Source organism: Glutamicibacter sp. V16R2B1 (assembly GCF_005774635.1).
Classification (GTDB): domain Bacteria; phylum Actinomycetota; class Actinomycetes; order Actinomycetales; family Micrococcaceae; genus Glutamicibacter; species Glutamicibacter creatinolyticus.
Map to the genome: position 1 here is coordinate 1 of NZ_VATX01000013.1, position 115343 is coordinate 115343.

The 115343-nt window shown below is 65.3% G+C and carries 96 protein-coding genes, 3 pseudogenes and 1 riboswitch (1 of these 100 running past the window's edge); of the genes and pseudogenes, 55 read left to right on the plus strand and 44 right to left on the minus strand.

The window, feature by feature from the left end; translation table 11 throughout:
* Nucleotides 1–1155, plus strand: a pseudogene (locus FDN03_RS09070) (pyruvate dehydrogenase (acetyl-transferring), homodimeric type); the annotation flags it as partial.
* A 167-nt stretch (nucleotides 1156–1322) separates the two neighbouring features.
* Nucleotides 1323–2321, plus strand: coding sequence for an AEC family transporter (locus tag FDN03_RS09075; protein ID WP_138176190.1), 999 nt, complete (start codon nucleotides 1323–1325; stop codon nucleotides 2319–2321).
* A gap of 196 nt (nucleotides 2322–2517) precedes the next feature.
* Here FDN03_RS09075 and FDN03_RS09080 read toward each other — a convergent pair whose 3' ends face one another.
* On the minus strand, nucleotides 2518–2700 hold the full coding sequence (locus FDN03_RS09080; RefSeq protein ID WP_138176192.1) for a hypothetical protein: 183 nt from the start codon (nucleotides 2698–2700) through the stop codon (nucleotides 2518–2520).
* Between the two features lie 326 nt (nucleotides 2701–3026).
* Between FDN03_RS09080 and uraD the strand changes: the two genes are divergently transcribed.
* From uraD to FDN03_RS09110, 6 genes are all read left to right on the plus strand, one after another.
* Nucleotides 3027–3521 carry a 2-oxo-4-hydroxy-4-carboxy-5-ureidoimidazoline decarboxylase gene (gene uraD, locus FDN03_RS09085; RefSeq protein ID WP_138176194.1) on the plus strand — a complete coding sequence of 165 codons (495 nt, stop codon included), beginning with the start codon at nucleotides 3027–3029 and terminating at the stop codon, nucleotides 3519–3521.
* 50 nt (nucleotides 3522–3571) lie between these two features.
* On the plus strand, nucleotides 3572–3928 hold the full coding sequence (gene uraH / locus FDN03_RS09090) for a hydroxyisourate hydrolase (RefSeq protein ID WP_054820935.1): 357 nt from the start codon (nucleotides 3572–3574) through the stop codon (nucleotides 3926–3928).
* A 4-nt stretch (nucleotides 3929–3932) separates the two neighbouring features.
* A complete protein-coding gene (gene pucL / locus FDN03_RS09095) occupies nucleotides 3933–4862 on the plus strand; it encodes a factor-independent urate hydroxylase (protein ID WP_054820934.1) in 930 nt (309 codons plus the stop codon).
* Between the two features lie 78 nt (nucleotides 4863–4940).
* On the plus strand, nucleotides 4941–6479 hold the full coding sequence (locus FDN03_RS09100; RefSeq protein ID WP_138176196.1) for a nucleobase:cation symporter-2 family protein: 1539 nt from the start codon (nucleotides 4941–4943) through the stop codon (nucleotides 6477–6479).
* Nucleotides 6480–6794: 315 nt separating this feature from the next.
* On the plus strand, nucleotides 6795–8720 hold the full coding sequence (locus tag FDN03_RS09105) for an ABC transporter ATP-binding protein (RefSeq protein WP_138176198.1): 1926 nt from the start codon (nucleotides 6795–6797) through the stop codon (nucleotides 8718–8720).
* An 83-nt stretch (nucleotides 8721–8803) separates the two neighbouring features.
* A complete protein-coding gene (locus FDN03_RS09110) occupies nucleotides 8804–9715 on the plus strand; it encodes an alpha/beta fold hydrolase (protein ID WP_138176200.1) in 912 nt (303 codons plus the stop codon).
* Here the strand turns inward: FDN03_RS09110 and FDN03_RS09115 are convergent.
* From FDN03_RS09115 to FDN03_RS09130, 4 genes are all read right to left on the minus strand, one after another.
* Complete coding sequence (locus FDN03_RS09115; RefSeq protein ID WP_138176202.1) at nucleotides 9712–10518, minus strand: M56 family metallopeptidase; 807 nt, start codon at nucleotides 10516–10518, stop codon at nucleotides 9712–9714. The genes FDN03_RS09110 and FDN03_RS09115 overlap by 4 nt on opposite strands.
* Before the next feature lie 5 nt (nucleotides 10519–10523).
* Nucleotides 10524–10910, minus strand: a complete 387-nt coding sequence (locus FDN03_RS09120) for a BlaI/MecI/CopY family transcriptional regulator (RefSeq protein WP_054820938.1) — start codon at nucleotides 10908–10910, stop codon at nucleotides 10524–10526.
* Nucleotides 10911–11019: 109 nt separating this feature from the next.
* Complete coding sequence (locus tag FDN03_RS09125; protein WP_138176204.1) at nucleotides 11020–11814, minus strand: carbon-nitrogen hydrolase family protein; 795 nt, start codon at nucleotides 11812–11814, stop codon at nucleotides 11020–11022.
* Nucleotides 11815–12034: 220 nt separating this feature from the next.
* Entirely contained in the window at nucleotides 12035–12805 is a 771-nt protein-coding gene (locus FDN03_RS09130) for an IclR family transcriptional regulator (protein ID WP_054821505.1), read from the minus strand.
* Nucleotides 12806–13051: 246 nt separating this feature from the next.
* On the opposite strand from FDN03_RS09130, the gene FDN03_RS09135 reads away from it, so the two are divergent.
* From FDN03_RS09135 to FDN03_RS09150, 4 genes are read left to right on the plus strand one after another with little or no spacing between them, the layout of a single operon-like run.
* A complete protein-coding gene (locus tag FDN03_RS09135) occupies nucleotides 13052–14431 on the plus strand; it encodes an NAD-dependent malic enzyme (protein WP_138176206.1) in 1380 nt (459 codons plus the stop codon).
* Between the two features lie 43 nt (nucleotides 14432–14474).
* A complete protein-coding gene (gene aceB, locus FDN03_RS09140) occupies nucleotides 14475–16100 on the plus strand; it encodes a malate synthase A (protein WP_138176208.1) in 1626 nt (541 codons plus the stop codon).
* The gene (locus FDN03_RS09145; RefSeq protein ID WP_138176210.1) at nucleotides 16100–17353 is read left to right on the plus strand and encodes an aldolase/citrate lyase family protein; all 1254 of its coding nucleotides are present in this window, start codon (nucleotides 16100–16102) and stop codon (nucleotides 17351–17353) included. Before aceB ends, FDN03_RS09145 begins: the two co-directional genes overlap by 1 nt.
* Before the next feature lie 10 nt (nucleotides 17354–17363).
* Nucleotides 17364–18197, plus strand: coding sequence for a bifunctional allantoicase/(S)-ureidoglycine aminohydrolase (locus FDN03_RS09150; RefSeq protein ID WP_138176212.1), 834 nt, complete (start codon nucleotides 17364–17366; stop codon nucleotides 18195–18197).
* Between the two features lie 641 nt (nucleotides 18198–18838).
* Here FDN03_RS09150 and FDN03_RS09155 read toward each other — a convergent pair.
* Nucleotides 18839–19246 carry a hypothetical protein gene (locus FDN03_RS09155; RefSeq protein WP_212743892.1) on the minus strand — a complete coding sequence of 136 codons (408 nt, stop codon included), beginning with the start codon at nucleotides 19244–19246 and terminating at the stop codon, nucleotides 18839–18841.
* A 376-nt stretch (nucleotides 19247–19622) separates the two neighbouring features.
* Between FDN03_RS09155 and FDN03_RS09160 the strand changes: the two genes are divergently transcribed.
* On the plus strand, nucleotides 19623–21506 hold the full coding sequence (locus FDN03_RS09160) for a plasmid pRiA4b ORF-3 family protein (protein ID WP_138176214.1): 1884 nt from the start codon (nucleotides 19623–19625) through the stop codon (nucleotides 21504–21506).
* Nucleotides 21507–21547: 41 nt separating this feature from the next.
* Here FDN03_RS09160 and FDN03_RS09165 read toward each other — a convergent pair whose 3' ends face one another.
* The 3 genes from FDN03_RS09165 to FDN03_RS09175 all read right to left on the minus strand — a co-directional run bounded on the left by FDN03_RS09165 (nucleotide 21548) and on the right by FDN03_RS09175 (nucleotide 24877).
* Nucleotides 21548–22204, minus strand: a complete 657-nt coding sequence (locus FDN03_RS09165) for a class I SAM-dependent methyltransferase (protein ID WP_138176216.1) — start codon at nucleotides 22202–22204, stop codon at nucleotides 21548–21550.
* A gap of 152 nt (nucleotides 22205–22356) precedes the next feature.
* Nucleotides 22357–23688, minus strand: coding sequence for an MFS transporter (locus FDN03_RS09170; protein ID WP_138176389.1), 1332 nt, complete (start codon nucleotides 23686–23688; stop codon nucleotides 22357–22359).
* Nucleotides 23689–24127: 439 nt separating this feature from the next.
* A complete protein-coding gene (locus FDN03_RS09175) occupies nucleotides 24128–24877 on the minus strand; it encodes an EAL domain-containing protein (RefSeq protein ID WP_171021191.1) in 750 nt (249 codons plus the stop codon).
* Nucleotides 24878–25128: 251 nt separating this feature from the next.
* On the opposite strand from FDN03_RS09175, the gene FDN03_RS09180 reads away from it, so the two are divergent.
* From FDN03_RS09180 to FDN03_RS09190, 3 genes are all read left to right on the plus strand, one after another.
* Nucleotides 25129–25551: a hypothetical protein gene (locus FDN03_RS09180; protein WP_138176220.1), complete on the plus strand. Its 423-nt coding sequence runs from the start codon at nucleotides 25129–25131 to the stop codon at nucleotides 25549–25551.
* Nucleotides 25548–26057 carry a GGDEF domain-containing protein gene (locus FDN03_RS09185; RefSeq protein ID WP_138176222.1) on the plus strand — a complete coding sequence of 170 codons (510 nt, stop codon included), beginning with the start codon at nucleotides 25548–25550 and terminating at the stop codon, nucleotides 26055–26057. The genes FDN03_RS09180 and FDN03_RS09185 overlap by 4 nt, the downstream gene beginning before the upstream one ends.
* Before the next feature lie 241 nt (nucleotides 26058–26298).
* Nucleotides 26299–27912: an AMP-binding protein gene (locus FDN03_RS09190; RefSeq protein ID WP_138176224.1), complete on the plus strand. Its 1614-nt coding sequence runs from the start codon at nucleotides 26299–26301 to the stop codon at nucleotides 27910–27912.
* Nucleotides 27913–27942: 30 nt separating this feature from the next.
* Here FDN03_RS09190 and FDN03_RS09195 read toward each other — a convergent pair whose 3' ends face one another.
* From FDN03_RS09195 to FDN03_RS09210, 4 genes are all read right to left on the minus strand, one after another.
* Nucleotides 27943–29445: a SulP family inorganic anion transporter gene (locus FDN03_RS09195; RefSeq protein ID WP_138176226.1), complete on the minus strand. Its 1503-nt coding sequence runs from the start codon at nucleotides 29443–29445 to the stop codon at nucleotides 27943–27945.
* Between the two features lie 339 nt (nucleotides 29446–29784).
* Nucleotides 29785–32082 carry a LuxR C-terminal-related transcriptional regulator gene (locus FDN03_RS16935; protein ID WP_171021192.1) on the minus strand — a complete coding sequence of 766 codons (2298 nt, stop codon included), beginning with the start codon at nucleotides 32080–32082 and terminating at the stop codon, nucleotides 29785–29787.
* 277 nt (nucleotides 32083–32359) lie between these two features.
* Nucleotides 32360–33868, minus strand: a complete 1509-nt coding sequence (locus FDN03_RS09205) for an NAD-dependent succinate-semialdehyde dehydrogenase (protein WP_138176230.1) — start codon at nucleotides 33866–33868, stop codon at nucleotides 32360–32362.
* Nucleotides 33865–35166, minus strand: a complete 1302-nt coding sequence (locus FDN03_RS09210) for an aminotransferase class III-fold pyridoxal phosphate-dependent enzyme (RefSeq protein WP_138176232.1) — start codon at nucleotides 35164–35166, stop codon at nucleotides 33865–33867. Before FDN03_RS09210 ends, FDN03_RS09205 begins: the two co-directional genes overlap by 4 nt.
* A 325-nt stretch (nucleotides 35167–35491) precedes the next feature.
* Here FDN03_RS09210 and FDN03_RS09215 point away from each other — a divergent pair, with 325 nt between their 5' ends.
* On the plus strand, nucleotides 35492–36064 hold the full coding sequence (locus tag FDN03_RS09215; RefSeq protein ID WP_138176234.1) for a TMEM175 family protein: 573 nt from the start codon (nucleotides 35492–35494) through the stop codon (nucleotides 36062–36064).
* A gap of 765 nt (nucleotides 36065–36829) precedes the next feature.
* A complete protein-coding gene (locus tag FDN03_RS09220) occupies nucleotides 36830–37078 on the plus strand; it encodes a hypothetical protein (protein ID WP_138176236.1) in 249 nt (82 codons plus the stop codon).
* A gap of 42 nt (nucleotides 37079–37120) precedes the next feature.
* Here FDN03_RS09220 and FDN03_RS09225 read toward each other — a convergent pair whose 3' ends face one another.
* Both FDN03_RS09225 and FDN03_RS09230 read right to left on the minus strand, forming a co-directional pair.
* Nucleotides 37121–38041, minus strand: coding sequence for a LysR substrate-binding domain-containing protein (locus FDN03_RS09225; protein ID WP_138176238.1), 921 nt, complete (start codon nucleotides 38039–38041; stop codon nucleotides 37121–37123).
* Between the two features lie 10 nt (nucleotides 38042–38051).
* Entirely contained in the window at nucleotides 38052–38948 is an 897-nt protein-coding gene (locus tag FDN03_RS09230) for a LysR family transcriptional regulator (RefSeq protein ID WP_138176240.1), read from the minus strand.
* 161 nt (nucleotides 38949–39109) lie between these two features.
* On the opposite strand from FDN03_RS09230, the gene FDN03_RS09235 reads away from it, so the two are divergent.
* The 8 genes and pseudogenes from FDN03_RS09235 to FDN03_RS09270 form a co-directional block, all read left to right on the plus strand.
* The gene (locus FDN03_RS09235) at nucleotides 39110–40399 is read left to right on the plus strand and encodes a M24 family metallopeptidase (protein ID WP_138176242.1); all 1290 of its coding nucleotides are present in this window, start codon (nucleotides 39110–39112) and stop codon (nucleotides 40397–40399) included.
* Nucleotides 40320–41552 (plus strand): PLP-dependent aminotransferase family protein, encoded by a 1233-nt coding sequence (locus tag FDN03_RS09240; protein ID WP_138176244.1) that lies wholly within the window; start codon nucleotides 40320–40322, stop codon nucleotides 41550–41552. The genes FDN03_RS09235 and FDN03_RS09240 overlap by 80 nt, the downstream gene beginning before the upstream one ends.
* A complete protein-coding gene (locus tag FDN03_RS09245; protein ID WP_212743893.1) occupies nucleotides 41549–42772 on the plus strand; it encodes a M20/M25/M40 family metallo-hydrolase in 1224 nt (407 codons plus the stop codon). The genes FDN03_RS09240 and FDN03_RS09245 overlap by 4 nt, the downstream gene beginning before the upstream one ends.
* A 10-nt stretch (nucleotides 42773–42782) precedes the next feature.
* Entirely contained in the window at nucleotides 42783–44195 is a 1413-nt protein-coding gene (locus FDN03_RS09250) for an MFS transporter (protein ID WP_138176246.1), read from the plus strand.
* Nucleotides 44196–44264: 69 nt separating this feature from the next.
* On the plus strand, nucleotides 44265–45017 hold the full coding sequence (locus tag FDN03_RS09255; protein ID WP_138176248.1) for an SDR family oxidoreductase: 753 nt from the start codon (nucleotides 44265–44267) through the stop codon (nucleotides 45015–45017).
* Nucleotides 45018–45111: 94 nt separating this feature from the next.
* On the plus strand, nucleotides 45112–45777 hold the full coding sequence (locus FDN03_RS09260; protein WP_171021193.1) for a pentapeptide repeat-containing protein: 666 nt from the start codon (nucleotides 45112–45114) through the stop codon (nucleotides 45775–45777).
* A 653-nt stretch (nucleotides 45778–46430) separates the two neighbouring features.
* Nucleotides 46431–47873 (plus strand): hypothetical protein, encoded by a 1443-nt coding sequence (locus FDN03_RS09265; RefSeq protein WP_138176252.1) that lies wholly within the window; start codon nucleotides 46431–46433, stop codon nucleotides 47871–47873.
* A gap of 611 nt (nucleotides 47874–48484) precedes the next feature.
* Nucleotides 48485–48791, plus strand: a pseudogene (locus FDN03_RS09270) (transposase); the annotation flags it as partial.
* 31 nt (nucleotides 48792–48822) lie between these two features.
* On the opposite strand, the pseudogene FDN03_RS09275 reads toward FDN03_RS09270, so the two are convergent.
* Nucleotides 48823–50100, minus strand: a pseudogene (locus FDN03_RS09275) (ISL3 family transposase).
* Between the two features lie 116 nt (nucleotides 50101–50216).
* Between FDN03_RS09275 and FDN03_RS16420 the strand changes: the two are divergent.
* Nucleotides 50217–50360: a hypothetical protein gene (locus FDN03_RS16420; RefSeq protein ID WP_171021194.1), complete on the plus strand. Its 144-nt coding sequence runs from the start codon at nucleotides 50217–50219 to the stop codon at nucleotides 50358–50360.
* A gap of 42 nt (nucleotides 50361–50402) precedes the next feature.
* Here the strand turns inward: FDN03_RS16420 and FDN03_RS09280 are convergent, their stop codons facing one another.
* The 9 genes from FDN03_RS09280 to FDN03_RS09320 all read right to left on the minus strand — a co-directional run bounded on the left by FDN03_RS09280 (nucleotide 50403) and on the right by FDN03_RS09320 (nucleotide 60004).
* Nucleotides 50403–51122: an NPCBM/NEW2 domain-containing protein gene (locus tag FDN03_RS09280; protein WP_138176254.1), complete on the minus strand. Its 720-nt coding sequence runs from the start codon at nucleotides 51120–51122 to the stop codon at nucleotides 50403–50405.
* 102 nt (nucleotides 51123–51224) lie between these two features.
* On the minus strand, nucleotides 51225–51419 hold the full coding sequence (locus FDN03_RS09285; RefSeq protein ID WP_212743894.1) for a hypothetical protein: 195 nt from the start codon (nucleotides 51417–51419) through the stop codon (nucleotides 51225–51227).
* A gap of 64 nt (nucleotides 51420–51483) precedes the next feature.
* On the minus strand, nucleotides 51484–51687 hold the full coding sequence (locus tag FDN03_RS09290; protein WP_138176256.1) for a hypothetical protein: 204 nt from the start codon (nucleotides 51685–51687) through the stop codon (nucleotides 51484–51486).
* Between the two features lie 52 nt (nucleotides 51688–51739).
* Nucleotides 51740–53038, minus strand: a complete 1299-nt coding sequence (locus FDN03_RS09295; RefSeq protein WP_138176258.1) for an SIR2 family protein — start codon at nucleotides 53036–53038, stop codon at nucleotides 51740–51742.
* A gap of 600 nt (nucleotides 53039–53638) precedes the next feature.
* Entirely contained in the window at nucleotides 53639–55234 is a 1596-nt protein-coding gene (locus tag FDN03_RS09300) for an ABC transporter substrate-binding protein (RefSeq protein WP_138176260.1), read from the minus strand.
* Between the two features lie 54 nt (nucleotides 55235–55288).
* Complete coding sequence (locus FDN03_RS09305) at nucleotides 55289–56464, minus strand: serine hydrolase (protein WP_138176262.1); 1176 nt, start codon at nucleotides 56462–56464, stop codon at nucleotides 55289–55291.
* A gap of 20 nt (nucleotides 56465–56484) precedes the next feature.
* Nucleotides 56485–57273: an ABC transporter ATP-binding protein gene (locus FDN03_RS09310; RefSeq protein WP_138176264.1), complete on the minus strand. Its 789-nt coding sequence runs from the start codon at nucleotides 57271–57273 to the stop codon at nucleotides 56485–56487.
* Entirely contained in the window at nucleotides 57270–58982 is a 1713-nt protein-coding gene (locus tag FDN03_RS09315; protein WP_249354467.1) for a dipeptide/oligopeptide/nickel ABC transporter permease/ATP-binding protein, read from the minus strand. The genes FDN03_RS09310 and FDN03_RS09315 overlap by 4 nt, the downstream gene beginning before the upstream one ends.
* Nucleotides 58982–60004 carry an ABC transporter permease gene (locus tag FDN03_RS09320; RefSeq protein ID WP_138176266.1) on the minus strand — a complete coding sequence of 341 codons (1023 nt, stop codon included), beginning with the start codon at nucleotides 60002–60004 and terminating at the stop codon, nucleotides 58982–58984. Before FDN03_RS09320 ends, FDN03_RS09315 begins: the two co-directional genes overlap by 1 nt.
* Nucleotides 60005–61084: 1080 nt before the next feature.
* Here FDN03_RS09320 and FDN03_RS09325 point away from each other — a divergent pair.
* The 3 genes from FDN03_RS09325 (at nucleotide 61085) to FDN03_RS09335 (ending at nucleotide 63414) form a co-directional block, all read left to right on the plus strand.
* On the plus strand, nucleotides 61085–61582 hold the full coding sequence (locus FDN03_RS09325; RefSeq protein ID WP_138176268.1) for a transporter substrate-binding domain-containing protein: 498 nt from the start codon (nucleotides 61085–61087) through the stop codon (nucleotides 61580–61582).
* Nucleotides 61579–62550, plus strand: a complete 972-nt coding sequence (locus FDN03_RS09330; RefSeq protein ID WP_138176270.1) for a cation diffusion facilitator family transporter — start codon at nucleotides 61579–61581, stop codon at nucleotides 62548–62550. The genes FDN03_RS09325 and FDN03_RS09330 overlap by 4 nt, the downstream gene beginning before the upstream one ends.
* Nucleotides 62551–62865: 315 nt before the next feature.
* On the plus strand, nucleotides 62866–63414 hold the full coding sequence (locus FDN03_RS09335; protein ID WP_138176272.1) for a hypothetical protein: 549 nt from the start codon (nucleotides 62866–62868) through the stop codon (nucleotides 63412–63414).
* A 43-nt stretch (nucleotides 63415–63457) separates the two neighbouring features.
* Here FDN03_RS09335 and FDN03_RS09340 read toward each other — a convergent pair whose 3' ends face one another.
* Entirely contained in the window at nucleotides 63458–64135 is a 678-nt protein-coding gene (locus tag FDN03_RS09340; protein ID WP_138176274.1) for a GntR family transcriptional regulator, read from the minus strand.
* A 121-nt stretch (nucleotides 64136–64256) separates the two neighbouring features.
* Between FDN03_RS09340 and purU the strand changes: the two genes are divergently transcribed.
* A complete protein-coding gene (purU, locus tag FDN03_RS09345) occupies nucleotides 64257–65165 on the plus strand; it encodes a formyltetrahydrofolate deformylase (RefSeq protein ID WP_138176276.1) in 909 nt (302 codons plus the stop codon).
* A gap of 52 nt (nucleotides 65166–65217) precedes the next feature.
* A complete protein-coding gene (locus tag FDN03_RS09350) occupies nucleotides 65218–67743 on the plus strand; it encodes an FAD-dependent oxidoreductase (RefSeq protein ID WP_138176278.1) in 2526 nt (841 codons plus the stop codon).
* 20 nt (nucleotides 67744–67763) lie between these two features.
* On the opposite strand, the gene FDN03_RS09355 is transcribed toward FDN03_RS09350, so the two are convergent.
* The gene (locus FDN03_RS09355) at nucleotides 67764–69248 is read right to left on the minus strand and encodes an FAD-dependent oxidoreductase (protein WP_138176280.1); all 1485 of its coding nucleotides are present in this window, start codon (nucleotides 69246–69248) and stop codon (nucleotides 67764–67766) included.
* Nucleotides 69249–69586: 338 nt separating this feature from the next.
* Nucleotides 69587–69677: riboswitch (SAM riboswitch) on the plus strand.
* 74 nt (nucleotides 69678–69751) lie between these two features.
* Between FDN03_RS09355 and FDN03_RS09360 the strand changes: the two genes are divergently transcribed.
* From FDN03_RS09360 to FDN03_RS09395, 8 genes are all read left to right on the plus strand, one after another.
* Complete coding sequence (locus tag FDN03_RS09360; protein WP_138176282.1) at nucleotides 69752–70798, plus strand: substrate-binding domain-containing protein; 1047 nt, start codon at nucleotides 69752–69754, stop codon at nucleotides 70796–70798.
* The gene (locus FDN03_RS09365) at nucleotides 70782–72320 is read left to right on the plus strand and encodes a sugar ABC transporter ATP-binding protein (RefSeq protein ID WP_171021195.1); all 1539 of its coding nucleotides are present in this window, start codon (nucleotides 70782–70784) and stop codon (nucleotides 72318–72320) included. Before FDN03_RS09360 ends, FDN03_RS09365 begins: the two co-directional genes overlap by 17 nt.
* Nucleotides 72317–73321: an ABC transporter permease gene (locus tag FDN03_RS09370; protein WP_138176286.1), complete on the plus strand. Its 1005-nt coding sequence runs from the start codon at nucleotides 72317–72319 to the stop codon at nucleotides 73319–73321. Before FDN03_RS09365 ends, FDN03_RS09370 begins: the two co-directional genes overlap by 4 nt.
* A complete protein-coding gene (locus tag FDN03_RS09375) occupies nucleotides 73318–74388 on the plus strand; it encodes an ABC transporter permease (protein ID WP_138176288.1) in 1071 nt (356 codons plus the stop codon). The genes FDN03_RS09370 and FDN03_RS09375 overlap by 4 nt, the downstream gene beginning before the upstream one ends.
* A gap of 12 nt (nucleotides 74389–74400) precedes the next feature.
* Nucleotides 74401–75840, plus strand: coding sequence for an LLM class flavin-dependent oxidoreductase (locus FDN03_RS09380; protein WP_138176290.1), 1440 nt, complete (start codon nucleotides 74401–74403; stop codon nucleotides 75838–75840).
* A gap of 17 nt (nucleotides 75841–75857) precedes the next feature.
* On the plus strand, nucleotides 75858–77093 hold the full coding sequence (locus tag FDN03_RS09385; protein WP_171021196.1) for an acyl-CoA dehydrogenase family protein: 1236 nt from the start codon (nucleotides 75858–75860) through the stop codon (nucleotides 77091–77093).
* 111 nt (nucleotides 77094–77204) lie between these two features.
* Nucleotides 77205–78437 (plus strand): acyl-CoA dehydrogenase family protein, encoded by a 1233-nt coding sequence (locus tag FDN03_RS09390; protein WP_138176292.1) that lies wholly within the window; start codon nucleotides 77205–77207, stop codon nucleotides 78435–78437.
* 126 nt (nucleotides 78438–78563) lie between these two features.
* Complete coding sequence (locus FDN03_RS09395; RefSeq protein ID WP_212743895.1) at nucleotides 78564–79046, plus strand: DUF6069 family protein; 483 nt, start codon at nucleotides 78564–78566, stop codon at nucleotides 79044–79046.
* A gap of 86 nt (nucleotides 79047–79132) precedes the next feature.
* Here the strand turns inward: FDN03_RS09395 and FDN03_RS09400 are convergent, their stop codons facing one another.
* From FDN03_RS09400 to FDN03_RS09420, 5 genes are all read right to left on the minus strand, one after another.
* Complete coding sequence (locus tag FDN03_RS09400; protein WP_138176294.1) at nucleotides 79133–80416, minus strand: dicarboxylate/amino acid:cation symporter; 1284 nt, start codon at nucleotides 80414–80416, stop codon at nucleotides 79133–79135.
* A gap of 196 nt (nucleotides 80417–80612) precedes the next feature.
* Nucleotides 80613–81488 (minus strand): phosphonate ABC transporter, permease protein PhnE, encoded by an 876-nt coding sequence (gene phnE / locus FDN03_RS09405; RefSeq protein ID WP_249354469.1) that lies wholly within the window; start codon nucleotides 81486–81488, stop codon nucleotides 80613–80615.
* Nucleotides 81485–82288 (minus strand): phosphonate ABC transporter ATP-binding protein, encoded by an 804-nt coding sequence (locus FDN03_RS09410; RefSeq protein WP_138176296.1) that lies wholly within the window; start codon nucleotides 82286–82288, stop codon nucleotides 81485–81487. Before FDN03_RS09410 ends, phnE begins: the two co-directional genes overlap by 4 nt.
* On the minus strand, nucleotides 82288–83208 hold the full coding sequence (locus FDN03_RS09415) for a phosphate/phosphite/phosphonate ABC transporter substrate-binding protein (protein ID WP_138176298.1): 921 nt from the start codon (nucleotides 83206–83208) through the stop codon (nucleotides 82288–82290). The genes FDN03_RS09410 and FDN03_RS09415 overlap by 1 nt, the downstream gene beginning before the upstream one ends.
* Before the next feature lie 92 nt (nucleotides 83209–83300).
* Nucleotides 83301–84485, minus strand: coding sequence for a TIGR03364 family FAD-dependent oxidoreductase (locus FDN03_RS09420; protein ID WP_249354471.1), 1185 nt, complete (start codon nucleotides 84483–84485; stop codon nucleotides 83301–83303).
* A gap of 165 nt (nucleotides 84486–84650) precedes the next feature.
* Between FDN03_RS09420 and FDN03_RS09425 the strand changes: the two genes are divergently transcribed.
* The 5 genes from FDN03_RS09425 to FDN03_RS09445 all read left to right on the plus strand — a co-directional run bounded on the left by FDN03_RS09425 (nucleotide 84651) and on the right by FDN03_RS09445 (nucleotide 88720).
* Nucleotides 84651–85484 carry a GntR family transcriptional regulator gene (locus FDN03_RS09425; protein ID WP_138176302.1) on the plus strand — a complete coding sequence of 278 codons (834 nt, stop codon included), beginning with the start codon at nucleotides 84651–84653 and terminating at the stop codon, nucleotides 85482–85484.
* Nucleotides 85477–86169 carry a phosphonatase-like hydrolase gene (locus FDN03_RS09430; protein ID WP_138176304.1) on the plus strand — a complete coding sequence of 231 codons (693 nt, stop codon included), beginning with the start codon at nucleotides 85477–85479 and terminating at the stop codon, nucleotides 86167–86169. The genes FDN03_RS09425 and FDN03_RS09430 overlap by 8 nt, the downstream gene beginning before the upstream one ends.
* Nucleotides 86170–86453: 284 nt before the next feature.
* Nucleotides 86454–86885, plus strand: coding sequence for a DUF6069 family protein (locus tag FDN03_RS09435; protein WP_138176306.1), 432 nt, complete (start codon nucleotides 86454–86456; stop codon nucleotides 86883–86885).
* Between the two features lie 79 nt (nucleotides 86886–86964).
* Nucleotides 86965–87861 carry a dihydrodipicolinate synthase family protein gene (locus tag FDN03_RS09440; protein ID WP_138176308.1) on the plus strand — a complete coding sequence of 299 codons (897 nt, stop codon included), beginning with the start codon at nucleotides 86965–86967 and terminating at the stop codon, nucleotides 87859–87861.
* A 283-nt stretch (nucleotides 87862–88144) separates the two neighbouring features.
* Nucleotides 88145–88720, plus strand: coding sequence for a CDP-alcohol phosphatidyltransferase family protein (locus FDN03_RS09445; protein ID WP_138176310.1), 576 nt, complete (start codon nucleotides 88145–88147; stop codon nucleotides 88718–88720).
* Here the strand turns inward: FDN03_RS09445 and FDN03_RS09450 are convergent.
* From FDN03_RS09450 to FDN03_RS09470, 5 genes are all read right to left on the minus strand, one after another.
* On the minus strand, nucleotides 88678–89529 hold the full coding sequence (locus FDN03_RS09450; protein WP_138176312.1) for an ABC transporter permease: 852 nt from the start codon (nucleotides 89527–89529) through the stop codon (nucleotides 88678–88680). The two genes, FDN03_RS09445 and FDN03_RS09450, sit on opposite strands and share 43 nt — an antisense overlap.
* A 50-nt stretch (nucleotides 89530–89579) precedes the next feature.
* Complete coding sequence (locus FDN03_RS09455) at nucleotides 89580–90335, minus strand: ABC transporter ATP-binding protein (protein ID WP_054821034.1); 756 nt, start codon at nucleotides 90333–90335, stop codon at nucleotides 89580–89582.
* Nucleotides 90332–91384: an iron chelate uptake ABC transporter family permease subunit gene (locus tag FDN03_RS09460; RefSeq protein ID WP_138176314.1), complete on the minus strand. Its 1053-nt coding sequence runs from the start codon at nucleotides 91382–91384 to the stop codon at nucleotides 90332–90334. The genes FDN03_RS09455 and FDN03_RS09460 overlap by 4 nt, the downstream gene beginning before the upstream one ends.
* A gap of 4 nt (nucleotides 91385–91388) precedes the next feature.
* Nucleotides 91389–92369, minus strand: a complete 981-nt coding sequence (locus tag FDN03_RS09465) for an iron chelate uptake ABC transporter family permease subunit (RefSeq protein WP_138176316.1) — start codon at nucleotides 92367–92369, stop codon at nucleotides 91389–91391.
* 93 nt (nucleotides 92370–92462) lie between these two features.
* Nucleotides 92463–93452, minus strand: coding sequence for an ABC transporter substrate-binding protein (locus FDN03_RS09470; RefSeq protein ID WP_138176318.1), 990 nt, complete (start codon nucleotides 93450–93452; stop codon nucleotides 92463–92465).
* Between the two features lie 932 nt (nucleotides 93453–94384).
* Between FDN03_RS09470 and FDN03_RS09475 the strand changes: the two genes are divergently transcribed.
* Entirely contained in the window at nucleotides 94385–94597 is a 213-nt protein-coding gene (locus FDN03_RS09475) for a hypothetical protein (RefSeq protein ID WP_138176320.1), read from the plus strand.
* A gap of 55 nt (nucleotides 94598–94652) precedes the next feature.
* Here FDN03_RS09475 and FDN03_RS09480 read toward each other — a convergent pair whose 3' ends face one another.
* The 4 genes from FDN03_RS09480 to FDN03_RS09490 form a co-directional block, all read right to left on the minus strand.
* Nucleotides 94653–95399, minus strand: a complete 747-nt coding sequence (locus tag FDN03_RS09480; RefSeq protein ID WP_138176322.1) for an aspartate/glutamate racemase family protein — start codon at nucleotides 95397–95399, stop codon at nucleotides 94653–94655.
* A 17-nt stretch (nucleotides 95400–95416) separates the two neighbouring features.
* Nucleotides 95417–96943 carry an NCS1 family nucleobase:cation symporter-1 gene (locus FDN03_RS09485; RefSeq protein ID WP_138176324.1) on the minus strand — a complete coding sequence of 509 codons (1527 nt, stop codon included), beginning with the start codon at nucleotides 96941–96943 and terminating at the stop codon, nucleotides 95417–95419.
* Nucleotides 96944–97163: 220 nt separating this feature from the next.
* Nucleotides 97164–97301, minus strand: coding sequence for a hypothetical protein (locus FDN03_RS16425; RefSeq protein WP_171021197.1), 138 nt, complete (start codon nucleotides 97299–97301; stop codon nucleotides 97164–97166).
* A gap of 297 nt (nucleotides 97302–97598) precedes the next feature.
* A complete protein-coding gene (locus FDN03_RS09490) occupies nucleotides 97599–99287 on the minus strand; it encodes an HNH endonuclease signature motif containing protein (protein WP_138176326.1) in 1689 nt (562 codons plus the stop codon).
* A 362-nt stretch (nucleotides 99288–99649) separates the two neighbouring features.
* On the opposite strand from FDN03_RS09490, the gene FDN03_RS09495 reads away from it, so the two are divergent.
* The 6 genes from FDN03_RS09495 to allB all read left to right on the plus strand — a co-directional run bounded on the left by FDN03_RS09495 (nucleotide 99650) and on the right by allB (nucleotide 108086).
* The gene (locus FDN03_RS09495; RefSeq protein WP_138176328.1) at nucleotides 99650–100822 is read left to right on the plus strand and encodes a glutamate--cysteine ligase; all 1173 of its coding nucleotides are present in this window, start codon (nucleotides 99650–99652) and stop codon (nucleotides 100820–100822) included.
* Nucleotides 100823–101367: 545 nt separating this feature from the next.
* Nucleotides 101368–102165 carry a TIM barrel protein gene (locus FDN03_RS09500; RefSeq protein ID WP_138176330.1) on the plus strand — a complete coding sequence of 266 codons (798 nt, stop codon included), beginning with the start codon at nucleotides 101368–101370 and terminating at the stop codon, nucleotides 102163–102165.
* A 65-nt stretch (nucleotides 102166–102230) separates the two neighbouring features.
* Nucleotides 102231–103115 carry a 2-hydroxy-3-oxopropionate reductase gene (locus tag FDN03_RS09505; protein ID WP_138176332.1) on the plus strand — a complete coding sequence of 295 codons (885 nt, stop codon included), beginning with the start codon at nucleotides 102231–102233 and terminating at the stop codon, nucleotides 103113–103115.
* Nucleotides 103116–103492: 377 nt separating this feature from the next.
* Nucleotides 103493–105286: a glyoxylate carboligase gene (gene gcl / locus FDN03_RS09510; protein WP_138176334.1), complete on the plus strand. Its 1794-nt coding sequence runs from the start codon at nucleotides 103493–103495 to the stop codon at nucleotides 105284–105286.
* Between the two features lie 214 nt (nucleotides 105287–105500).
* Nucleotides 105501–106652: a glycerate kinase gene (locus tag FDN03_RS09515; RefSeq protein ID WP_138176336.1), complete on the plus strand. Its 1152-nt coding sequence runs from the start codon at nucleotides 105501–105503 to the stop codon at nucleotides 106650–106652.
* A gap of 54 nt (nucleotides 106653–106706) precedes the next feature.
* On the plus strand, nucleotides 106707–108086 hold the full coding sequence (gene allB, locus FDN03_RS09520) for an allantoinase AllB (RefSeq protein ID WP_138176338.1): 1380 nt from the start codon (nucleotides 106707–106709) through the stop codon (nucleotides 108084–108086).
* 446 nt (nucleotides 108087–108532) lie between these two features.
* On the opposite strand, the gene FDN03_RS09525 is transcribed toward allB, so the two are convergent.
* Both FDN03_RS09525 and FDN03_RS09530 read right to left on the minus strand, forming a co-directional pair.
* On the minus strand, nucleotides 108533–108928 hold the full coding sequence (locus FDN03_RS09525; RefSeq protein ID WP_138176340.1) for a hypothetical protein: 396 nt from the start codon (nucleotides 108926–108928) through the stop codon (nucleotides 108533–108535).
* Nucleotides 108929–109007: 79 nt separating this feature from the next.
* Nucleotides 109008–110729, minus strand: a complete 1722-nt coding sequence (locus FDN03_RS09530) for a thiamine pyrophosphate-dependent enzyme (RefSeq protein ID WP_138176342.1) — start codon at nucleotides 110727–110729, stop codon at nucleotides 109008–109010.
* 218 nt (nucleotides 110730–110947) lie between these two features.
* Between FDN03_RS09530 and FDN03_RS09535 the strand changes: the two genes are divergently transcribed.
* The 3 genes from FDN03_RS09535 (at nucleotide 110948) to FDN03_RS09545 (ending at nucleotide 115304) form a co-directional block, all read left to right on the plus strand.
* Entirely contained in the window at nucleotides 110948–111607 is a 660-nt protein-coding gene (locus tag FDN03_RS09535) for a hypothetical protein (RefSeq protein ID WP_138176344.1), read from the plus strand.
* On the plus strand, nucleotides 111594–112322 hold the full coding sequence (locus FDN03_RS09540; RefSeq protein ID WP_138176346.1) for a glycosyltransferase family A protein: 729 nt from the start codon (nucleotides 111594–111596) through the stop codon (nucleotides 112320–112322). Before FDN03_RS09535 ends, FDN03_RS09540 begins: the two co-directional genes overlap by 14 nt.
* Before the next feature lie 543 nt (nucleotides 112323–112865).
* Complete coding sequence (locus tag FDN03_RS09545; protein WP_138176348.1) at nucleotides 112866–115304, plus strand: sigma-70 family RNA polymerase sigma factor; 2439 nt, start codon at nucleotides 112866–112868, stop codon at nucleotides 115302–115304.
* 36 nt (nucleotides 115305–115340) lie between these two features.
* Here FDN03_RS09545 and FDN03_RS09550 read toward each other — a convergent pair whose 3' ends face one another.
* A protein-coding gene (locus FDN03_RS09550) for a cytochrome P450 (RefSeq protein WP_171021198.1) crosses the window boundary here: on the minus strand, nucleotides 115341–115343 show its 3' portion. The gene runs 1365 nt beyond the window's last position; the window shows 3 of its 1368 coding nt (coding positions 1366–1368); its start codon lies off the right edge, out of view — the gene reads right to left on this strand; the stop codon is at nucleotides 115341–115343.

Sequence of the window (115343 nt, forward strand, 5' to 3'; positions counted from 1 at the left end):
GGGCACCGGATCGTGCCGATCGTGCCCGATGAGTCGCGCACGTTCGGGATGGACTCGTTCTTCCCTACGAAGAAGATCTATAACCCGGCCGGGCAGAACTACCTGTCGGTGGACCGTGACCTGGTGCTGGCGTACAAGGAATCGGCCTCGGGGCAGTTGATCCATCCCGGGATCAACGAGGCCGGGGCGGTGGCCTCGTTCACCGCGGCAGGGACCTCGTATGCCACCCACGGGGAAGCGTTGATCCCGATCTACGTGTTCTACTCGATGTTCGGGTTCCAGCGCACCGGGGACGCGTTCTGGGCGGCAGCGGATCAGATGACCCGCGGGTTCGTGATCGGCGCGACCGCTGGACGCACCACCCTGACCGGTGAGGGGCTGCAGCACGCTGATGGGCATTCCCCGCTGCTGGCGTTGACCAACCCGGCGGTGGTGGCCTACGACCCGGCCTACGGGTACGAGATCGGGCACATCATGCGTTCAGGCCTGGAGCGCATGTATGGCGGGGAACACCCGGATCCGAACGTGATGTACTACCTGACGGTGTACAACGAGCCGATCATCCAGCCGGCCGAGCCGGAAAACGTGGATGTTGAGGGGATCATCAAGGGCATTTACCTGCTCAAGGAAGCCTCGATTGACGGGCCGCGCGCCCAGCTGCTGGCCTCGGGGGTCGCGGTGCCGTGGGCGTTGGAAGCCCAGGACATCCTGGCCACCGAATGGGGAGTGTCTGCCGATGTGTGGTCGGTGACCTCGTGGAACGAGTTGGCCCGGGAAGGTCAGCGCTGCGACCAGGTCATCATGGACGACCCGGGTGCTACGCGTCCGACCCCGTACCTGACCGGTCAGCTGGAATCGGCGACCGGCCCGGTGATCGCGACCAGTGATTACCAGCGGGCGGTGCTTGAACAGGTGCGCCCCTACGTGCCCGGTGAGTACCACACCCTGGGAGCGGACGGGTTTGGGTTTAGTGATACCCGGGCCGCGGCGCGCCGGTTCTTCAAGATCGACGCGCATTCCCTGGTCGTCAAGACCCTGCAGGCGTTGGCGGAGCGGGGCGAGATCCCGGCTGATACCCCGATCAAGGCGCATCAGAAGTATGACCTGAACAACCCCAACGCGGGACGTTCGGGCAACGCTGGCGGCGACGCCTAACCACCCACCCACCGGTTCACGGCCCCACCCGGGGCCGTGAACCGTTGGGATTCATAAACGGTGGCCACACCCCTTCCCCGTGAAGGAGCGTGTGGCCACCGTTTCCCATTCCCCGGCCATGGACTACTACCCTTGAAGAGCCCACAGAAGGAAAAATAAGGAGAGGCGTGTTCCTCGACGTACTCTATGGCGTATTGCCGCTGTTCTTCGTGATGCTCGTCGGTTATGGCGCGAGCTACTCACCGAAGTTTCCCGCCAGCGTCGAGCCAGCCCTGAACGTCTTTGTCTTCTACGTTGCCTTGCCCGCGCTGCTCTATCGTGTGGTGGCCCACGCGAATGTCAGCGAGGGCGTTCCGGGAGCCTTTTTGGGCATCAGTGCCGGCGCTGCCCTGGGATTCGCGCTCCTGTGTTGGGTGACCTACCGATACCTCGTGCGTTGTTCAGCGCCCCGCGCCATGGCCGGGATGCTGACCACCAGCTTCGGTAACGTCTCCTACCTGGGGATACCGGTGATCCTTGGGGTGCTTGGCCCGTCGGCGGGATTTGCCGCCGGAATGGGCCAGCTGGTGCACAACGTCATCTTCATGGTGGGGTTCCCCGTGCTCGCGCAGCTCATGCTGCCAGCTGGTACGGCCCACCCGCACAAGCCCAGCGGCGGGCGGATCCTGCGCACCATCCGCCAGGCGCTGGTTTACAACCCGGTGACGTGGGCCATGTTGCTTGGCGGTGCCGTTGCCATCTGGCAGTTGCCCGTTCCGGGGCCATTGGATGAGACCGTCGACCTGCTGGCCGCCGCGGCCGCTCCCGGCGCATTGTTCACCATTGGGTTGTCGCTGCGTCGCACCGTGCAGCGGTTGCGGCAACGCGGGGTACCGACCGGCGCCGGCGAACCAGGATCACGGGCGATGATGCCCTTGATGGTTTTGGGCAAGCTGGTGGCGCTTCCACTGCTGACGGTCGCACTGCTCCTGCTGCTGGCCCCGGAGCTGGATCCCTTGTGGTTCAATACCGCCATCTTAATGGCGGCGATGCCGACCTCGGCCACCGCGTACATCATGGCCCAAGCCGATACCGGGGACGGGGAACCCACGGCCCTGGCCATTGTGATTACGTGCGTGCTCTCCGTCGTTGTTCTACCCGTGCTCTCGCAGCTCTTCCTGAAATAGGTCGATACCATTCAACGGCAGCCATGAAGAAAACTGGGATCCGGTACCGCCGATTTGTAGTATCGAGCTGGATTTAGCTTCGGTCCGTGGCAGGTCGGCGGAATGTGCGCAATGACCCGTTAAAGACGTAAAGACCATGCCCGACGCCTCAGGGACATGATCTCTACGTGGTCTTGATGCCTCGCGGCCCGCACTCCTACCGGCGCAACAGCCGATCCCAGAATCCGGGGGTCACCTCGGTGATCTTCAGCCGAGGGGAGAGGTCCGGGTCCACGCACGGAACAGGCTGGAACAAGCCGGTGCGCAGTGCCTCGGTGGCCGCGAGGACCATTGGCTCTTCCTTGGAACAATTCGTATTTGCCGATGAAATAGCGGTCATGCGACCCTCCTTGGGGTGTTCGTAAATTCCAAGATGTGGAACTTAAGTTTTATTGTGTGAAAACAGTATGCCGGGCTTCCGAGGGCATTACAAGGGGTAAACCCAAAATTGTTAGTTAACGCGGGCAGAAACCCGATTAAGTCATACTTGTTAAACTTCGTGACCTGAACCACTTGACGGAACACCTGTGAGGTGGCTTACAGTAGTGGAACAAAGATTCCACGATCCAGAAACATCGAGTCGAAGCCGGCACTGCCAGCCGGTGGTAAGGGTGTCAGCGACCGGAACGTGGAGGTTCGACTTTTTCTGAAAGTAGCTGATCACCCATGGAACTTGCAGTGTTCAATTCGCTGGATAACTCTGAGGCCGCCGACGTCCTGCGCCCCTGCATTGACATCGACCGCTGGGTTAACGAGCTGATTGCTGCACGTCCCTTCACTGACGTCAGCGACCTCACGCAGGCCGCAGAACGCAGTGCCAATCCCTTTACCGCCCAGGAGATCGAAGCAGCCCTGGCCCACCACCCCCGTATCGGGGAGCGTGCGGCCGGCGAAAGCGCAGAAGCCAAGCTCTCGCGCAACGAACAGGCCGCCCTGAACCTGGACGAAGACGTCAACGCCCGCCTCATCGAGGCGAACCGGGCCTACGAGGAACGCTTTTCCCGCGTTTTCCTGATCCGCGCCGCCGGACGCACCACCGAGGAGATCCTCGCGGAGTGCCAACGCCGCCTGGGTAACGATGACGACACCGAACTTCGGGAAGTCGCCGAGCAGCTGCGGGCCATCGCAGTGCTGCGTCTTTCCAACGCGGTCCAGAACTAGACCGCCACCGACCTCACCAGAAGACGCCTTAACCAAGGAGTTAGTTATCAATGGCAGATGTTTCGACTGAACGCAGTCACATCACCACCCATGTACTCGACACCGGGACCGGGAGGCCTGCCTCCGGTGTCAAGGCCACGCTGGAAGCCAAGACGGCATCCGGCTGGCAAGAAATCGGATCCGGTTCAACCGATGCGGATGGCCGCATCAAGAACCTGGGACCGATACAGGTTGAAGCCGGGCACTACCGGGTCTCCTTCGAGACCGGCGCCTACTTCGGGAAGCAGGGAACGGAAAGCTTCTTCCCCGCGGTAAGCATCGACTTCTACGTAAACAACGTCGATGAGCATTACCACGTACCTCTTCTTATCAGCCCGTTTGCATATTCCACGTACCGAGGGAGTTAGAACAATGACTACCGAAGCAACCGCACCGGCAGCCACCGACACCAAGATTGTCCTGGGCCAGAACCAGTACGGCAAGGCCGAAGTCCGTTTGGTGAAGATCACCCGCGACACCGACCGTCACCAGATCCAGGATCTGAACGTCACCAGCCAGCTGCACGGCGATTTCACCGCCGCGCACATCGATGGCGACAACGGCCGCGTTGTCCCCACCGACACCCAGAAGAACACCGTTTACGGCCTGGCGCGCAATGGCGTGCGCTCCGTAGAGGAATTCCTGATCAACCTCGGTGAGCACTTCACCGGTGAGTTCGAGTGGATCACCGGCGGCCGCTGGGCAGCTGAAGAGTACTTCTGGGATCGCATCAACGATCACGACCACGCCTTCTCGCGCAACAAGTCCGAGTTCCGCACCGCCGTGCTGGAAATCAGCGAAAACGGTGAGAAGAACATCGTCGCCGGCATCGAGGACCTGACCGTCCTGAAGTCGACCGGCAGCGAGTTCCACGGCTTCCCGGTGGACAAGTACACCACCTTGAAGGAAACCAGCGATCGCATCCTGGCCACCGACGTCAGCGCCCGCTGGCGCTACGATGCCGAGGCCATCAAGGCCGGCATCGACTACGACGCGGTGTACAACTCGGTCCGCAAGCTTCTGCTGACCGCGTTCGCCGACACCCACTCCTACGCACTGCAGCAGACCATGTTCGAAATGGGCAAGGCCGTGCTGGAAGCGCACCCGGAGATCGCAGAGGTCAAGATGTCCCTGCCGAACAAGCACCACTTCCTGGTTGACCTGGAGCCGTTTGGCCAGGACAACCCGAACGAAGTGTTCTTCGCCGCTGACCGCCCGTACGGTCTGATCGAAGCTACCGTCACCCGTGAAGGTGTGCCGGCCAACCACGCCATCTGGGCCAACGTCCCGGCGTTTATCTAACCCAACTCCGTGCTTGGGATGTGCCCGTGGTGCAACACGGGCACATCCCGGCAGCGACTGACTACAAGGAGGTCAGCCATGAGCGCTGCGCACTCAGAATCTATCAAAAGGCAGCGTCCCGAGGACGAGAAATTACCTCTGGGCAAGACTTTTGCCTACGGTCTGCAGCATGTGCTGACCATGTACGGCGGCATCATCGCCCCACCCTTGATCATCGGCGGCGCCGCTGGCCTGAGCAGCACCGAAATCGGTGTGCTGGTTGCCAGCTGTCTGTTCGTTGGCGGCCTGGCCACCATCCTGCAGACCGTGGGCATCCCGTTCTTCGGGGCCCAGTTGCCGCTGGTGCAGGGCACCTCCTTCGCCTCGGTGGCCACCATGGTCGCCATCGTCAATGGTGGTGGTGGTATCCAGGCCGTGTTTGGCGCAGTGCTGGTCGCATCGCTCATCGGCTTCCTAATCGCCCCATTCTTTGCCCGCATCATCAGGTTCTTCCCTCCAGTGGTCACCGGCGTGGTGATCACGATGATCGGTGTCTCACTGACCCCGGTCGCCGCGAACTGGGCCATGGGCGGAGATGCCAAGTCTGAGGACTACGGCTCCCTGGCCAACATTGGCCTGGCCGCCGGCACCCTGCTGATCGTGCTGCTGCTTTCCAAGGTTGGCAGCGCGGCACTGTCCCGCCTCTCGATCCTGCTGGCCATCGTCATCGGCACCGTTGCCGCGGCGATGCTGGGCATGGCTGACTTCTCCAATGTCGGCGAGGGCGCATTCTTCGCCTTCCCGCAGCCGCTGGCCTTCGGCTGGCCGGTCTTTGAAATCGGCGGCATCATCTCCATGACCATCGTGGTCCTGGTGATCCTGACCGAAACCACCGCCGACATCCTGGCCGTGGGCGAGATCGCCAAGACCAAGGTCGACTCCAAGCGCATCGCCGACGGCCTGCGCGCCGACATGGCCTCCTCCGTGGTGGCCCCGATCTTCAACACGTTCACCCAGTCCGCCTTCGCCCAGAACGTCGGCCTGGTGGCCATCACCGGCATCACCAGCCGCTTCGTGGTGGCCGCCGGCGGCGGCATCCTGGTGGTCCTTGGCCTGCTGCCCATCCTGGGCCGCGTGGTCGCCGCCATTCCGATGCCGGTCCTGGGTGGCGCAGGCATCGTCCTGTTCGGCACCGTGGCCGCCTCGGGCATCCGCACCCTGTCGAAGGTCAAGTACGACAGCGCGAACCTGGTCATCGTGGCCGCCTCGATCGCCTTCGGCTGCCTGCCGATCGTGAAGGGCGACTTCTACGAGAACTTCCCGACCTGGTTCGAAACCATCTTCCACTCGGGCATCTCCTCGGCCGCCATCATGGCCGTCCTGCTGAACCTGCTGTTCAACGAGTTCAAGCGCGGCTCGATGGGCAAGGACGGCTCGGTCTTTGCCGCCGCTCCGCCCCGCATGGTCAAGCAGGAGGAAATCTGCGGACTGCTGGAAGGCGACAGCTTCGAGGACGGCAAGCTGATCGACAAGGACGGGCAGGAGATCCCGGTCGTCACCAGCGAAGAGTTCGAGCAAGTGATGACGGGACAGATTGAGCTGCAACAGCTAAGCCAATCCAAAAGTTCAGGCCACTGACGCGACGGACGCTGAAACACCGGTCGAGGAGGACTCATCCTCCGAAGCCGGTGACGCGGACAGTGGCCCCCATCCAAGGCACTAGCCCGATACCCGGGCCTTGACCGAAGCCCCGACCACAGCAATGTGGCCGGGGCTTCGGTCCGTTAACGAGTATGCTCGAAGCCGATTGTGGGGCGTTCGGGAAGTGTTCGGCCCGCAAAGGCGTTATGCCATCGACAGGCCCGCGTCGGCGGGCCAAGAATTTCCTGGGGACATCCCGCCATGAGCAGACGGAGAGTCCCGGCAAGACCCTGAGCTGGAGCGCAACAGATAATGAGCATGGAAAACGCTGCCTGGCATTCGCTGTGGCGAATGTCAGGGGACAAGGGCAAGGCCTACGCGCCCACCACCCCACGGCGGGTCCTGGCCTTCGCGGCCCGCTACAAGAGCCGGCTGCTGGTATTCGTGCTCTTCTCGGTGCTCTCGGCGGTGCTGGCGGTCATTACCCCTGTCCTGGCCGGACGCATTGTCGATGAGATCGTCGCCCAGAGCAGCATCAGGACAATTCTGACCATTGCCCTGATCATCGCGGTGGTGGCGGTCCTCGACGCCGTGGTCTCCGTGGTGGTGCGCTGGTTCTCCTCCCGGCTGGGTGAGGGAATCATTTATGACCTGCGCACCGCGGTCTTCGACCACGTGCAAAAGATGCCGGTCGCGTTCTTCGCCCGGACCCGAACCGGCGCGCTGGTCAGCCGCCTGAACAATGACGTCATCGGCGCGCAGGCTGCCTTCGCCGGGACCTTGTCCGGTCTGGTGTCCAATAGCGTGGCGCTGGTGCTCACCGCCGGCGTGATGCTCTCCACCTCCTGGCAGGTCACCCTGGTGGCCCTGGTGCTGCTGCCGGTCTTCCTGCTGCCGGCCCGCCGCTATGGAAAATCCGTGGCCGTGTTGCGCAAGGAATCCGCCGAACTGAACGCCGCCATGGGCAACCAGATGACCGAACGCTTCTCTGCGCCGGGTGCCACGCTGATCAAGCTGTTCGGTCGCCCGGCCGATGAATCAGCACACTTTGCCCTGCGCGCCGGCCGGGTGCGGGACATCGGGGTGAAGACCGCGATGCGACAGTTCTTCTTCGTTGCGATGCTGACCCTGGTGGCTGCGCTCGCGCTGGCCCTGGTATATGGCTTGGGGGGCATGTACGCGGTGCGTGGGGCGTTGGCCCCTGGTGACGTGGTGGTTTTGGGAATGTTGCTGACCCGCCTCTACACTCCCCTCACCGCCCTGGCCAACGCGCGGGTGGAAATCACCAGTGCCCTGGTCAGCTTCGACAGAGTCTTTGAGGTGCTGGACCTCAAGCCGCTGATCACCGACGCCCCCGACGCGCGGGTCCTGGACCCCGGTCCGGTTCCGGTGAAGTTCTCCCACGTCTCCTTCGCCTACCCCAGCGCCGAGAAGGTCTCATTGGCGTCACTGGAGGACGTCGCGGTGCTGGATACGCGCGGTGGGCAGACGGTGCTGCATGACATCGACTTTGAAATTCCTGCCGGTTCCACGGTGGCGCTGGTTGGCTCCTCCGGCGCCGGGAAATCCACCATCGCCTCCCTGCTGGCGAGGCTCTACGACGTGGATAGCGGCAGTGTCGAACTTGCCGGAGTGGACGTGCGGAAGGTGACGCTTGAATCGCTGCGTGCGACTGTGTCGATGGTGACCCAGGATGGACACCTGTTCCACGAGACCATCGGCGCCAACCTGCGTTTGGCCAAGCCCGACGCCACGGAGGAGGAGATCTGGGAGGCGCTGGAGCGGGCCCGCCTGAAGCCCACGATCCAGGCATTGCCGGATGGGCTGGAAACCGTGGTCGGCGAACGCGGCTACCGGCTTTCGGGAGGGGAGCGCCAGCGGATGACCATTGCGCGCCTGCTGTTGGCGGCGCCGCAGGTGGTCATTCTCGACGAGGCGACCGCCGCACTGGACTCCGCTAACGAGGCCGCCGTGCAGGCGGCGCTCGGTGAGGCGCTGGAGAGCCGCACCGCCCTGGTCATTGCCCACCGGCTCTCCACCATCCGCTCCGCCGATCAGATCCTGGTCGTGGAAGGTGGCCGCATCGTTGAGCGCGGAACGCATGGCGAGCTCCTGCGGCGCGCCGGCCGCTATGCCGAGCTGTACCGGACCCAGTTCTCCCAGGAGGACCCGATCCCTGGCGAGGGTGGGGAAGCGTCCGGTGTGCCAAGTCCTTCGCCGGTCTCCCGCGAGGGGTAGAACCGCTGTGGCGGGCAGCCGGCGTCCGGGGCGTCTGGGGCAACTTGTTTACTAGCTAGTAACTTATGGCTACCATGGTGATCATGGACACACAAGCAGTCATTCGTGAGCATGTGCGGATACCCGTAACCGTTCGTGACGGGGTGGCCGCGACCATTTACAAGCCCAGCCAGCAACCCGTGGGCGTGATGCTCGTTCACTCGGCGACCGCGACGCCGCAGGGCTTCTACCGGGCCTTCGCCGAATATGCGGCCGCAGCGGGCCTGCTGACCATCACCTATGACTTCCGCGGGACCGGGTTATCGGGTGAGGCCAAGGCCCACCCGCAAATCCGCATGCGGGATTGGATCCAGCAGGACGTGGCGGCCGTCGCGGACTGGGCGGCCGGCCGCTATCCCAACCTGCCGCACTACGCCATCGGGCACAGCGTGGGGGGACACGCGCTGGTGCTGGACTACGGCACCGAGAAACTCAGCGCAGCGGTCGTGGTCTCCAGCCATATTGCCGCCATACGCACCATCAGCCCATGGCAGGAGCGTTTGCGGGTGCGCCTGGTCCTGACCGTCTTTGGGCCGCTGCTGACCAGGCTGCTGGGATACATGCCGGGCAAGAAACTGACGCTGGGTGAGGATATTCCGGCCGCCGCGCTGTTTGAGTGGTCCAGGTGGACGCAGAAGCGCGAATACTTCTTTGACGACCCGAGCATGGAAGCCGAAGCCCGCTCCGATCGGGTCAGGATTCCGGTGCTGGCGGTGGGGGCCAGCGATGATTTGTGGGCCTCGCCCAAACAGATGGACCGGCTCACTGCTCACCTGGGCAATGCGCAGGTTGAGCGCCGCACGGTAAAGCCCAGCGAGCTGGGGCTAAAGAAGATTGGCCACCACGGGCTGATGCGCCGCGGAGTGGGGGAGCAGGTGTGGGCCCAGGTTCTCAACTGGTTGCAGGAGCAAGAGCGCGCCACCGAGCTGGAGTCCCCGGCGGCCGCCTCGGCCTAAATCCGGATCGCGTCGGGCACCTGGCAGCGTGCTGCCAGGGGCCAGCGCCGCAGTGTCAGCCGTTGAGCCCGCAAGAGCATCCCCGCATCCCCGGTCTCCTGGGACATGTGCCAGAGGGCGTTGGCCAGATTGACGGCCCCGGCCTGCTTGGCCGCGGTGTCGTCGGCGGCCAATTCCACCAGCAACAAGGTCGCCTGCTTGAGACGGTGTCCGGCGGAGAAGAAGCGCGGCAGGCACAGGGCGTTCAGCTCGGCGATGCGCACCACCCAACCGTGGCGGTGACGCAGGTGGGCGTATTCATGGGCCAGCACCGCCTGCAGCTGCGGGGCGCTGAGCAGGTCCTCAAGCCCGGTGGACACCAGGATCTGGGGCAGCCGTCCGGGCACGGCGCACGCGACCGGTTCGGCGACCTCGAAGCGCACGAAGGTGAACTCATTCCGCTTCTCGCGGGACACCGCAGTGGGCGCCATCTTTCGCAGGGTGGCACGCTGGGAGGCGTTCAACGGTTCGGTGAACGCGAAGACCAGGGCAATGATCGCACCGGCTACGGCCAAGGCGAGCCAGGAGAATACCGCGGTCGCCACGGCCTTGGTCAGGCTGGTCGAGGCGGTTGTGGTGACGGCGGCGACCACGAGGCTGACCACCATGGCGCCGGCGCACAGCGCGCCGATGAAGAATGAGCCGAACCAGCCGGCCAACGCCAATTTGGGCCGGCGTACCTGCCATTGGCCGGTGGTCAGGGCGACCGGGGCCAACAGCAGCAGGGCGATGGCCGTGACGCCGAAGCAGAGTGCAACCAACATGGTGGTTACCGGGTTTTCTGCTTCGCGCTCTTGGGGCCGATGGCCTGGCGCAGCAGGTCAAGGTGCTCATCGGAAAGGTTGCCGGCGAAGCGCAGCAGGGCCGCCTCACTGTCCGACGAGGCATTGAGTGCGGCGGTCATGGCCAGGCTGGTGTGCTCCCCGCCGGAATGGGTGGGCCGGAAGCGGATCTTGCGCGGGCCTTCCTCGATGCGGATGACCTGGCCCTTCTTTTCCAGCCGGTCCAGGGAAGTCATCAACGTGGTGTAGGCCGGGATATGCCCGGTGAAGACATCCTGAATTTCGCGGATCCCCAACGGTTCAGTGCTGTCCCACAGGATCTGCATCAGTTCGCGCTCGAGTTCGCCGCGCACGCGAGTAGGTCGACGAGTCATGAACACCTCCAGCCTTAATTCTACTAGGGCTGTCCAGTCCGCCCACTGTGGAGTTCGCCCGCCAACGGGCCCTCCCCACCGGCAACCGCCGCGCGCTGGGGGTGGAAGGCTAGATCTGCCGCGCGTTCTCCAGCACCGGCAACGCCGTCCGGGCCTGGTCGATGAGCGCCGGGTCCACCTCCACCAGGAGCAGTTCGATGGCCTCTGCGGCCTCGGCCAGCACCCGGCCCAGGGGGTCAACGGCCACCGAGCGTCCCACCCCGCGCGGCGCGGCGCCGCTGACCGCGATTCCGGCGCTCTGCGGATCCGCCTGGTCCACGGCGAGGATGAAGGTCGTGGTGTCCAGGGCGCGGGCGCGGGCCAGCGTGGACCATTGTTCGGCCTTCCCCGGTCCTGCACCCCAGGACGCCGAGACCAGGGTGGCCACGGCTCCCTGCTGGGCGTGGTGGGTGAACAGCCGGGGGAAACGCAGGTCATAGCAGGTGGCGACGCCGAAGGTCAGGCCGTCCAGCTCGAACTGCACTGGCTGCTCCCCGGGGGTCACCGAATCCGACTCCAGGAAGCCGAACGCGTCAAAGAGGTGCAGCTTGTCGTAGGCGGTGTCGACCCCCGCACCGGTGATCAGCAACGTGTTGCGCACCCGGTTCCCGACGCCCGGGGTGAACATGCCCGCCAGAATGAGCACCCCCAGCTCCTCGGCGATCTGCCGCACACCGTTGGCCCAGGGGCCATCCAGCGGTTCGGCCGCTTCGAGCAGGTCATTGCCCATGGCGATGTGCATGGCCTCGGGGAACACCACGATGCGCGCCCCTTCCTGGGCGGCGCGGGAAGCGGTCTCCCGGATGATCTGCAGGTTCTGCTGTGGGTTGGCGGTGCTTAGCACCTGCGCCATGGCGATCTTCATGCGTAGGCCCTCCTGGGTGCGGTGTTGGCGGCTGTGCGCCCCTTGCTTTGACTCTACGCCAGTGGCCCCGGGGAAATCCCCTCCCCGGCAGGCGACGCCGGGATGCCCCGCGGTCTGTCCTTCGGCCGCGGGGCTGGCGGGCCCGGGCATGGCAGAGGCGTGGGAGGGACCGGTATCGGTTCCCTCCCACGCCTGGAGCCCGCCTGCGAGAACCGCGCGGCTATTCGGTGACGGCCACCAGCTGGCGCCCGAGTTCGGCCGCTGCGGCCTGCAGCTCCGGGACCGCCTTTTTGGCGAAGTCCGCGTCCACCCGGGAGACCGGCCCGGAGACGGAGATCGCCATCGGGGTCGGGGCCCCGGGGACCGGCACCGCAAAACAGCGCACGCCCAATTCCTGCTCTTCCTCGTCCACCGCGTAGCCGCGTTCGCGCACGGCCTCGATTTCGGTGAACAGCTTGCCCAGGGTGGTGATGGTCTTCGGCGTCTTGGCCGGCATGCCGGCCTGGGCTACCAGTCGCTGGATGCGTTCATCATCCAGCACCGAGAGGATCGCCTTGCCCACCCCCGAGTGGTGCAGCATCGCGCGGCGGCCCACTTCGGTGATCATGCGCATCGAGTGCGTGGACTGCACCTGGGCGATGTAGGTGACCATGTCACCGTCGAGCACCGCGATGTTCGCGCTCTCACCCAGGTGATCGACCAGTTCCTTCAGCCGCGGGGTGGCCAGGGCGCCGAGCTGGCGGTTGGCGACCTCGCCCAGTCGGATCAACCGTGGGCCCAGGGAGTATCGGCGGTTGGGCAGCTGGCGGACGTAGCCCACGCCGACCAGGGTGCGCAGCAGTCGGTGGATGGTGGGCAGCGGCAACGGGGTATCGGCGGCCAGTTCGCTCAGCGCTGCCTCCCCGCCTGCCCGGGCGATGACTTCCAGCAGCTCAAAGGCACGCTCGACCGATTGCACTCCGCCGGTGGCCCGGGCCTTGACCTCGGTCATAATTCGCTCCTTGCCTGACTGCTCTACGCAGTCTCGCCACAGCGTCCAAAGGGTGAGGACTCCCTGGGGAGGCTGTTTTTCATGGGTTGTTAACTAAGAGAATACCGGACATTGGGCCGAAAATTCCACGATCCGAAAAGTCATCTGCTTGAAACTTGTGTCGCAGTCCACAAAAATGGGTTGTGTTTTCATTTTACAGATACTAATATCCACTATACGGAAACTTTTTCATCACGAGGAGTGATCATGGCAGCACCAAGCCCGGGGTATTCCCTCACCCTGCGGGTCCAGACCCCCGCATCAATCACCGCCACCAGCGAACTGGCTGCGGCGGTAGGACGGGCTGGCGGAGACATCACAGCGTTGGACGTCACCGAATCGCATCACGCGTACATGGTGGTGGACGTCAGCTGCAACACCGCCGACGTCGAACACGGCCAGCGCGTGCGTGACGCCCTGGACGAACTGGACGGGGTCAACGTCCGCAACGTCTCGGACCGCACCTTCCTGATGCACCTGGGCGGCAAGCTCGAAGTGGTGCCGAAGGTGGCCCTGCGCAACCGCGATGACCTCTCCCGTGCCTACACCCCGGGGGTGGCCCGCGTCTGCAAGGCCATCGCCGAAAATCCGGCCGACGCCCGCAACCTGACGGTCAAGCGCAACACCATCGCCGTGGTCACCGATGGTTCGGCCGTCCTGGGCCTGGGCAACATCGGCCCGGCCGCCGCGCTGCCGGTCATGGAGGGCAAGGCCGCCCTGTTCAAACAGTTCGCCGACGTGGACGCCTGGCCGGTCTGCCTGGATACGCAGGACAGCGACGAGATCGTCAAGATCGTCAAGGCCCTGGCCCCGGTCTACGGAGGTGTGAACCTGGAGGACATCGCCGCGCCGCGCTGCTTCGAGATCGAGGCGCGCCTGCGCGAGGAGCTGGACATCCCGGTGTTCCATGACGACCAGCACGGCACCGCCATCGTGACCCTCGCGGCCCTGCAAAATGCCCTGCTGGTGGTCGGCAAGTCCCTCTCCGAGGTGCGCATCGTGGTCTCCGGGGTGGGGGCCGCGGGCAACGCGATCATCCAGCTGCTGGCCGCGCGCGGCGCCACCAACATCATCGCCTGCGGGCGCAACGGTGCGATCAGCCGCAACGAGGACTACACGGACGAGCACCGCAGCTGGTTGGCGGCGAACACCAACCCAGAGAATTTCACCGGCTCCCTGAAGGAAGCCGTCGCCGGATCCGATGTGTTCATCGGCGTCTCGGCCCCGAACGTCCTGGACGAGGACGACATTGCGGCCATGAACAAGGACGCAATCGTCTTCGCCATGGCAAACCCGGATCCCGAGGTGGATCCGCTGGTTGCCGGGAAGCATGCCGCCGTGGTTGCCACCGGTCGCAGCGACTTCCCCAACCAGATCAACAACGTCTTGGCCTTCCCGGGCTTCTTCCGCGGGCTGCTGGACGCAGGCGTCTCGGACATCACCGACGCCATGCTGCTGGCCGCCGCAGACGCGATTGCGGCACGGGTGGGCGAAGCGGAACTCAATCCGGGGTTCATCATCCCGTCGGTGTTCGACCCGCAGGTGGCCTCCGAGGTGGCCGCCGCCGTGGCTCGGGCAGCGAACTGACATTGAGAGCAATCACAAAGAACACAGAGGTATGAGGAGCACCATGACCATCTCCATTTCACGCATCCCGAACGTGCCCGCGGCCCAGGACATCCTGTCCGATGAGGCGCTGGCCTTCATCGAGAAGCTGCACGAGCGTTTCGCCGGCACCCGCGACGAGCTGGTCGCCGCCCGTGACGAGCGCCGCGCCGAGTACTCGGCCGCCAAGCGCATCGACTTCGACCCAGAAACCGAGCACGTGCGCAACGGCGACTGGAAGGTCGCCGAGGCCCCCGAGGCGCTGCGCGACCGCCGCGTGGAAATCACCGGCCCGGCCTCTCCGGCGAAGATGGCCATCAACGCGCTGAACTCCGGCGCCAAGGTGTGGCTGGCCGACCTGGAGGACGCCTCCACCCCCAGCTGGGACAATGTCATCGACGCGATCGCGAACCTGAGCGCCGCCGCCCGCGGTGAGCTCAGCTTCTCCCAGCCGGACGGCAAGACCTACTCGCTGCGCACCGACGCGCCGCTGGCCGTCGTGGTGGTCCGCCCCCGCGGCTGGCACCTGAATGAGAACAACGTGCAGGTCAACGGCAAGCCGGCCGTGGGCGCGCTGGTCGACTTCGGGCTGCACTTCTTCCACAACGCCCAGGTGCTGGCCGAATCCGGGCAGGGTCCGTTCTACTACCTGCCGAAGATGGAGCACTACCTGGAGGTGCGCCTGTGGAATGAGATCTTCACCTTCGCGCAGCAGGAGCTGGGCATCGAGCACGGCACCGTGCGCGCGACCATGCTGATCGAGACCATCCCGGCCGCCTTCCAGATGGACGAGTTCCTCTATGAGCTGCGCGACCATGTCTCGGGCCTGAACGCCGGACGCTGGGACTACCTGTTCTCCATCATCAAGACCTTCCGCGAGGCCGGCGCCGACTTCATCATGCCCGACCGCGCGGACGTGGCGATGACCGCCCCGATGATGCGCGCCTACACCGAGCTGCTGGTCAAGACCTGCCACAAGCGCGGGGCCTTCGCCATGGGCGGCATGGCCGCCTTCATCCCGAACCGCCGCGAACCGGAGGTCACCGAGGCCGCCTTCGCCAAGGTGCGCGACGACAAGACCCGTGAGGCCACCGACGGCTTCGACGGCTCCTGGGTGGCCCACCCGGACCTGGTGCCGATCTGCCGCGAGGTGTTCGACTCGGTGCTGGGCGAGAAGCCGAACCAGATCGACAAACAGCGTCCGGAGGTGGAAGTCACCGCCGAGCAGCTGCTGGACGTGGCCAGCGCCCCGGGCAAGGTCACCGAGGCGGGCGTGCGCGCCAACCTGTACGTGGCCGTGGCCTACACCGCCGTGTGGCTCTCGGGCAACGGCGCGGTGGCGATCCACAACCTGATGGAGGACGCGGCCACCGCGGAGATCTCCCGTTCGCAGATCTGGCAGCAGATCCGCAACGAGGTGGTCGCCGAGGACACCGGCAACACCATTACCGCCGAAATGGTCTCCACCCTGCTGGCCGAGGAAGTTGAGCGGCTGCGTGGTGAAGTGAACGACGAAGAGCGTTTCGCCGCCTACTACCAGCCGGCAGCGGAGCTGATCGGCAAGCTGGTCAGCGGCCGGGACGAGGACTTCGTTGACTTCCTGACCCTGCCGGCCTACGAACTACTGGAAAAGGAATACGTGAGCAAGTAATGAACACAGTCTTCGATCAGGCGACCCTCGCCGCCGTGGAGGGCCAGCTGGCCGCCACCGACCAGCTGCTGGCCACCAGCTATGCCGGGGACACCGGCGCCCGCCAGCCGGTGCACACCGTGTACGTCCCGGCCGACCGCTACACCGCCGAACTGCCGGCCCGCTGGGGCGCGAACGCCCTGGCCGCCGTCGGCGGTGCCGAGGGCCTGGCCGAGCTGGCCGGGAACCTGGGGCTGCGCGAAGGGCAGAAGCTCGGTGCCCTGGTGGCCGCGAAGCTGCGCGGGGAGCCGATCGAAGACCTGCGTCTGGATTTTGAGGACGGCTTCGGCCATCGCACCGACGCCGAGGAGGACGCGGCCGCAGCGGCCGCCGCCGACGCGGTCGCCGGTGCGGTGGCCGCCGGCACCGCACCGGCGTTCATCGGGATCCGCTTCAAGTGCTTTGAGGCCGAGACCCGGGCCCGGGCGGTGCGCACCCTGGATGTGTTCATCTCCCAGCTGGCCAGCCACGGCCCGCTGCCGCAGGGGCTGCGCCTGACCCTGCCGAAGGTCACCACCGTGGCCCAGGTCGAGGCCATGGTGTTCCTGGCCGAGAAGCTGGAGGCCGCCCACCGCCTGGAGGCCGGTTCGCTGCGCTTCGAGGTGCAGGTGGAGACCCCGCAGGTGATCATCGCCGCGGACGGCACCCACCCGGTGGCCCAGCTGATCCACGCCGGCAAGGGGCGGGTCTGCTCGCTGCACTACGGCACCTACGACTACTCGGCCTCGCTCGGGGTGGCCGCCGCCTACCAGTCCATGGAGCACCCGGTGGCGGACTTCGCCAAGGACGTGCTGCAGGTTGTGGTGGCCGGCACCGGGGTGGAGCTCTCCGACGGCTCGACCAACATCCTGCCCGCCGGGGACCCGGAAAACGTGGCCGCCGCCTGGGCGCTGCACGCCCGCCTGGTGCGCCGCCACCTGGAACGAGGCATCTACCAGGGCTGGGACCTGCACGAGAACCAGCTGGTCACCCGCTACCTGGCAACCTTCTCCTTCTTCCGGGAGAACCTTGAAGCGGCAGCCACCCGGCTGCGCAACTACGTCCACAAGATCGAATCGGCGATCATGGATGAGCCGGCGACCGCCCGTGCGCTGGCCCGCTACATCCACCGCGGCCTGGCCTGCGGTGCGGTGGAGGAAGAGGAAGTGGCCGCACTGGCCCAGATTTCCGTTGCCGAACTTGAAGCCCTAGCCCTGAACCGTTCCCATGCCTGAGGAGAAGACCATGACAGCCCAAGCCGGCGCGAAGACCCCCTACTACACGACCTACGGCGGCCACCCGCCGCAGACCGATCTGCTCACTGACCGTGCCGTGGTCACCGAGGCGTACACCGTGATCCCGCGCGGGGTGCTGCGCGACATCGTCACCAGCGTCTTCCCCGAGTGGACCAACACCCGCGCCTGGGTGCTGAACCGTCCGGTGGCCGGTGGGCCGACCACCTTCGCCCAGTCGATCGTTGAGGTCGGTCCGGGCGGCGGCGCCGAGAAGCCCGAGCCGCAGGCCGAGGTTTCCGGGTTTGTGTTCGTGGTGGCCGGGGAACTGAGCCTGAGCATCGAGGGCGAGAACCACGTGCTGGCCGAGGGCGGCTTCGCCTACCTGCCGGCCGGTGCTCAGTGGTCGGCGAAGAACAACGCCGCCGAGGTCGCCACCTTCCACTGGATCCGCAAGCGCTACGAGCCGCTGGCCGGGGTGGCCGCCCCGGGCCCGGTGGTCGGCAACGAGCAGGACATCGAGGCCGGCGCCATGCCCGACACCGACGGCAAGTGGCGCACCACCCGGATGCTGGACCCGAACGACGTGGCCTTCGACTTCGGGGTGAACATCGTGACCTTCGAACCGGGCGCCTCGATCCCGTTCGCCGAAACCCACGTGATGGAGCACGGCCTGTACGTCCTGGAGGGCAAGGCCGTCTACCGCCTGAACGACGACTGGGTGGAGGTCGAGGCCGGGGACTACATGGCACTGCGCGCCTTCTGCCCGCAGGCCTGCTACGCCGGCGGACCGTCGAACTTCCGCTACCTGCTCTACAAGGACCAGAACCGCCAGATCATGCTGTAGGCGCTGCCTGCAGTACTCCTAGACCGGGCCGGAGCCGCGCCCTGGTTCACGTCGTACCTCCCAGCTTGTCCAACCTCTTTGTTCCAGTGATGTTTCGCAGGGACAGGCCGGGCGGGAACATCGTGACCGGGTGTGGTTCCGGTTCTCCTTTTAACGCGACGCGTGTTTGACCTGCTGCGAGGTTCAACACTTGCAGGCGGTTCGCTGGCGCGGCTGAAAAATGGACAGGAAAAAGCCGCTGAGTCAAGGTGTGAAAGGTCATGCGCCCTCGTGCGGCGCAACGCCGTCTGGGTGGTCCGCCGGGTGCTACAGTCATAATGTCTGGTCGTCCAAGGCGACCGGATAAGGGTCTCGTGCATTCACCCCCCGGTAGGTGTGCGGTGATCCGGTGGAGTGGTAACACCGTCCAGATGGATCTGGGGTTATCATTCCCACTAAGTTCCTTCCTACCGGGAAACCCTGCACTTCTGACCGCGGAGCCGTATGATCGCCCCGCGGTTTTTTGCTGTCGTTCTTCAATTTTCTCGGCTGGCCCGGCCGGCAGCGTACCGTTCAACTTCTCACCGCTGCCGCGGCAGACCCGCTTTGTGTGGTCCGCCGCGGCAGCGTTCCCCGTCGTGCTGGGGACGGCGCACAATGCGTCAGGGCTTGAGTGAGCTTTCCCCCTCGCTGGCGGGGATGGCCCCTGCTGCGGCGGCATCAAAGACCGGAACCAGGTGCGCCACCGCGCTGTGCGGGGTGTAGCGGCTGCGAAAGGTGATGCTTTCGCTTTTGGCCGCGGCCTCGAAGAGCTTGCAGACATCGGTTTCCGGGCGGCACGGCGGCACGTCCTTCAACGCGGCTGAAGGTGTTGAGACGTAGAGGAAGCGAAGCTCCTCGGTGCTGGGATCCACGGTGGCAATCAGTGCAGGGCCCTGCTGGATGGCAACCAGACCCATCACGTCGTCCAGCGGCTCATGCGGCTTGGCCATGATGATGGGCATGCCGTGGACCCAGCCGTGGGACTCCAGGTATGCGCGGGTTTCGCGCGCTCCGATAAATTCAGCCACGCGTTCTGCAATGTGCGATTTCACGAATCGCTCCGCCATGCTTCAACCTCCAAAAGGGCACGACAAATACCGGTATTGATTTCCCCGGTAGTCGCGCTGCGGTTGGCCCTGTCTGGTTGGGCGGACCTAGATGCGAGTGATGCGACGCAAATCAGGAAAGCCCAGCGGCAACAGCAATGCTTGCATCGGACTCTAGCTTTCACACGCATGCAAACGCGAGGACTCTCAGGTAATTCCCAGTAAAGAGTAGGGCGGGGCACGAGCCCTCAATCGCAGCAGGGGCAGGCAATAGTGGCACAGCCTTCCGGGTCCGAAGGTGGGTAGGAAGTAGCCTGAATACAAGACAATTTCGAAGCGGAAGCAGGGGAAGCGCGCGGTGGGACAGAAAAAGAAGAAGAAAGTCCGCAAGCAGGGCCACCCGGCGCGTCAGGAACACCGGGGCAAGCCGGCGAATAGCGCCATTATGGAGCGTCAGGTTGATAGCCTCGCCGCCGATTACGTCGCCTGGTTTGAAAGCGCCTACGACGATCCGGAGATGGGTGAACTGGCGTTGCCCAGCTTCGAACTCGTCAGATACTCCCTGGGCGTCTACGCCGAGACGACCGGGGCACTGTCGGCCACTGAGCTGCGGGTTGAGCAGCTGATCGAGGTGCTGGCGGCGATCGTCGCCTTCGCCGAGGACCAAGCCCAGGACGATCTTTCGATGCAGCAGGGGCAGATGCTGTTGCGTTCCTGGCAGGACTACGCGCTCTTCCTGGACGAGACCGGGCGCTGGGCCGGTACCGAGCAGCAGCTGCAGCGGCTGCTCGAGTTCGCTGAAGGCGAGGACGATTCACGCTTCGCGGACATGGAGGACGAGGGCCTGTTCGAGCACATGCGCTCGGTCATCACCGGCGAATTGCGTCAGGCGCCCCTGCTGGCCATTGGCCGTCGCCTCTCCAGCTGGCTGGGGACTGGTCGGCCGGTTCAGGAGAACGGGGAGCTGACCCCCGAGGCGTTCGCGGAGGCGCAGCGGCAGATGGCGGACCTGATGCCCGATTCCCGGACTTTTGACGTCCCGGCCCAGCTTCTGCGGATCTACCGCTCACTGCTGGTTTCGGGCGTGTGCGACCTGCGCCGGCATGATGTGCTTGCCGGGGAAGCCGCCGAGGATTTCGCGCAGGAGATTGACTCGGAAGCTGGCTTCGCCGCGGTGTTCAACTTTGTCCAGGCCTACGTGGAAGATCTGCTGGAACTGGCACCCGCGGCGAATTCGGAGATGACCGGCGCGTGGGAACTGTGCACGGGGTGGATCTTTGAGGGACTGGACGGTGCAGCACTGCCGGTTGGGCAAGACACCGACCCGACGGTCCGCCAGGAGCAACGGGACCTGGCCGTGGGGATGCTGGAGGAACTGGCATGGCTGGGTCTGATCGCCAAGGACGAGGGCTACCACAGCACGGTGAGCCTGTCGCTGATGGTTGAAAGCTTCATTGACTCCAGCGTCGAGGAGGATCCCTTTGACGACTCGCCCGAGACCAGCCCGGTGCCCGCAGGCCGACAGGACGGTCGAGAGCAGGAGAACGTCACCGAACTGGAGGCCATACCGGGCACGGGCGCGGAAACGGCCGGGAAAGAGACACCCGGCACCGAGCTGGCCGAGGTCTTAGCCCTGCCCGGGGCCCGCAAGCCTGACACGGATCAGCCGCAGCAGCCTGCCGACGGCACCGTGCTACAGCTGAAGGTCACCCTGCGTTCGGCCAAGCCGCCGATCTGGCGCCGTGTTCTGGTGCGGCCCGAAACCCGGTTGGACGAGCTGCATGCGATCATCCAGCGCAGTTTCGCATGGGATGACAGCCACCTGCACAGTTTCTCCCACGGGGGCCGCAATGGTGCGTCCTATGCGCCCAAACCCGGGGGCATGGACGAGGACATCGACGAGACCACGGTGACGGTCGGCGAACTGCTGAGCGAGCCGAAGGACAAGCTGGACTACATCTACGATTTCGGGGACAACTGGGAACACGTCATCGAACTGGAAAAGGTTCTGGATGATGACGGCGGCACCGTGCCGCGCTGCACCGGTGGGCGGCGGATGGCCCCGGCCGAGGACTCCGGCGGGGTATGGGGCTGGGAGAACATCCAGGCGGCCGTCGAGGACCGGAAGCATCCGGAGCATGACGAGTACCGCCAGTGGCTGGGCCTGGGCGAGGGCGAGGCGCTGGATGTCGCGCACTTCGACAAGGACGAGGTCAACCAGCGCCTCTCCCGGCTGCGTTAGGCACCAGCCGGTTCCCTAGGCCGGCAAGGAGGGCATGGCGGCTAGCTCCGGCGGGCCACCACCAGCACGTCATCAATGGTGGCGTGCTGCCCTTCGGGTCCCGTGACCTCGCGCTGCACCAGCTCCGCGCGCAGCACCTCCCAGCCAGCGGTTGGCATGCCCAGCGCGCGCAGCTCGTCATCGACCGTGGGCATGGTCGGATGGTGGGCATGCCCCTGGCCCTTGGCCCCAGGTCCGGCCCAGGAGGGGTGGCTGCCGTGGGAGAGCACCACGATGCGTCCGCCAACGGCGACGCGTTCGGTGGCCCTGCGCTGGATTTCAGCGCGCTGGAAGTCAAAGGGTGCCTGGAAGAAACTGAAGGTTACCAGGTCAAACTCCCGGTGATCATCCCATTCGGCCAGATCCACGGCGATGAATTCGGTGGATTCGGACATCCCGTGTTCCGCGGCTGCCTCACGCGCGCGGGCGACGGCGGTTTCGGAGATATCAACTCCGGTGACCTGCCAGCCCCGCGCCGCCAGCCAGAGCGCGTCCCCGCCCTCACCGCAGCCCAGGTCCAACGCGCTGCCCGGTGCCAGGTCCTTCAGCGCGGCGGCCAAGGTGGAGTTCACGTTGCCGGACCAGATCCGCTCGGATCGTCCATAGTGGCTTTCCCAAAAGTCCTTGCCAACGAGTTCTTCCCCGGAATGCTGCGTCATCTTGTCCTCCACTGAACCTGCTTGCCAGAGCCGGGCTGTTGCCCGGTTGCCCCTCAACATTAGGCAATTCTGCTGCCGACCGTGACCGGTTTTGCGGCAGCGGCAAAAAGCGCGCCTGCAGCTACCACTCAGCGTGGCAACAGCCCGGGACACTAGTCGGCCACCGCTTGGTTGGTCTCCGGCTCATTCTGCTTCTGGGCGGCAAAGATCTTGGACAGCTTCCGGTACTGGCCGCTGCCCAGAGCCAGCAAGGCGACGAGCACCATCACCAACCCGGCCACCAGGAACACCAGGGCGATGCCGCGGGCCTGCCCGGCTCCCAGCAGCCAGCCCAGGGCCGCTTCACCCTGCTCCGATTTCATGAACGGGATGATCAGATATTCGGCCAGCGGGGCAATCAGGAAAGCCGTGATGGGGGCCGCTGCCGCCTCGAGCATCTGGGCGAAGCCGAACACCCGGCCCTGCCGGCGGAATGGGACCACTTTCTGGATTACCGTTTGCTCGGAGGCTTCCGCTGCCGGGATCAGCATCATGTACAGCCAGATGCCCAGCACGTAGAGCCAGGTCCATTCCCGGATCGTGAACACGGCACCCAGCAGCCCCATCATTGCCACGGCCAGCAGCAGCGTGCGAATGGGGTTTCGGCCCAGCCCGAACTTCGCCACCAACAACCCGCCAACGATGAAGCCGGTGGAGGCCAGCCCGAACACGATGCCCCACATTTCAACGGACATGATGGTCAGCCCGTAGGGGTCCATCAACGCCATGTAGACCCCGCCAACGAAGTTGTTGAACATCGAGAAGATGATCAGCGACAACAGTCCGGGGATCGCCAGCACGGTGGTGAACCCCATCTTCAGGTCAATCGCCCGGTTCCGTCCCGGCTCCCGCTCGGGGGCCCGTTCCGGGATGGGGATCAGCACCAGGTGCAACATGCTCACCGCCACCAGCGCAATCGACAGCGAGAGTGTCCAGCCCATCCCCAGCAGCCCGATGGACAGCCCGGAAAAGACGCTGGTGATGATGAAGGCGATGCCCTGCACGGTACCGACCAGACCGTTGGCGTTCGCGTGGCGTTCGACCGGGACCAGCAGCGTAACCGTGGTGGACAATGCGATGGAGCGCATCTGCTCGACAATGGAACCGAGCAGGATCACTCCGCAAAAGAGCCAGAACTCCCATCCGCCGATGTACAGGATCCGCTCGGTGGGAAGCCACAGGTAGAGCAGGCCGGCCAGGCAGAACGCCACCGCCGTGAAGACGGCGGAGAAGACGAACACCGTCTTCTTGCGGTGGTTGTCAACGATCGTGCCAAAGACCATGGAGAACACGGCAATCAGCAGCATGAATGCGCCGCCAATGAACCCGGTGGCCATGACGTTGCGGGTTTCCAGGTAGACCCAGAACACCAGCGCAAACCACAGGTAGCTGGTCGTCAGGTTCGCCACCGCCGTGTTCACCAGGATGTGCCCAAAGGAACGCATCGCGAGTTCCGGTTCCCGGAGCACCTGGGGATCCGGTGGTGGGGTACTGGTGGGTGGGGATGGCTCGGACATTTCCGACCTTCGGCTACTGGGGCGGCGCGAAAAAGCGTACTGAAAACAATACGGACTCAACCCCCGGTTGTCACCGTTTTCGGCGGTGGGGATTTGCCAAATTTTTCCTCTGGCCGCACTACCGATGATCCGTTTGCTGGCTCCCAGGTGTCGTGCTGGCGGATTGGGCCTCCCAGAAGAACGTGGCCACCGGCAAGCACGTGGAGCGCCGGCCGGGCAGTAATGGGAATGCAGTACTATTGCCGCGCTCGCCGTCCCCGGGACGCGGGGACTGTTGCTGCCCGAAAGCACCTTGCATTCGCGCTGGCGTTCGGTGCCGGCCGCGTTTGTTGGCAGCCTCGCGGCGAGCTACCCGGTGCTGGGACTGCTAAGGATACTGTCGGTGATCCGGTTCTCGCGCTCCAAGAGTGCGAACGCCGGTCAGGGGTGCCGGAATACCAATCCCGAGGCGCCGGTCCAGATCCTGCAGCATCACCCCGATCTCCTCGCCCGGCCGCCCGGGGCTGAAGTGGAACCCCTGGGCATAGTCGAACCCCAGTCGCTCCACCAGCTGCAGCTGCCCGATGGTTTCCACGCCCTCGGCCAGCGTCTTGGCCCCGATCGAATTGGCAGCCTGCAACAGCGAATCAACCAGCGTTCGGATCCGCAGGTCCTGCTCATAGCCGGTGATCATGGTGCGGTCCAGCTTCACGATGTCCGGGTGCAGCTGCACAATCCGCTCCCGGGTGGCGTGGGCGACTCCAGCGTCATCAATGAGCAGCAGGCAGCCCATGGCGTCGGCTAGCTGCCGGGCCCGGGCGCATACTGCCGGGTCGCTTTGCTCATTAAGTTCCAGACCCCACACCAGCCGGGGGTCGAGCCGTAGACTGGAGCCGGCGAAGGATTCGATCGTCGACCCCGAGGCGTTCAGGGTCACCAGCACGCCGGTGGGCAGCAGGGCGCTGGCCTCCAGGATGCCCTGGATGGCGCGCAGCTCCAACTCGACCAGCCGACCCTCATCCCGGGCGGCCTGGAAGTGCTGTGCGGGGCCAAGCCCGTCGGCGAAGCGGGTCAGGGCTTCGAAACCCAGCAGGGAAGAGGAGCCTACGTCGATGAGCGGTTGGAAAACGAATTTCAAGGGATACCTTTGAGCGCGGAATGACGATAGGCGAAGGGTTGGTCGGCGGGAAGTGATGACGGTGTCTGCAGGGCGCGGGGCCGGGGCCCGAAGCAGATTTTACAGTGCCCCAGAAAGCGAAACCACGACGTGGGTCGCTCTGCGGCGTTTTCCCAGTTTCTGCCCCCGGGGCGGGGCGCATGCCGGCTGACCGGCGGGAGCACGCTCCCATTGCGTGGTGGCAGAACGTTGTGCCCGCGCCGTTTCGCACCTTGACCCAGATGCACGTCATGGTCACCGCGCTGGTGGCCCTGTTCATGCTGGTCTTTTATCTCATTGCGCTTTTTCTTCCGGTGCACAGCCCGGTGCTGCAGGGTTTCAACATCCTGTATTGCCTGGGCTGCGCCGCCATCCTGGGCGCGATCTACCGCGCCGGGGACAAGCTGGCGTCCTGGATCATGTACGTGGGTGCGCTGGCCGAGGTCGCCGCGTTCATCTACTTTGTGGCGTTCACCCGACACCACGAACAGGTGGTCTTCCGCCTGCAGCAGTTCCCGCTGCTGGTGCTCTACCTTTCGTTGATTTTCCCGCCCTGGCTGGCGCGGTGCACGATCTACCCGGCGCTGCTATTCACCATTCCCACGGTGTGCTCACCGGCCCGGCTGCTGGCACCGAACACAGCCAGGGGATCTTGAACATCGCTGCCCTGATGTTCTTCACCGTTCTGGGCACCGGCGTGGGCTCGTTTGTGCGGGACCGGTTCCGCGAGCAGACCGAGGTTGATGAGCTCACCGGGGCACTGAATCGGCGGGCACTGACCGTTTACGGGGAGCAGGCGATGCTGCGTTCGCGCAAGCGCGGAGAGCCCTTGAGCGTGGCGGTGGTCGACCTGGATGGATTCAAGACCATCGATGACACCCAGGGCCACGGGGCGGGGGACAGGATCCTGCAGGAGCTGGTCCGGCACTGGCAGGATGCGGCGCGCAGAACGGATCTGATCTTCCGGCTTGGCGGCGATGAATTCGTGCTGCTCTTCCCGGACACCACCGCACCACAGGCGCAGGGGCTGATGCGTCGGATGCAGGAGACCTCCCGGGCGGCATGGTCCTTCGGGGTGGCGCAGGCCGGGCCGGAGGACAACCTGGGAACCCTCGTGCTGTGGGCGGACCGGTCCATGTACGAGGCCAAGCGTCCCGGCTGATGCCCGACCCGGCGGGGAATCTCGGTTAGTTGGCTTGAACCGGGTGTGCGGCTATTGTAAGGATTGTGACCCGCGACACGTCAGGGATAATCCGAACCCCGGTGCTCTCGGCGCGGAACCCAGTCATCACGCCACCTGAGAAGCATGGAGAAAACATGAACCAGCAGGCACGGGCGCGCACGCCGCAAACAGCGAATTCCGCCGCCATGGTGCAGGAGCTTCGAGTCGGGGGAGTCGGGGCATGAAATCCTATGCGAAGGGTGAGACAGAGCCAGCGCTGCTGCAGGACACCATCGGCGGATCACTGCAGGACACGGTGGCCCGCTACTCCCAGCGCGAGGCGCTGGTGGAGGTGGCTTCGGGCCGGCGCTGGACCTGGTCGGAACTGGACCGGGATGTAAACCTGCTGGCCCGCGGACTGCTGGCCGCCGGCATCAACAAGGGGGACCGCCTGGGCATCTGGGCGCCGAATTGCGCCGAATGGACACTGGTGCAGTACGCCACCGCCAAGCTCGGGGTCATCCTGGTCAACGTGAATCCCGCTTACCGCACCCACGAGTACGCCTACGCGGTGAACCACAGCGGGATGCGCATGCTCGTGGCGGTCTCCGAGTTCAAGAGCAGCAACTACCGGGAGATGATCGAGCGATCCATGGTGGACACGTCCGACCTGGAGCGGGTGATCTACCTGGATACCGATGACTGGGCGCAACTGCTGGAGGCGGGCGGACAGATCCCGCAGGCCGAGGTGGACCGCCATCTGGCCGGCACCACCCCGGAGGAGCCGATCAACATCCAGTACACCTCGGGCACCACCGGCTACCCCAAGGGCGCGACCCTCAGCCACCGCAACATCCTGAACAACGGGTACTTCGTCACCGAGATGATCCGCCTCGGCCCCGAGGACCGGCTATGCATCCCGGTTCCCTTCTACCACTGCTTCGGAATGGTGATGGGCAACCTGGGGTGCACCACGCATGGCACCACCATGGTCATCCCCGCCCCCAGCTTCGAACCCGAAGCCACCCTGCGCGCCATCGCGCAGGAGCGGTGCACCGGAGTCTACGGGGTGCCCACCATGTTCATCGCCATGCAGAACCACCCCAGCTTTGGCGACTACGACCTGGGCACCCTGCGCACCGGGATCATGGCCGGTTCGGTCTGCCCGGTGGAGGTCATGCGCCGCAGCATCCAGGACATGCACATGGAGGGGATCTCCATCGCCTATGGGATGACCGAAACCAGCCCGGTCTCCTGCCAAACGCGCGACGATGACGATGTGGAGCGGCGCACCGCCACCATCGGCCGCGTGCACCCGCACCTGGAAATCAAGATCATCGACCCGGCCACCGGGCAGACCGTGCAGCGCGGTGAGCCCGGGGAGTACTGCACCCGCGGCTACTCGGTCATGCTCGGGTACTGGAACGATGAGGAAAAGACCCGCGAGGCCATCGACGAGGACGGCTGGATGCACACCGGGGACCTGGCGGTGATGCGCGAGGACGGCTACTGCACCATCGTTGGGCGTATCAAGGACATGATCATTCGCGGCGGGGAGAACATCTACCCCCGGGAAATCGAGGACTTCTACTTCCGCCACCCGGACATCGAGGACGTCTCGGTGATTGGGGTGCCCGATGAAAAATACGGGGAGGTGGTGTGCGCCTGCGTGCGGATGAAGGCCGGCCGCGCCCCGCTGGACCTGGGTGCCGTACGCGAGTTCGCCCGCGGCAGGCTCGCCCACTACAAGGTGCCCGAGCACCTGATGGTGCTGGAGGAGTTCCCCACCACCGTTACCGGCAAGATCCGCAAGAACCAGCTGCGCCAGGACGCGGCCGACACCTTGGACCTGTAGGCTCGCCGTGCGCGGCTGCGGGCCGAGGTCCTAGTCCCGCAGCTTGCCGCGCAGCCGCTCGCGCATGGCCCGGCTGGCCTCGTTGAGGCCGTGCACCTGAACCTGCTTTCCGTAGCTTTCATACTTGTCCGTCACCGAGTCCAGGGCCGCGATGGTCGAGGCGTCCCACAGGTGGGATCCTGACATGTCGATGATGATGCGTCCGGGATCCTGGGCGTAGTTGAACTGGGTGTACAGGTCATTGGAGGAGGCGAAGAACAGCTCGCCGTCCACCGTGTAGATCGCCACCTGTCCCTCGGTGTCCCCGGTGACGCTGCGCTTGACGGTGACGAAGTGGGCGACCCGGTTGGCGAAAAGCACCATCGCGGTGAGCACTCCCAGCCCCACGCCAATGGCCAGGTTGTTGGTCGCCACCGTGAACGCCACGGTCACCAGCATCACCGCGGTCTCGCTCTTGGGCATCGCCTTGAGCGTGGCCGGACGGATGCTGTGCCAGTTGAACGTGGTCAGGGACACGAAGATCATCACCGCCACCAGTGCCGCCATCGGGATCTGGGCCACCACGTCCCCGAACAGGACGGTGAGCAGCAGCATGAACACCCCGGCGAACATGGTCGAGATCCGGGTACGGCCCCCGGAGGCCTTCACCCCGATCATGGTCTGCCCGATCATCGCGCAGCCGCAGATCCCGCCGAAGAACCCTGTCACGATGTTCGCGGTGCCCTGTCCCCAGGATTCGCGGGTCTTGTTCGAGGGGGTGTCGGTGATGTCATCCACCAGCTTTGCGGTCAGCAGGGATTCAAGCAGCCCCACAAACGCCACCGCCAGGGCGTAGGGGAAGATGATCTTGAGCGTCTGCAGGTTCAGCGGCACGTCGGGGATGAGGAAGAACGGCAGCGACTCGGGCAGCTCGCCCTTGTCGCCCACCGTGGGCACGGTGATCCTGGCGAGGACGGTGATCGCGGTCAGCAGCACGATTGCCACCAGCGGGGCCGGGATGGCGGAGGTGAGCTTGGGGAAGAAGTAGACCACCGCCAGTCCCAACGCCACCAGCGGGTAGACGGCCCACGGCACGGCCTGCAGTTCCGGCATCTGGGAGAGGAAGATCAGGATGGCCAGCGCGTTGACGAAGCCGACCATCACCTGACGGGGAATGAAGCGCATCAGTTTCGCCACCCCTGCCACGGCCAACAGCACCTGGATCACCCCGGCCAGGATCACCGTGGCAAACAGGTACTCCACCCCATGGCTGCGCACCAGCGGTGCGACCACCAGGGCGACGGCTCCGGCGGCCGCCGAAATCATGGCCGGGCGTCCACCGGTGAACGCAATGACCACGGACATGGTGAAGGAGGCAAAGATGCCGATGCGCGGATCCACCCCGGCAATGATCGAGAAGGCGATTACCTCCGGAATCAGCGCCAGGGAGACCACCAGCCCGGCCAGCAGCTCGGTCTTCAGCAGGCGTGGGGAGCGCAGGGTTCGCCACACCGATTGGCGTTGCAGCGGGGTGAGCTCGGCCAGCGTTGACATGGGGTCTCCGATCGGGTCCGAAGGCGGGAAAGGCGTGGCGACGCCAAGGGAATCCTAGCGGCAGACGGTCCGCCCTGTGAAAAACATGTCATTATCCACAGCTCCTGTGGAAAATGGGTATAACTCTGTGCACAACACCGGGAGGAGATGTGCAGAACTTTGGTGCGCTTGGCGCAAAAGCGCGAGATCCCGCGGAAATCAGCGAAGCAGACGGGTCCGGGAAGACCGGGATTACGGGCATCAATCGCCGTGGGTTTAACAACGCCCGGAGTCAAAAAGGCCCACATTGTCCACAGTTCTGTGGATAACTTGTCGGCGAGGGACGCCCCGTGATCCCGGCTACAGCCCGGCCTTGCGCGCCCGGTCCAAGGCTGCGGCGGCATCGGTGGCCCCCAGCTTTTTGTACAGGCCGCGCAACTGGGTCTTGATGGTGTTGGGGGAACGGAACGTCACCTCGGCCATCTGCCGCCGGGACAACCCCGTGCGCAGCAGCTGCAGCAGCTCCAGTTCGCGTTCGGTCAGCACCGGGCGGGGCTGGAGCGCGGGCAGGGTGCGGCCAATGAGCTCCAGCCGGCGTGCTTGGGCCTCGTCCAGGGACAACAGCCGGGGGATTGCGCCCCACCCCGGGGCGGTGGCCAGCAGCGCCAACGGCAGCAGCGCAGCACCCTCGGCGCTCAGCTGCCTGACCCGTTCCAGGTCCTCGGCACCCGGTTCTTCCGGGTTGCGGGCCGCCAGTTCCAGCAGGCCGGCCAGCTGAGGCCACTGCTGGGACGGGGGCTTGTCCGCCGCCAGCTCCAAAAGTGCCAGCGCCTCATCGGGCCGGTTGGCACGCAGGCAGCCCAGCGCCCGGAATTCGGCGGCCGCCTTCGCACGGGGCGAACCGGCGCCGCAGCCGGAGGAGCGGGCCAGGGCAACCAGCTGGGACGCCACCGCCAACAGTTCCCGGCTCAGCAGGGCGCGGGCGTGGACCCGTTCGGCGTTCAACCGCTCCAGCAGGCTTGCTGCGCCGCCAGTTTGCTGGGTGAACACCAGGTGGAAACTTAGCAGCAGCGCGTGCACCGCCCAAAACTCGTCGCTGTCCGGCTCATCGGGCAGCTGGCGCAACTGGGACCGAAGCTCCGGAAGATCCACTTCCAGCATGGCCTGCCAGGCCCGAGCCAGGATGACACCGCGGGCCACCATCGGTTTGCCCCAACCCACCTGCTGCAGCTGCTCCGCGTGCAAGGACGCCCAGTGCCCGGCGGCCGCGAAATCGCCCTGCATCGCACACAGCAGGGCCAGCCGTCCGCTGGCGTCACAGATGTGGAAGGCCTTGCCGGATTCCAGGCCAGCGTTCAACGCGGCCTGGTAGGCCCACTTGGCCTCCACGTCCAGGCCCTGGAGCTGCAGGGAAATGCCGGCATGCAGTTCGCTGATGGAAATGAGTTTGCGGCTGGTGCGCCGGGCGTTGAAGGCGGCCCGGATCGCGCTGCGCAGCCGCAGTGCCGCCTCGGCCGAATGCTGGTACATGCCGGTCAGACGCAGGTAGGTGATCTGCAGGGTGCCAACGGACAACGCCCTGGCGGTGGGCCGCTGGTAGAGTCGGGCGGTTTGCATCTGCAGGCGCTGGGCGCTCTGGTCGCGTTCGGGGTCCGGAGCCACGGTGGGGAAGGGCAGCACCATCCGATCGGTGCCCACCGCCGCTACGATCCGCGCCCCCACCCACAGGTAGTGGGCCTGGTCGGTGAGCACCCCGGGCATCTTGGACAGCATGGAGCGCAGCGCTGCGGGGTTGCTGACGAACAAATCCACCCAGCGGTCCATCAACAGGGCGGACAGGGCGCCCCAGCGCCGGTTGCGCAGGGCGGTTTCGGCGGCCTTCTGCACGGACTGGGCCACCGCCACCGCCTCCAGCCCGGCCCGCTCCAGGCTCGTTGCCGCGGCGGGGGACATCAACCGCTGCTGCTCCATCAGGGCCCGGCGAATCAGGGAGGGCATCATCCAGCCGCCCTGGCCCTCGCCCTGCACCAGCCCGCTGTCCACCAGGTCCTCCAGGCCGACGTCACCCTGGGCAATATTGGTGAAAAAGACCTCCAGCACCGATTCCTCGATTTCGGGAAGGAACGCGGCCTGGCGCAGACCGACCGCGTACGGGTGGTGGCGCAGCCAGCGCAGCAGGGCGGCGTTGATCAGCTGGTAGGCCGCCGCCCGGGATTCCGGCTGGCCCGCCAGCGCCCGGCAGGCACCCAGCCAGCCGCCGGTTTGGTCGCGGATCGCCTCGGCCAGATGCGCCTCGCAATCCAGTGCCTGGGCCAGCTCGGCCGCGCTGAGCAGCAGGTCCCGGTGCCGGGCCACGCTGCAGTGGTAGCGGGCGGCCAGCAGCCAGGTGGAGCGCCCCACCGGCAGGAGCACCGCCAGACGTAGCTGGGGGTCGGCGTCCAGCCGTTCGGTCAGCTGCTGCAGTTGGTCAAAGATCCCGGAACTGGTTTCCGGGCTTCCGTCGGACAGGTCGTGGATCTCTCCGGGTGCACCATCCAGCCAGGACCTGGCGAACAGCCTGCGCCCGGTGCCCGGCGCCGCGGTGATGAACAGCAGCCGGGGGCCTGAGCCGTGGATCCGCTGGAAACGGTGGAACGCCGGATGGACTTCGGTGCGCACGGCCGCGCTTGTCGTACCACTGCTGTGCCGTTCTTCGCCCATACGCCCGCCTCCTGCCCACACCGTTGTAGCCCGGGTCCGGAAAGCCGGCGCCGGGTAGTTATCCGGGATCCGAATTTATTTATCATCCTACTGCGCTTTCTTGCGGATCGGACGTGGCGTTCGGCACGCTGACTGGGGGTTTCGCCCAGCCGCGGAACCGGGGTTCGTGCGGACGCGACGCGGCGCCGGTTCCGGCCAGGGGTTGGCCGAAACCGGCGCCGTCGTGGGCCGGGGTTTAGGTGTCGCGCCGGGCGATGTTGTAGAAGCGCACGGACTGGTACTCCTCCAGCCCCTCGGCCCCGCCCTCGCGGCCCAGGCCCGAATGCTTCACCCCGCCGAAGGGGGCCGCGGCGTTGGAGGGCACCCCCTGGTTGATGCCCACTATCCCGGTCTGCAGCCGGTCCGCGACATTCAGCGCCCGGTCCAGATCCTGGCTGAACACGTACCCGGCCAGTCCGTACTCGGTGTCATTGGCCAGGGTGAGGGCCTGCTGTTCGGTCTCAAAACGCTGGATCGCGGCAATCGGGCCGAAGATCTCCTGACGCGCCACCGCGCTGTCCCGGTCCACGGCGTCCAGCACGGTGGGCGCGAAGAAGGAGCCGGGCCCCGCATAGCCGTGGCCGCCGGTGCGCAGCTGCGCCCCGCGCTGCACCGCGTCGCGGGTGAACTCATGCATCTGCCGCACCGCGCGCTCATCGATCATGGCCCCCAGCTGCACTGCGGCGCCCAGTCCCGCACCGACGGTGACCTCATCAAAGCGGCGGGTGAGTTCGGCGGTGAACTCCTCGGCGATCCCGGACTGCACGTAGATGCGGTTGGCCCCAATGCATGACTGTCCGCCGTTGCGCAGCTTCGCGGCCAGCGTCCCCTCGATCGCCCGCTCCAGGTCCGCGTCGTCAAAGACCAGCAGCGGCGCGTTGCCGCCCAGCTCCATGGAGCTGCGCAGCACGTTGCGTGCCGCGAGCTCCAGCAGGGTGCGTCCCACCGGGGTGGAGCCGGTGAAGGAGACCTTGCGCACCCGCGGATCGGCGAGCACCGCCTGGCTGAAGGCGGCGGAGTCGGCGGTGGTGATCACCTCGATCAGCCCCTCGGGCACCCCGGCGCGCCGCGCCAGCTGCACCGCATAGTAGGTGGTCAGCGGCGTCGCGGTAGCGGGTTTGACGACCACCGGGCAGCCTGCGGCCAGCGCCGGGGCGATCTTGCGGGTGGCCATCGCCAGCGGGAAGTTCCACGGGGTGATCAGCACCGCCAGGCCCACCGGCGCCCTGCGGGTGAGCAGGTCCGCCCCGCCATCGGGGGTCGGGCGGTAGCCGCCGGCCGGGCGGACCGCCTCCTCGGCATACCAGCGCACGAAGTCGGCCCCGTACTTCACCTCCCCGCGGGCCTCGGTGAGGGTCTTGCCCATCTCCCGGCTGATCAGGTGCGCGATCTGCTCGGTGTTCTCCACCAGCAGCGCATGCCAGGCGTGCAGCACCTCGGCGCGCTGGCGGGCGCTGCGCGCCGCCCATTCGGCGCCGGCGGCATCGGCGCGGGCCACCGCCTCCAGCGCCTCATCCACGCTGCGGTCGGGGACCGCGGCGATCGGCTCGGCGGTGGCCGGGTCGTGCACCGTGATGCCCGCGGCACCCAGTTCCAGGGATTCGATGACCGCATCGGCCAGGGCCACCCGCCCGGCGTCGGCCGGGACCAGGGCCTGGGCGCTGCGTTCGGTGCCGGTGGCGGCCAGTTCCGTGGTTTCGCTCATTTGCCGCTCCGTCCGGTGACGGCCTGGCCGATGGCGTCGATCAGTGAGTGCAGTTCGGCATCGGTGATGATGAACGGCGGGCTGATCTGGATCGTGTTTCCGCGCAGCGGGCGGCCGATGAAGCCCAGCTCCACCAGGTCATCACAAACCTGTTCGGCGCTGAGCGAGGCGTCCAGGGTGACCCCGCCAAGCAGTCCGGCGCTGCGCACTTCGGTGACCGCTTCCACGCGGGCGGCCAGGTCCTCCAGCGCCTGGCGCAGCACTGACTCCAGCTCGGCCACGCGCGGCACCAGCTGTTCGCGCTCCAGGATCTCCAGGTGCTTCAGCGCGACCGCGCAGGCGGTGGCGTGCCCGGCGTAGGTGGCGCCGTGGCGGAAGATCGGGGTGTCAGGGGCGTCAACGTAGAACGGCTCCCATAATCGGGGGGCCACCATGACCCCGCCCAGCGGGGCGTAGCCGCTGGTCACGCCCTTGGCGAAGGTGATCATGTCCGGCTCCAGGCCGTAGTATTCGGCGGCGAACATGGTGCCCATGCGTCCGAAGCCGGTGATGACCTCATCAAGGATCAGCAGGATGTCGTTCTCCCGGCAGAGCCGGGCAATGGTTTCCAGGTAGCCGGGGGTCGGGGGATTGACCCCACCGGTGCCCTGTACCGCCTCGGTCACCAGGGCGGCGATGTTCTCCGCCCCGATGCGCTGGATGACTTCCTCAACCTGAGCCGGGTCGTTGAAGGAGATCCGCGCGGTTTCCGGGACCAGCGATTCACTGCCGTAGCCCTCGCGGTTGAACTCCAGTCCGGCGATCGAGGTGCCATAGGCGTGCAGGCCGTGATAGGCGAACTCGCGGGAGAGGATCACCTTCTTGGAGGTGCGTCCCTCGCGCTGCCAGTGGCGGCGGGCCAGCTTGCAGGCCACATCGATGGCGTCGGAACCGCCGGAGTTCAGGATGACCTTGGCACGTTCGATCGGGCTGATCGCGGCCAGCTTTTCACCCAGCTGCAGCGCCTTGTCATTCGAGTAGCGCGCGAAGATGTGGTAGGTCTCCAGCTGCAGCATCTGCTCGTAGGCGGCCTGAGCCAGTTCCGGGTGGCCGTGACCGACGTTCGCATGCCACAGCCCGGCGGTGCCGTCAAAAAGCTTCCGGCCGTCGGTGGTGTAGAGCCAGCAGCCCTCGCCGCGTTCAACGACCAGCTGTCGGCCCAGCACGCTGGGCGTATGCGCTTGCGCCGGCCACAGGGCCGGGCCGTCGATGAGGGAGGGGGTGGCAGGCGCCGAATGAGCCACGTCGTTGATGGTCATGCCGGATCGCTCCTTTCGAGAAGAACTGGGATGCGCGCCCGAGTCCGCAGTGCAGCGCGGGGGCCGTGCTTCCAATCTAGGAACAGCGATGCGTAAAGAAAAGCGAATAAAAACAACAGATTCCTGTTAGCCCTGCTTACACATCATGTGTTGGGCGGGAATGCCGGCGGGGTGGCGGCCGGCCGCCGCACTGATGGCGGTGCACAATAATCGAAGAACGCCGGCAGGGCGGAAACGCGAAGGGGACACGGATGCACAGCAGGGCAGTGAATCACAGCGGTGGGCACAAGGGTGCTCCAGCGCTCTCGGTGAACGGGCCGGAACAGTGAAGACCGGGCGTCTGGAGGCGTTTAGCGACGGGGTGCTGGCGATCATCATCACCGTCATGCTGCTGGCGCTGCCCGTGCCCAAGGGCACGGGGTTCACCGAATTGTGGAATGCCGTGGGCACCGCTCTGCTCACCTATGCCCTGAGCTTTACGTACGTGGGCATCTACTGGAACAACCACCATCACGTGTTCCAGCTGACCAGCCGGGTGACCGGCGGGGTGTTGTGGGCCAACCTGCACCTGCTGTTTTGGCTCTCCCTGCTGCCGCTGGCCACCGCATGGATGGACTACACCGGCTTTGCGCGGGAACCGGTGATGTCCTACAGTGCCGTCCTGCTGCTCGCGGCCCTGGCCTTCGTGCTGCTGCAACGCACCATCGCCCGCTCCGAAGGCCCGGACTCCCGCATGCAGCGCGCGTTGGGCAGGGACAAGAAGGGCAAGGCCTCACTGGTGCTCTACTTGGCCGGGATCGCCAGTGCGGCCTCCATGAACTCCTCGGGCTGCATCCGCTCCAGGCACCAGCGCAGGTGCCAGTGCGGTTCCCGGCCGGCATTCGCAAACCCCCGGTGAGCAGGAAGTCCGCGGTGCTTCCGGCAGCGAGGAAGATCCGGGATTGTTCGGGGGTCTCGAGCAGGAAATGGGTGTCGCTCAAGGCCGGCTCCTGGGACGGTGCTCGCAGATGGTCTCAGGGCGATTCTCGTGGAGCATCGTTATTCCGTTAGGATCTGCACCCTAGCTTGGGTGTATTCATCCCGGGAAATAATTCCGCGGGAATACAGGTCCTCCAGTTCCGCCAACCGCTGCTCCAGGGGCTTGGCCGAGGCCAGAACCTGGGAGCTGGCCACCCGGGTAGCGACATCGGTTTGCAGGGTAAAAAATCGTAGCGGGCGGCCTTGCTGGCCCGGTAGTTGCGAACCCAGATCCAGACGATGAAGCCCACCATCGCCAAGAACGCCATCAAGAAGAGGCCCACGTAGACCGGCATCGCGCCGGATACCGAGTCCATGAAACCGGAGTCCTGGAAGAAGGGGTTCTGCGTTCCGTCAAATGGAACGGAGCCAGGTTCTATTGCCTCGACGATGTCATCGGGAAGCTCATCCAGGTTCAAAGCATCCATCGCTCTCACTCGGGACCCGCGAGGGCGTATCCCGGCGGGTCAGAAGACCAATCAAACATGCAGGCCCAGAGTGCCGATACAGATTCTCGTAAACGTTATGGTTCTGCAATCACCCGACATTGCTGGACACACGCTGGCCAGCAGCCGGACCCCTGCGTTGGAACTAGCATGGGAGGCAACAGTATCGACAAGCAACAGTTCTGGAGGCTCCTTTGTCCGTGAAGCGCAAACCCGGGTACGACACGCTCATGTACTTCTGGTTCGCGATGGTGTTGGTCGTAGTGGCCATCGCCGTGCATTTAGTGGGACTAAGTTTTCTTACCAACGGTGAAGAGCCGAATCTTCAAGCTTTGGCCATTGTGGGCATGGTCTCCGCCGGCTGCTACGTCGTGGCGGGGATTTTCGGCCTGGTCGTGGTCCACAAGTGCATCGCCATGCTGGTCTACCTGGTGCATCACAAGCCCTAGTCAAGAAGCACGGTGCAGGTGTCTGCGCGGAGCAGGCAGTACCTAGGAAGCGCTGGGGTGCGTGGTGTTCCGCCCGTCCGGCTGGCGGAACGCCCGGGCCACCGCCTCGCGCACCGCGCCGAGGGCCGGATTGGATTCCGCGCCCTTGCGGGTGACGAACAGGATGGTGCGCCGCTGGTCGGCCGGCAGCCAACTGCTGGGCGTCAGGGCGCTGGAGGCCTCCTGCATCACCATGTCCGGCAGGAAGGCCGCGGCCAGTCCGTGCTCCACCAGGCGCAGGTGGAAGAGCACATCGGAGGACAGGTGGGCGATCCGCGGTTCGAAGCCGCGTTCGCGGCACACCCGAAGCGCCCATTGCGAGGCGGCGGACCCGGCCGGTTCCATGACCCAGGGCACCTGGCGTACGGCCTGCGCATCATCCAACTGCACCCCCACCGGAAGGTAGCCGCGCACCGGGTCCTGGGCCAGGATCGTGGTGTGCAGGCTGGTGGAGCCGTCGGGGGCCGCGCCCGGGAACGAATCGGTGAGCACCGCGTCAACCTGGCGGGAGGCCAGCTTCAGCATGGCTTCCTCCGGTTCGTAGCGGTGGATGTTCACCTGCAGTGCCGGGTGCTCGCGGGCCAGGTCGGCCAGTGCGGTGGGCAGCACGGTCCGGCTGATGCTGGCGAAGGCCGCGACCGTGATGCTGCCCCGGGCCCGTTCGTGGGACGTGGCCAGGTCCGCTTCGGCCTTTTCCAGCGCGGCGAGGATCGCCTCGGTGTTGTGCACCAGTTCCAGGCCGGCGGCGGTCAGGCGCACGTTGCGCCCCACCCGTTCCAGCAGCTGCACCCCGGTTTCACGCTCCAGCAGCGCCAGCTGCTGGGAGATGGCCGAATGGCTGTAGGACATGCTGCGCGCTGCTGCGCTCATGCTGCCGTGCAGCCGGACCTCGCGCAGCAGGCGCAGGCGATGGATGTCAAGCATCGTTCTCCTCTCAGGAAGCGACTTCGCGCAGGATCTGCAAAAAGCTCTTGGTGGCCGGGCGCAGGTGGCTGCCGCGCCGGCCTACCGCGTAGATGTCCCGGAACATGGCCTCGCGCTGCCTGCCCTCCTCCGGCTCCCAGCGCACCACCGACCCGGTGGCGGTGTCCAGCCCGTGAAACACCATGCGCGGCAGGAAGGCGGCCGCCACCCCGGCGGCGACCAGTTCGTAGTGCAGGCGCGGATCCGGGGAATCGAAGAGCACCTTCGGTTCAAAGCCCAGGTCACGGCAGAAGCGGTGGGACCAGGCGTAGGCGTCGGTGCCGCGAGGTTCAAAGGCCCAGGGCAGTTCGGCCAGTTCGGCCACGGAGGCGACCGGGTGGGGCAGGTGGATCTCCATCCGGTCCCGGGTGATGGCGGTGCGCACAAACCCGGCGTCGGCGCGCCGGGGAATGTGGGTGAACTCGTCCACCATGGCCACGTCGGCCCGTCGGCTGGCGACCGCGTCCAACGCCTCGTGCGGTTCGAGCTGGGTGAATTCAATGACCACATCCGGGTGCACCCGGTTCATCCGCCGCAGCGTCTCGGGCAGGAAGGTCCGGGCGAAGGTGCTGAAGGCGGCAAAGCGGATGACGCCCTGGACCCGGCTGCGCCGGGCCTCAAGTTCTGCGGTCGCCCCCTCCAGTACGGTGACCGCCTCATCGACCCGGGAGACCAGCTGGCGTCCGGCCGGGGTGAGGCGGGTGTTGCGCCCCACCTGCTCCAGCAGCGGCAGCCCGGCCTCCGCCTCCAGCTTGGCCAGCTGTTGGGAGACGGCCGAGGCGCTGATGCCCAGCACCCGGGCGGTGGCCGCGATGCTGCCGCGCAATTGCAGTTCGCGCAGCAGCGTCAGCCGCTTGAAATCAAGCATTTGGACCTCCTGGCATCGGTCGTCGGCGGATGTTCCCACCCATAAGTTCTGCTTAACGGAACAAACAAGATGCACCCACTTTATCTGATGGAAGCGCGGAACTATGGTGTAGATCACAAAGTTCGTGAATCCGTGGAAGTGATAGGACAAAGACAACGACAATGGTGTTCACCCCGGAAGGTCACCGTGACCTGGAATGCAGCGAGTACGCAGCTCGCCAACAGCGCGTCCGCCGGCGCATGGCCCAGCAGGGACTGGACGTCCTGCTGGTCACCGATCCCGCCAACCTGTACTACCTGACCGGCTACAACGCCTGGTCCTTCTACACCGCGCAGATCCTGGTGCTGCCCTGCGAAGGCGAGCCGCTGATGTACATGCGCCACATGGACGCCCACGGGGCGCACCGCACCGCGATCGGCATCCGCGCCGAGCGGGTCATCGGCTACCCGGAGCAGATTGTGCATCGCCCGGCGATCCACCCCGGCGACTGGGTGGCCAGGCACCTGCGGGATGCCGGCTACGGCCGGGCGCTGCGCGTGGGCTACGAGGGCGATTCGCATTTCTTCTCCATCCGGATGTTCATGGCCCTGTCCGCGACCCTGCCCGAATGGCAGCTGCAGGAGTCCCGTGAGCTGGTCAACTGGGTCCGCCTGGTCAAGTCGCCCTTTGAAGTCGAATTGATGCGCGCCGCCGGCCGGGTCTGCTCCCAGGCGATGCGCACCGCACTGCAGGCCCTGGCCCCGCACCGCCCGCAGAACGAAGTTGCCGCCGAGGTCATGGCGGCCCAGGCCCGCGGGGTGCCCGGCACCCCCGGGGACTACCCCTCGATCGTGCCGATGCTGCCCACCGGCAAGGGGGCGGACACCCCGCACTTAACCTGGACCGAAGCGCCGCTGCCGGTGGATTCGCCGATCTCTATTGAACTGGCCGGGGTGCACCGGCGCTACCACGCGCCGATGGCGCGCACCGCGGTGCTCGGCCGGCCCGCCGCGGCGCTGCAGCGGGTCGCCTCCGCCACCATTGCCGGCATCGAGGCCGCCTTTGACCAGGTGAAGCCCGGGGCTACCCCGGAGGAGGTCACCGCCGCCTTCACCAGGGTGATCCGGGCGGCCGGGTATGAGAAGGAATCCCGGCTGGGCTACTCCATCGGCATCGGCTACCCGCCGGACTGGGGTGAGCGCACCGTCAGCTTCCGGGTGGGGGACACCACCGAGCTGCAGGAGAACATGACCTTCCACCTGATCGCCGGCATGTGGCTGGACGGGTCGGGCTTCGAAGTTTCCGAGCCGGTGCGGGTGAGCGCCACCGGCATTGAATTCCTCGCGGACGTGCCGCGCGAACTGACAACCATCAACGTTAGGAACACCACTCATGGCCACCGAATCGCTGCTGACCGCCGTACCTACGCGACTGGCCTCGCGGGCCAGCCAACTCAAGGGATCGGTCATTGACTCCTCCACCTCCCTGCTGGCCAGCCAGACCCACGACATCGTGCGTTTCGCCATGGGGGCGCCGAATGCCGAGCTGATCCCGGAGGCCGAGCTGGCCGGGCTGTACACCAGGCCGGCCGAGGGACGCTACGACTATGCGGCCACCGAGGGCAACCCGCAGCTGATCGATCAGATTGTGGCCTACCACCAGCGCCTGGGGCAGCCGGTGGATCCGGCCCGGGTGCTGGTGACCACCGGGGGCATGCAGGGCCTGGACATCGCGTTCAAGCTGCTGGTGGATCCGGGGGATCTGGTGATTGTCGAATCGCCGACCTACACCAACGGGATCTCCACCGTGCTCAGCTACCAGGGCCAGGTCCTGGAGGCCCCGGTGGATGACCAGGGCCTGGTGGTGGAGCGGCTTCCCGAGCTGGTGGCCGCCACCGGCAAGACGCCCAAGGCGATCTACGTGATCCCGAACTTCCAGAACCCCTCCGGGCGCACCCTGAGCGAGGCCCGCCGGCTGCGCCTGCTGGAGCTGGCCGCACAGTGGGAGGCGTTCATCATCGACGATGACCCGTACGGGGCGCTGCGCTTCGAGGGCCAGCAGGTCCCCGGCTTCGCCCAGCTGAGCCCGGACAACCCCCGGCTGATCTCGGTGCGCACCTTCTCCAAGGTGCTGGCCCCGGGGCTGCGGGTGGGGTGGATGGAGCTGGATCCGGCGCTGCGCGCCCTGGCGATCAGCGCCAAGCAGTCCATGGACACCTGCACCAACGCGCCCATGCAGCAGCTGGTGGCGGACTACCTGGCCGACGGCCGGCTGGATGCGCACCTGGACACCCTGCGCAGCGTGTACCGGGAGCGCAAGCAGGCGATGCGCACCGCCCTGGCCGATGCCTTCGGCGAGCAGGTCATCGCCACCGACCCGCAGGGCGGGTTCTTCCTGTGGCTGACCCTGCGCGGACGCTACGCGGGCATCGACACGGAGGCATTGTTCGAGGTCGCGCTGCGCCACGGGGTGGCGTATATTCCCGGTCCGGCATTCTCCGATGCGGGGGCGTTCAGCGACGCGCTGCGCCTGTGCTTTGCCACCTCCACCCCCGAACGCATCGGCCAGGGCGTGGCCCGGCTGCACGCGGCCCTGGAGGAGATGGCCGGCGGGGAGCAGCCGTGAGCATACAGGCCTTTGACGTGCAGCACCACGAACGGGCGGCCCTGCAGCGGATCGAGCGGCAGCGGATCGTCGAATTGGCCGGTGAGCTGATCGCCGCCGGAGGAGAGAACCCCGGCGGTACCGAGCAGGGCACCGTGGCGGTGCTGGCAGCGGCCCTGGAGCGGCTGGGCGCCCGCGTGAGCCTTGACGCGGTGGCCCCACAACGCCCGAACCTCGTCGCCCACCTGGGCGGGGACGCCACCGGCGGGGGCCTGCTCTTTTTGGGCCACAGTGACGTGGTCCCGGCGGGAGCGGGATGGCACGGAGACCCGTTCACCCCACGGGTGGACGGGGACCGGCTCACCGGCAGGGGTGCGAGCGACATGAAGGGCGGGCTGGCGGCAGTAGTCGTCGCCATGGCCGCCGTGAATGCGGTCGCCCCGCAGATCCCGCTGACCCTGGTGTGCACGGTGGACGAGGAGGCCGACGCGCTGGGGGTCGGGCACTATGTGGCCACCGCACCGGCCGGCGGCTACACCGGCTGCGTGGTCGCCGAACCCACCGACCTGGTGGGGATCATCGGCTGCCGGGGAGCGGCCAACCTGCGGCTGCGGATCACCGGGGCCAGCGCCCACGCCGGCCGGCCCAGCGACGGGGCCAGCGCCATCCAGGCCGCGGCCGAGGTGATCAGCTGGCTGCGCGCCGACGCGGCCCGCCTGGCCGACACCGGCCACCCGGTGCTGGGGGCGGCGACCTGGAATGTGGGAACCCTGCACGCCGGGCACGGCACCTCGATCGTGCCGGACACCGCCGAACTGGGTGTGGACCGCCGGCTGCTGCCCGGGGAGGACCCGCAGCAAATCCTGGAGCAGCTGCTGCGCCGGCTGCGCCTGTTCATCGCCGACAGTGCGATCCCCCACCGGGAGCTGATCCAGATCACCGGGGAAGTCCAGATGCAGATGCCCGGGTTCCTCACCGAGCCCGGGCACCCCTTCACCCGCCGGGTCTGCCAGGCGCTGGCGGATGCCGGGGCCAGCGCGGAGACCGGGATCTGGACCGCCTCCTGCGAGGGCGGGTTCCTGGCCGAACACCACCAGGTGCCCACCCTCGTGCTGGGGCCCGGGGAAATCAACACCCAGGCCCACCAGCCCAACGAAAGCGTTTCCATCCAGGACTTGTGCACCGCGGCGCGGGCCTACGCACTCATCGCGCTGCGCCATCATCACCATCAGTGGGACTAAGGAGAAGACAATGTCCAGCCCAGCACAGCTGCCGGCGCTCCGCAGGGAAGCGGATTTCACGGCCGAAGAGAAGAAACTGGCCCGCAAGTCGGTGGCCGGGTCGGCGATCGGCAACGCGATCGAATGGTTCGACTACGGCATCTACGGATACCTGATCGTCTACATCTCCGAGCTGTTCTTCACCTTTGGGGAGGACGCCGGGGCGCTGCCGCGCATCCTGGCCTTCTCCACCTTCGCGATCTCCTTCATCGTGCGCCCGCTGGGCGGCACCGTGCTGGGGCCGCTGGGCGACCGGATCGGGCGGCGCAAGATCCTGATCTTCACCATCGTGATGATCAGCGTGTCCACCGCCTGCATCGCCGCGCTGCCCACCTTTGACCAGGTCGGCTTCCTGGCCCCGCTGATGCTGGTGCTGCTGCGCATGATCCAGGGCTTCTCCGCCGGCGGCGAGTACGCCGGGGCGGCGGTGTTCATGAGCGAACACGCCCCGGACGACAAGCGCGGCAAGTACGGTTCCTTCCTGGAGTTCGGCACCCTGGCCGGCTTCAGCGGCGCCGCGATCCTGTGCACCGTGCTGACTTTGATCGTGGGCACCGACGGGATGATGGCCGGCTGGTGGCGCCTGCCCTTCGCACTGACCCTGCTGCTGGGCGGCATCGCGCTGTGGATGCGACGCCACCTGGAGGAACCGGAGACCTTCACCCAGGACACCGCCAAGCATGAGGAAGTCGAATCGGCGACCAAGGTGCTGGGAATGCTGCTCAAGCACTACCCGGCCCAGCTGTTCAAGCTCTTCGGGTTCATCGTGCTGGTGAACGTGGCGTTCTACCTGGTGCTCACCTACATGCCCAGCTACCTCACGGCCACGCTGGGCCACGGGGCCACCGAGTCCAACCTGACCCTGGTGTTCATCCAGCTGCTGATGATCGCGCTGATCGTGCCGCTGGGGGCGCTCAGCGACCGGATCGGACGCAAGCCGCTGCTGATCACCGCCAGCGCCGGGTTCGTGCTGCTGCCGGTCCCGGCGGTGCAGCTGATGCAGACCGGGGGACTGGTGGGGCAGATCATCGGCATCGGCGTGCTGGGCCTGCTGCTGGTGGTGCTGCTGTCCACGATCTCCTCCACCCTGCCGGCCCTGTTCCCCACCGCGGTGCGCTACTCCGGTTTCGCGATCGGCTACAACCTTTCCACCGCCATCTTTGGCGGCACCGCCGCGGTGGCCAACGAGGCGCTGATCGAACTCACCGGCAGCTCCCTGGTCCCGGGCTGGTACCTGGTGGGGGCCGGCGTGATCGGCCTGGTCTCGGTGCTCACCTTCCGCGAGACGGCCGGGCGGTCGCTGCGCGGCAACGTGATCCCGGGCAGCGATGACAAGGAACGCATCGAACAGGGTGAAACCCTGGTCGGGGCCGGGCGCCGCTAAGCGCCCGGGGCGCAGCCCACCGACAATACCCAGAACGAAGAACACGGCAACAAGAAGGAGTTGGATTTCGTGAGCGAAGCGCAGCGCGTGGCACTGGTGACCGGGGCAACCTCCGGCATCGGGGTGGAAATCGCCCGGCGGCTGGTGGCCGACGGGATGCGGGTGGCGATCTCGGGACGCTCCGCGGAACGCGGGCAGAAGGTGGCCGCCGAACTGGGCGAGGCGGTCTTCTTCATCCAGGCCGAACTGACCGCACCGGGGGCGCCGCAGCGACTGATCGATGAGGTGGTCTCCCGGGCCGGGCGGCTGGACGTGCTGGTGAACAACGCCGCCATCGACCACATCAACCGGATGCTGGACACCCCGGAGAATGAGATCCGTGAGGCCTTCGAAATCAACACGTTCGCCGCGATCTTCTGCCTGCAGGCCGCCGGCCGGGTGATGCGGGAGGCCGGGGGAGGGGCGATCATCAACATCACCTCCCGGCTGGCCAGCATCGGGGTGCCAACCATGGGGCTGTACAGCGCCAGCAAGGGGGCCATGCTCGCCCTGACCCGCGCCGCGGCCGTGGAACTGGCCGAACACAACATCCGGGTCAACGCCGTCGCCCCGGGCATGACCCGCACCCAGATGTTCGAGGACTGGCTGGCCGGGCAGGAGGACGCGGCCGCCACCGAACGCGAGGTCTCCGCGGCGATCCCGCTGGGCCGGGTGGCCCTGCCCGAGGACGTGGCCGGGGCGGTGGCCTACTTCGCCAATGCGCAGAACACCTACGTCACCGGCGTCTCCCTGCCCGTGGACGGCGGGTACCTGGCCAAATAGCCCCCCGCCCCGGCGCCGCTGTTTTGATACCCTCCCCAGTGGAAGGGACGGCGGGCCGAGCGGCCTGCCGGACGGTGAGGGAAGAGGGATGGTCATGGGTGCTCCACGCACGGTTGCTGCGCCAAAAACCGGGGGCTGGTCATTGCCGCCGGTGCTGCGGGAAGGCACGGCGTCGGACCTGGCCGAGCGCGGACTGCAGGAGCGGGTGCGGTTCTGCGGCCTGGACCTGAATGGGCTGGACCTGTCGGGCAGCACGTTCGAGGAGTGCGAACTGCAGCGGCTGGGCATCTCCGAGGCCAACCTGCAGGCGGCCCACTGGCTGCGGACCGAGGCCGGGAACCTGCAGATCCCCGCCCTGAACGCCCACCGGATTGGGATGCGGCAGGTGCGCCTGGACGCCTGCCGGTTCGGGGGCGCCGACCTGGCCGAGGCGCAGCTGGACAACGTGGTGATCAGCGGGTCAAAGTTCACCTGGCTCAGTCTGCAGCGGGCCCGGCTGCGCGACGTGCTGCTGCGGGACTGCGTGATCGAGGAGCTGGATTTGAGCCAGTGCCGGATCGAGCGCCTGGCCTTTGAGAACGTCAAGGTCGGCACCATGCACTGTGCCGGGGCAAAAATGCGCCACGTGGATCTGCGAGGAGCCCAGCTGCAGAGCCTGATCGGGCTGGAGAGCCTGCGCGGCACGGTGGTGAACCCGGCCCAGCTGCAGTCGCTGGCCGAACTGTTCGCCGTGCACTTTGGGATCACCGTCCGGGACTAGGCGCTCCCCCCGCAGCCGGCGCACGAACCTGCGGGCACTGAAAAGGTCCCGCCATCCGGTTGGACGGCGGGACCTGATCAGATCATCACTCGCACCCTCAATGAGGTTGTCTACAACAATAGCCCAGCTCCATGTTGGTGCTGATTGTGTAAGCAGACCCGGAGAAAGCGCGTTCACTTCCGAATTTCCTATACCACGGCAGCAAATCGGTGGGGTCCACGAACGCTTTGACCGCTGCTAACCAGTGACGGACGTAGCGGGTCAAGTGTCTTGGCCAGTCCTGGCCGTTTGGCCGTGGTCGATGTAGAGGTCATGGGGTCGGACGCCAGCGGTGATGAGGCTCTGAATCAGGCGTTCGGAGGGTTGGACATGGATAGATGTGCTGGCGTATCCGACCTATTTGGGCATCGGCCCTTCAATAGTGTCCCGCAACTAATGGTGCAGGCCCGATTCTATGCCGTTAGTTGCGGCACATAGTTATGAGAATGTCAGTCCACTGATTTTCCGAGGATTGTTCACCACGGGGGTGGGTATCGATGAGACGTCTTACAACCTATGGGTTGTAAGACGTCTCGCGCTACGTAGCATATAGTGCCGTCCGATAGACTTCAGGTTATTCACTGAAAATGGGGGACGGTTTGAAGAGCAACACAATGCAGGAACCAGTAACGAACACGGAGTTGCTAGTACCAGATCGTTTTGAGCGTCTTAAGGACGTTGGGACTGGGAGCTTGCGATCTCTTGTGTTTCCTATTGAAGAAATGCTAGAAGTCATAGACGATCGATACGGTGAAATGATGATGACAGGCCGAGGAGCTATGTTATTGTTACGCGGCGACAGTGGCACTGGGAAATCTACATTTCTTAATACGGTAGGGCTTTTCCGATCTGGTGTTGAGTCTTTGAGAGTGGGCTCGGAACAAGACGTAAGTGATTTTCTCTTCGCCTTAGAATCTACAGATGAGCTCCGAATTATAGTCTTAGAGGGACGAGAAGCGTTAGGTCTAGTTTCCAAGCAAAAGTTGGAAGCCACGATGCACGCGATTAATTCTTTTGTTCGAACTGAGGCGGGTGCCAAATCATTGGTAGTATGGCCCACCAATAGCGATGATATTTCGGAGATTCTCAAATCCTTAGGAAATCAAATAGGAGCGGAGTCGCTATTTGGGCTTGATGATCCAATTGTGGAGTTCACGGGACCTCCAAAGTCTGAATTTGTGCAGATTGCGTCAAATACCATTGCTGCGTTGAATGAAGGAGCGACACTAGCTGCTCTGGGAGTTGCGGATTCTAGAGCAAGAGAACTTGCAGATGATCCTGGGACCAAAACTATCGGTAAATACCTAATGCTTATCGGAAATGAGCTTCGCAGGAATTCGGCCTATGTAAAAAAACTTCAGAAAAAAGAGAGCATTCGACTTTGGGTTTTGGTGTTGTCGGGAAACGATTCTGAGGGTGACGTAGCTGCTTTAACTCGGGGAGGCTATTCGCAGGCCGATATAGACCGACTGATGACGGCTACCGAAGCCAATGTTATTCAGCAATTGAAGAGCTACCCCGATGAGCTTGGCATATTGGGTACAGTTCTGGATGCAAAAATCCTACACATGGACGTTTATACCGCGTTAGCTATCGCTCGAACGCATGCTAGTCCTGAGCTGAAAAACTTACTTCGCGCACAGAACCGCTCAATCACCAAGGATCCCAAAACTGCAGGGCGTGTTACGACAAGCGAACTGGGTCTAATGCTGTCGGGGCAGCCTTTGGGACAGCGACGACGAGGTCCAAAAACCGGAGATAACACTAAAGAAGCTTTCGATGGGTTAGCCACAATTGCTTCCAAGAATGATGGACTTCTTAATGAGGCAATTGGAGAGGCTCTTATTGCTTCGAAACTAGTAGATTCTTTCGAGAAGGAACATAAGCTAGACGGGCCCGTAAAATTTATCTCCGATCTTCGATTGAGAAGTGGAATTGAAGATATTAGGTTGGAAGTCATGTGGCGAAGGAAAACAAGTAGAGCCGAAATTGCCAATTACGTGCTTACGAAGCTTTGGAACTATGCCCGGGCTATTGGGCTTATCGATGCTTCTTGAACCGAAATCAATATGCCTTTCAAGGATTTAGGCCTAGTCCGTGGAGTATTTATGGAAATTTTAAAACCATTTATTCAATGCAACTCTACTCTGGACCGGATTTCGGTAAATAATTCCGAGTCTTAGTTCATGCCACACTGAGAGTGGTATTTGGGGTAACCGGTGAAATTGGATGCTTCGGCCTGAAGGATGTTTATTTTAGAGGGTACCACTAAGAGAGGATATCTGCGGACGTTCAAAAATTATTATCAGCGTAATTTTTTCGAAATATTGAACTAGCCAGTTTTGAAACCAAATCAGTTTTTTATAATTCTAATCTTCCAAATTTCAAAAGTATTCGGTTTGAAACAATCATCTATCCCGTTATCTTTTTGATAGTTCCTACAAAGAGGATCATAGGGACTGTCGGCCGACCAATCCCGGCATGGTGTTTTTCCCCTGTCTATCCAATGATCCGGGGGGTGTTGCCACCGGGGTTGGGTGGCAGCGAGGTGGTTGCTGATTAGGGGCGTGGCGCCAGATGGTGGACGTCTGTCATAACGTGGATGCAAGACTTTGTTACCTGCGGTTGGTCGACGTTGAACCGGCACTAGTTCAAGGGAGCGCTAGTCATGATCAACACGGATATCGACATTTTCCTCGGCCTCGACGTCGGGAAAACCGACCACTGGGCCTGTGCCGTCACCCGCGACGGGACCAAAATTTGGAACAAGACCCTGCCCAACGACGAAGCCAAACTCACCGCTGTCTACCAAGGACTCATTTCTCAAGGGCCGGGTTCTAGTAGTCGTGGACCAGCCAGCCACCATCGGCGCACTGGCCGTTGCCGTTGCCCAACGCATGGGCATAGCTGTTGCCTACCTGCCGGGACTGACCATGCGGCGTATCGCAGACATGTACCCAGGAACAGCTAAAACGGCTCTTAAAACTTCAGCGTGGTGCAGGATGTTCAGCACGGGCGTAGTCCCGCCGTGTACAACAATATCCGAAGCCGATAGTGCCCATGATTCCGGTAGCCTCGGCCGATGCGTTTCAGATTCTTCGCCGTCAGATTCGCCGCCTCACTCCTGGCGTTGGTCAAGCGGGTTCGCACGAAGACCAGCAGTTCCCTGCGCCAGGCAGTGAGTGTGCGGAACAGCGACTTTGCCTCAACCATTTTCGTGGCCTTCACCGACTTCTCCAGGACCGCCCACCGGGACTGGAACTCATGGACATCAGTGGCTTTCAACAGTTGCCGCACATGCTCCTTGATCGCGTAGATCACCCCCAGCTCCGGATCCGATCAAGGATCAGCTTCAGCCGCTCGACCTGTGTGATCGACAGGTTCTCCAGGTTGCAGGTCAACAGTTTCCGGTACTTGTACGCCGAGTCAGTGGCCCTGCCACGGCGCTCGAAGACTTCGTGGGTGCGGCGCCGGCGCACATGGGTGATCATCAGGTTCGCCCGGGCGATCACGTGGAAATGATCCACGCTGATCTTCGCCTTGGGCACCGTGTCTCGCACGGCCTTTCGGAACTCGGATGACATGTCGATGGCCACGAACTGGACACGCTGGCGCCAGTACCGTGGCCGGGCCTTCAACCATTTCTTCACCGCCGCACCGCGGCGTCCGTCCACGATATCCAGGATCTTGCCGGTATCCAGGTCCGTGAACACGATGGACCACGGCTCGATCCGAAGGACCTTGCCGTTACGTCCTCTGGCGTAGCGAACCTTGCGAAACCGGTGCTCGTCAATGCCCAGGTAAGCGGATGAACATGCGATCAACGTTGCCCACCAGCTCGCCAATGTAGTTCAGCCGGGCCATCACCGTAGGCCAGGACACCCCATGTGCCGCAGCCACCCGGGATACGGCGCGCAGCTCGCAGCTCATCTCGTGAACGAGCTTCTGCAAGAGCCTGGTGGTGATCCGGGCCCGGAAGGGCAACTGCTCGGTGGCCTGCACGAACGAGCGCCGTGCACAGGCCGCTTCCTGGCAGGCCATGCGCCTCTTGCGCACCCAGACCTGCAGATCGTTGCCACCGACCGGCACGTCCTTGACCCGGTGCACCGGCCTGGCCTGGATCCTGGTGGTCAGCACCCCGCACGAGGGGCAGGCCGCGTCGGTGGCGATAGGTTCGATCAGGACCTGCCGCCCGGCAGCTTCGTGGACCACGTCGATGACGCGGTAGTCAGTGAGGTTCAACAGAATCGACGCAGCATCGATTGGCCCGGTATCCTTGAACACGGCTCGTAGTTCCCCTCTGCAGATGAATTGTCTTAGTCAACATCCATCTTCGCAGAGGGGCTGCGAGCCTTACTTCTTTTTCGGGGTCACCACGCTAAAACTCGAAGAGCCCGTATATGCGCGATTACTTCTACCCGTTGATGGGGGAGTTGACTTCACCGGATGGTCCGTTCTGGGATTATGACCCGCCAGTGCGCGAGGACGTGCCCGATCAGTGGTCAGTGCAGCTGGCCCCGGAAGAATTCGAACAGCGGTCCTAGGGGAAAAGAGCTTGAACGCTGATCCGGAGAACCAGAGAAGATTTATTCTTCGCGTGGCTGAAGGGCCAGAGGGCCTGTGCATGTGACAGTGGCGTCACCCCAGACTGCCATTTCACCATAATATCCGGGATCGGCTGGCGTGCTTGATGCCAGCGACAGGCGCAGAACCCCGGTTACATCAAGAGATATTTTCTGTTCTTCTCCGTATCGAAGCTTTTTCTCTTTGAGGATTTCTCGATCTTCGGATCGTATGACCATCAAGACAGGATAGCTAGTATCGGAGTTGCTGTCACTTAATCCAATAGTTGCTGTAAAAGTATTACAATTCTTTCCTATCATATATTCAGCTATTGTTTCTTCCCCAATAGACATATCTGTTTGAATTTCTTGCAAAACTGATCGGTTATATTCTTTGCCGCCAATGCTTACTGATCCAGATTGATTTCCCCCGTCATAGTTAGTTGGCAGATATTCTGCCAGGAAATATTTTTTCTGCTTTTGCGGAGAGGCGGGGTCAGATTTCCCCGGGTCCACTATGGGATCGAGGCTTGACGAAGCAGCTGCATCGCTTGAGGCTGCTGGAGTGGAGGCGCTGTGAGTGGGGGAGCCGGTAAAGCTAGCTTCTGGGGGTAGAGGGGATACTGGATTGCGCCACGCTGCGTAGGCAACCCAAACACCTACGAGTGCAACTATTAGACCTAAAATTACGAGTATTATGTGCCAATTTATCGTTCTCTTAGGCGAATTTTCCCCCGAGTTCATAGATACGTTTTAGTTCACAATTCCATTTTTGTCAATAGGTAACCGTACTTAAAGTTAACCTCTTCTATCGTAAAACTCCATGTGAATAAGGCGGACACTTGGTTAGCTACTATTTTTTACCTTCTCGTAGTACTCCTGCGAGAGCTTCACATCTTCGCCGTAAGGCTTTTGAGAGAAGTGTACGAGTTCGAGCAATCCTGCGGGAATGCCCGAGCCGCTAATGATGGCACGGCCTCGGGGTAGGGCGCCGAGGTCGGAGACTTCCAGGATGGATTCTCGTTGCATCGAGCTGGACACAGAGCGCCTCGCAGCACCGGAGTGGAAAGTAAAGCAGAGGCAGCGGATGCCTGATAGTTAACGCTCATATGCTTGCCCTCTTCGGTGGCCCATACATTAGCCAGTCGAACGTTACCGCCAGCTTTGCATATTGGGTCAGAGAGTATGACTGCTGTCGGTAGCTCCTGTTAGCGTTCAGGTACTCTCTCAGCCCCTCGCCGTCCTGAGTTTCATCGAACAGCGACCATGGATGCTCGAGCACCCAGTCTTCACCCTTGTGCTTGATCACATCCTCGAATGTTGTACTGGTCGGCAATGCGCGACCCGCAAGGTTCTTTGACTCACGGCTGATTTGACTCACGGCTGATGTAAGCGTTGATCTTGGCGGGCACGTTAACATTGGCGAGTAGCTGGCCAGCCTCATCAAGAAAGCCACCACTTCGAAGGTGCTTCCAGTACGGGACATACCAGTTGCTTGCGAACGAGCTTCCGAATGCCTCGGTGATTACCTGGTCGCTGGGGAGGCCACGGTCTGGCGAACCGAGAACATCGTCGACCAGATCCCAGCGAGAGAGCCCAATGATTCCTTTGACTGTCATTTTCGCGCCAACACCAAAAACCACATCCAATTGATCCGAAGCGGACTCGATGTCGGAGACTTGAACCAGTCGTCCGTCGGGATCGTTGCTCTTGACCAGCTCGTATATCTGGCCCTTGAGCTGCCGAAGGACTCGAGCAGGTAGAGCACGCTCTTTGATACCCAGCGCGCGAAAGACGTCGAGGAAGTCTGAGACAACGATCTCGTGCGCCTCGATCTGGCCGCCGTCGATTTGTACCGTTCGGGATCGAATCTCCGCCGCAACGTCTGGCGCCCAGTTCACAAATAGCAAGCGGTCCTTCAGTTTTGCCGCGTTGCTCCCTCGCACGGCCCTTACCAGCGATCGAAGAATCTCAAGGATGTTCTCGTCACTCAAGCTGTAACCCAAGAAGATGATGGGGTGATCAACAAAGAAAGTCATCAGCTTGGCGGCGAGATACGCGTCTCTCTCCTGAAAATCGTTGTAGTCTTCGCGTGTAAGAACAAGCGAACTTGGCTGTCGCGCCGATCCGTGAATCATATAAACTTCAGCGATCCCCTGTGAGTCAGCGAACAGCAACTCATCTTGTCCCGTGAAAACCGCATAGTCAGGAAACGTCACTGACATCAAACTGTCGAAATTCGTGGCGATAATTCCTTCTACGTTTGCTTTGCGCAGGAGGGTGAACTCGGCTTCATACTGAGGTGGAATAACAAAGTTTTCAATAGCGGTCTCGAAGTATTGTGATACCTCAATTTTCAGGGCCGATGATGAATCAGTGACCTGGGATCCATATTTTTCACGGGAAAGGGCGAACCTCTTATCCGACCACCAAACAGAGTAGAACTCGTTCGCGAGCATCGATGCAGTGCGTGGCAGATCCTCTCCGGCCAGACCTCTGTAGTACTCGTAGGGCTGGTTAGTGAAGGCTGCAAAATGGCGAAGGAGACCCTCCCAGTCAGGCAGTTCAGCGTATCTTCTCGATATGCCTGAGCCGACAAAAAGGTACGGCGCGGCCATTGTCTTCAGATGAGAACTGAGGAAATCATATGCCACACCCATGCGCCTATCGTATCTGCTCGCAAGTGCGCCTGCCGTGACGCTGGCCGCGATCCATCATCGCGGATGTTCGGGGAACAGCGTCTCAGCAGCTAGGTTCAACATCCTGGGCCGCGAAAAGAGTCAGCTCATTTAAATCAGGCGGGAACAAACTCTTGAACGCATCTCCGAAGATCGTGGCGGACCGCAACCGCTATAGTTGGCATCGGAGCCTCGTTGAACGGGGACCCTGTTGCAGTCTATCGTGTGAAGAGTTGCACGAGGCTTGCATCGAAAACCTGTCATCGCGTCAGCCGATAACCTACGTTATGTAAAGTCGTAAGGACATTATTCTTCTTCGAAGGCCTCGGCTTTTGCGTTGTGATGACACGCCAGAGAGCCAGGGTGTTGAGTTCAGGGGGGTACCCTCTCAATCCTGAAGGGCCGGTTTGCCATTGCCGGACCGTGCCGGTTAAACCGAATGGTCCCGCCGTCCAGATGGACAGCGGGACCAATTCAGATCATCACTCGCACCCTCAATGAGGTTGTTGACAACACTAATCGGGGTTTCTGTGCCCGGGCTGGGCGGGAACCCGGTGTTTACCGGTGATCCCGCCCTGTCAGTTAGTCGGTGATGCGCATGGTGCGCGCCGAGCTGATGCCGTTGATGACCCGCGCCGAGAAGCCCTGGGCGGTGGTCAGCTGTGCGGACACGTCACCCAGCGGCACCACGTGGGCGTCCTGGAAGAGCCCCTCCTGCAGGTCCTGGTAGATCGCGCAGCGCTTGTCCTCATCGGTTTCGGCCATCGCCTGGCCGACCTGGGCCAGGAACTTCTCATGCTTCGCCCCGGTGATGTTCCGTCCACCGTCCTCGGTGGTCGGCCCGGTGAAGCGGGAGAGCCCGGCGTAGAGGGTGGAGGAGATGTTCACCAGGTTCACCACGGTCATGTCCCAGGAGTCCGGCTTGGTGCTCAGCTCGGTGAACAGCGAGGCGGTGTCCACGCTGCGCAGCTTCACGTCGGCGCCGGCCTCATTCAGGGCCTGGGCGATGTAGGTGTTGCCCGCGCCCTTGCCCACCGCCGGGGTGCCGACCAGGGTGGCGGCCTGTCCCTTGATGTCCGCCAGGTCCGCGTCCTTCGGGCTGAGCAGCGCGGCGTCGGTGTTGGCGCACTGCACGGACTCGGAGACGAAGCTGGTGGCCGGGGCGCCCAGTCCGTTCGTGGCCGCCTGCACGAACGCCTTCTGGTCCACGGCCTTGGCGACCGCGCGCCGGGCCTCGGGATCCGCGAACGGCTTGCCCTTGCGTTCGTTGAACACCATGAACAGGTTCGCGGTGGAGAAGCGTTCGGTGCCGAACTTCTCATCGTCCTTGAAGCGTTCCATCGGTTCACCCAGCACGGTGGCGATGTCGATCTGGTTGGTCAGCAGGCCGTTGGCGATGCTGTTGTAGTCCGAGCTGACGCTGTACTTGATGGTCTTGGCCACCCGGCCCTCGAAGGGCTGGGCGTATTCGGGCCAGGTGTAGCCCTCGTCGCGCAGCGCGAACTCCACGTTCACCCCCGGCTGGTAGTCGGCCAGGGTGTAGGGGCCGGAGAACGCGCCCTCGACCTTGCCAGCCGTGGTGCCCTCCGGGTCCTTCAGCCCGGCCGGGCAGATGATCCCGGATTCGGGCATGCTCAGGCCCTGGCCCATGTCCGCCCATGCGGTGTCCAGCTCAATGGTGACCTTTCCGGCGGCGTCGTCGGCGCTGATTTTCGGTTCGGAGGGGCCGAAGACCAGGTCCTTGTTGTTGGACTTCTGGGCGAACGCGTCCAGCGACGCCTTGACCACGCTGGCGGTGATCTGGGTGCCGTCCGCGCAGGTGGCGCCCTCGCGCAGGGTGAACTCGCCCCGGGTGGGGCTCAGCTCCCATTCGCTGGCCAGGTCCCCGGCAAAGGTGTGGTTGTCATCCTGCACCAGCAGGGTGGCGTAGAGCAGGGAGTTGGCCATGGTGGCCGGCACCCCGGAGGAGGTCAGCGGGTTGAAGCTGTTCGGGTTGGCGATCATGGTGGAGCGGATGGTGTCGGTCTTGCCCTCGGCCCCGCCGTCGGCGCTGTTCCCGGTGGTGCACCCGGTGACCGCCAGCGCCAGGCCGGTGGCCCCGGCCAGCAGGGCGGCGCCGCGGCGGCGCAGGCGGGACGGGGTCCCGCCGGATGAGGTGGATGCGGTCGGTGTTGGCATGATGGCTCCTGAAGGTTGTGATGGTTGGGGTTTTGCGGGGGTCTGTGGGGGCGGCTAGCCGGCGGGCGTGGCGGTAAGCTGCCGACCGATGTGGGCGAACACCTGCTCGAAGTCGGGCACCGGCACATCCGCCCCCACCGGCTGGGCGCCAAAGTGAACGATGACCAGTTCGCGGCGCGGGTCCACGTAGAGCCGCTGGCCGGAACGGCCGCGCGCCACGAAGCTGCCCGGCTCGCCCAGCGGCAGCCACCAGAAGTCGTGATAGGCCAGCACCGGGCCGTTGGCGCGCGTGTCCCCGGTGCCCAGCACGTCCGCGGCCGGCCCGTCGGGGACGCGGGTGATGTCCGCGACCAGCGCCTCATTGAGCACCTGGACGCCCTGCCGGCTGCCGCCGCAGCGCAGCAGTTCGCCCAGCAGCGCCAGGTCCCGGGCGGTGGCGGAGAACCGGCCGCTGGCCAGCTCCCGCCCCGTGGAGTCCAGCCCGAAGTGGGCGTCCTCCCCGGCGCCCAGGTGCACCCACAGCAGCTCGGAGACCAGCTGCGCCAGGCTTTGCCCGGTGACCCGGCGGATCGCCTCGCCCAGCGCTTCGGTGTTGCCGTTTTCGTAGCGGAAGATCTGCCCGGGCGGCTGCTGGGCACCCGCGGTGGCCAGGCGCTCGAGCAGCGTGCGCGGCCCGGTGTAGTCCGCGGCCCGCTCGAACATGCCCACCGCCTCAAAGAACCTGCGGGCCTCCTGCTCCTTGTTGAAGGCCCGCCCGCCATAGCTCACGGCGGTGCCCATGTGCAGCAGCTGATCCAGGTTCGCCTCGCCAAAGGCGGTGCCGGCCAGTTCCGGCACGTAGTGCCCCAGCCGCTGCTCGCGCTGCAGCAGCCCGTCGCGCAGCAGCACCCCGGCCACCAGGGAGACCACGGACTTGGAGATCGAGGCGCTCAGGTGGGTGTCGTGTGCCGCCATCGAGTGCAGGTACTGTTCGTGCACGAGCGCCCCGCGGTGCAGCACCAGCAGGGCGTTGCTCTCGGCCCGGGACAGGAAGTGCTCCAGCGGCTGCAGCACGCCGGGCCGGGGGCCGGGCACCTGCATGCCCGCCAGGGCGCCCGCGGTGTGCGGCGGCAGCGCCGGAGGCGTGGTGCCGCGCCAGATGCGGCGGGTGGGCATGGTCTGCCGGTCGTTGATGAAGTGCTGGCGCAGGACCTGCGGGTCCGCCAGGCGCTGCAGGGTCTGGGTGTTCATGGTTTTCCTCCGGTGCGGGCCTAGGCCAGGGTGAAGCCCGGTGCCCCGGGCACCGAGTCCAGCAGGGTGCGGGTGTAGTTTTCGCGCGGGTTGCCAAAGACCTCATCGATCGGCCCGGATTCCACCACCCGCCCGTGCAGCATCACCACCACCTCGTCGCAGACCTGCTGGGCCACGGCCAGGTTGTGGGTGATGAACAGCATCGACTGCTCCCGGTGCTGGGCACGCAGCCGGGCCAGCAGCCCGATCACCTCGGCCTGCACGGACACGTCCAGCGCGGAGGTGATCTCATCGGCCACGATCAGCTGTGGCTGCACCGCCAGCGCCCGGGCGATCGCCACCCGCTGGCGCTGCCCGCCGGAGAGCTCATGCGGGTAGCGCCGGGCAATCTGCTCCTCCAGCTGCATGGTGTCCAGTGCCTGGCTGATCGCCTGGCGGTGGGCGGCCGGGTTGGCGCGCACCGGGTCGATCGCCTCGGCCAGGGTCTGGCCGATGGTGCGCCGCGGGTTCAGGGAGGCGTACGGGTCCTGCGGGATGTACTGCACCTGGCGGAACAGCCGGCGCTGCTGGGAGCGGGTGGGCCGGGAAATGTCCTGCCCGGCCACCTGCAGCCGGCCCGAACTGATCCGGTGCATGCCCACGATCGCCTTGGCCAGGGTGGACTTGCCGGACCCGGATTCGCCCACCAGGGCCACGGTGCGCCCCTGCGGGACGTCGATGCTCACCTCGTGCAGCACCTGGACGGCGCCGAAGCCCAGGCTGAGGTCCTTGGCGGCCACGATCGGGGCCGGGATGGCGGGGGCGCTCATGTGCGGATTCCTTCCTCTTCATTCAGCACCAGGCCGCTGCCGGTGCGCAGCACCGGGACCGCGTCCAGCAGCTGGCGGGTGTACGGGTGGCTGACCTGGCGGCTGGAGATCTGCTGCGGGCTCAGCTCCTCCACGATGCTGCCCTTGCGCATCACCAGCACCCGGTCGCACAGCTCCTGCACCACCCCGATGTCGTGGGAGATGAACAGGATCGCGGTGCCGTACTCCTCACGCAGCCGGCGGAACTGGCGCAGCACCTCGATCTGCACGGTCACATCCAGCGCCGTGGTCGGCTCATCGGCGATCAGCAGCGCCGGGCCGGTGGCCAGGGTGGAGGCGATCATCGCCCGCTGGCGCATGCCCCCGGAGAGCTCGTGCGGGTACTGGCGCAGCCGGGCGGCAGGGCGGGTGATCCCCACCTTGCCCAGCGCCTGGATGATCGCCTCGCGTGCCTGGGCACGCGAGGCCCCCTGGTGGGTGCGCAGCACCTCGGTCAGCTGCGGGCCCATGGTGCGTGAGGGGGTGAACGTGGAGCCCGGGTCCTGGTAGACGATCCCGATCTGCTGGGCCAGCCGGGCCGCCGGCGGGCTGCCGAGCATGTCCAGCTGCGCCACCGTCAGCGCCCGGGCCTGAACGGACAGGTCATCGGCCGCCAGCCCGGCAATCGACATCGCGGTCAGCGACTTGCCCGAACCGGACTCGCCCACGATCCCCAGGATCTCCCCGGGCTGGATGTGCAGGTCGATGCCGTGCACCAGCTCGGTCGGCTGGCCCTGGCTGAGGTAGTTCACCCGCAGATCCTCCACCCGCACCAGCGCGGTGTCGGTCTGCGCGTTGGCCGGGGCGCTCTTGGCCCCGCGGCGGCTGCGCCGCCAGGCGCGTCCGGTGCGCGGGTTGGCGTGCGCGGCCAGCGCATCGCCGATCAGCATCGCGCCGACCGCCGCCAGGATGATCATCACCGCCGGGCCCAGCGCCTCAATCGGCTGGGTGTACAACGCATCGAGGCTGTCGTTGAGCAGCGAACCCAGGTCGTACTGCGGGGGCTGCACGCCCAGGCCCACGAAGGACAGCGCCGAGATCTCCATCAGGGTGGAGGAGAACAGCGTGGTGGACAGGATCAGCAGCGGTTCGGCCATCCCCGGGATCATGTGCCGGGTGGCCAGGCGCAGTGGGCCGACCCCCAGGAACTTTGCGGTGGTGAAGTATTCGCTGTTGGTCACCTGCTGGGCCAGGTTCGCCGTCACGCGGGCGAACCCGGGCATCCCGGCCACCCCCAGGGCAATCACCGCGGTGCCCGCGCCGGGCAGCAGGATCGCCGCGATCACCAGTGCGGTGATCAGCGTCGGGTAGGCCACCGCGGTCTCCAGCAGGCGCAGGCACCACTGGCGGACCTTGGCCGGGGCCAGCCAGATCGCCACCCCGGCCACCAGCCCGCCGGCCACCGAGAGCAGCGTGGCCAGCACCGTCATGACCAGGGTCAGCCGGGTCGCCACCAGCACCCGGGCCAGGTTGTCCTGCCCGAAGTCATTGGTGCCCAGCAGGTGCTCGGAGCTGGGGGCCAAAGCCCGGTTTTCGCTCAGCTCATTGGCCGCATCGGTCAAGCACAGCGGGGCGATGATCGCGGTGAGCACCAGCAGCGCCATCAGCACCACGCCGATGACCATCCCCGGGCGCCAGATGCTGCGGGTGGAATGTTGGGTCTTGGACATTACTCGGCCCCCGCCTTCAGGTTGCGCGGATCAATCAGCGCCAGGATGATGTCCACCACCAGCACCAGCACGGTGGCCAGCATCCCCAACAGCAGGATGGTGGCCCGGATCATCGGGTAGTCCCGGGAAATGATCGCATCCACGATCCCCTTGCCCACCCCGGGCCAGCCGAACACGGTTTCCACCACGACGGTGCCCCCAAGCATCCCGGCCAGCAGTAGCCCGGCCAGGGTCAGCGTGGTGGTCAGCAGGTTCGGCAGCACGTAGCGGCTGTTCACATGCCAGGTGCTCAACCGCCAGCCGCGGGCGGTGCGCACATAGTCCTGTTCCAGGATCCCGGCCGCCTCGCGCCGCACGATCCGCGCGATCACGCAGGTTGGACCGATCATCACCGCCGCGGTGGGCAGCACCAGTGAACCCAGGGTCGCGGCCCCACTGGCCGGGAACCAGCCCAGACGGATCGCGAAGACGAAGATCAGCAGTGTGGCCAGCACATAGTTGGGCACCGCGAAGATGAAGCTGGTGATCCCGTTGAACAGGTGATCGGCCCAGGCCCGGCGTCCGCCGCGGGTGAGCAGCGCGGTGCCCATGCCCAGCGGCACCCCGATCACCAGCATGCAGCTGATGGCCAGCAGTGCGATTTCCGCGGTGAACGGCAGCCGGGCCAGGATCGCTGCGGTCACCGTGGTGCCCGAGGCGAAGGAGTCGCCCATGTCCAGGGTGAACACCCCGACCACGTACTGCCAGAACTGGGCCAGGAACGGCCGGTCCAGACCCAGTGCGGTGCGGGTGCTTTCAATCTGCTCCACCGTCGCCCCGTCCCCGGCGGCCACCACGGCCGGGTCACCGGGCAGCAGCGGAACGATCAGGAAGGTGACAATGACCAGGATGACGAAGGAGAGCACCAGCCCACCCAGGCGGCGCAGCAGGAAGGCGGACCACGGGTGGCTGGTGCGCTGGCGCAGCGAGGCCCGGGTCCGGCGTGGTTCCAGTTGCGGATCGGTGACGCCGACGGTGGTCATGACGCCACATCCGGAAGGGTGGTGGCTGGTGCGCCGCCAAGATCCGCGGCACTGCGGCGCGGGGCCGAAATGGGGGATCTGGGTGGGAAGCGGTACATGGCGGTGGTCTTTCCTTTGGTTGCGAAGTGTGTGGCACGAAGCGTTGGATGCCCCTGTTCCGTGCCGTGCCGTGGTGGGGCGCCGGGTGCGGACAGGGCCGGAGGATTGCCCGCTGCCGCGGGCAGCTAGCGCTGTCCGGAGGGTCCCCCGGCGGGGGTCCAGGCCCGAATTTGGGAGCGGCCTCGGTGAAGTGGTGCATGTGCGGACATGTCGGTACCCCTCCCATTGCGAGTTCATGGACAGAGTGTCCAATAAAGTTGTTAGAACCAAGGTATGCCAGTGATGCACATCACGCAACCTTTTATGGTTTTGCGGTGCAGGTGACGGCATTGGGCCACGTGGTCCTTCGAAGGTAATCAAGGGGACGGGCAGGCGGTAATGTCGCGGAGGTTTCGCGTACAAGGCCGGGGTTCCTCGGCTTGGGAGATGGCGAGGAGGTGTGCCTATTAGGCCGTGTATTGCCGGGTCTTTGAACGGAATGCGAAGCGCGCTCCATGGGGTAACGCGGACGTTGCGCGATTTTCGCCCCTCAGTGCTTGAGGCTCTACCTTCTAGACGGCTCGTCTAGTAGCGGGCCAGACGAGGCTGTTCGCAGACGGCATTGCACGAGCCGGTGCGCGGGGGTAGCCGAAGATGGTTCGTGGACTTGGAGCCGATCGGCCGCCGAAGCGATGCAGGAAATCGCCAGTTAACGAAAGAGCTCCCGTTGGATACCAACGGGAGCTCTTTCGATCATCACTCGCACCTTCAAGGAGGTATTTAAAACAATAAGACCGCTTTCTGTGTCCGCGCTGAGCTTCGGCTTCCAGTCTGCCGACCGTGGCGTCGCGAAGCGTCACTGTGAGGCGTGCTGCTTCGTGAAGGAAGCCTGAAGATTGGCAGGGATTTCGGTGCGCCGACCTGCGGGTCGCAGGGATCTGTCGTACGTTGCAGGTGAGAATCCATGGCCGAGAGTGTCAGAAGCGGCGGGAGGAGAAATAGATGTCGTCATCGAAAAGAACGCGGTTGTTCCTCCGTGCTGCGGGTGCAGCGCTGCTTGGATCCAGCCTGCTCGCCGGGTGTGCGGCCCAGGTCCCGGTGGATCCCAAGGGCACGCTGCAGGATGTTCGCCACGACACGTTGCGGGTGGGGATCTCGCCCAACCGCGAATTCGTGGATGTGCGCGACGGCCAGTACACCGGGGACGAAGTGGAGCTGGTCAAGGACTTCGCCAAGGGCCTGGACGCCGAGGTGCAGTGGACGCTCGGCGGGGAGGAGCACCTGGTCAAGCAGCTGAAGGAAGGAAAGCTTGACATGGTGGCCGGTGGGATCACCGCCAAGACCCCGTGGAGCAAGGAAGTCGGGATCACCCGGCCCTACCGCACCGTGACGGAGGAGGACGGCAAGCAGGCCCAACTGGTTCTGCTGGTGCCGCCCGGGGAGAACGCCTTCCTGGGGGAGCTTGAGTACTTTCTGGACCAAACCCAGGAGATGCCATGAACCTGAAAGCCGGAACCGGCCTGCCCAAACAGCAGCGCGACATGCTGCGCCGGGCAGCGAAACTTGAATGGATCAGCGTCGGCTATGCCGCCTGCACCATTACCCTGGTGGCCTTGGTGGTGGGCAATTCCCAGGCCATGCGCACGGCATGGGTGGAGGACATGCTCTCCGTGCTGCCGCAGCTGGCCTTCCTGGTGGCCCTGTTCTACACCCGCAGAACCCGGCGCCCCACCCACCCCTATGGTTACCACCGTGCCATGAGCGCCGGACACCTGGTGGCCGGGGTGGCGCTGCTGGTGGTGGGCGGCATGCTGGCCTATGAATCGGTCTCCGCGCTGATTGCCCAGGAATACCCGACCATCGGCACCATGAACGTCTTCGGGCACACGATCTGGCAGGGGTGGATCATGATCGCGGTGATGACCGTGATCGCCGCCCCGGCCGTGATTCTAGGGCGGCTGAAGGTGAAGGTCGCCAAGCCGCTGAACAACAAGCTGCTCTACGCCGACTCCTACATGGCCAAGGCGGATTGGCAGACCAATGCCGCCTCCATCGTGGGCGTCGCAGGCATCGCCATCGGCCTGTGGTGGCTGGACAGCGTGGCCGCCGCGGTGATCTCCGCGGGCATCCTCAAGGATGGCTGGACCAGCACGAAGGCCGCGGTGGTTGACCTGCTGGACCGTCGGGCCACCAGCGTGGAGGGCGAGGACCCGCACCCGCTGATCCCGGAGTTTGAGAGCCGCCTGAAGTCCATGGGATGGGTGGACCAGGTCGGGGTTCGCGTACGCGAACTGGGCGCGGTCCTGCATGCGGAGGCCTTCGTGGTGCCGCATTCGCCAACGGTGGGAGTGGAGGAGATGGACGCCGCCCGCAAGGCGCTGGAGGAGCTGGACTGGAAGGCGTATGACATCGTCATCATTCCGGTGCCGGAACTGCCAGACTGCTTCGTGGAGCCCACCACGGCATAGTGCCGATCTGGGGCCGGTGGAACCGGCATCGCTTAACCAGAAAGCTCCCGCGGGCCGTAACCCTGCGGGAGCTTTCCAGATCATCACTCGCACCTTCAATGAGGTGTTTTCAACATTAGTGGCCGTTTTTGTGTCGCAGCTGAGCGCAGGCTTCGGGCTCACCGGGGATCACCGGGCCGCCACGCTCGCCCAACCGGCCTGGTCGGCCTCATCCCGCCAGCGCTCGCCGACTCCTCCCGTGGTCTGAGAAGGGGATGCGGTTTTTCCCTCTCCCGCCCGAGGTGCCCGCCGCGGTGGGCTTCATAGGCTAAAAGCATGATGAAAAAGAAGTACCTCGCCCTCACCGCCCTCGCCGTTCCCGCCTCCCTGCTGCTCGCTGGGTGCAGCGTCGGGGATTTGGGCGGCGAAACCTATGACAAGGCTGAATCGAAGAGCGCGGCCACCTCCGAGGAAGGCGTGAAGTCCGGGCTGCTGGCCGATTGGGTCCCGGCCGGTGGCAGGGACGTGAAGCTGGAGCAGCGCACCACCGGGGCCGAGCGCATCTTCGTCATGGACTATGACGGTCCCCTGCCCAGGCAGGAATGCCTGAGCCTTTCGGCGGTGGGGGAGCCGAACGAGTCGGAGCTGGCCAAGGCCTATGCCACCGACCGGCGCACCAAGGATCTGCAGGTCTCCGAGGTTGCCACCGTGCGCACCCTGGACGCGGACTGGTGGCCCAAGGATGCCGAAAAGCAGACCACGGACTTGTGCGGCCGCTGGTGGGTGCACGAGTCCGAAGGCAAGCTCTATGGGTTCGCCCCCGACCAGCAGCAGATCGCCGAGAGCGTGCTGCGCGAACGCAGCACGAACGACCGGGATTCATAGACCGTCACGGCCCCTCCAGCCGTCTGGCTGGCCGCGCATCTTTCTAGAGGTCCAGCAGTGCGGTGCGCACCGCCTGCTCGAACTGTCCCACGTGCAGTCCGGCCAGGCGGGCCGCTTCGGCTTCATCCCCGTCAATGATGGCCTGCAGCAGCCCCAGGTGCTCCTTCACGTGGGTGCCCACCCGTGGCAGCCTGTCGATGACCGTGCACCAGATCCGGGTGGCCAGGTTGCTCTGGCGGATCAGCACGTCCTCCAGGTAGGGGTTGCCCGAGGCGCGGTAGATGTTGCGGTGCACGGCCGCGTCGAAGGTCAGCAGATCGGTGGTCGAGGCGTTGGCGGCATCGAAGCGCTCGATCTGCCGGGAGGTCTCCCGTAGGGCGGCGCGGGTGGATTCGGAGGCGGTGCGGGCCGCGCGGGCCGCGGCCATCGGCTCGAGCTGCTGGCGGATCTCCGAAACATAGGCCAGGTCGCTGATCTCCACCCGGGTGGCGAAGGTGCCGCGCTTGGGGAAGGTGATGACCAGCTTGTCCACCTCCAGGCGCTTGAGCGCCTCGCGCACCGGGGTGCGCCCGATGCCCAGTTCACGCATCAGCTCCTCATCGTGGATCGGGTCCCCGGGCTGGATCTGCAGGGTCACCAGCATCTGCAGGATCCGCTCGTAGGCCTCCTCGGCTTTGGAGGCACCTCGTGGGTGCAGCTGTGCGGTGACTGCCTGCGCCATTTTCCCTCTTTCGCGTTCGTTGCCAATTAACCCTTGACCCCTGAACTTTGTGTGATCTAGGCTACAGGACATTCTAGTATATAAGTTGGATACAAATCCCGTATTTCATCGGAGCGAAACGATGTCCCTGATCGATTTGCCTGCTTCCCACCCCGCCGCCCATGCCGCCTGGGCGGAAGAAACTTCCCACGACTTCGTGTTCACGGCCAGTTGCCGGGACCGGGTGGGAATCATCCACGCGGTCAGCCAGTTCCTTGCCGGGCGCGGGCTGAACATCCGCGAGCACCAGCAGTTTGACGACACCGTCAACGCCAAGGTGCACCTGCGCACCGCGTTCCACAGCGACACCCCGCTGCGCGCCGCACAGCTGCGTGAGCAGTTCCAGCCCGTTGCCGAGCGCTTCAACATGGGCTTCCAGATCCGCGACTCCAAACCCACCCGCACCCTGCTGATGGTCTCCAAGTCCGGGCACTGCCTGAACGACCTGATCTTCCGCTGGCGCACCGGCGCGCTGAACGCCCAGATCCCGCTGGTGGTCTCCAACCATGAGGACCTGCGCCCCATGGCCGAGGCCGCAGGGATCCCCTACCTGCACCTGCCGGTGAACGCCGGCAACCGCGCCGCGGCCGAGGCCCGGCTGCTGGAGCTGATCCAGGAGCACCGCATCGAGCTGGTGGTACTGGCCCGGTACATGCAGATCTTCTCCGATGAGCTCGCCGCCGGGCTGCAGGGCCGGGTGATCAACATCCACCATTCGTTCCTGCCCGGGTTCAAGGGGGCCCGGCCCTACCACCAGGCCCACGCCCGCGGAGTGAAGCTGATCGGCGCCACCGCCCACTACGTCACCGCCGACCTGGATGAGGGGCCAATCATCGAGCAGGAGGTGATCCGGGTGGATCACTCCCATGACCCCCGCGCGCTGGCCCAGGCCGGGCAGGGCGCCGAATGCCAGGCGCTTTCGCGCGCCGTGCAGTGGCACTGCGAACACCGGGTGCTGCTGGAGGGCTCGGGCACCATCATCTTCCGCTAGCCCGCATCCCCCCGCACATCCCAGATTTGAGCCCAGCAGTAGGAGAAAGACCATGTCACCCACCTCACGCGTCATCATCATCGGCGCCGGCATCGTCGGCGCGAACCTGGCCGACGAACTCGTCCAGCGCGGCTGGAAGGACATCACCGTCATCGAACAGGGGCCATTGGAACTGCCCGGCGGTTCCACCTCCCACGCCCCGGGGCTGGTGTTCCAGACCAACCCGTCCAAGACCATGACCGAATTCGCCAGCTACACGGTGCAGAAGCTGACCGATTTGGGGGCCTTCAACCCGGTGGGCGGCCTGGAGGTCGCCACCACCGAAACCCGCTGGCGGGACCTGCACCGCAAGCACGGCTGGGCCACCTCCTGGGGCGTGGAGGCCCAGCTGCTGGATGCCGGGCAATGCAAGCGGCGCTACCCGCTGCTGGATGAACAGGTCGTCTACGGCGGGCTCTACGTCCCCTCCGACGGGCTGGCCCTGGCCGGGGTGGCGGTGGAGAAGCTGATCGAACGCACCCGCGCCGCCGGGGTTGTCTACCGGGACCGCACCGAGGTCACCGGTGTGGGGCAGCAGGAGAACCGGGTCACCGGGGTGTGGGTGGGCGAGGAGTTCCTGGCCGCGGACATCGTGGTGTGCTGCGCGGGCTTCTGGGGCGCGAAGGTCGGGGCCATGGTGGGGGTGCGGGTGCCGCTGCTGCCGCTGGCCCACCAGTACGTGAAGACCACCGGCGTCAAGGGCCTGCGGGGGCGCAACAGCGAACCGAACGGCGCCAGCCTGCCCATCCTGCGCTACCAGGATCAGGACCTGTACTTCCGCGAGCACGGGGACCGCTACGGGATCGGCTCCTACGCGCACCGCCCGATGCCCGCGCTGATCGAGGACCTGCCCCGGATGGACCCGCAGGACCACACCCCGGAGAACATGCCCTCCAGCCTGCAGTTCACCGTCGAGGACTTCCTGCCGGCCTGGCAGGCCTCCAAGACGCTGCTGCCGGAGCTGGCCGAGGCGGAGATCGCCAGCGGCTTCAACGGGATCTTCTCCTTCACCCCCGACGGCGGCTCACTGGTCGGCCAGTGCCCGCAGGTGGAGGGCTTCTACCTGGCCGAGGCCGTGTGGGTCACCCATTCGGCCGGGATCGCCAAGGCGGTGGCCGAGCTGTTGAGCACCGGGCGCAGCGGCACCGACCTGTCCGACTGCGACGTCAACCGCTTCGAGGAGGTTGAACTGGCGCCCAGCTTCGTTCGGCAGACCGCCCAGCAGAACTTCGTGGAAATCTACGATGTGCGCCACCCCCTGGAGCCCCGGCTGGGCGCCCGCAACCTGCGGGTCAGCCCGTTCCATGCCCGGCAGCGGGAACTGGGCGCCCACTTCATGGAAGGCGGCGGGTGGGAGCGCCCCTACTGGTACGAGTCCAACGCCCGCCACCTCGATGAGCTGCCCTGGGACTGGCGCCCGCCGATCCGGGATACCTGGTCCGCGCTGCACCATTCCCCGCTGGCCGCGGTGGAGGCGTACAAGACCCGCACCGCGGTGGCCATGTACGACATGACCCCACTCAAGCGCCTGGAGGTTTCCGGGCCCGGGGCACTGGCCCTGCTGCAGCGGCTGAGCACCGGGAACATGGCCAAGAGCGTCGGGGCGGTGACCTACACACTGCTGCTGGATGAGGCCGGCGGGATCCGCAGCGACATCACCGTCGCCCGGTTGGGACAGCACACCTTCCAGGTGGGGATCAACGGGAACATTGACACCGCCTACTTTCAGGTGGAGGCCCGCCGGCAGAACGAGGCCCTGGTGCCCGGCGGCTGGGTGCAGGTGCGGGACATCACCGGCGGCACCTGCTGCATCGGGTTGTGGGGTCCGCTGGCCCGGGAGGTCATCGAGCTGGTCAGCGACGATGACTTCTCCAATGAGGGGCTGCGCTACTTCCGGGCCCGCGCCGCCCACCTGGGCGGGGTGCCGGTCACCGCGCTGCGCCTGTCCTATGTGGGGGAGCTGGGCTGGGAGATCTACACCAGCGCGGAGAACGGCCAGCGCCTGTGGGACGTGCTGTGGCAGGCCGGGCAGCGGCACGGCATCATCGCCGCCGGGCGGGCCGCGTTCGCCTCCCTGCGCCTGGAAAAGGGCTACCGCTCCTGGGGCGTTGACATGAGCACCGAGCACAACCCGTTTGAGGCCGGGCTCGGATTCGCGGTCAGCGCCAAGAAGGAGCAGGACTTCGTGGGCAAGGCCGCGGTGCAGCGGCTGCGCGAGGCACCGCCCACCCGCAGCCTGCGCTGCCTGCTGATCGAGAACGCCGGGGATGTGGTGCTGGGCAAGGAGCCGGTGTTCCATCAGGGGCGCGCGGTCGGCTATGTCACCAGTGCCGGGTTCGCGCACACCGTGGGACGGCCCATCGCGCTGGCCTGGCTGCCGGCCGAGCTCACGTTCGGGCAGCAGGTGCAGGTGGAGTACTTCGGCCGGCGGATCAACGCCACGATCACCCAGGACCCCGTCTACGACCCGCAGATGAAGCGGCTGCGCGGCCTGGAGCCGCAGGCTTCCCCCGCCGGCGCCCCGGTCGGCGCCGGGTAGCGCACCGGCGGGGGCGGGCGCTACAGCCGTTTCAGGTCACGGGTGGCCGGACCCTCCAGCCGCCGGCCCTGGGCGCTGAACCGCGACCCGTGCAGCGGGCAGTCCCAGGTGTTCTGCGCGGCATTCCACTGCAGGATCCCGCCCAGGTGGGTGCAGACCCCGGAAAGCCGGCAGGCATCCGGGTCCTGCGGGTTCTCGGCCACCACCTGGCGCCCCTGGCGGTGCACGCCGGGGCGGTCCCGGGTCTGCTGCGGGTTGGTGGGGGCCGCAAGCATGCGCGCCCAGTCGGTGAGCAGCAGCCGGGCCACGGTGGCGTTCATGCTGGCCGCATCCAGCCACGCACCGGGGGAGCGGTTGCCGGAGCTCAGCTGCCGGGCCCAGGGCAGGTTCCCGCCCAGGATGTCGGAGGACAGGCGCAGGGCGGCGGCCACCGCATTGGTCATGCCCCACTTGTTGAACCCGGTGGCCACATGGATCTGCCCGCCGCTGCCGGGCATGGTGCCCACGATCGGCAGCGCCCCGGCCGCCCGGTAGTCCTGCGCGGACCAGCTGTCGGTGCGTTCGGTGACCGGCAGCTGGTCGCGCGCCCACCGGTCCAGCTCGCGTTCCGCTGCGGCCGGGTCCCCGCGGCCCACCCGGTGGCCGTGGCCACCGACCAGCAGCAGCGGGCCGGTCATGTCCCGGGCGGTGCGGATGGAGTACCCGGCCGAGTCGATGGCCAGGAACATGCCCTCGGGGGCCTGTGCCCCGTCCCGCACCCGGTAGGCCAGGGCGTAGGAGCGGTTCGGCTCCAGCCGGGCGAAGTGCCCGCCCCGGTCCAGCACCGGGGTGCCGGTGGCCAGCACCAACTGATCCGCATACAGGTTCCCGGTGGGGGTCTGCACCCGGATCGGCGCCCCCTGCCCGGCCTTGAGCATCCGGGTGTGCTCAAAGATCTTCCCGCCGCGGCTGCGCAGTTCCTCGGCCAGCAGGCCCAGCACCCGCATCGGATCCAGCTGCGCCTGTTCGGGCAGGCGCAGCGCCCCGGCCACCTCGAACGGCAGCGGCACCTGGCCACCGGGCAGTTCCTCCACCATCACCCCGGCCTCACCGCTGGCCGCCGCCTCGGCCCGCAGCCGGGGCAGCGATGCGCGGCGCAGTGCGAAGGTGTACGCGTCCTGGTGCTCCACCTGCACCGAGTTCTCCTCCAGATAGCGCAGCAGCCAGGACTGCCCCTCCCGGTTCGCCTCCACATAGGCCCGCAGCGCCGGAATCGACTGGCGGCGGCGGATCTGCTGCAGCGTGCCGCCCTGCAGCAGGCTCAGCTTGGCGGTGCTGTGCCCGGTGGTTCCGGCGCCCACCGTCTGCGCCTCGATCACCGCCACCTGCAGCCGCGCCCGGCTGAGCAGCACCGCCGTGGTCAGTCCGGTCAGCCCGGCCCCCACCACCACCACATCGTAGCGTCCATCGGATTCGAAGTCATCGGTGTTGATCTGCGCGCTGGTGCGCTGCCATGTCGAGGTCATGATCCCTCCTGAAGGATTGGGTTGCTCGGGCCCGCCACATGTCGATGCCCTGACCGTAGCCACGCAAGCACCAGCACCCAACCCCTCCAAGGGACTTTGAAGCTGGGGATGGCGGAGTACTCCTACGCAATCGCGAGCGCAGAAAGTACCAAGCTCGCTTTGAAAACTCATAGATGTCCATGGGTGGCGCGTCATATGACGAATTGTGCGGTCATATTGATCCGTCCCAGTGTCATGAAATCCGGTGTTTCAGCGTTTTGCTACGACTCATTTCCTTCTGAGTCCGTCGGTGAAGGAGAGGCTTACGGCCCGCCAAACCGAAGTGGTGGAATCGAAGAACACCATCCAGAGCGGCCGAGAGACCTGGCTCGTCGACGCCGCAGCAAGTCCGCTGTACGCGGATAGTGCTACTGCCAGGTTCGATGGAACTGGGATGACCTGTGCGCAGTGCGGTGCGTCCCGGAATTCCTCGGCAACAAGTACGACCAAAAGAGAGGATTTCCGTGACGCGCTCCGTGAAAACCATGGCCCAGATCGTAGGCATCGGGTTGGCTGCGACTACCTTGCTCTCCGCGTGCTCCCTCAAGGAGCCCGTTAGGCCAGCGAGTGCTCCGATCGCCAAGGAGGACATCAAGCCCGTTGCGCAGGCAGAGGTGGCTGATGCGCCTTCCCTGGAAGGCAAAACGGTGGGTATCGCAGCCAAGGATATTGTTCACGACTTCAGCCGAACTGTGTACGAAGAACTACAGGCCAAGATCGGGGAGCTGGGCGGCGAGGTGATTGCGACGCAGGCGGAAGCCAAGGACGACAAACACGTTGCCGACATCGAGAACCTCATCGCTCAATCGCCGGATGCGATCGTGGTGATCCTAGGTGACGCGCAAACGCTGACTCCTGCCCTGGCGAAGGTGGATGAGGCAGGAATCGACCTGTTCACCGTGGATTTTCAAAGTGAGTACTCGAAGAACAACGTCACCAGTGATAACTGGAACATCGGCACGACCTTGGCGCGCACTCTTGCTGAAGACATCGACGGGCAGGGGCGGATTCTCGCATTCAACGGCTTTCCCGGAGTGACTCCATGCCGGATCCGTTACGAAAGCCTCAAGCTCGTGCTGCAGGAATATCCAGAGATTCAGATCATTGACCCTGAACTGCAGGACAAATATGAGGGAACGATCGAGGATGCCAAGAAACAGGTTCAGGACCAGCTACGCCGATTGCCGGAGGGCGAGATCGATGCGGTTTGGTCGTGCTGGGACATGCCCCTGATAGGGGCTGCCCACGCGGTGGATACCTCGAAAGACGCCGACATCGGACTGTACGGAGTAGATGCCGAGCCTGGTGCCCTGGACCTGATCGCCAATCCGGAAAGCTCATATCGCTTCACCGTTGCTCAACCCACGGCTCAGATGGCTGCCCAATCGGCGGTGAACGTCGCGAAGTACCTTGCCGGCCAAACCAGCGAGGTCCCCAAGACGAGTTATGTGGATCCGGTGTTCGTCACCAAGGACAACGTGGAACAGGTGCGCAATGAGCTCGGGATCTGACCTCCTTCTAGAAATGCGGGGAATCACCAAGTCCTTTGGAGCCGTGACCGTTCTCGACCGGGTGTCGCTGAGCCTTCGCAGCGGTGAAGTCTTGGGACTGGTTGGGGAAAATGGTGCCGGAAAATCTACCTTGATCAAGATCCTCACGGGCCTCTACACCCTGGACTCCGGCAGCATCCAGCTGGATGGAGAGCCGGTTTCCATTACTCGTCCGGCGGATGCCGAAGCGAGGGGTATCCGGGTTATTCATCAGGACCGGCACCAGGCCGGACGGCTCACCGTCGCCGAACAGCTATACCTAGGCTCGGAGGTCTTGGGAAGCAGCTGGCGACGAGTTCGCGAAGAACAACAGCGCGCCACCGCCGACATTCTGCGTTGCACGGGTCAAAAGATTGATGGGGCCGCGTTTATCGAGGAGCTGAGTGTCTCTCAACAGCAGCTGATACAGATCACCCGAGCCGTCCTCACCGGGCCGAGGATCTTGATACTGGACGAGCCCACGGCGCCTTTGGCAGCGGAGGAAGTGCGCCAGTTATTCGGTACCATTGCGCACTTGCGTGAGACGGGTGTGGGAATCATCTTCATCTCGCACTATTTGCAGGAACTGCGCGAAATCACTGATCGAATCACCGTGTTGCGTAATGGTCAGAATGCTGGCGATGCCTGCTTCAACGCCGGTGACACCATAGACGACGTCGTGCAGCTGATGGTTGGTTCCGCCGTTTCCGAGTTCGAGTCGGGGCGCCAACCTCGTCGCTGGCTCTCGGAAGAACCTGCATTGGTTCTGAAAAATGTTGGGATTCCAGGCCAGCTCAGCAACATCAACTTGGAAGTGCACCCTGGTGAAATCGTCGGTGTGACAGGTCTTGTCGGTTCTGGGATTGAATCCCTGGCTGATGCCGCTACGAGCAGGACGAAGGCCCACGGCACCATCTGCCTGTGGGGTCAGCGAATCCGGTCCATGGCTGATTTTGTTTCCCGTGGCGGCGGCTACGTTCCAGCTGACCGCCGGGATGACGGGATCTTCATACGCAACACAGTCCGAGAAAACATAGCCGCAGCGAGCCTCAAATCCTTGGGGCGACGGCTGGGATTCACTGCGCTGTCCCGCGAGCGCGAGCAGGCTAGAACGTTGATCCACAAGCTGGACGTCCGGCCGGCGGACCCCGAAGCCGTGGCTTCCCAGCTCTCCGGAGGCAACCAGCAGAAGGTTGTTCTTGGAAAGTGGCTAGCTCACGGAGCCCGCGTCCTGGTCTTGGACCAGCCCACTGCAGGGGTTGACGTCGGAAGCCGTGCAGAGATCTATCGCCAAATCAATGAACTCGTCGATCAGGGCGCTGCCGTACTGGTTGTCACCGTTGATCTAGAGGAACTGGTAGGTATCGCCGACCGTATCGCGGTGCTCTACCGGGGGCAGCTCCTCGGGCAGCTGCCCGGTGCGTCGACAACAACGGATCAAGTGCTTCGCCTGGCCTCCGCCGGGGACACCTCTCTCGACTCACAGGAGCAGGTAAACGCATGAGCATTCAGACACTTCAGAAAACTTCGTCAGAAAGTGGACGCTCAGAGCGTCTGTCGACCATTGCCTTGCGCAGATGGTTCGGCTACGCGGCACTGGGCGCCGTCCTGCTGGTTTTTGTTCTGGGGTCCCCATATTTTCTAAGCGGACAGAACCTCGCCACAATCCTGAGCCAAGCAGCAGTTACAGGCATCGCCGGGGTGGGGTTGGCCGTGGTCATCATCAACGGTGGTGATGACGTGCTCAACGGGGGCATCGACTTATCCAACGGTGCCGTCGCTGGTCTTGCGGGAATGACGACAGCGCTACTCAGTGCGCACGGACACTCGGCTATCGTCGCAGTGGCTGGCGGTATAACCGTGGCGCTAATCATTGGTTCCGTAAATGGAGTGTGTGTGCTCCTGGGATTGCGACCGCTACTGGCCACCTTGGCCACGATGGGCATCGCAACTTCCCTGGAATTGGTGCTGAGCCAAAACATCAAGATCGGACTTGAAGACCCTTTCCTCATTGCACTACGAGACGCTTCGTGGCTCGGCATCCCCATCGCGGCATGGGTTCTCTTTGCCGTGGGGATGCTCGGATGGTGGGGCTTCGGACGTACTCGGTGGGGTGTGAACTGTTACGCGACAGGACAGAATCCCGTCGCAGCAGAAGTCTGCGGTGTATCGCCCAAGCGCTACCGATTCGGCAGCTACATTATTGGGTCTGCGCTCGCCGGCGTAGCTGGTGTGCTGCTATTGACCCGCCTTTCGGCGGCCGTGCCGGGCATTGGCACGCAAATTCTGCTCGACATCATCTTGGTTGCCTACATGTCGACGATTTTCTCCCGACGTCGTCTGGTCTCGGTGCCGGGTACGGTCCTCGCAGCCCTCTTCGTGGCCGCCCTGGGCAACGGATTGACGTTGTTGGGAGTGGCGAGCCAGTGGGTGAGCGGAGCCAAGGGTGCATTGATCCTCTTGGTCTTGGCGAGCATGACCCTACGTGGAAGGAGCCGGGTATGAGCACGAGCCAAACATTGGAACGCGTAAACGCTGTCGACCAGGGAACCCCAACGTTCGGGGGTAGAACAAAGGCAAGTACCTGGAGCCCGTCTCGTTTGATCGCTCCGGCGGCCCTGGGCCTGATCTTGCTGACCTTCTCGGTTCTATCCCCGGTATTTCTCACGGTTGGAAACCTCGTGGGCATCCTGGGGCAGGTCTCGCTGCTGGCGATGGTGGCGGTTGGTTTGACCGTAGTCGTCCGGGCTGGGGGAATTGATCTGTCCGTTGGTGTGTCTCTGGACCTCGGGGCACTGGCCAGCGCCTGGCTGATAGCCGACGGCTACCGGGCCTGGGTTGCAGTTGTTGGCGGACTGCTAATCGCACTCGTTGTTGGAGTGGTCAATGCCCTACTCATCGTTGCCTTGCGGATTCCCGCTTTCCTTGCCACTTTGAGTATCTGGTTCGTCGGGACAAGCGCCCAACAGCTGCTTACCGGTGGTGGCGCTCCGATCTACTTGTCGGCCCCTCGTGTTCCAGAAGGTTTCGCGGTGCTAGGCCGCGGGTACTTCTTGGGTGTAGATGCCGCTGTCATAAACACCGCCGCCGTCGTGCTTGGCGTGGGGCTGCTGATTGGAATTACCCGCTACGGACGAACTCTTACATTGACCGGGGAACAACCAAGCGCGGCTCGCATCAGTGGCTTGCGGACCGCGCCATTACTGTCCAGTGCGTATGTTTTTTGTGCATTGATTTGCGGCTTCGCCGGGGTCATTCTTGCTGCACGAACTAATGGATATGTCCCTGCCAGCGGCCAGGCCTATCTGATGGATGCCATCGGCGCCGTCTTTATCGGCGCGACATTGAGCAGGTTCGGCAGAGTATCGGTGCCCGGCACGATTGTTGGAGTCCTGATCTTTGCCTTGCTCAACAATGGCATGAATCTCTTGGGCCTCTCATTCTTCTGGCAGGGACTCGGCCGCGGCATCGTACTTTTGGCCATCCTCCTACTCGGAGTTTTGCTGCAACACTCCAACAACGCCTCCGCAACGCATTGGACGCGTTGGCTTCGCACCACCAAATCGTCTTAGAAGGGAAACAGCATGAGCAACAGAATTCACTTGAACGCCTTTGACATGACGTGTGTGAGCCACCAGAGTCCAGGCTTGTGGAGGCACCCGGAGAACCGGGCTGATGAGTACAACAGCCTTGAATACTGGGTAAGTTTGGCCCAAACCTTGGAACGCGGAGGGTTTGACGCCCTTTTCCTTGCCGACGTATTGGGAATCTACGATGTATACCGCAATTCCAGCGCGCCGGCCCTGTTGGATGCCGATCAGGTACCGCTGAACGATCCCTTTATGCAGGTCTCGGCCATGGCTGCTGCAACACAGCGTTTGGGATTCGCGGTCACCGCGGCCCTCACGTATGAGCAGCCCTACGCACTGGCCAGGAAATTTTCGTCCCTTGACCATCTGACGCGAGGGCGTATCGGCTGGAATGTCGTAACCAGCTACCTTGAGTCAGCCGCCCGCAATCTTGGTCTTCACCGACAGCTGGATCATGATGCCCGCTACGACATTGCCGACGAGTTCATGGAAGTGGTCTACAAACTTTGGGAAGGCTCTTGGGAGGAAGGCGCTGTCATCAAGGACCGCTCCCGAGGCATTTACACCGACCCAACGAAAGTCCATCCCATCAACCACCACGGCAAGTACTTTGACGTGCCTGGTATTCACCTCAGCGAACCGTCCCTGCAGCGAACTCCGGCAATCTTCCAGGCAGGAGCCTCACCTCGCGGTCGACGCTTCGGCGCTCGGCATGCCGAAGGCATCTTCCTGAATTCAATCAACACAGCTGTAACGCGCCGTCAGACCGATGCGATTCGTGAGGAGCTTGAAGAAGCAGGTCGTTCACGAAACGACGCGAAGATCTACGCATTGATTACAACCGTAGTAGCCGACTCTGATGCCAAGGCGGAACGCCTTTATCGCGAGTACCAGCAGTATGTCTCCCGCGAGGGTGCCATGACTTTCTACGGAGGCTGGTCGGGCCTGGACCTAAGCCGTTACGCGTCCGAGGAAGAGCTCAAGTATCTAGACACCAATGCCGCGCGTTCAGCATTGTCGATCTTTACCACTGCAGACCCCGGTAAATCGTGGACTCCGAATTCCATCGCCGACTACTTGGGGATCGGTGGGATCGGACCTGTGCTTGTCGGGTCCGCCGAAACCGTCGCCGACGAAATCGAACGTTGGGTGGATGAGTCAGGGCTAGACGGTATCAACCTCGCCTACGCAATCACCCCTGGTTCATTCGAACAGTTCACTGATCTCGTTGTTCCGGAACTTCGCAAACGCGGAAGGACCTGGATCGACTACGAAGGTTCGACCCTGAGGGAATACGTTGCCGGATCCGGAAATCTCAGAGTCAACGACCAACATCCAGCAGCTGCTTACCGAGGCGCCTACACCAACCAGCCATCGGCCGCCGACAGCAAGGCCAGCCCGACACCCGAAATCGTTCTGACCGGCAAGAACTAGCATCAGAGAGGTACTCCATGACAAGCACCAACATCGCCCAGGCGACGTTGCCCCGGACCCCGTTTGAAGGGTACGCCTCAGAGGAGGAAATTAACCATTGGGCAGTAGTCGCGCAACAGGTAGCCGACACTCTCGCACTCGATGTCCTAGATCGAGACAGAGCGAATAATCAGCCACGAGCCGAGGTGCAATTGCTGCGGTCTTCGGGCTTGCTGAATCTGCTGGTGCCAAAGCAATATGGCGGAGCCGGTGGACACTTTGAGACAGCGTTTCAAGCCGTCCGCATTTTGGCTTCCGTTGATGGTTCCATTTCACAGCTGTTGGCGTACCACTACTTCAACCAGACGGGGATCGCGTTCTACGCCGCTCCCGAACAGCAGGAAAACTGGTGGCGCTTGACGGCAGAAGGCGGATGGCTCTGGGGCGATTCAGTCAATCCAGTCGATCCGTCGCTAAAACTCACGTACCACGGAAACGGATACGTTCTTTCCGGACACAAGCGTTTTTGCACCGGTTCAGGTGTTGGTGACGTGATCATCATCAATGCCGTGGTCGATGGCGGGCCGAAGCACGGGCAGGATCTTGCTTTTGTCATTGAGGCTGACCGCCAAGGAGTGGAATTGCTTGACGATTGGGATCATCTCGGGCAACGGCTGACGGCGTCCGGATCGGTCAAGTACCACGACGTGCAGATCACGGACGATGACGTTCTGGGTGTCGTCACCGATGAGCCAATCTCCACCCTGCTCACGCCCGGGGTGCAGCTTGGCTTTGCCAACTTCTACCTTGGAGTGGCTGAGGGAGCGTTAGCCCACGGTCGCCAGATCCTGCTGGAGCGCAAGAATGCGTGGCTCTTTTCAGATGCCGAAACCTATTCCCGTGATGCAATTTTCCAGCGGACGATTGGGGAGCTGAAAGCGCGTACGGCAGCAGTGGCAGCACTGGCGGAGAAACTGAACCGCCGCTATGACCGCGAGGTCGGACGTTCTGCGGATCTGACCGCTGAGCAACGATGGGATTTCGCAGCGGCCATCGCTGAATTGAAAGTTGTCTCCACAGAGGTCGGAATCGAAGTGGCAAACCGCATCTACGAGGTGACGGGGGCTAGCTCAACGAAGAGCGATGTGGGGCTTGACCTGTACTGGCGAAATATCCGCACCCATACCCTTCATGACCCGGTCGACTACAAGAAGATCGAAGTCGGCCAGTATTACCTCCACGGGGACACCCCGCCTCTTTCGTTGTATACCTAAAGTTTTTCGAACCTCTCGGAGGCCGAAACCAACAGATTTTCCAGACTCGTTGGCGCCGTCGTTACCGTTCTCTGGACGGCGCCAACGTTCCACTTCATTCAGGAATTGATGATGACTCTTCAAGCTATTAATGCCAACCGCCTGCAGCGCCTGCGCGCCCGCTTCGCGCCAATCTTCGAGTCCATTGCCGCCGGGGCGGTCGAACGCGACCGCACCGGCCAGCTGCCCTTCGCCGAGATCAGGCAACTGGCCGACGCCGGGTTCGGGGCGGTGCGCGTGCCCGAGAGCCACGGCGGCGCCGGAGCGGATCTGGGCGAGCTGTTCGAACTGCTCACCGACCTGGCGGCCGCCGATTCCAACATCGCCCAGGCGCTGCGCGCCCACTTCGCGTTCGTCGAGGACCGGCTGGTGGCCGCCCCCGGGCCGGGGCGTGACCAATGGCTGCGCCGCTTTGCCGGGGGCGAGCTGGTGGGCAACTGCTGGACGGAGGTTGGCGCAGTGACGGTCGGGGACGTGATCACCAAGGTCACTCCGGACGGCCACGGGGGTTTTCGCATCAACGGCACCAAGTACTATTCGACCGGTTCGATCTTCGCGGACTGGCTGGACACCTACGCCGAGCGCACCGACACGGGCCAACGCGTCATCGCCGCGGTGCGGGCGGATCAGGCGGGGATCGCCCTGGCCGATGACTGGGACGGCTTTGGCCAGCGCACCACCGGCACCGGGACCTCGACCTTCACCGACGCGGTGGTCCACGAGGAGGACCTGATCGACTTCGACACCAGGTTCCGCTACCAGACGGCCTTCTACCAGCAGGTGCTGCTGGTGGTGCTGGCCGGCAGCGCCCGCGCGGCCGAACGCGACTTTGCCGCCGAACTGAAGCAGCGCAAACGCACCTTCAGCCATGCGGCCGCGAACCTTGCCAGCCAGGATCCGCAGCTGCTGCAGGTGATCGGTGAGGTTTCCTCCGCCGCCTATGTGGCCACCGCCGCGGTGCAGCGGGTCTCCCGGGCCCTGCAGGAGGCCCATGACACGGCGGTGGGGCTGCACGCCGGCACGGTTACCCAGGCCGAGGACCTGGCGGCCAATGACGCCGCCGAGCTGGCCTCCGCGCAGGCGCAGGTGACCCTCACGCCCCTGACGCTGAACGCGATCACCCACGCCTTTGACGCGCTGGCGGCCTCGGCGACCAGTGTTTCGAAGAACCTTGACCGGCACTGGCGCAATGCGCGGACCGCCGGGAACCACAATCCGTGGGTGTTCAAGGCCCGGCTGATTGGAGACTTGGCGGTCAACGGAACGCAGCTGCCGCGGGTCTGGGCGATTGGCGCATCGAAGTAGACCGCGCCGGCTTTGGACAGGGGGTTCCCGCCCGGTCAGCCCGCACCTGTTCTCTTGCGGTGTGATGCGGCGTACAGTGAATTGACAGGGCTCAAGCGATTCGAGTGACCGAGGAGATGATCAGTCATGAGCGCCTACGCTATGCCTGTCAGATACAGGATGCCGTTCAATTTCGCCCAGGTCATCATCGCCGCGTTTGGTGCGGCAGTGTTGTGCGGGTTCGTGTTTTTCGTCAGCGAGGCCGCTGGCGCGTCCATGAGGTTCTCGGGCGGGCTGTTCCAGAACCTGGACTTCATCCATATCCTGCGGTTCACCGCCCCGCCGATCCTGATCCTGGGGCTGTTGACCTTCGTCATCGGCCGGGCCGCACCCCGCTTCTGCCGCATTGCGCAGTGGCTGGGCGTGGCGGTCGCGGTGGTGTCCATCATCGTCCCGATCCTCTTTGCCGAAGATGTGCTCAGCGGGATCGCGTTGGCGCTGATGCACCTGATCGTGGGTGCCTCCTGGTACCTGGCGGTGAACAACTCCAACAAGAAGTACAACGACAAGGAGGCCGCCCAGGCCCTGGTGTCGGCCACGGCCAGCCACTACGGGGCCACCCGGCGTTAGCCCTTGAATACGGCCCAGGCCATGGTGCTGCAGATTGCAGCGCCATGGCCTGGGGTGTGTTTGCGGACCGGGCCCGGAGGCGGCGGCTACTCGGGCCGGGTGTGCGAGTGCGCGGCGGTGCCCGGCAGCGCCTCGACCTCGGTGTCGGCCAGGTCCTGCGGCTGCGCGCCCAGGTTGCCGCGGGTCAGCTTGTTCATGATCATCGCGATCGCGCCGTCACCGGTGACGTTGGTGGCGGTGCCAAAGCTGTCCAGGGCGATGTAGGCGGCGAACATCAGGCCGACCTCGACCTCGCCGAAGCCGAGCATCTGGGCCAGCAGGCCGGCGGCCGCGGCGATCGCCCCGCCCGGGACACCCGGGGCGGCGATCATCATGACGCCGAGCATCAGGATGAAGGGCAGGTAGGCGCCGAAGGAGACGTTCCCGCCGGTCAGCAGCAGCACCGCGATGGAGAAGCAGGTGATCTTGATCATCGAACCGGACAGGTGGATGGTGGCGCACAGCGGCACCACGAACCCGGCCACGGAATCGTTCACGCCGTTCTTCTTCGTCGAATCCAGGGTCACCGGGATGGTGGCGGCCGAGGAGGAGGTGCCCAGGGCGGTGAAGTAGGCGTCGCGCATGTTCCACAGCGCCTTGAACGGGTTGCGTCCGGCGACCGAGCCGGCGATGGTGTACTGCAGGATCAGGATGACCAGGGTCAGCCCGAAGGAGACCAGGGCGACCAGCAGGAACTTGGTGATCACGGTGACCGCCGACCCGCTGGCCGACAGGTCCATGAAGATGCCGAAGATGAACAGCGGCAGCGCCGGGACGATGATGCGCCGGATGACGGACTCAATGATGGTGCGGAACTCGACCGCCCCGCGGAAGAGCACCTTGGAGTGGAAGGCGGTCAGGCCCACGCCGATGACGAACGCGAGCACCAGTGCGCTCATCACGTCGATGACCGGGGGCAGGACGATCTCGGTGGCCGAGTCGCCGGCGCTGGCGACCACGGTGATGAAGGGGGTGAACCCGGAACCGGACTCCTCCCCGAACTCCTCCAGCCCGCCGCCGGAAAGCGCCGGGGTGAACAGCCAGCGGCTGACGAAGTAGGCCAGCAGCCCGGCAATGATGGTCGACCCGTAGGCGATCACCGCGGTGATGCCCAGCCATTTGCCGGCGCCCTTGCCCAGTTCGGCGATGGCCGGCATGACCAGGCCCAGGATGATCAGCGGAACAATGAAGCCCAGGAACCCGGAGAAGATCGAGTTGTAGGTCAGAAACAGCCCACCCAGCCATTCGGGCATGATCGGCCCGGTCACCACGCCAAGGATGATGGCGATGATGATCCAGCCCAGCAGGGGGATCGATTTCAGTATCTTCATGGGGATCCTTCGGTCGTGATGATCGCGGCGCGCAGCGTTGGACTGCAGGTTGTGGTGCAGCCCACGCCCCAGTCATGTTATAGCGTCAGGGCCCCTGCTTGAAAGCCGGCAGCCCGCACGGTGGCGGCGCCAAACACAGGCAAGGGGGTCCGCGCGGTTGCGCGGGCCCCCTTGCCTTGCGGTGTGGTGGTGCCGGTTACTGGCTCAGCTTCTTGCGGATGAAGCCCGAGGCCTGGTCGACCACGATGATCAGCACCAGCACGATGATGATGTGGGTGAGCATCGCATCGAACTGGAAGGACTTGATGGACTGGTTGATCAGCAGCCCGATGCCCCCGGCCCCCACCAGACCCAAGACCAGCGAGGAGCGCACGTTCACGTCGAAGCGGTAGAGCAGCAGTCCCACGAACTGCGGGATCACCAGCGGCAGCGCGCCGTGGCTGATCTGCTGTAGCCGCGAGGCACCGGTGGTGGACAGCGCCTGCTGCGGGCCCTGGTCGGTCTCCTCCATGGACTCGGCCCACAGCTTGCCCATCACCCCGGTGTTGTGGCAGATCAGCGCCAGCACGCCGGCGAACGGGCCCAGGCCCACGGCGGTGACGAAAATCAGGGCGAACACGATGTCGGGCACGGCGCGGAAGAAGGACAGGATGGCGCGGGAGCACTGGTAGGCCAGCGGGTGCGGGGTGGTGGTGCGGGCGGCCAGCACCGCCAGCAGCAGGGCGCTGGGGATGGACAGCGTGGTCCCGAGCAGGCCGATCCACAGCGTGACCAGCGTGGCCTTCAGTCCCGGGGCGATGACCTTCTCCCAGTCCAGGGAGGGCGGGAACGCGTCGGAGACGAAGCGGGCCATGCCCTCCCAGCCCTCCACCAGCAGCACCGGCTCGAAGCCGGTGCCGGCCAGGGCCAGTCCGTGCAGGGCCAGGATGATCAGCGCCGCCAGGGCCCACATGGCCCGCTTGCGGTGCCGGAACGGGTCCTGGGGCACCGGGCGGCTGCGCGGGGACGGGGCGTCCCCGGTGGCGGTCTTCAGGTCCACCTCGGTCATGGGTGGGCGGGTTTGCAGGCTCATGCCGCGGTCCTTTCGGGGGAGTAGAGCTGTTCCTGGACGCTGCTGGTGACCAGGTGGGTGGGGCCGTCGAAGACGATCCGCCCGCCCAGCAGGCCGATCGCCCGGTCGGCGTGGCGCACCGCCAGGTCCGGCTGGTGCAGCACCGCGGCCACGGCCAGGTTCTGCTCGTGGGCCAGCTCGGCCAGCAGCGCCATGATGTGTTCGGCGGCGTTCGGGTCCAGGGCGGAGACCGGCTCATCGGCCAGCAGCACGCTGGCGCGCTGGCACAGTGCCCGGGCCACGGCGACCCGCTGCTGCTGCCCGCCCGAAAGCCGGCCCACCTTCTCCAGGGCGCGCTCGGCCATCCCCACCCGCTCCAGGCAGTCCATCGCCTCCTGGCGCACCGCGCGGGAGAAGAACAGCGGGGAGAGGGAGGCGGCCCCGCCCAGGCGGGCCAGCGCCCCGGCGCAGACGTTGTCCAGCGCGGTGCGCCGCGGGACCAGGTGGATCTTCTGGAACACCATGGCCGCCTGGCTGCGGGCGGTGGCCAGCGCCTTGCCGTGCAGCCCGGCCAGGGACACCCCGTTCAGTTCGATCTGCCCGGCATCCGGTTCGGCCAGCCCGGCCACGCATTTCAGGGTGGTGGACTTGCCCGAACCGTTCGCGCCCAGGAACGCGACCAGTTCCCCGCGGTGCACGCTGAAGTCCACCCCGTCCAGCACGGTGCGCCCGTTGTAGGACTTGGCCAGTGCGTTCACGTTCAGTGCGGCGGTTTCGTGCCGGTCATCCCGGGCCGGTGCCGGTGTGCTGTGCTTGAGCATTACGCGTCTTCCTCGGTCAGGCCCATCTTCTGAGCCAGGTCGAACAGGGGCTGGTAGGTTTCCTTGCTGACTTCCAGCAGCGGGCCGGGCGGGGTGACGTCCAGGAACTTGCCGACCTCGGCGATGTCATCGGCCGGCAGGTTCACCAGCGCCTGCTTCACCGCGCTCTTCAGCTGCGGGTCCGCGTCCGGGCGGATGGTGATCGGGTCGTTCGGGATCGGGTCCGACTTCCACACCTGGCGGTAGTCCTGCGGGTTGAAGGTGCCCTCCTCGATGGCGGTGGCCATGGCCTGCGAATTGATCTGCGCGGCGTCCACGGTGCCGTTGGTCAGCGCCAGCAGCGCCTCCGGGTGCCCGCCGGCGTAGTTCAGGTTCAGCTCGGACTCGGGGACCCCGGCGGTCTTCAGCGCGTAGCGCGGCAGCACGTCCCCGGAGGTGGAGCCCACCCCGCCCAGGGCCAGGTCCTTGCCGCGCAGGTCCTGCACGGTCTTGATCTGCGAATCCTTGGGCACCCAGATCCCGGCGGTGTAGGAGCTCAGCTTGCCGTCCGCGGTGCCGAAGGAGACCAGCGGTTCGGCGCCGGCCTGCTGGCTGGCGAACACGAAGCCGACCGGGCCGAACTGGCCCAGGTCCAGCTTCCCGTTGCGCATGGCCAGCACCTCGGCGGAGTAGTCCTCCACCACCTGGACCTCAACCTCGCAGCCCAGTTCGCGTTCCAGCGCATCGGCCAGCACCCCGTAGGCCGGCTCCAGCTTGGCCGGGTCCTCGAAGGGTTCGATGCCGAACTTGATCGGCCCGTCGGCGCAGAAGGCCGGGGCGTCGGGGTTGGCCCCGGTGTCTGCGGTGGCCGAACCGCAGGCGGTCAGGGCGAGCAGGGCGCCGGCGGTGGCCAGCAGGGTCAGTGGGCGAGTGTGCTTCATGAGCGGTGTGTCCTTTGCGGTGGGCTCCGGTTGGAGCGGGGAGGAACAGTGGATGATGGGTGGGGCCGGCGCCGCAGGCGGCGGCAGCGGGGTTAGCGGGTGGCGAGCTCACGCACGGGAAGGTGGGCGGTGTTGCGTTCGGCCAGCCCGAAGCACACGGTCATGCCCACCCCGGCGGTCACCGAGACCACCTGCACGCCCTCGCGGATCGGGGCGACCAGCAGCGGTCCGAGCTCGCTGGAGGCGTAGACGCCCTGCCAGCGTTCGACCACCTGCAGCGCCTCGGTGCCCAGCACCTGGCCGCCGGCCTCCAGCAGGGTCTGGGAGGTGGTTTCGGCCAGGAACGGGTCCTGCGTGGCGGCGTAGCTGTGCGAGTCGCCCATCAGCACGCTCCCGTCCGGGCGCTGGGTGAACATCAGGTTCGCGTCGATCTCCAGCAGCTGCGGGTGGCTGGCGCCCAGTTCCTCGCGCAGCCGCGCGGCCGAGGGGACCTCGGTGAACGCGTGGTAGCGCAGCATCGAGCTGGCGGTGAGCACCGCCGGGGTCAGCTCCAGCTGGCCGGGCGCCTTCACCCGGGCCATCTGCAGCGCGCAGCGCTGGATCCGGTGGGTTTCGGCCAGCCGGGGGAAGAGGTAGTCCACGTCGTGGCCCACGCAGATGAACACCTCATCGGCCTCGTAGGTGCCGCGGGAGGTGCGCACGGCGGCGCGGCGGGTGGTGCCGGCCTGGACCTGCAGGGCGCTGGTGTTCCAGTGCACCCGCCCGGCCGGCTGCTCGTCCACCCAGGCGGCCAGCCGGGCGACGGTGGTGCGCGGATCCACGCGCAGGTCATCGCGCAGCCACGCCCCGCCGACCAGGCCCGAGGCGTCCTGCCGGCCGAGCCGCTGGGCCAGCTGGTCCGGGTTCAGCAGCACGATCTGACCCGGCTCGCGCACCGCAGCCAGTTCGGTGAGCACATCCAGTTCGGTCTGGGTGCGGGCCACGACCACGGCGCCGGTTTCCGCGGCCCAGAAGCCGGCCTGCTCGGCGTAGTGCAGCCACAGCTCGCGCCCGCCCTGGGCCAGGTCGTAGAGTTCACCGGACTGGGCGGTGATGCAGCAATGGCCGAAGTTGCGCACCGAGGCCCCCACCGCACGGTGGTCGCGGTCGATGACGGTGACCGTCAGGCCCCGGTCCAGCGCCCGGGCCGCGTGGGCCAGGCCGATGATGCCGGCGCCGACGACCAGGACGTCGCTGTGGGTTCCAGTGGTGTTTTCCGCTTCAAATTCGTTGTTCACGGCATCGATCATTGCCCGTCGTCCGACCGTGGTTCAAGCCAAAATGGCACTTGTGTGGACAAGTTTCCCCACTGTTCAACTCGGTGGTTTTCACTTCACCTGATGTTCACCTCAAAGGCCCCGGAACGTTGATTTTCCGGGAAATCCCACTTGTATGATCAAGTTGTGAACCAGAAGAACAACCAACCCAAGCATGAGTGGCTGGCCGGGGAACTGCGGGAGCGGATCACTTCGGGCCAATGGAGCCAGGGCGACCGCCTGCCCAGCGAGGCGCAGCTGTGCGAACAGGCCGGAGCCTCGCGCGGCACGGTGCGTCACGCGCTGGCCGCGCTGCGCGCTGAGGGGCTGATCACCGGGGGACAGGGCAAGCCGCCGGTGGTCGCCGGCGCCGTGGCCTCCCAGCCGTTCACCACGTTCATGTCGTTCACCGAATGGGCGCGCTCCACCGGCCGCGTCCCGGGCCAGCAGACCCTGGAGCTGGCCAAGCGTCCGGCGGACGCCGAGGTCGCCGGGCAGCTGGATCTGGAGGAGGGGGCGCCGGTCATCCAGGTGCTGCGCCTGCGCCTGCTGGACCGGGTGCCGGCCATGGTCGAACGCACCAGCTTCACCCTGCCGGTCGGGCGCCTGCTCTTTGACTTCGACACCGACTCCGGCTCGATCTTCGGCTACCTGCGCGAGCAGGGGATCGCTCTGGACCGCGGGCGGCACACCATCGACGCGGTGGCCGCCGATGAGCGCGATGCCCAGCTGCTGCAGGTGCCGCTGGGTGCCCCGCTGCTGCGCGAGCGCCGGCTGACCACCTCCCACGCCGGCCAGCTGCTGGAGTACTCCGATGACCGCTACCTGCCGCAGCTGGCGAACTTCAGCATCGAGAACACCAGCGCGCACCGCGCCGCCCTGGTCCGTGTGCCGATCTCGGCCGCCTCCGCGCCGCCCCACACCACGAACCACAACCTAGACTCAAGAACCACGACAGATAAGAGGGATGGACATGATTGAACTGATCGTCTGCGATATGGCCGGAACCACCGTTGATGAGCACGGGGATGTCTACCGTGCCCTGGAGAACGCGGTGCGCGAAACCGGGGTGGAGGTTGCCGCCGACGACCTGCAGACCTGGATGGGCGCGGAAAAGCGTGAGGCGATCACCGAGCTGATCCGCCTGGGCGGCGGGGAACCGGAGTCCCGGAAGGTGGACAAGGCCTTTGAGCGCTTCCGTGAACTGCTGCTGGGCTACTACACCCAGAACCCGCCCACCGCGCTGCCCGGCGTGGAGCAGGCGCTGCGCGAGCTCTCCGCCCGCGGCGTGAAGGTGGCCCTGAGCACCGGGTTTTCCCGCGACGTGATGGAGGTGCTGCTGGGCGTGCTGGGCTGGAACGTCGGGGAGGGCGAACTGCTGGACGCGGCGGTGCCCGCCGACGAGGTGGCCGCCGGCCGCCCGGCGCCGTACATGATCCACCGCGCCATGGAGCAGACAGGGGTCCAGAACGTGGCCCGCGTGCTGGCTGCCGGGGACACCGTCAACGATCTGCTGGCCGCCCGCAACGCCGGGGTGCACGCGGTGGGTGTGCTGACCGGCAAGCTGCAGCGCGCCGAGCTGGAAGAGCAGCCGCATGATGCCGTGCTGGAGGGGGTCAAGGACCTGCCCAAGTACCTCGTATCGCTGGATGCGGTCAGCGTCTAGACAACACTTCCGACGCCGCGGCCGAGCCGGTGGGTGACCTTCACGGGAACCCGCCGGCTTTGTCGTGCCGCGTGCGGGCGGGCCGTGGTGCCGGGGGCGTCCCGTCCCGCCGGCCGGCGCCAAAGGGACGAATCCTCGGGCGCATCCGTACAGAAAGCACCGCCTTGTGTCGGCGAAGCCGCAAAAATGTCGCTTATTTCACGTACTTCCCGTATTTCCTGTGGGCTTCTACTGGACGTAGAATCAGTTGTCAATCTTCAACTATCCGAGGAGGAATTCAGCCGATGGGCGCTGAAATCCAGTACAAAAGCCCCTTCAACTTCGTCCAGGTCCTGATCTTGGCCCTGGGTGCCGCCTACCTGAACGTCATCGTCTTCTTCGTCAGTGAATCCGCCGGCGGTTCCATGGTGTTCAACGGCGGGCTGGTGGATCACGTGCAGTTCGCGCAGGTTCTGGGCTTCACCCTCGCACCGATCATGATCCTGGGGTTGCTTACCTTCGCCATCGGCAGCGCCAAGCCGGGCTTCTGCCGCATCGCCCAGTGGCTTGGCGCGATCGTGGCCGTCGTCTCCATCATCAACCCGATCCTGCACGCCACCGACCCGGCCACCGGCATTGCCCTGGCCCTGATGCACCTGGTCGTGGCGGCAGCCTGGTTCGTGGCGGTACGCCGCACGAACAACAACCAGCCGGTCCCGGCCTACGCGTTGCGGTAACCAGCCGGCCATAAACAGCGGGCAGCCCCGCGGCTTCAGTTAACGTAGACCCCAGAACGCGCACAGCGAGGGGGAGACAATGAAGTTCGCGGGACTTTCCGCTTTTCCATTGGTGCCGATGGCGGGGGAACGGGTCGACATTGACGCCGTGGCCCGTCTGGTGGCCCGCTCGGCCGGCGTCGGGGTGGACTGCCTGGGCGTGCTGGGATCCACCGGCAACTACGCCTACCTTGATCCGGGGGAACGCCGGGAGGTCCTTGCCGCCAGCATCTCCGCCGCCCAGGGGACACCGGTGCTGGCCGGGGTTGGGGCGCTGCGGACCCGGGATGTGCTGGGCCATGTGGCTGACGCGCAGGCCGCCGGCGTCCAGGGCCTGTTGCTGGCCCCGGTGTCCTACCAGAAGCTGACCGACCAGGAGGTCTTCGACCTCTACCGCACTGTCAGCCGGGCCAGTGATTTGCCCATCATCGTCTACGACAACCCGGGCACCACCGGGTTCAGCTTCAGCGATGAGCTGCACGGGCGCATCGCCGGGCTGGAAGGGGTGAGCGGGGTGAAGATTCCGCCGCCGGCCGCAGATGGCGCTCGCCGGCGCATCGCCGAGCTGCGCCGCGTGGTCCCAAGCGGCTACGGGGTTGGCATCAGCGGCGACTGGATGGCCGCCGAGGGACTGGGCGCCGGGTGCGACACCTGGTACTCGGTGATCGCCGGCGTACTGCCCGGCACCGCACTGCGGATCACCCGGGCCGCGCAGGCCGGAGGGCACGCCGAGGCGCTGGACCTCTCGCGCCGCCTGGAGCCGCTGTGGGATCTTTTCCGGAGCCTGGGCAGCCTGCGTGTGGTCAGCGCGCTGGCCGAGGAACTCGGTCTGGTCTCCGCGCCGAGCCTGCCGCTGCCCCTGCAGGGCGTTCCCGGCCCAGCCCGCCAGCGGCTGCGGGAGTTCCTGGCCGCTGCGCGGCTCGAGGACGATGTATAACCGCAACGGCATATAGTGCTGGCTTGGGCAAATGGGTGCCCGGGCGAACCTTGGATGCCCTGATGCCGGGCACCCGTGTACTTGCGGCACCCGGTTCACTACGCTCATAGGCAAGAGGCCTTCCGTGTCGCTGCCGCGGCGGGAGGGGCCGCTGGAACCAGAGGAAGGCGCTGGAGATGAGCCGAGCACCATACCGCGCACAGGCTGCATCTGCCCTGCCCCCACGCTTCACCGGCCCCCGGGCGCCGTGGCCAAGAATTTCCCCTGACGGCAGGGCAGCGTGATGAGCGAGATCCTTCAGCTGCGCCCCGGAGACTGGCGCACCATCCCGAACCTGGTGACGCTGCTGCGCTTGCTGCTGATTCTTCCCATCTGCGGGTTCATCATCAGTGGCGGGCAGCCGGTCCTCACCCTGGTGCTCGCGGCCATTTTTGGCACCACCGACTGGGTCGACGGCTTCTTGGCCCGGCGCCTGAATCAGACCAGCCGCTTCGGCCAGATCCTGGACCCCATCGCGGACCGCATCGGGGTGGCCCTGATCCTGGTGGCCCTGACCATTGGCGGTCTGCTGCCCTGGTGGATTGCGGTCCTGACGTTGCTGATGGATCTTGCCGTGACGGTCAGCCTGTTTTTCGCCAAGGATCCAGGCAGCCTTTCGGTGAGCATCATCGGCAAGGTGCGCACCGCGGTGCTGATGGTGGGGCTGGTCCTGGTGCTCATCGCCCGGGTGCCGCAGTGGCAGGCGCTGGCCGAGCCGGCGGTGCTGTTGACCGGGCTCGGGGCCGTGCTGCATGCGCTGGCGGGGCTGGGCTACATCTACCGGCTGCTGGCCCGGGCCCCGCGCGGGGAAGCCGGCTGAGCCGCGGCGGAAACTGGCCGGTCTTCGTGGGCTGCTACGGCTCGCTTGGCGCCCGGTGTCCGTTCCGGCCGGTCCGCGGTCCCGCGTTCAACCAGCACCGCCACCACGGTGACCGCCACCGCCTGCACCGCGAGCAGGTTGATCAGCATGATCAGCTGCACCAGCCCGGCATCCAGGGGGCTGGCTCCGCCCAGCACCAAACCGACGAAGGCCCCGGGCAGTGTCACGGTGCCCACGGTGCGGGTCTGATCCAGCCCGGGAAACAGCGCCTCGGCAGCCACGGGACGGCCCACCAGACTGCGGGCCTGAGCCGGAGGCAGACCCAGGGCGAGCGCCGCCTCCACTTCGCCGTGCCGCTGCTTGAGCTCCTGCCGGATGCGGCGTCCGGCCAGCGAGGTGGCGCTCATGGCCCCGCCGATCAGTTGCCCGACCACCGCCACCAGGGCCAGGGAGGAGAACGGCAGCACCCCAAAGGCCAGCATGACGCCCACCACCGGCAGCACGCCCGCGCCAATGGCGATGCCCGGCCCCCACCAGGCCAAGGCGCCGATCCGCCGGGTACTGGTCAATGCGGCCACCGCGAACATCAGCAGCAGGAACAGGACGGTCAGCCACCAGGACCGGGAGAGCTGGGAGATCGCCAGCGCGACCACCAGCATCTGCGCCAGGGCGCGCAACACCGCGGTGAGGATCTGGCGGGCCGGCAGCAGCAGAAAGCGCTGGGCGAAGAGGGCGGCGATCCCCGTCACCAGCACCAGCATCACCCACATCGGCCAGCCGGTGTGCAGCAGGGTTGAGTCCTGGCTCATCGGTCGGCCTTTCGGGATCCAAGGGGGCCGCTGCGGCCCCATGCGGGGATTTAGTAGTAGACCGCCAGCGGGCCCTCCGGGCCCTCGATGACGCGTACCGGGGTGTCGAACACGGCGGAGAGCACCTCATCGCGCATGATCGCCTCGGGGGAGCCGAACTCCACGACCTGGCCCTTCTTCATGGCGCAGATGTAGTCCGAGTAGTGCCCGGCGAAGTTGATGTCGTGCAACACGATCACGATCGTGCGCCCCAGCTCCTGGGCGGCCTTGCGCAGGTGCTTCATCATCTGCACCGAGTGCTTCATGTCCAGGTTGTTCAGCGGCTCATCCAGCAGCACGTAGTCGGTGTCCTGGGCCAGCACCATGGCCACGTAGGCGCGCTGACGCTGACCGCCGGAGAGCTGGTCCAGGTAGCGGTCCTCCAGGTCGTTCAGGTTCAGGAAGTCGATCGCCTGGGAGATGATCTCCTCATCCTTGCGGGTCAGCCGCCCCTTGGAGTGTGGGAAGCGGCCAAAGCCGACCAGCTGGCGCACGGTCAGGCGGGTGACGAAGTGGTTCTCCTGGCGCAGGATCGAGACGATCTTGGCCAGGTCCTTCGAGGCGGTGGAGGCCACGTCGTAGCCGGCCACCTCGATGGTGCCCTCATCCAGGCCGAGCAGGCGCCCGACCATGGTCAGCATGGTGGACTTGCCCGCGCCGTTCGGGCCCACCAGCGCGGTGATGCCCCCGGCCGGGATCTGCAGCGTCACCGGCCCGATGGCCACTTCGCTGCTGTACTGCTTGCGGACGTCTTTGAGGGTAATCACAGCCGGCCCTTTCTGAGGACGAAGATGAGGAATGCGGTGCCGCCAACCAGTTCAATGATGATGCCCACCACGCCCTGGGCGTAGAAGACGTTCTTCATGATGAAGTAGGCCCCGGCCAGGATCACGAACCCGGTCAGCGCGGCCATCGGGAAGATGTAGCGGTGGTCGTAGGTGTCGGCCAGCTGGTAGGAGAGCATCGCGGCCAAGAAGCCGAAGAAGGTCAGCGGGCCCACCAGCGCGGTGGACACGGCCATCAGGATCGAGACGAAGAACAGGGTGCGCATCACCTCGCCGCGGTGGTTGATGCCCAGGTTCATGGTGGTGTCCCGGCCCAGGGCGACCACGTTCAGCCGCTTGGAGGACAGGATCAGGAACAGCGCGGAGACCGCCATCAGCGGGATCGCCACCGGGAAGTAGCTCACGTCCGCGTTGGAGATCGAGCCGAAGAGCCGGGCGGTGAGGATGTCGAACTCGCTGGGGGCGAGCATGCGCTGCATGAACGTGGACACCGAGCCCAGGCCCGCACCGATGATGATGCCAATCAGCAGCATGATCTGGATGTTGCCGAACTTGCCCGAGAGCAGCCAACCGTACAGCGCCACCGACAGGGCGACCATGATCGCCACCTGCAGCACGAACTGGGTCACCCCCTGCAGCGCCACGATCCCGGCCGCGCCCATGAAGAACACCGAGGAGGTCTGCACCGCCACGAACAGGGATTCAAAGCCCATGATCGAGGGGGTGATGATCCGGTTGTTGGTGACCGTCTGGAAGCTGACGGTGGCCACCGCCTGGCAGATCGACACGATCACCATGGTGGTCAGCGACGTGGCGCGCAGTTCGGCGATCCGCCAGAAGCCCTCACTGCCCACCGGCATCGGGTTGTCCAGGGCCAAAAAGCCGTAGCTGAAGCCCAGGGCCGCCAGGATCAGCAGCGAGAGGATCACCCAGTAGCGGGTGCGCACCTTCTTGGAGGGCAGCGCGCCGGACTGGCGCAGCGGGGCGAAGTTTGGGGGCATGGATTGGGACATCGTCGGGTTCTCACTCATCAGACTAGCCATTTCGACGCTGCCTCAACAACAGGGCGATGAAGACCACCGAACCGACCACACCCAGGATCAGCGAGACCGGGATCTCGAAGGGCATGATGATGGTGCGCCCGATCAGGTCGCAGACGGTCACGATCGCGATGCCCAGCAGGCACACCCACGGCAGGTTGCTGCGCAGGTCATCGCCGCGGAACATGGAGACGATGTTCGGCACGATCAGCCCCAGGAACGGCAGGTTGCCCACCACCACGGTCACCACACCGGTGGCGATTGCGATCAGCCCGGTGCCGATGAGCATCACCTGGCGGTAGTTCAGCCCCACATTGGTGGCGATCTCCTCACCCAGCCCGGCCACGGTGAAGCGATCCGCGACCAGGAAGATCGCCACCGCCACCAGGGCCACGATCCACAGCACCTCGTACTGTCCGCGCAGCACGGAGGTGAAGGACCCGGCGAACCAGATCCCCAGGGACTGGAGCATGTCGGTGGTCAGCGCCAGGAACGTGGAGACCGCCCCGACCACGGCGCCGAGCATGATGCCCACGATCGGCACGGTCAGCGAGGCCTTGAGTGAAACCCGCTGCAGGAACAGGAAGAAGAGCATGGTGCCGATGAACGCGAATAATACTGCCACGCTCATCTTGGTCAGGATCCCGGCGTTCGGGGCAAGGATCATCACCGTGAGCAGGCCCAGGCCCGCCCATTCGGTGGTGCCGGTGGTGGTGGGCTCCACGAACCGGTTCTGGGTCAGCAGCTGCATCACCAGCCCGCTCATGGCCATGGCCGCGCCAGCCAGAACCAGGGCGATGGTGCGCGGGATGCGGGTGATGGCGAACATGTCCCCACCATCCTCGGCGCCGAAAATGTCGTAGACGCCGGTAAAAAGCGAAAAGCCCAGCAGGATCAGGACTCCAAGGATCCCAAGCAGCAGCTTGGGTTCGAAGAGCCTGCCCCGGGGCGGCTGTGTGGTGACGGTGCTGGTCATGGTCCTGCCGTTACTGCGAAGGTGTGGTGAGACGCCACAGTGGTGGACGCCGCCGGTTGGCTGCGTCCACCACTGGGTCAGTGCGCGTTGGGGCTACTTGCCTTCGAGCGCATCAGCGAAGTCATTGATGAATTCGGTGTAGGTCTGGATGCCCTCGTTGGTGTAGGTGTCAGCCGGCATCACCAGGACGTTGCCTTCCTTGGCGGCGGTGACGTTCTTCAGCGCATCCGAGTTCTTCAGCAGGTCGGCGGCCGGCTTGTAGTCCGGCTCATCGGCGGCCACTGCGGCATCGCGGTCCATGACCAGGATCCAGTCCGGGTTGGACTTGGCGATGGCCTCAACGGAGATGTCATCACCCTGGTGGTCGGTGGAGGACTCGTCAACCTCAAGGGCCGGGGTCAGATCCAGCAGGTCGAACAGCGGGCCAAGGGTGCGGCCGGTGGACGGTGCCGAGTAGTTGATGTTGCCGCCGGAGGTGATGACGCCCATCACCTTCTGGTCCTTGTTGTAGGCGGCCTTGGCGCGTTCGACGGCCTTGTCGAACTCGTCGGTCAGTTTCTTGGCTTCGTCTTCCTTGTGGAAGATCTGGCCCAGCACGGTGGTCTGGCGCTTGAGTTCCTCGCCGAACGGCTTGTCCTCGCGCGGGTCCAGGGAGACGATGGTGGCCTCAGGGGCCAGCTTCTTGAAGTCCTTCTCGTACTGGGTGAAGCGCTGGCCGTTGATGATCAGGTCCGGTTCCACGGCGACGACCGATTCCAGGTCAGGCTCGCGGTGGCTGCCCAGGTCGATCAGGTCCTTGTCCTTGGTGTAGCCGATGGTGTCCGGCATCAGCGAAACCGCTGCGGCCGAGAGCTCCACGCCCCAGGAGTCCAGGGTCTCGAAGGTGCGGTTGTCGGTGGCGACCACGGACTTTGCCGGGACATCGATGGTGTGCTCGCCGTTGTTGTCCTCGAACGTGACGGTCGAGGCGCCCTCGGAGGACGAAGCGCTCGACTCTGGGGTCGAGGCGTTCGAACCGCAGGCGGTCAGGGACAGAGCGGCGATGCCAAGCAGCGCAGCGGCGCGCAGTTTCACAGAGGCCATGATTTCCTATCGTTCCGGGGCCACCGAGCGGCGGCCAGCGAGGTTGATCTGAAATTAGCTTAGCCTAAGCTCCATGTGCTCTGCACTCCGCAGATATGGTTATTCAAATCACACCTAATGGGGTACAAAGTCCGAAAGTGCGGGTTTTCAAGGATTTTTCCGCGCACAACAAGGCGCGCCTGCCTGAATAACGAACCAAATTGTTTCCGGAATCCGAGAAAAAGAGAATTCCGGGACATTTTCGTTGGCGAAGGCTCCTGGCGGCTGGTATTGTGCCCGGCTTTCGACTCCCGACATTCACTTGGCCGCCGGGGGCGGGCTACCTTCCGTCGTGCTTCACGCCGGCCCCTTGGAGAATTAGTTCTTGGTGGGCCCGGGCGGCACTTTCGCGCCCGGCTTCCAGCCCGAAGCAGTTGCGAGGGGGACGCAGAGTGGTTAGTTGGCACCCGGTCAGTGGCGAGGCCGTTGCCCCCGAATGGGGAGCGCCGCCACCGCGGCGGAAAGGCCCCGTCGGTAGTTTTGGGTGACGCTGACATTGAAGTCATTGTGCAAGGGCGGCGCGGTGCCCGGCTTCCGAACGCCGGACAGAAGTGCCGTCTGCCTTGTGCTGAACCAGGAGCTGGCTGCTCAAGAATTCCCTGCCGACCTCACTCCATCGGCGGCCACTTTGGTCACCGCTGAGCCTACGGCGGAAAGGACATTGAGCTGGGCTCGGTGATTTAGGCGGCGTGCTTCCGCCATGTCCTGGATCGGCTTAGGGAGCGCTTGGGGTGCACTAATGATGTACTGGCGGGTGCCGAATCACGAGAGCCAGCAGGGCACCACGTTAGAGATTGCGCAAAGGGCTGGACGCGGGGCTGGGAGTTTCAAACTGCAAGCGCTAGCCTTGAGAGCCTTGGGCCCGCCACCTACAGTGCTGAAGGAGGTTGCTTATGGAAGTGAGGACGCTGCTCCTTGAACTAAGCGATGACCAGTTAGCCGATCTGAACGACGCTTTGGAAGACTACAGAGACTATTTCAAGGCGCAAGCTCAAGAAGCCTCCATGGGTTTCGGGCTCGATGCCGACTATTGGGAATCCCGGGCGAATGAGATTCAAGGCTTAAGGGAGATGCTCCTGAAGGCCCGCGGCAAAGAAATCACCTGAAGGCACTCACTGCGGGGCGGTCCGGCACTTTGGACCGCCCCGCAGTGAGTTTCTATCAGGACGCGGCGTTGACTTCCGTCAACCTCGTCAGGGGCCAGCCAATGACCCGCTTGGGCCGCGGTGGGGCGTAGGTGCGCACCTTTGAGGTGGACAGGCCCATTCGGACCATTGACTCAGCGATGGTGACCGCAGCGCGCACGCCGTCAACGATCGGAACGCCGGTGGCTTCGCGGACCTGGTGCTCGAGCTCGGCCATGCCGCCGCAGCCCAGGCAGATCACCTCGGCCTTGTCCTCCTGCACCGCACGCCGGGACTGATCGACGATGGCTTTGATGGCGCGTTGCGGATCCGACTCCAATTCCAGGACCCCCAGTCCGCTGGCCCGCACCGAGGCGAGCCGGTCGGTCAGCCCGGCCAACTTCAGCCGGTCCTCGATCAGCGGAACCGTCCGATCCAGCGTAGTCACCACCGAGTACTTGTGCCCGAGGAACTGGGCCGTGGACGCCGCCGCCTCGGTGATGTCCACGACCGGCACTTCCAGCAATTCCTGCAGGCCTTCACGGCCGTGCTCCCCGTAGCCAGCCTGGATTACCGCATCGAACGGCTCAGGATAGTTGACCACTTTGTCGATGACGGCGATCGCCGCCAAGTAGCTTTCGAAGTTTCCTTCGCAGCTGTCGGCGCCGAAATCGGGGGTGAGCTCAATAATCTGCGTCCCGGGGGAGGCCACTTCGCGCGCGGAGTCTCCGATGGCGGTGGTCATTGAGGCAGTGGTGTTCACGTTCAGGACGAGAATTCGCATGGTCTTTTCCCTTCCCTCTAGTGCTTTGCCACTACGGCGATGGCTTCGCCATCGATATCCGCCAGGTCATGCTGTCGCTTGGCGAGCAGCAGGTATACCAGTGCGCCGCTGCCCGAGCCCAGGAACCAGGCGAACGGACCGACAATATGCAGGGCAGGAAGGAAAGCAAGCAGCAGGGCCACCACGGAGCTGATGGCCAGCGCTGCCACGGCACGGTAGTTCACGCCACGCGTGAAGTAGTAGGTGCCGTTGGGGGAGGTGCGGTAGAGGTCCACGACGTTGATGCGTGCCCGGCGCACCAGCCAGTAGTCGGCCATGATGATCCCGAACAGCGGGCCGAGCAGCGCGCCCAGGCCGCCCAGGAAGTAGTTGATGATTTCCGGTGAGTTGTACAGGTTCCACGGCAGGATGACCAACCCGATTACCCCAGAGATCAGCGCAGCCCGGCGGAAGTTCAGGTGCTTGGGGAACAGGTTGTTCAGGGCGTACGTGGGTGCGACGAAGTTCGCCATCAGGTTCACCGCGATGGTCAGCACCAACAGGGCGCCGGATGCCAGCAACAGCAACGCCGTGTTCGGAATGGCCTGAACGACATCTGACGGGGAGTCAATGATGGTTCCGTTGATGGAGAACTGGGTGCCGGTCAGCACCACCACAATCGCACCGAAGAACAGCATGTTCAGCGGGATTCCAAAGAAGTTGCCGCGCACGATTGCCTTCTTAGAGATCGCGCCGCGGGTGAAATCGCAGAAGTTCAACACGAAGGTGCCGTAGATGGAGACCCACAGCGCTGCTGCGCCGAACACGCCGATCCACATGTCCAGCCCACTGCGGGGAGTGCCGGCATCCAGCGCGATGTTGAACCCGGATTCGAACAGCATCCACACGGCCAGGGCAAGGAACGTGACAAGGATGACCGGACCGGCGAAGGCCTCATACTTGCGGATCATCTCCATCCCATAACTGACGATGACCAGCTGCAGGATCCACAGGGAAACAAAGCAGATCCAGCCCAGCACGTCGAGACCGAGGAAGCTGGTTTCCTGCAGGGAAGCAGCCCCCGGGGCCAAGGCGATCACCATGACGCTGAGGACCTGGGAGGCCAGGAAGGTTTGGATGCCGAACCAGGCGATGGCGACCGCGCCGCGAAGGAGCGCCGGAAGCTGCGCGCCGGTGATGCCAAACGCAATGCGGCTCATGACCGGGAAGGGAACGCCGGTCTTCTCTCCCATGAATCCGGAGAGGGTCAACAGGGCAAAGAGCAAGATGGCTCCGATTCCCAACGCGCCTAGAATCTGCCATCCGCTCATGCCCAGGGCAAAGAGGCCGATGGCAAATGTGTAGTTGCCCAGTGAGTGCACATCGTTGGCCCAGAGGGTGAAGATGCTGTAGGCGTTCCACGTTCTGCCCTTTTGGGCGGTCGGTGCCAGGTCTTCGTTGTAGAGCGAAGCGGACAGCTGGTGCGGATTGGAGGGGTCGATGCCCAATGGGACATCAGTGGTTGGGGTGCTTTGAGGCGCCGTTACGGCGTTGGGGATAGACATTGGTCAGGATCCTCTGAGATTTATGGCAGGCCAAGGCAGCGGCTGCGGGCAGCGCAAAGCGGACTGCAAAAGTTAAGGAGAACCGAGGGCAAATGAGCTGATTCGGTATGGAAGGTTGCGGCGAAGTGGTCAGAGCGACAGGGGCCGCAGGCAAAGGGTGCCTCTCCGGAAACGCCAGCGCCAAAATCATGGGCGGGGCGTGCGGAGGAAAAAGGAAATCTCAGACGCGCAGAAAAGTATCTTTGTAGCCGGCATAGTGGCCGGCCAGCGCCGCGTTGCGTTTCGCGGCGTAGTGCGAACGGCGAATCCACTGCCGGCCCATATGGGCGCTGCAGAGAATCAGATCGAGACTGATCATGGCTGCTCCTGAGAAAGAACTCCGAGATGTGTGCCACATCACTAATGGTGCTCTTACTGTAGTGGTGCCATGCTGATTCCGCAAGCAAATAATTCGCTTCCAGCATACGGAAGGGATTCCTCTTGCCCTGCGGAATGAATTCATTCTGTCCAGCGGAATAGAGGCTGGAAACAAGCTTGCGAGGTGGAACTTGAGCCAAGGGAATCAGGGTCGCGGTCTGAACAAACATCGCTGGCGCCTGTGGCCGTCCCGGGGTGGGGCGGCCACAGGCCGACGGCGCATCACGGACCGATGGGATTAGCCAGGTTCCAGCTCATCCCCGGCATGCCAGGGCAAGGTGGCATCCGGCGGTTCCGGGTCATCGCCCGGCGGGTCGAGGTCGTCGCCCGGTGGGCCGGGTGGTGCCCGGTTCCCGGCGCCCGGTGGCGGGTCCCCGGGGATTTGCGAGGTCAGGTCCGGGTCGCTGGGATCATGCCAATACCCCGGAGTGCCCGGCGGTATCTCATGCAACGCCAACACCTCACGCAGCTTCTCATCCACATACACCGCCTGTCGTGAAGGAGCGCTCATCGTGTAGTTGGAGCGGCCATTCACGGTGGTCAGGCTGCCCGGATCGGAAAAGTGCACCAACCCGTTCGGGGATTCCCAGCGCACCGACCCATCAGGCAGGAACTGGCTCTGCCACCGCAACGCGTGTTTGAACATCTGATGCCGGGTACACAACAATTTGGTGTTATCCCGGGTGGTGGTCCCGCCCTTGGCCCAGTCCTTGACATGATCGATCTCGCACCGCTCCGCCGGGCGCCGGCACCCAGGGAACTGGCAATGCTCATCACGCAACTGCACCAGCTCCTGCAACGCCGCCGGAGGCCGGTACCGGGTACGGCCCACATCGATCGGGGCCCCGTCCCACGGATCGGTAAGCACCCGGGCAAAGGACGGGGCGTGCCGGGCCAACGCCAACGCCACCGGAGCCGGGATCGGCCCGTACCCCTGCAACTCGGCCAACGCGGTCCCCGGGGCGGCCAACAACTGAAGGGCCGGCAACAACACGTGCAGCTTCACCCGCACCCCCGGCCCGGGCCTCTGTGGCCACCCCTGGATCAGCACGTCCCGGAAAACATCGGCATGCAGCTGCGCGTCGCTGCGCTGCTCATCCGGCTCCCGGTGCTCATTGGCGTGCGCGGTGATGTTCTTCATGATCGCCATGATGTCCTCCGCCGGCAGGCACGCCTGCAACGCGGCCATCCCATCAGGCTCGGCCCACCACCGCACATAGCGCTCCTCCACCCGGCGTTCACGCCGGGTGGCCGGGGCCTCGGGCAGCATCTGGGTGCGCAGCTTCTTCGCCCGCTTACTCACCTGCGCATCAGTATCCCGCCGGGCCACCGGCAACAGGTTCTGCTCCAACTGCCCCACCTGCTCCGGCTGCAGATCCTGACTGGAACGAATCACCGTGATCGCGCTGCGGGTAGTGATCTGCCCCTGCAGCAACGCCTCCAAGGTGCGCGGACACAACTGACGCAACCCCTCAGCCACCAACAAGCGGGCATTGGTCGAGTACTCAGTGGTGCGGGTGGCCAAGGACGCCTCGGCCACGAAATTCTGCCGGATCACCTGCTCCGAGCCCGGCTTCACCCCGTACTTCTGGATACTGGCCAACTGCAGCGGATCAGTGATGCCCTTCTGCCGGTCCTGCAAATACGACAGCTCCAGCCCCTCGGCCAGCAACACCGCCTCAACGGCATCGAGCATCGAACGCAGCCGCCCCACCGTTCCCAACCGCTCCAGCACCTCACCCGGGGACCCCGGCGCGGCCGCCAGTAACTCATCGGTCACGGCCGAGGTCAGGGGCTGGCACGCAAGCTTGTAATCGATCCCGGCATACAGCACCCCGTCGATGCCCCAGTGGTCCCGAAAACCGCTGGCCAGGATCGGTAACCGGTGGACGTCATCCCCGGAATCGAAGATCTCTTTTCTGCCCATACCCCATCATCCCAACCCCCACCGACACTATGACCCCGACCACAACCAGATGGGGAAAGCCGTGGGAGGTCGTTCTTCACGTGTGCTTCCGGCAGCGGGGAAGGCTGCCTTCAGCGGTAGGCGGTGAGCGATGCGCAAGGCCAGTCGGCTGGATGTGACCTGAGACTTTTGGGGAAAACCCCACGGATGTCGGGGCCGCTATTAGTGTTCACTGCACCAAGATGCCACCAGGTCTCCTGCTGGTCGTGCCGGTTGCCGGCCAAGGACGCGGCAGGCCAAGGCCATGGCCTTCCGGACGGTTCGGATCCGCACGGCGCGGGGAGCCGGGCGGCATCGTCAAGCAAGACGGGGAGGGCCGGCTGATGCGCACATTTGGTGTGGAGGAAGAACTGCTGCTGGTCGACGGGCTCACGCTGGAGCCGCTGGCGGCGGCCGAGCAGGCCGTGGCTTCGGCGCCCGGCACGGCCGCAACGGGACACCAGTTGACCGTGGAGCTGAAGCAGGAACAGCTGGAGATCGTGTGTCCGCCGCAGACGAGCCTGGCCGGGCAGCTGGAGGCGATCCGCACCGGACGCGCCCTGGCGGCCAGCGCCGCCGCGAATGTGGGCGGGCAGGTGGTGGCGCTGCCGGTGCCGCCGCAACGCCTGGTCTCCCACCTGGTGCCCAAGCCCCGCTTCCGTAAGATGGAGGAATTGTTCGGCATCACCGCCGACGAGCAGCTGACCAACGGCTTCCACGTGCACGTGGAGATCGATTCGCCCGAGGAGGCCGTGGCGGTGGTGGACCGGATCCGCATCTGGCTGCCCACCCTGCTGGCGCTGAGCGCGAACTCCCCGTTCTGGGCGGGCCGGGACTCGGGGTACGGCTCCTACCGCTACCAGGTGTGGTCGCGCTGGCCCACCTCCGGGCCCAGCGAGCTGTTCGGCTCCGTGCAGGGCTATGAACGCCACCAGCAGGCGCTGCTGAGGACCGGGGTGCCGCTGGATGCCGGGATGCTGTACTTCGACGTGCGGGTGTGCGAGCACCAGCCCACCGTGGAGGTGCGCATCACCGACGTCTGCCTTGACCCGGCCCACGCGGCGGTGATCGCCACCCTCGTGCGCGCCCTGGTGGAAACCGCGGCCCGCGACACCCAGCGGCCGCCGGTGCAGGTTCCGGCCGCCGAACTGCGGCTGTGGAGCTTTCAGGCCAGCCGGGCAGGGGTGAGCGGTGCGCTGGTCGACCCGGCCAGCGGCGCGCCGGCCCCGGCCACCGAGGTGGTGGCCGGGCTGCTGCGCGCGGTGCGCCCGGTGCTGGAGGAGCTCGGTGAGCTGGATCCGGTGCGCCAGGGGGTGCAGGGGATCCTGCGCCACGGCAGCGGCGCTCATTTCCAGCGCCAGGCGTACGCACGCCGGCATTCGGTGTACGACGTGGTGGCCGCAGCCCTGCAGCGCACCCACGTCCACCAGCCGGTGCCGCCCGGGGTGCTGCCGGTGCTGCGCCCCGAGGGCGGCGGCCCTTCGGCGCCGGACCAAGCCCAGCGCTGGTTGGCCTGAGCGCGGCTGGGCGGTGAGGGCGGCATGCGGCCGGCTTCAACCTTGCTGCGGTGGTAGTTCACGGTTCCGGTATGGCTTCATGCGTTCGGACAGGATCGCCTGAATATCGCCGCGGTCCCCACCCTGGACAGCAGCGGGGTACCGCAACGTCCCACGGGGCGAATTTCTCCGGATGCCGATAACTATTGACCACTGGTTTTCCGTCAGGCGGAGTGTCTGCCTTCTGCGATGCGGAAAAATACTCCGCAATGCCACAGGGCGGGTGAAGGGGTGCCGTGGTGCCCGCGGTGCGCGCGATGGTCGTCCCGTTGCCGCGTGATCCGGCGGGCTTCACGGGCCGGATACCTCAAGGCAAGCTGCCGTTCGCCCTGTCCTTGACCGGTCGCTGGCGGGTTCGCCACGGAATTTCCCGGCCCCGCCCCCAGATGTTCGCCGCGTTACGCAACCCCCTTGACAGTGACCCAGATCTCGCCATAAAGTTTCCATAAACCAAAACATAGTTTCCACATGTTGAAATTATGGAAAGACTTCAAGGAGGGAACGACGTGTCCTACACACTGAACTGCTCGATCTTGCTGACCGAACTGCCGATCCTGGAACGCGCAGCCGCCGCCAAGGCCGCGGGCTTCGACAGCGTGGAATTCTGGTGGCCGTTCGCCGAGGCCGTGCCCGGCGACAAGGACGTGGATAAGTTCGTCGCCTCCCTCACGGACGCCGGCGTGCAGCTGGACGGACTGAACTTCTACGCCGGTGACATGCCCGGCGGCGACCGCGGGCTGGTGTCCTGGAAGGGCCGCTGCTCCGAGTTCAAGGCGAACGTGGAAGTGGTCGCCGCGATCGGCGAGGCCACCGGTTGCAAGGCCTTCAATGCGCTCTACGGCAACCGCCAGGAGGAATACACCCCGGCCGAGCAGGACGAGCTGGGTCTGAAGAACCTTCTCGCCGCCACCGAGGGCGTGGCCCGCATCGGCGGCACCGTGCTGATCGAGCCGGTCTCCGGCACCGCGGCCTACCCGCTGAAGACCGCCGCCGACGCGCTGGAGGTCATCAACAAGGTCAAGGCCGCCGGCAACCAGAACATCGCCCTGCTGGCCGACTTCTACCACCTGGCCGTGAACGGGGATGACGTCGCCGCGGTGATCGAGCAGCACGCCAAGGACTTCGGCCACATCCAGATCGCGGACAACCCGGGCCGTGGCGCACCGGGCACCGGCAACCTGCCGCTGTTCGACTGGATCGACCGCTCCCGCGAACTGGGCTACACCGGCAAGGTCGCCCTGGAGTACAAGCAGGAGCGCGAGACCGCGTTCAACTGGCTGGAAACCGCCAGCACCTCCGCCTAGCGCACCTCCCGCATGAGGCCGGCCCCGCCGGCACCGCCTTCGACAGCTTTGAAAGAACAGGACAAATGAGCAAGAACATCGCCTTTATCGGACTGGGCATCATGGGCCTGCCCATGGCCAAGAACCTGGTCAACGCCGGCTTCAAGGTCACCGGCTACAACCGCAGCGCCGCCAAGGCCGAGGAACTGGCCGCCGCCGGCGGCACCGCGGCAAAGACCATCGCCGAGGCGGTCAAGGACGCCGACGTGGTGATCACCATGGTGCCGGACTCCCCGGACGTGGAAGCCGTGGTCACCGGCGAGGACGGCGTCTTCGCCAACGCGAAGTCCGGCGCCCTGTGGATCGACAACTCCTCGATCCGCCCGGACGTGGCCGTGCGCCTGTCCGACGCCGCCCGCGAAGCCGGGCTGCGCCCGCTGGACGCCCCGGTCTCCGGCGGCGAGCAGGGCGCGATCGACGGGGTGCTGTCCATCATGGTCGGCGGCGAGCCGGCGGACTTCTCCGAGGCCAAGGACGTGCTGGAGGCCGTGGGCAAGACCATCGTGCTGGTCGGCCCCTCGGGCTCCGGGCAGACCGTGAAGGCCGCGAACCAGCTGATCGTCGCCTCCAACATCCAGGCGCTGTCCGAGGCCGTGGTCTTCCTGGAGGCCTACGGCGTGGACACCGACTCGGCGCTGCAGGTGCTCGGCGGCGGGCTGGCCGGCTCGAAGGTGCTGGACCAGAAGGGCCAGAAGATCCTGGACCGCGAATTCGGCCCGGGCTTCCGCCTGGCGCTGCACAACAAGGACATGGGCATCGTCACCTCCGCCGCCCGCGAGGCCGGGGTCATCCTGCCGCTGGGCGCCCTGGTGGCCCAGCTGGTCAGCTCCACCGTGGCCAGCGGCGACGGCTCGCTGGACCACTCCGGACTCTTCCGCGGCGTACAGCGCCTGTCGGGCAAGTCCGAGTAGCCACCCGGGCCGGGAACACCGGCCCGGCCCAAAGATTCCTGTGACGGGATCCGCAGACCGCACGCAGCGGTCCTGGGATCCGCAGCCGTCCTGCTCCAGGGGCGCCCGGGTCGAAGCGACATCAGTGATTCCCTGACAGATCGTCCCGAAGCTCGAAGTCTTCGACTGCCCGGGCCCCCACGTGCTCATGGAAGCCAGGACGGCCGGTGTGATGAGCCGAGGACCCCACGCAAAGGACCACGTGATTGCTCCGTGTGGTGCCAGCCGCGGGTCCCGTCGCAGGTCTATCCACCCCAGCCGGCCCAACGCCGGCTGGATCCAAACTTTTCTCGAAAGACCCCGGCCAGCGGCCGGACCAGCAAGGAAGTGTGATTCCCATGCCTAAGATGCGCACCGTAGATGCCATCGTGCAGATCCTGGAGAAGGAAGGCGCCACCGAGGCGTTCGGCCTGCCCGGGGCCGCGATCAACCCGCTGTACTCGGCCATGAAGGACCATGGCGGGATCCGCCACACCCTGCACCGCCACGTGGAGGGCGCCAGCCACGCCGCGGACGGCTACTCGCGGGCCACCGGCAAGATCGGGCTGTGCCTGGGCACCTCCGGCCCGGCCGGCACCGACATGATCACCGGGCTGTACGCCGCGATCGCCGACTCCATCCCGATGCTGTGCATCACCGGCCAGGCGCCGACCAATGTGCTGCACAAGGAGGACTTCCAGGCCGTGGACATCGAGTCCATCGCCAAGCCGGTCACCAAGTACGCGGTGACCGTGCTGGAGCCGGGCCTGGTGCCGGGCACCTTCGCCAAGGCCTTCCAGATCATGCGCTCGAACCGTCCCGGCCCGGCGCTGATCGACCTGCCGATCAACGTGCAGATGGCCGAGATCGACTTCGACATCGATGCCTACGAGCCGCTGCCGGTGCAGAACCCGCAGATGTCCCGCGCCCAGGCGGAGAAGGTCGTGGACCTGCTCACCGGCCATGAGCGCCCGATCATCATCGCCGGCGGCGGGGTGATCAACGCGAACGCCAGCGCCGCGCTGGTTCAGCTGGCCGAGGAACTGGACATCCCGGTCTCCCCGACCCTGATGGGCTGGGGCGCGATCCCGGACGACCACCGCCTGCAGTCGGGCATGGTCGGGATCCAGACCCACACCAAGTACGGCAACGACACGTTCCTGGCCTCCGACTTCGTGCTGGGCATCGGCAACCGCTGGGCCAACCGCCACACCGGGGACCTGGCCACCTACCGCGCCGGACGCAAGTTCGTGCACGTGGACATCGAGCCGACCCAGATCGGGCGCGTGTTCTCCCCGGACCTGGGGATCACCTCCGACGCCGGGGCCGCGCTTGAGGCCATCCTTGAGGTGGTGCGCGAGCGCAAGGCCGCCGGCCGGGTGCCGGACTACTCCCAGTGGTCGGCCGAGTGCACCGAGCGCAAGGGCACCGGGCACCGCAAGACCAACTTCGAGAACATCCCGATCAAGCCGCAGCGCGTCTACCAGGAGATGAACGCCGCCTTCGGCCAGGACACCACCTACGTGTCCACCATCGGCCTGAGCCAGATCGCCGGCGCGCAGATGCTGCACGTGTTCGGCCCGCGCAAGTGGATCAACGCCGGACAGGCCGGCCCGCTGGGCTGGACCGGGCCGGCGGCGCTGGGCGTGGTGCGCGGCAAGCCGGGCGAGAAGGTCGTGGCCCTCTCCGGGGACTACGACTTCCAGTTCATGATCGAGGAACTGGCCGTGGGCGCGCAGTTCAAGCTGCCCTACGTGCACGTGGTGGTCAACAACTCCTACCTGGGCCTGATCCGCCAGTCCCAGCGCGGCTTCGAGATGGACTACCACGTCTCCCTGGCCTTTGAGAACATCAACTCCCCGGAGATGAACGGCTACGGCGTGGACCACGTGAAGGTCGCCGAGGGCCTGGGCTGCAAGGCCGTGCGTGTGGAGGACCCCTCCCAGCTGGCCGCCGGCTTCGCTGAGGCCAACCGCCTGGCCGACGAGCACCAGGTGCCGGTGGTCGTGGAGGTCATCCTGGAGCGGGTCACCAACATCTCGATGGGCGCCGGGCTTGACGCGGTCAACGAGTTCGAGGACCTGGCCCTTGAGGCCGGGGACGCGCCGACCGCCCTGGTGCCGCTGAGCGAGCGGACCGCAGTACTCGGCTAGGGTCAGTCGTCACACTCACCCAACCGGAACACCCCGAGGTGCGCAAAGCGTGCACAATGGATACAGGAAACTGTGATCCGCCGCACGCCTTGCGCGCCTTGGCGGCACGGCCCGCCACCCGGCGGGCCACACCCATCCCCGGGCGCCACCGGCGCCGGGGATGGGCCAAGAACAACAACGTCAGCAGGACCATGAGGGAAAGGCGGGCCGCGGGATGAAGATCGTCATCGCCTCCGACAAGTTCAAGGGCACCCTGACCGGGGCCGAGGTGGCCGCCGCCCTGCACACCGGCCTGTCCCGGGTGATCGACCCGCTGGAAAGCGTCACCGTGCCGGTGGCCGACGGCGGGGAGGGGACCGTGGACGCGGCCCTGGCCGCCGGGTTCACCGAACGCCGCACCCAGGTCACCGGGCCCACCGGCCAGCGGCTGGAGGCCAGCTACGCGCTGCACGAGGGGACCGCCGTGATCGAAATGGCCGCCGCCTCCGGACTGGACCTGCTGCCCGGCGGCACCCGACAGCCGCTGACCGCCACCAGCTACGGCACCGGCGAACTGATCAGCGACGCGCTGGCGGCCGGGGCCACCCGGATCGTGCTGGGCGTGGGCGGCTCGGCCACCACCGACGCCGGGGCCGGGATGCTCCAGGCGCTGGGCGCCTCCCTGCGCGATGCGCAGGGCCGGGAACTGCCCGGCGGCGGCGCCGCCCTGGCGCAGCTGGCCACCGCGGATTTGACCGGACTGGATGAGCGCCTGCGGCGCACCACCGTGGTGCTCGCCGCCGACGTGGAGAACCCGCTGACCGGGGCCAACGGGGCCGCGGCGGTCTTCGGGCCGCAAAAGGGGGCCAGCGCCGAACAGGTGGCCGAACTGGATGCGGCGCTGACCCACTTCGCCGACCTGCTCGAGGCCGAACTGGGCACCGCATACCGCCAGCAGCCCGGCGCCGGGGCGGCCGGGGGCATGGGCTACGCGGCCATCGCGCTGCTGGGGGCCGAACGCCGCCGCGGCATTGACGTGGTGCTTGAGCTGACCGGGCTGGACCAGGCCCTGGCCGGCGCGGACGCGGTCATCACCGGCGAAGGCAGCCTGGACAGCCAGTCCCTGGAGGGCAAGACCCCCATCGGGGTGGCCCAGGCCGCCGCCGCGCACCGCATCCCGGTCTACGCCGTGTGCGGACGCACCACGCTGGACCCCGAACAGCTGGCCAACGCCGGCATCCGCCACACCGTGGCGCTGGTGGACCTGGTGAAGGACCCGGGCGAGGCCATGACCCGCTCGGCCGAACTGGTCACCGAGGCCGGCACCCGGCTGGCCAAGACCATCGCGCAAGAGCATGCCGCGAGCACCACCGCGGGCCGCCGGTAGGCAACCGGCACCCGCACCCAAGGAATCACACATCAGGAATCAGGAGCACGAACTGTGAGCACCGAAACCACCCAGGCCGCCACCGGCACCGAGACGACCACCGAGTTCGACTTGGTGCTGCGCGGCGAACGCATCCTGACCACGGCCGGAATCACCGCCCGCGAAGTGGGCGTGAAGGACGGGAAGATCGTGGCCATCGAACCGCTGGGCAACAACCTGCGCGGCGAACGGGTCATCGAGGTCGGCGCCGATGAGGTGCTGCTGCCGGGCCTGGTGGACACCCACGTCCACGTCAACGAGCCGGGCCGCACCGAATGGGAAGGCTTCGAATCGGCCACCAAGGCCGCCGCCGCCGGCGGGGTGACCACCATCGTGGACATGCCGCTGAATTCCATCCCGCCCACCGTGAACCTTCAGGCGCTGGAAATCAAGCGCGAGGCCGCCAGCACCAAGGCGTACGTCAACGTCGGGTTCTGGGGCGGGGCCATCCCGGGGAACAAGAAGGATCTGCGCGAACTGCACGACGCCGGGGTGTTCGGCTTCAAGTGCTTCCTGCTGCACTCCGGCGTGGACGAGTTCCCCTCCCTCACCGTTGAGGAGATGGAGGAGGACATGGAGGAGCTGAAGTCCTTCGACTCGCTGATGATCGTGCACGCCGAGGACTCCCACGCCATCGACCGCGCCCCGGACGCCGAGGGCGACCAGTACGAGCGGTTCCTCAAGTCCCGCCCGCGCGGCGCGGAGAACGTGGCCATCGCCCAGGTGATCGAGCGCGCCCGCTGGACCGGGGCCCGCGCCCACGTGCTGCACCTGTCCAGCTCGGACGCGCTGGCCATGATCAAGAGCGCCAAGACGGACGGCGTGAAGCTGACCGTGGAAACCTGCCCGCACTACCTGACCCTGCTGGCCGAGGAAATCCCCAACGGCGCCACCGCCTACAAGTGCTGCCCGCCGATCCGTGAGGCCTCCAACCGCGAACTGCTGTGGAAGGGCCTGGAGGAAGGGGTCATCGACTGCATCGTCTCGGACCACTCGCCCTCCACCATCGACCTGAAGGACGTGGAAAACGGGGACTTCGGCGTCGCCTGGGGCGGGGTCGCCTCCCTGCAGCTGGGCCTGCCGCTGATCTGGTCCGAGGCCAAGCAGCGCGGCATCGGCCTGGAACAGGTCATTTCGTGGATGTCCACCAAGCCGGCCGAACTGGCCGGGCTGAAGAACAAGGGCGCCATCGCCCTGGGCAACGACGCCGACTTCGCGCTCTTCGCCCCGGATGAGGCGTTCGTGGTGGACGTGAAGAAGCTGCACCACAAGAACCCGATCTGCCCCTACGAGGGCAAGACCCTGGCCGGGGTCATCCGCTCGGCCATGGTCGGCGGGGTGGACGTGGACTTCCAGACGCCGAAGGGCAAGCTGATCCGCCGCGGCGAGGCGTAGGAAGCCTGCCGCAGCAGCCAGCGCCTCCCCTCACGAGATAACTTCGAAGTGAGGGGAGGCGCTTTTGCTTTTCCCGCGAGCTAGGTCAGTGCTTCTCAAATCGAGGTAAACCGTTACCCGCACGGCGATGCTAAGAAGGCTCGTGATGCCTTGCCTAGCTCCTGGTTGTGGTGCGCCCCCCAGGTGCGCCCGGCAACACTCAGGCAGGTGCCCGGCAGGGCGATGAAGGCCAGGGTGTACAGGGGCGAGAAGGAGATTCCTGCGCTCGTGCTCCTGCCGCGGACGGCGACGAGCAAGGTCAGCGGCAAACGCGCCTTAGGATCAGCGCTGCGTTAGTTCGGCAATGGCGGCCTTCCAATTGCGAAGCGGCTACTTGGACAGCTCCACACCATGTCAGGAGGTCTTCATCCGCCGAGCAATTCAACGCGCCTCACCGAGCACTACACTTAGCGTCGACGCCTGTGCTTTGAATGCAGAAGTGGCGCTTCTGCCTTTATCCGCTTGCGTCCCGAGGCCGACCCGGTATCCGTTTCCTGCTCTTCCCACTCCCGGTTCCGTCGCTTGCAGACGGTGACGATGGTTCGCCGGATCGCATCGGAGAGCACCATGACGGAAAGCGCCGTCCAAAATGCAAGCCAGAGCCACTGCTCCAGTACAGTGAAGGACGTGAAATGCCACGGCCGCCGAACGCCGGGAAGCTCCTCAGGCGGCTGAACGACGCCGCTAACCCAGAGCAGGGCCAATGCCGCGATTCCCAGGCAAATCAATCCGACCAGCAGCTCGGTTAGCGCAGGGCCCCACTTCATGCCTTGTTGGTGTCGACTCGTTGCGCGTGCTGCCACTTAATCAGTCCACGTCCTTTCCATGGGGTCCTCGTCATACAATCGGTGAGCGCTATTCGTCTGGTATATGCTGCTGCAGCTAGGCGCTTTCCAGGGCCTCCTTGGACTTGGCGATCGCAAAGCCCCACGCGTCCGAGACGGTGGCCTTGGGCGGCAGCGAGATCTCCTGCGGGTTGGTCTGGATGTCCAGCAGGTAGGGGCCCTCGCTGGCCAGGGCGGCGGCGACGGCGGCATCCAGCTGCTGGGGGTCGATGACCCGCTGCACCTTCAGGCCCATGGCCTGGGCCACCGCGGAAATGTCGGGGTTGTCCAGCTCGGTGCCGAACTCCTGCAGCCCGCCCTGCTCCTGCTCCAGCTTCACCATGCCCAGCCGCCCGTTGTTGTACACCACGAACTTCACCGGCAGGTTGTAGGTCACCGCGGTGCGCAAATCCCCGAGCAGCATCATGAGCCCGCCGTCCCCGCAGTTGGCGATCACCTGGCGGGTGCGGTCCAGGGCCTGGGCGCCCAGCGCCTGGGGCATGGCGTTGGCCATGGAGCCCAGGTTGTAGGAGCCCAGCAGCCGCCGGGTCCCGCTCATCGTGATGAACCGGGAAAGCCAGACGGTGGACATGCCGGTGTCGCTGGTGAAGATCGCGTCTTGGTCCGCCTGGGCGTCCAGGGCGGCAGCCACCGCCTCTGGGCGGATCAGCTCATCCGGGTTTTCCACCAGGCTGCGCACCTTGCCGATCAGCCCGCGGTCCCGCTGCGGGTCGGTGATCTTCATTTGACGCTGCATCCAGTGCTCGTAGTCCTTGCGCATGGCGCTCAGGTGCTTGCCCTCGCGCGAGGTGTTCAGCAGCGGCAGCAGCTCGGTCAGGGTGGGCTGCACGTGCCCGACCAGGGAATGGGCCACCTGGGTGCGCCGGCCAATGTGCTCGGCGCGCATGTCCAGCTGGATCACCGTCTTGCCGGTGGGGTACCAGTCCCGGTAGGGGAAGTCGGTGCCCACCAGGAACAGCACCTCGGCCTCATCCAGCGCCTTGACCGCCGCCGGGTTGCCGATCAGCCCGGTCTGCCCCACCTGGTAGGGGTTCTGCTCTTCCAGGCCCTCCTTGGCCTTGAGAGTCAGCACCATCGGGGCCTGCAGCCGCTCGGCCAGCTCGAGTACCTCGGGACGGGCTTCCCGGGCACCCACGCCCACCAGCAGGGTGACCTTCGCGGCTTCCTGCAGCACCTTGGCTGCCGCCTCGATCTGCGCCCGCGGGGCGGCGGCCTGCGCGGCCTCGGGAACGAACTGGGCGCGGCGCACGTTCTTCTCCAGCTCCATGCCGCCCACATCCCCGGGCACGGTCAGCACCGCAACCCCCTTGCGGGAGACGGCCGCGTTCACCGCCTGCTCCAGCAGCTGCGGCATCTGGTCGGCGGAGGTGACGGTGTGCGCGAACACGGCCACGTCGCTGAACAGCACATCGTTGTTGACTTCCTGGAAGAAGCTGCTGCCGATCTCCGAGGAGGGCACCTGGCCGCAGATGGCCAGCACCGGGGCGTGGGACTTCTTCGCGTCGTACAGCCCGTTGAGCAGGTGAATCGAGCCCGGGCCCACCGTTCCCATGCACAATCCCAGCCTCCCCGTCAGCTGCGCCTGGGCGCCGGCGGCGAACGCGGCGACCTCCTCGTGGCGCACCCCGATCCATTCCATGCCCGGCTCCTGGCGGATCGCATCCGTGATGGGGTTCAGGGCGTCTCCCACCACGCCCCAGGCGTGGGTGACCCCGTACTCGGCCAGGGATTCGACGATCAGCTTGCTGACGGTTTTCATGCGGGACTCCTTTCGACGGCGCCACGGCCCGGAGCGTCGCTGCCGAACCACTTGGCGTGCTTGTCCTTCAGGTCTGTGCCCATGATGGCACGCCGCCGGGGCGAAATCCGGGCCCTTCAGCCAGCGCTCAGGTGCCGGGAATTGAAGGCGGACGGACCTAGGCGGCCCACCGGAGACGGGCATGGGGGAGCGTCGGCGTGCTTGATCCTGTGCGGAGAATGACCGCGGCCGTGGAATGCGGGTTTGGCGCTGTATCCTCTAGCGAAAAGGAGGTCACGATCGAACGTCAACCCAGGGCCGCCTATGAGGACTCCTTTGTTCCCCACGTCACCGACCTGCTGCGCGGGATCGGCCTGCTGCTGTTGCCCTGGGCCTGTGCCGTGGCCGGGCCGGCCGCCTTCCTGGCGGCCGCGTTGTCCTGGGGCGGGCAATGGGCGCTTCGCTACTTCGCGTCGACCCGCTGGCGCGATGCGCTGGGCCAGCTCGTCCTGCTGGGCGCCACCGTTTTCAGTGCCCTGGGCGCCTACGCGCTCATCGAGTGGCTCGACCTTGCGGTTCATGGGCTGCTGATGGGCGTTGTGGTCGGCCTGCTCCACGGCACACTGCGCACAACGGGCCTGATGAATGGGACAAGTGCCGGGGGAGCGTGGTGGCGCTTTGTAATCCTCGTGGCGCTCGGTGCCCTGCTGGCGGTGCTGTGGGAAATCGGCGAGTGGGCCGGTTATCGGCTGCTGGACCCACGCATCGGGGTGGGCTACGACGACACCATGGGAGACCTGCTGGCCGGGCTCGCCGGCTCCGCGCTGGCAGCCTCCGGCGTCTTCCGGACCGATCGCGCTTTGCGCGGCGCAGGGCGGGGTGAGAATGAACCGGGTTAGCGTTGTCGTGCCGGTCCTGAACGATGAGCAGCACCTGGCGGTGCTGCTTGACCTGCTCAAGAAGCAACGGGATGAGCCCTTTGAAATCATCATCGTGGACAACGGGTCCACGGACAACAGCCGGCAGCTCGCCCAGGCCGCCGGGGTGCGGGTCATCAGCGAGCCGCGCCGCGGGATTCCGGCCGCAGCGGCCGCCGGCTACGACGCCGCCGAAGGGGAGATCATTGCCCGCTGCGACGCGGACAGCCGGCCCGACGCCCGGTGGGTGTCGCGCATCCTTGAAAACTTCTCCCGTAACCCGGACCTGGACGCAGTCACCGGGCTGGGCGTCTTCTATGACCTGCCGCGGTGGGCACGGACCGTGGCCGCCGCGTACTATTTCGGGGCCTACTATGCTGCCATCGGCGCCGCGCTGGCCAGGGTGCCGCTGTGGGGCTCGAACATGGCGATGCGCCAACGCGTTTGGCAGTACGCCTCACCCCGGGTGCACCGCCAGGCCCCCGAACTGCACGATGACATGGATCTTTCCTGTGTGCTGCCGTCAAAAGCAAAGGTCCGGCTGGGTTTGGGGCTGGTCGTGGGAGTGGCGGGCCGCAGCCTGTCCAGCCCACGCAGCCACCTGCGGGCGGTGCGCATGGCGTGGCGAACCTTCGCCGCCCATGGTGGGCGGCGGGCCGTCTACCGCCGGTGGAAGGAACGCCTGAACCTGCGGTAGGAACGGGCGCGAAAAAACTTTTAGGAAATCTTTCGACAACCGCGTCACGATTCACCGCCCGCCCACTCTTAACCGGTGACAGCGAAGATGATGCCCCCGCAGTTGGCGGTGGGGGCCGCCACGGGGACCGGAGGGCATCAGCTTGCTGACAGTGGCCTTCTGCGCCGAAAGGCAGGCTCAGCGGGTTGGATTCATGGGGGATCCAACACGGCCGGCAGTAGGCGCACACTCGCGCATGGAGGGAAGTACGCGTCCCGCAAGGCCCGCCCCACGCCAGGGGCGGTCCCACTGGGGGACGGGGCGCGCGCTTCCTTCCGCCCACCTGTCCACGGGAAAAGGCTGAAAAACCATGTTGATGCGCTTCACCGGAAACGGAACGTTTTCCGCCCCGCCACCTGCACTGGGTATAGTCGGTGGCGTCGGGCGCCTGCGCGCTGTTCATCCCGCGCATCACGGACTGGCCCGAGGAGTGTCAGCGCAGACGCCCGGGGTTAAGCGTCTCCACTTGACGGCACGGTGGACAATTCGCGATATGGGGGCGTGATGGCGATCGATTCCGAGCTGGGCACGAGCGGTGCCAGCGATGCACAGCTGATCGAGGGCCTGCGCTTTGGAAGCGGCGAACACCAGGAACTGCTCTACCGTCGGCACCGGCAGGTTGCGCTCGCCGTCGCCTACCGCCATACCGATAACCCCTCGGAGGCCGAGGACATCGTCTCCGAATCCTTCCTGCGGGTCTTCTCCCTGATCCGCCGCGGCCAGGGGCCCACCGAATTCTTCCGCGCCTACCTGCTCACCGCCGTCTCCCGTGAGGCGTTCGCCCGCAACCAGGCCGCCTCCCGGCAGCTGCCCACCGATGACCTCAGCCAGTTTGAGGACGGGCAGGACAACGCCGATGAGGTGATGCAGCGGGCCGAATCGAAGTTTGCGATCCGCGCTTTCAAGACGCTGCCCGAACGCTGGCAGGCGGTGCTGTGGCACACCGAGATCGATGAGCTGGCCCCACGCCAGGTCGCCCCGATCCTGGGCTTGAGCCCGAACGCGGTCTCCGCACTGGCGGTGCGCGCCCGCGAGGGGCTGCGCGAAGCCTACCTGGCCGCGCACCTGAACGAGCACGCCGACCTTCCCGCGGCCTGCGCCAGCACCCGGGAACAGCTGCCGCGCTATGTGCGCGGCTCCGCTCCGGCCCGGGAGAAGCGCGCCGTCGGGCGGCACCTGAAGACCTGCGGGCCCTGCCACGGCGTGTACCTGGAGCTGAGCGACGTGGGACAGATGGTCCGCGGCATCATCCTTCCGCTGGTGGTGGGTGGGGTCACCGCGCTGGGGATCCCGGCCGCGGCCCAGCTGGCCTCGGGCTCCGCCGCGGGGGCCGGGACGTTAAGCGGGTCCGGGGCCGCCGCCTCATCCGGCGCCTCGGGTGGCACCCTGCTCGGGACCGCCAGCGGCGGGGCCCTAGCCACAACCGTGGGCACCGCGCTCACCGCGGTCGCGGTCGTCGCCTCGGCCGCCGGGATTGCCATTGGCATTCATTCCAAGGACGGGAACCAGCCCGAGGCCGCCCAGCATGCTCCGGTTCCCGCTGCACCGCTCAACCCCGTGCGGCCCGGGACCCAGCCACAGGACAATTCAGGGGAACCGGCAGGTCCCGAAGCCACTGAGATGGCCCAGGAACTGGAATCACCGGATGACATCGCCCGCGTGGTGCTCCGCAAGCTGCTGAAGCCCGAAACCATCAACGAATCCAGGGACACGGATCCGGGCCAAGCGCAGCCGGGGAGCACACCGGGCGGGCCGGGGAACGCGGCGCCGCCGGCCAGCGAAAGACCCGCGGTGGGCATGCACCCCGTTCAATCCAGGCCCTCGTCGAGCCCGGAGCAGCGGCCCACGACGGAGCCCGACGAGCCTTCGGCAAAGCCCGATGTTGAGCCCACCATTGTTCCTTCCATGTCTCCGACGGTGGAACCGAATCCTGAGACTTCGGACGAGCCTGTTGATCCGACGGCGGAGCCTTCGATGGATCCCACCGCGGAGCCCACCCCTGAGGTTTCGGAAGGGCCAACATCGGAGCCCAGTCCCGAGCTCACCCAAGAACCGACTGTAGAGCCGACGGCGGACGTGACGGAGGAACCGACGGCTGAGCCGACTGAAGAGCCGACGTCGGAGCCTAGTTTAGAACCAAGTCCTGAGGTCTCGGAAGAACCGACAGCTGAACCGACTGAGCCTTCCGCGGAAGTAACCGAGGATCCGGTAGTTGAGCCGACGGAAGACCCAACGTCGGGGCCAACTGTTGAGCCGAATCCTGAGGTTTCGGAAGAACCGACGGTTGAACCGACTGAGGAGCCCTCGGCTGAACCAACTCAGGAACCGACGGTTGAGCCGACCGAAGATCCGACGTCCGCGCCAAGTCCCGAGGTTTCGGAAGGTCCGACGGCTGAGCCGACTGAGGAACCTTCGGCGGAAGTGACTGAGGAACCGACGGTTGAACCGACCAAGGAGCCCACGGCGGAGCCGACGGCTGAACCGTCACCGTCTCCAACTGACGAGGAAACCGAGGAGTTGGACCCCACTCCCGGCGAGGAATCCTCGCCTGAGCCAAGCACGGATCCCAGCGACCCCGCCCCGGAGCCCAGCGATCCGGAGCCGGGTACTACCGAACCGCAGGTAGAGGTCAGCCTGCATAGTGTGACTCACGGGCTGACTTCGACCTACGAATTCGCGCTCACGACCTCAAACATCCCAGGGGGCCAGGCCTTCGAAGTCACGCTCGCCACCGACAGCCTGTTGTGGGGTTGGGCCGATGCCGGGGACGGATGCCGCAAGAGCAACAGCTGGCTGGGTCCGGACCGTTTCATTTGTACCGCGTCCGGAACGTCGAGCCCCCGGATTATGGTGACGGTGCTGCCCGGTTTCGGGTCGCTGAACGTTCACTTCACCGGGCCCGGGTCCTCCCGGCCAACGGCCAGCTTCACGCTGTCGCGTTAGCCGGGATCAGGCGAGACAGGCCCTCACGCTGCTGGCTCA

Coding starts and splice junctions, on each gene's coding strand:
- FDN03_RS09080 (WP_138176192.1), bottom strand. CDS start 2,700: ATGACCGCTATTTCATCGGCAAATACGAATTGTTCCAAGGAAGAGCCA.
- uraD (WP_138176194.1), top strand. CDS start 3,027: ATGGAACTTGCAGTGTTCAATTCGCTGGATAACTCTGAGGCCGCCGAC.
- uraH (WP_054820935.1), top strand. CDS start 3,572: ATGGCAGATGTTTCGACTGAACGCAGTCACATCACCACCCATGTACTC.
- pucL (WP_054820934.1), top strand. CDS start 3,933: ATGACTACCGAAGCAACCGCACCGGCAGCCACCGACACCAAGATTGTC.
- FDN03_RS09100 (WP_138176196.1), top strand. CDS start 4,941: ATGAGCGCTGCGCACTCAGAATCTATCAAAAGGCAGCGTCCCGAGGAC.
- FDN03_RS09105 (WP_138176198.1), top strand. CDS start 6,795: ATGAGCATGGAAAACGCTGCCTGGCATTCGCTGTGGCGAATGTCAGGG.
- FDN03_RS09110 (WP_138176200.1), top strand. CDS start 8,804: ATGGACACACAAGCAGTCATTCGTGAGCATGTGCGGATACCCGTAACC.
- FDN03_RS09115 (WP_138176202.1), bottom strand. CDS start 10,518: ATGTTGGTTGCACTCTGCTTCGGCGTCACGGCCATCGCCCTGCTGCTG.
- FDN03_RS09120 (WP_054820938.1), bottom strand. CDS start 10,910: ATGACTCGTCGACCTACTCGCGTGCGCGGCGAACTCGAGCGCGAACTG.
- FDN03_RS09125 (WP_138176204.1), bottom strand. CDS start 11,814: ATGAAGATCGCCATGGCGCAGGTGCTAAGCACCGCCAACCCACAGCAG.
- FDN03_RS09130 (WP_054821505.1), bottom strand. CDS start 12,805: ATGACCGAGGTCAAGGCCCGGGCCACCGGCGGAGTGCAATCGGTCGAG.
- FDN03_RS09135 (WP_138176206.1), top strand. CDS start 13,052: ATGGCAGCACCAAGCCCGGGGTATTCCCTCACCCTGCGGGTCCAGACC.
- aceB (WP_138176208.1), top strand. CDS start 14,475: ATGACCATCTCCATTTCACGCATCCCGAACGTGCCCGCGGCCCAGGAC.
- FDN03_RS09145 (WP_138176210.1), top strand. CDS start 16,100: ATGAACACAGTCTTCGATCAGGCGACCCTCGCCGCCGTGGAGGGCCAG.
- FDN03_RS09150 (WP_138176212.1), top strand. CDS start 17,364: ATGACAGCCCAAGCCGGCGCGAAGACCCCCTACTACACGACCTACGGC.
- FDN03_RS09165 (WP_138176216.1), bottom strand. CDS start 22,204: ATGACGCAGCATTCCGGGGAAGAACTCGTTGGCAAGGACTTTTGGGAA.
- FDN03_RS09170 (WP_138176389.1), bottom strand. CDS start 23,688: ATGCGTTCCTTTGGGCACATCCTGGTGAACACGGCGGTGGCGAACCTG.
- FDN03_RS09190 (WP_138176224.1), top strand. CDS start 26,299: ATGAAATCCTATGCGAAGGGTGAGACAGAGCCAGCGCTGCTGCAGGAC.
- FDN03_RS09195 (WP_138176226.1), bottom strand. CDS start 29,445: ATGTCAACGCTGGCCGAGCTCACCCCGCTGCAACGCCAATCGGTGTGG.
- FDN03_RS09205 (WP_138176230.1), bottom strand. CDS start 33,868: ATGAGCGAAACCACGGAACTGGCCGCCACCGGCACCGAACGCAGCGCC.
- FDN03_RS09210 (WP_138176232.1), bottom strand. CDS start 35,166: ATGACCATCAACGACGTGGCTCATTCGGCGCCTGCCACCCCCTCCCTC.
- FDN03_RS09225 (WP_138176238.1), bottom strand. CDS start 38,041: ATGCTTGACATCCATCGCCTGCGCCTGCTGCGCGAGGTCCGGCTGCAC.
- FDN03_RS09230 (WP_138176240.1), bottom strand. CDS start 38,948: ATGCTTGATTTCAAGCGGCTGACGCTGCTGCGCGAACTGCAATTGCGC.
- FDN03_RS09235 (WP_138176242.1), top strand. CDS start 39,110: ATGGTGTTCACCCCGGAAGGTCACCGTGACCTGGAATGCAGCGAGTAC.
- FDN03_RS09240 (WP_138176244.1), top strand. CDS start 40,320: ATGGCCACCGAATCGCTGCTGACCGCCGTACCTACGCGACTGGCCTCG.
- FDN03_RS09250 (WP_138176246.1), top strand. CDS start 42,783: ATGTCCAGCCCAGCACAGCTGCCGGCGCTCCGCAGGGAAGCGGATTTC.
- FDN03_RS09260 (WP_171021193.1), top strand. CDS start 45,112: ATGGGTGCTCCACGCACGGTTGCTGCGCCAAAAACCGGGGGCTGGTCA.
- FDN03_RS09265 (WP_138176252.1), top strand. CDS start 46,431: ATGCAGGAACCAGTAACGAACACGGAGTTGCTAGTACCAGATCGTTTT.
- FDN03_RS16420 (WP_171021194.1), top strand. CDS start 50,217: ATGCGCGATTACTTCTACCCGTTGATGGGGGAGTTGACTTCACCGGAT.
- FDN03_RS09280 (WP_138176254.1), bottom strand. CDS start 51,122: ATGAACTCGGGGGAAAATTCGCCTAAGAGAACGATAAATTGGCACATA.
- FDN03_RS09295 (WP_138176258.1), bottom strand. CDS start 53,038: ATGGGTGTGGCATATGATTTCCTCAGTTCTCATCTGAAGACAATGGCC.
- FDN03_RS09300 (WP_138176260.1), bottom strand. CDS start 55,234: ATGCCAACACCGACCGCATCCACCTCATCCGGCGGGACCCCGTCCCGC.
- FDN03_RS09305 (WP_138176262.1), bottom strand. CDS start 56,464: ATGAACACCCAGACCCTGCAGCGCCTGGCGGACCCGCAGGTCCTGCGC.
- FDN03_RS09310 (WP_138176264.1), bottom strand. CDS start 57,273: ATGAGCGCCCCCGCCATCCCGGCCCCGATCGTGGCCGCCAAGGACCTC.
- FDN03_RS09315 (WP_249354467.1), bottom strand. CDS start 58,982: ATGTCCAAGACCCAACATTCCACCCGCAGCATCTGGCGCCCGGGGATG.
- FDN03_RS09320 (WP_138176266.1), bottom strand. CDS start 60,004: ATGACCACCGTCGGCGTCACCGATCCGCAACTGGAACCACGCCGGACC.
- FDN03_RS09325 (WP_138176268.1), top strand. CDS start 61,085: ATGTCGTCATCGAAAAGAACGCGGTTGTTCCTCCGTGCTGCGGGTGCA.
- FDN03_RS09330 (WP_138176270.1), top strand. CDS start 61,579: ATGAACCTGAAAGCCGGAACCGGCCTGCCCAAACAGCAGCGCGACATG.
- FDN03_RS09335 (WP_138176272.1), top strand. CDS start 62,866: ATGATGAAAAAGAAGTACCTCGCCCTCACCGCCCTCGCCGTTCCCGCC.
- FDN03_RS09340 (WP_138176274.1), bottom strand. CDS start 64,135: ATGGCGCAGGCAGTCACCGCACAGCTGCACCCACGAGGTGCCTCCAAA.
- purU (WP_138176276.1), top strand. CDS start 64,257: ATGTCCCTGATCGATTTGCCTGCTTCCCACCCCGCCGCCCATGCCGCC.
- FDN03_RS09350 (WP_138176278.1), top strand. CDS start 65,218: ATGTCACCCACCTCACGCGTCATCATCATCGGCGCCGGCATCGTCGGC.
- FDN03_RS09355 (WP_138176280.1), bottom strand. CDS start 69,248: ATGACCTCGACATGGCAGCGCACCAGCGCGCAGATCAACACCGATGAC.
- FDN03_RS09365 (WP_171021195.1), top strand. CDS start 70,782: ATGAGCTCGGGATCTGACCTCCTTCTAGAAATGCGGGGAATCACCAAG.
- FDN03_RS09370 (WP_138176286.1), top strand. CDS start 72,317: ATGAGCATTCAGACACTTCAGAAAACTTCGTCAGAAAGTGGACGCTCA.
- FDN03_RS09375 (WP_138176288.1), top strand. CDS start 73,318: ATGAGCACGAGCCAAACATTGGAACGCGTAAACGCTGTCGACCAGGGA.
- FDN03_RS09380 (WP_138176290.1), top strand. CDS start 74,401: ATGAGCAACAGAATTCACTTGAACGCCTTTGACATGACGTGTGTGAGC.
- FDN03_RS09385 (WP_171021196.1), top strand. CDS start 75,858: ATGACAAGCACCAACATCGCCCAGGCGACGTTGCCCCGGACCCCGTTT.
- FDN03_RS09390 (WP_138176292.1), top strand. CDS start 77,205: ATGACTCTTCAAGCTATTAATGCCAACCGCCTGCAGCGCCTGCGCGCC.
- FDN03_RS09395 (WP_212743895.1), top strand. CDS start 78,564: ATGAGCGCCTACGCTATGCCTGTCAGATACAGGATGCCGTTCAATTTC.
- FDN03_RS09400 (WP_138176294.1), bottom strand. CDS start 80,416: ATGAAGATACTGAAATCGATCCCCCTGCTGGGCTGGATCATCATCGCC.
- phnE (WP_249354469.1), bottom strand. CDS start 81,488: ATGAGCCTGCAAACCCGCCCACCCATGACCGAGGTGGACCTGAAGACC.
- FDN03_RS09410 (WP_138176296.1), bottom strand. CDS start 82,288: ATGCTCAAGCACAGCACACCGGCACCGGCCCGGGATGACCGGCACGAA.
- FDN03_RS09415 (WP_138176298.1), bottom strand. CDS start 83,208: ATGAAGCACACTCGCCCACTGACCCTGCTGGCCACCGCCGGCGCCCTG.
- FDN03_RS09430 (WP_138176304.1), top strand. CDS start 85,477: ATGATTGAACTGATCGTCTGCGATATGGCCGGAACCACCGTTGATGAG.
- FDN03_RS09435 (WP_138176306.1), top strand. CDS start 86,454: ATGGGCGCTGAAATCCAGTACAAAAGCCCCTTCAACTTCGTCCAGGTC.
- FDN03_RS09440 (WP_138176308.1), top strand. CDS start 86,965: ATGAAGTTCGCGGGACTTTCCGCTTTTCCATTGGTGCCGATGGCGGGG.
- FDN03_RS09445 (WP_138176310.1), top strand. CDS start 88,145: ATGAGCGAGATCCTTCAGCTGCGCCCCGGAGACTGGCGCACCATCCCG.
- FDN03_RS09450 (WP_138176312.1), bottom strand. CDS start 89,529: ATGAGCCAGGACTCAACCCTGCTGCACACCGGCTGGCCGATGTGGGTG.
- FDN03_RS09460 (WP_138176314.1), bottom strand. CDS start 91,384: ATGAGTGAGAACCCGACGATGTCCCAATCCATGCCCCCAAACTTCGCC.
- FDN03_RS09465 (WP_138176316.1), bottom strand. CDS start 92,369: ATGACCAGCACCGTCACCACACAGCCGCCCCGGGGCAGGCTCTTCGAA.
- FDN03_RS09470 (WP_138176318.1), bottom strand. CDS start 93,452: ATGGCCTCTGTGAAACTGCGCGCCGCTGCGCTGCTTGGCATCGCCGCT.
- FDN03_RS09475 (WP_138176320.1), top strand. CDS start 94,385: ATGGAAGTGAGGACGCTGCTCCTTGAACTAAGCGATGACCAGTTAGCC.
- FDN03_RS09480 (WP_138176322.1), bottom strand. CDS start 95,399: ATGCGAATTCTCGTCCTGAACGTGAACACCACTGCCTCAATGACCACC.
- FDN03_RS09485 (WP_138176324.1), bottom strand. CDS start 96,943: ATGTCTATCCCCAACGCCGTAACGGCGCCTCAAAGCACCCCAACCACT.
- FDN03_RS16425 (WP_171021197.1), bottom strand. CDS start 97,301: ATGATCAGTCTCGATCTGATTCTCTGCAGCGCCCATATGGGCCGGCAG.
- FDN03_RS09490 (WP_138176326.1), bottom strand. CDS start 99,287: ATGGGCAGAAAAGAGATCTTCGATTCCGGGGATGACGTCCACCGGTTA.
- FDN03_RS09495 (WP_138176328.1), top strand. CDS start 99,650: ATGCGCACATTTGGTGTGGAGGAAGAACTGCTGCTGGTCGACGGGCTC.
- FDN03_RS09505 (WP_138176332.1), top strand. CDS start 102,231: ATGAGCAAGAACATCGCCTTTATCGGACTGGGCATCATGGGCCTGCCC.
- gcl (WP_138176334.1), top strand. CDS start 103,493: ATGCCTAAGATGCGCACCGTAGATGCCATCGTGCAGATCCTGGAGAAG.
- FDN03_RS09515 (WP_138176336.1), top strand. CDS start 105,501: ATGAAGATCGTCATCGCCTCCGACAAGTTCAAGGGCACCCTGACCGGG.
- FDN03_RS09530 (WP_138176342.1), bottom strand. CDS start 110,729: ATGAAAACCGTCAGCAAGCTGATCGTCGAATCCCTGGCCGAGTACGGG.
- FDN03_RS09535 (WP_138176344.1), top strand. CDS start 110,948: ATGACCGCGGCCGTGGAATGCGGGTTTGGCGCTGTATCCTCTAGCGAA.
- FDN03_RS09540 (WP_138176346.1), top strand. CDS start 111,594: ATGAACCGGGTTAGCGTTGTCGTGCCGGTCCTGAACGATGAGCAGCAC.
- FDN03_RS09545 (WP_138176348.1), top strand. CDS start 112,866: ATGGCGATCGATTCCGAGCTGGGCACGAGCGGTGCCAGCGATGCACAG.